The sequence below is a fragment of the Streptococcus sp. AM28-20 genome (genome assembly GCF_003603595.1).
Taxonomy (GTDB): Bacteria; Bacillota; Bacilli; order Lactobacillales; family Streptococcaceae; genus Streptococcus; species Streptococcus ilei.
Genome location: NZ_QTNK01000002.1, coordinates 402,561 through 517,903, shown reverse-complemented (window position 1 = coordinate 517,903; position 115,343 = coordinate 402,561). Strand labels below are relative to the sequence as shown.

The window sequence follows — 115,343 nt, the reverse complement described above, 5'->3', positions numbered from 1 at the left end:
ACTCACCCAGTACTAGAAGAATTAAACAATCTCGATATCTACAACATGACCCCGATGGAAGTCATGATGGCAGTTACCGAGATGAAAAAGAGAATATAAAAGAGAGTGGGACAGAAATCGGTAATTCGTTAGAATTCGATTTCGTCGTCCCACCTCCGCACAGTTGAGTAGGGCTGTAAAAGCTGATGAGATCAGCCTAGTAGAGCCCACTCAACCACTGCGTCTTGCTCGACAATCCAAAGACAATTGAGAGGCTAGGACTTTTGTCCCAGCCTCTTTTTATTTATCAAGCCTTCCCTTGTAACTGACGGTTGATGTCATCCACTTTCTTTTTATTGAGGTAGTAAGAGACAGCCCAGACAATGAGATAGACGAAGCTAAACTCAAGAATGACAGAGAGATAAAAACTGATTTGCATTGGGAACCAGCCACCCAAGGTTGCTAAAGGTAGGAAACCAAAGAGCATTAAGAGGTAGTGGCTGACGGTCGCGCGCAACAAACTCCAATCTTTGTTGAAAAGGACACTCCCTAAGCTGAAGAGGAGTCCGATGCCAGCCCAGATAAGGGTACAATAGAGCATAACAAGGGATCCATGAACTTCGTGGGCTTGCATCCACTGGCCGACAGCTGAGCTAGGACTGAGAGGCGTATAAGTGGAAGGGGAGTTTAAAAAAGAAAAGAGGATAGAGAGGATGAGACCGATCAAGATCCCTTTCAGAGCGTTGGTAAAATGGTTTTTCATCATGAGAGTTTCTCCTTAATGGCTTTTAAATAACGGCGAGAGGAGTAAGTCATCCTTCCGTTTTTGAGATAGATTTGAACCGAACCGCTAGTGGTAAAATGCAGGTGATCGATTTCTTTGGTATTGATAATTTCAGATTGAGAAATTTTTAAAAAGTAGATGGGCAAATCTTCAGAGAGTTGGTAGAGCGGACCTGTGAGGATGAAGCAATCATCCTTTGTTTCCCCCACCACTTGCCGGTTTTCAATATAGAAACGATGAAACAAGTGGGTCTCTACAAGATAGGTTTCCCCATCCTTTTTCGCTCGCAAGCGTTCCTTCTGGTCCAATTCCTCTATGAATTGTTGGACTTTCTGGATGCGTTCGCTAGGTTGTGGCGCTGTGATAGCTACGCCTTCTTCTTGAAAATGGGGGTCAATGGTAACTGTTACTTTCATACAAATCCCTTCTAACTGATTGACGTCAGGTAAGCGATCCGCTAGCAGGACCTCTTGCTTACAATTCTATTAAACACTTTTTCAGGCATCAAGACAAGGTTTTTTGCATATTCGGTCATTTTGTCTGTCTATCTGGTAGAAGGCCAGTATCTTTAGTGGAGCTAGGGTACGAGGTTTTATAAACGGAGGCCTTCCCTGGAGATATGGTATAATAGTTCTACCTATGCGCGTATAAAAGATAAGAGGGGAAGCTATGTCACAGATTATCGAATTACCAGAAATTCTAGCCAATCAGATCGCTGCCGGTGAGGTCATCGAGCGCCCTGCTAGTGTGGTCAAGGAACTGGTTGAAAACTCCATCGATGCAGGAGCCAGTCAGATTGTCGTAGAGATTGAAGAAGCGGGCTTAAAGACCATTCAAATCACAGATAATGGACAGGGGATTGCCCATGAGGAAGTGGAATTAGCCCTTCGTCGCCATGCGACTAGTAAGATCAAGAGTCAAGCCGATCTCTTTCGGATTCGGACCCTAGGCTTCCGTGGCGAGGCCTTACCCTCCATTGCCTCTGTCAGTGTTATGACCATCCTAACAGCTCAGGAAGGAGCCAGTCATGGAACCAAGCTAGATGCTAAAGGAGGCGAAATCACTTCTCTTGAGCCGGCAACCAGCCCTGTGGGGACCAAAATCAAGGTCGAGGACCTCTTTTTCAACACACCAGCCCGCCTCAAATATATGAAGAGCCAACAGGCAGAGTTGTCCCATATCGTCGACATTCTCAACCGCCTGAGTCTAGCCCATCCAGAGATTGCCTTTACCTTGATCAATGACGGGCATGAAATGACACGGACGGCAGGGACGGGAAATCTCCGCCAAGCCATCGCAGGAGTCTACGGCCTCGCTACCGCCAAAAAAATGGTTGCCATCGAGACAGGTGATTTGGACTTTGAAGTGTCCGGCTTTGTCTCTTTGCCAGAGCTGACTCGGGCCAATCGCAACTATATTAGCCTCTTTATCAACGGCCGTTACATTAAGAATTTCTTGCTCAACCGGGCTATTTTGGACGGCTACGGCAGTAAACTCATGGTCGGACGCTTCCCGATAGCGGTCATCAATATCCAGATTGACCCCTATCTAGCTGATGTCAATGTCCACCCGACCAAGCAAGAGGTACGTATTTCCAAAGAACGAGAACTGATGGGCTTGATCTCCCAAGCGATTGTTTCCGCTTTGAAAGAGCAAGATCTGATTCCAGATGCTTTGGAAAATCTGGCCAAATCGACGCTTCGTCGAACAGAAAAGCCAGTTCAGACCAGTCTCCCCCTAAAAGAAAATAGCCTCTATTATGATCGAGACAAGGGAGATTTCTTTGTCCGTCCAGAGGTTTCAGAATCCCAGCCAAGTGGTGAAATGACCTCAGAGCAGACGGTTCTCTTTGCTCCAGAAGAGGGAAATCAGGAGACTAAGTCACCAGCCATCAAGTTTGCAGAGCGAAAGGCGCCTCAGTACGATCAATTAGACCACCCAGAGTTGGATCTGGCTAGTCTAGACAAGGCCTATGACAAGCTGGAGGGTGAGGAAACATCAACCTTCCCAGAGTTGGAATATTTTGGCCAGATGCATGGGACCTATCTCTTTGCCCAAGGTAATGGGGGCCTCTACATTATTGACCAGCATGCGGCCCAAGAGCGGGTCAAATACGAAGAATACCGAGAGAGCATCGGGGACGTGGATGGCAGTCAACAACAACTGCTGGTGCCTTATATCTTTGAGTTCCCTGCGGACGATCTGATCCGCCTGCAACAGCGCAAGCACCTCCTAGAAGAAGTGGGAGTCTACCTAGAAGAATATGGGACCAACCAGTTGATTTTGCGGGAGCATCCGATCTGGATGAAGGAAGAAGAGATCGAGTCGGGCATTTATGAGATGTGTGACATGCTCCTCTTGACCAAGGAAGTGTCCATCAAGAAATACCGGGCGGAGTTGGCCATCATGATGTCCTGCAAACGATCCATCAAGGCTAATCACACCCTGGATGATTACTCCGCACGCGATCTGATCTACCAACTGTCCCAATGTGACAACCCTTATAACTGCCCTCATGGCCGTCCGGTCTTGGTCAACTTCACCAAGTCGGACATGGAAAAGATGTTCCGACGCATTCAGGAAAATCACACCAGCCTACGGGAATTAGGCAAATATTAAACAAAGAATAAAGGAATCTTATGTACGAATACATTAAAGGAATCTTAACAAAAATCACCGCCAAATACATCGTGGTGGAGACAGCTGGGATCGGCTATCTCTTGCATGTGGCCAATCCCTATGCCTACTCTGGCAAAATGAACCAAGAGGTGCAAGTCTATCTCCATCAAGTAGTCCGTGAAGACGCTCACCTTCTCTATGGCTTTGCGACCGAAGAAGAGAAAAAGCTTTTTTTGAACTTGATCTCGGTCTCTGGAATTGGTCCAGTCTCAGCTCTAGCCATCATCGCTGCGGATGACAATGCAGGCCTTGTCCAAGCCATCGAAAGTAAGAACATCACCTACTTGACCAAGTTTCCGAAGATTGGTAAGAAAACAGCCCAACAGATGGTCTTGGATCTAGAAGGTAAGATTAATCTTGATCTAGAAGATACACCGGCTCAGACTAAAGTTAAAGCATCCGAGGAAAATCAAGCTCTTGAAGAAGCTATGGAAGCCATGTTGGCTTTGGGCTACAAGGTGACGGAACTCAAGAAAATCAAGAAATTCTTTGAAGGTACGACCGATACAGCAGAGAACTATATCAAATCAGCTCTTAAGATGTTGGTGAAATAGGAGAAGTCTATGCCAAAACGCTGTGACTGGGTTAAAATGAATAACCCACTATATGTAGCCTACCATGATGAGGAGTGGGGCCAGCCCCTCCATGACGACCACGCCCTTTTTGAGTTGCTTTGCTTAGAGACCTATCAAGCTGGTCTGTCTTGGGAGACGGTGCTCAATAAACGTCAAGCTTTCCGTGAGGCTTTTCATGGCTATCACCTTCAAGGTGTCGCAGAGATGTCGGATGAGGAGCTGGAAGCTTTGTTAGACAATCCAGCTATCATTCGAAACCGAGCTAAGATCTTTGCGACCCGCGCCAACGCCCAGGCCTTTCTACAAGTCCAGGCAGAGTTTGGCTCTTTTGATGCCTATCTCTGGTCTTTTGTTGATGAGAAAACCATCGTGAATGATGTGCCGGATTACAGCCAGGCGCCTGCCAAAACAGCCTTATCTGAGAAATTATCCAAAGATCTCAAAAAGCGTGGTTTTAAGTTTACAGGTCCCGTTGCGGTCCTATCCTACCTACAAGCAGCAGGTCTCGTCAATGATCACGAGAATGATTGTGACTGGAAAAATCTTAATCACTAATCCATCGTAGAAAATTTTTCTACGATTTTTCTATTTTTGTGTTACAATGAAGAAAAATTACGAATAGTATAAGTGGAGGCGTTATGAAAGCAGAGATCATTGCAGTGGGAACCGAAATTCTCACTGGACAAATTGTCAATACCAATGCGCAATTCTTATCAGAAAAGTTGGCCGGTCTAGGGATCGACGTTTATTTCCAAACTGCAGTTGGAGATAATGCCGATCGTCTCTTGTCTGTTCTTGCGATTGCGCGTGATCGAAGTGATCTCGTCATCCTCACAGGAGGTCTCGGACCGACCGAAGACGATCTGACCAAGCAAACCCTGGCCCAATTCTTGGATAGAGACTTGACCTTTGATCCCGAAGCAATGGCCAAGTTGGATCGCTTCTTTGCCAGTCGGCCAGACCATGTCCGAACTCCCAATAATCTGAGACAAGCTCAAATAGTGACAGGCTCTACGCCCCTCCAAAACCTAACCGGTTTGGCAGTGGGAGGGCTGATTGAAGTAGAAGGTGTTAGCTATGTGGTTTTGCCTGGTCCTCCTAGTGAATTGAAACCTATGGTTACGGATGAGTTGGTGCCTCTGCTAGCGACAGGAGAGAAGCTCTATTCACGTGTCTTGCGCTTCTTTGGGATTGGGGAAAGTCAGCTGGTAACTGTCTTGGCAGATGTGATCGATAGCCAAACAGACCCGACGGTGGCCCCTTATGCCAAGACCGGAGAAGTCACCTTGCGCTTGTCGACCAAGGCTTCATCACAAGAGCGAGCAGATCAGAAATTGGATCAACTGGAGCAAGTGATTCTCCGTCATGAGACCTTGGATGGTCAATCCTTGAGCCAGCTCTTCTATGGCTATGGAGATGACAATTCCCTAGCTAAGGTGGCTTTTGAACTCTTGCGCGAGCGGTGCTTGACCCTGACTGCAGCGGAGAGCTTGACGGCCGGGATGTTTCAGTCGAGTCTGGCTAATTTCTCAGGAGCCTCAGCGGTCTTACCGGGAGGTTTTGTTACCTACAGCATAGAGGAAAAGAGCAAAATGCTCCAAATCCCCCTAGCTGAGTTGCAAGAACATGGAGTGGTCTCAGCTCATACAGCTGAGCGGATGGCGGCACAAGCCCGTCTCTTAACAGGGGCTGACTATGGAGTCAGTCTGACAGGTGTTGCCGGTCCAGATAGCCTGGAAGGGCACCCAGCGGGAACTGTCTTTATTGGAATTGCGGGTCCTAAAGGAGTCCAATCGATCAAGGTCAATATCGCTGGCCGGAGTCGTATGGATGTTCGTAAAGTCGCAGTCCTCCATGCTTTTAATCTGGTACGCAAGACTGTATTATTAGATGAAAATTTGCTATAATAAAAAGAAGGTGTAAAACACTACGCTTTGAATATAGGAGAAAAGAATGGCGAAAAAACAGAAAAAATTAGATGATATCTCAAAGAAATTTGGAGATGAGCGTGAAAAAGCCCTCAATGATGCCCTGAAGTTGATCGAAAAAGACTTTGGTAAGGGTTCCATCATGCGTCTGGGCGAACGCGCAGAACAAAAAGTACAAGTCATGAGCTCTGGTTCCTTGGCTCTTGATATTGCCTTGGGTGCTGGTGGTTATCCAAAAGGTCGGATCATCGAAATCTATGGTCCAGAATCATCAGGTAAAACAACCGTTGCCCTCCATGCAGTAGCGCAAGCCCAAAAAGAAGGAGGCATTGCTGCCTTTATCGACGCCGAGCATGCCTTGGATCCATCTTATGCAGCAGCTCTTGGGGTCAATATTGATGAACTCCTCTTGTCTCAACCAGACTCAGGGGAACAAGGACTTGAAATTGCGGGTAAATTGATCGACTCAGGCGCTGTTGATTTGGTCGTGATTGACTCTGTTGCTGCTTTAGTACCACGCGCAGAAATCGATGGAGATATTGGTGACAGCCACGTTGGTTTGCAAGCGCGGATGATGAGCCAAGCCATGCGCAAACTTGGAGCTTCCATCAACAAGACCAAGACCATTGCCATCTTTATCAACCAATTGCGTGAAAAAGTTGGGGTCATGTTTGGGAACCCTGAAACAACTCCTGGTGGTCGTGCCCTTAAATTCTACGCTTCTGTTCGTCTAGACGTCCGTGGAAATACCCAGATCAAGGGAACGGGTGATCAAAAAGATACCAACGTTGGTAAAGAAACCAAGATCAAGGTTGTGAAAAACAAGGTAGCTCCACCGTTCAAGGAAGCTATGGTTGAAATCATGTACGGAGAAGGAATTTCGCGTACAGGCGAATTGCTGAAAATTGCAACAGACCTCGATTTGATCCAAAAAGCTGGTGCTTGGTATTCTTATAACGGCGAGAAGATTGGCCAAGGTTCTGAAAATGCTAAGAAATACTTGGCAGACCATCCAGAAATTTTTGATGAGATTGATCACCAAGTGCGCGTGCGCTTTGGTTTGATCGATGATGACACTGCTGTAGTTGCACAAGATGAAGTAGCTGAAAGCTCACTTGTTGAAGAAGTAACACTAGATCTTGATGATGCAATTGAGATTGAAGAGTAATTTTTTTCAAAATAGGTCGAAAGACTGATGGTTTTTATGGTATAATATACTACAATGTTATTATCGTGTGGCGAAAGGAGTGCATACATGATTAAAATTTACACAGTTTCAAGTTGCACGAGTTGTAAAAAAGCCAAAACTTGGCTAAATGCTCATCAGTTGATCTATAAAGAACAAAACCTAGGTAAAGAAGGGATTACAAAAGAAGAATTACTCGATATTTTGACCAAAACAGAAAATGGAATTGCAAGTATCGTCTCTTCAAAAAACCGATACGCTAAGAATCTAGGAGTCGATATTGAAGACCTCAGCATGAATGAAGTTATCGATATCATCTTAGAAACACCACGAATCTTGAAAAGCCCTATCCTAGTGGATAACAAGCGACTTCAAGTTGGTTATAAGGAAGACGATATTCGGGCCTTTTTACCACGTTCTGTACGAAATGTTGAAAATGCGGAGGCTCGCTTAAGAGCAGCCCTATAAGAAACAAGTAGCCAATCGTTTAGCTACTGAGAAGAGTCGAGATCCTACGATCTCGACTTTTTCTTTTGTGTCTCGATAAAGAATCCACAAAAAATGCTTGTAAGAATGTTTTTGCGGGGGATTCTATGGTACAATACTTCTGTGGGGAAAATCCCTTTATAGAAGCTTATTAAAGGAGAAAACATGAAAAAGAAGCTTATTTGTCTAGGAGTCTTGCTCCTGGCGTTGACAGCTTGTGGACAGAAGAAACATGGGAAAACCGATTCTTCCAGTGTTCAAAAATCCAACAGTGCTAAAATTGAATCATTTAATAAAGAAAATCGAAATCTGTTAGAGAAGGCGGAAGAGCAGCAAGTCTTTACCAAACATTTTGTTCTTCCTACAGATGAGAAAGGTATTCGCCAAGAACAGACCATCACCTATCAAGGGGAACAATTACAAAAATTGGTCATGACCAATACCACTCCTGCCAGTGATGAATTGAAAAAAGCCATTCAAGAGGTCGGTCTCGAAGAAGCCCAACGATTGATGGTAGAGTCGATGGACAAGGATGAACAACTCCGACAGGCGCGGGCCCTTCCAGGTTTTACAATTGAACTGACCCTACCAAATGAAAATGAATACCAAACGGTCATCACTTATGATTTCACCCAGTTGGATACGAAAAAAGCGGTGGAGTTAGAGTACTTCAAAACAGCCAATGTTGCAGATTTGTTGAAGTTGACACCAACAGAATATATGAATAATCTACTCCGTAATGGAGCAAAAGAAGAATAAGGAGAAAAACGTGAAAAAAATTTTTTTACTAGTCGTTGCAGGATTGCTTGTCTTGGTAGGTTGTGGGAATTCTCAATCAAAAGGGGGCAAGTCCTTATCGAAAGATAGCGTCGTCACTCGGACCTTTAAGATCGATAGAGATGTCGATGAAGTTGACGAGGTAGGTAAACAGGAAATTACAGTGACAGTATCCTACCAAGGAAAGAAATACAAGAAAGTTTCAATCAAACTAGCGACTCATGTGTCGGATGAATTCAAAGCCGAAATCAAGAAGTTGATCGATGCTGAGGATGATAAAGAGGGTGCCAAGCAAGCCTTGATTGAGGGCTATGAAGGAGAAGGGGGCATTGATGAACTAAGAGACTACGATGGGATTACCGTGACATCAGATTGGACAGGTGAAGCAATGGTCTCTGAGATTGAGATTGATCCTGATAAAGTAGACTTCGATGACATTAAAAACAGTGAAGACTTGGGAGAAATTTGCAAAATGATCAAGACTTACTCTCCAACGCTCTTCATCAAAAACATGGAAAAAAATGGCTTTAAAGAAGTAAAATAATGTCATTGAAAAATGCAGAAGATTGCTTTCAAAAATAAGTGATAAAAAGTCCAAGAAAGCCCGTAAAATCAATATTTTTCGTTTGAAAAGGTATGGAAATTATGGTATAATAGTACTAATATAAAGAAAGAGGGTGGTATTGTGGGATTTACAGACGAAACAGTACGTTTTAATCTTGACGATTCAAACCGTAAAGAAATTAGTGATACATTAAAGGATGTCTACTTATCTTTGGATGAGAAGGGCTACAATCCAATCAATCAAATCGTTGGTTATGTACTCAGTGGTGATCCTGCTTATGTACCTCGTTATAACAACGCTCGCAACCAAATTCGTAAGTACGAACGAGATGAAATTGTTGAGGAATTGGTTCGTTACTACTTGAAAGGGCAAGGGATCGATCTCTAATGAGAATTATGGGACTAGATGTTGGCTCGAAGACAGTCGGAGTAGCCATCAGTGATCCATTAGGTTTTACTGCTCAAGGTCTGGAGATTATTCAGATTAATGAGGAGAAGGGAGAGTTTGGTTTTGATCGTCTCTCTGAACTGGTGAAGGAATACCGGGTTGATAGCTTTGTCGTTGGTTTACCAAAAAACATGAACAACACAAGCGGCCCTCGCGTGGAAGCGAGTCAAGCTTATGGGAAGCGCCTTGAAGAGTTGTTCAACTTGCCGGTTGAGTATCAAGATGAGCGTTTGACGACTGTTGCAGCGGAGCGAATGCTGATTGAGCAAGCGGATATCAGCCGAAATAAGCGTAAAAAAGTCATTGATAAATTGGCTGCCCAGTTGATTTTACAAAATTATTTAGATCGAAAATTTTAGAAAAAGAGGAAATAAGATGGCACACAATCATGATCATGATCACAACCATGACGAACGCGAATTGATTACATTGGTGGATGAGCAAGGAAATGAAACCTTGTTTGAAATTCTTTTGACCATTGATGGAAAAGAAGAGTTTGGTAAAAACTATGTTCTTTTGATTCCTGCAAATGCAGAAGAAGATGAAAATGGTGAAGTAGAAATCCAAGCATACTCATTTACTGAAAACGAAGACGGAACAGAAGGCGACCTTCAACCAATCCCAGAAGATTCAGATGATGAATGGAATATGATTGAAGAAGTCTTCAACAGCTTTATGGAGGAGTAAAAATGTTCAGTGAACATTTTTACCCTTGCGTTGGAAATGCAGACCGCAAGTAAATCCAGTGGATGTTTTTACCCCAACTCCTAGAAATTAGAAGAGTTGGAACGTCTGGGGGACGTTTTTAGCCTTGCGCTAGAAACAAAAAACGCAAGCAAGTCTGGGAGACTGTATCACCCCTGCGCAAGAAATACAAACCGCAGGAACATCCAGTGGATGTTTTTAGCCTTGCGCTAGAAACACTAGAAGCGGAATAGCGATCAAAGAAATAGCGGAGCGTGAGCCAGTAATATGGCTTGATCGCTCTTTTCTTTTAGGAGAAAGAAATGAATCAAATTGAAGAATGGATGAATAGTCGAATTGGACTCAATTTTCGTTCAGGCTTGGGGCGCATGCAACAGGCTGTAAAGCTCTTAGGGAACCCTCATGAAGCCGTTCCGATGATCCATGTGACAGGGACAAACGGGAAGGGATCAACCATTGCTTTTATGCGCCAACTATTCCAGCAGCATGGTCTGAAAGTCGGGACCTTTACTTCTCCGCATATCGTTAGTATGCATGATCGGATTTGTATCAATGGGCAACCGATTTCGGATCAGGATCTGATTCGCTTGGGTCAGAGAATCCAAGCGATGGAGTCTCAGCTTCTCGAGACTCACGACCAACTCTCCTACTTTGAGATTGTCACCCTCTTGGCCTTTTTGTATTTTCATGAGCAAGAAGTAGACTTGGCCTTGATTGAGGTTGGGATCGGAGGGCTTCTCGATACGACCAATGTCATCACAGGAGAAGTAGCAGTGATTACCTCAGTAGGTCTGGATCATCAAGAGACCTTGGGAGGAAGTCTAGAGGCCATAGCTGCTCAAAAAGCTGGAATCTTTAAAGCAGGGAAGCCGGCTGTTATCGGTCCATTGGCTGAAGAGGCTGAGCAAGTCTGCATAGAAAAGGCCAAAGCAACAGACTGTCCGCTAGCTCGCTATGGAGAAGATTTCCAACTGGTAAAGGGTGTCTTCCAAGATGCCCGGCATCGGTTTGATTCACTAAAAGTGGGGCTCAATGGAGCTTACCAGGAAGAGAACGCTGCGGTGGCTCTTGAAGCCTTTCTCCTCTTTATGGAGCAGAGAGGGAAGCAAGTTGATGAAAACTGTGTTCGGGAGGCTTTGCAAGCGACTAGCTGGCCGGGTCGTCTGGAAAGCTTTGGCCAAGGAGTCTATCTAGATGGCGCTCACAACCCTCATGCTATCCATCGATTGGTCGAATATGCGCGCACCTTTTCAGATAAACGGGTGAAGATCCTCTTTGGTGCGTTAAAGCGCAAAGATTACAAGGGGATGTTGGAGATCTTTTCAAGAGACTTGCCGGAGGCGGACTTAACGGTGACGACCTTTGCTTATGGGGAAGTTGTCCAAGAGGCGGATGGCTTAGGCTATCCTTATGTAGCTGATTTCAGAGATTACTTACAGGATTTTTATAGCCGACAAGATGGCCAAGAGGTGCTATTTGTCACTGGCTCACTCTACTTCATTTCAGAAGTACGCGCTTATCTACTAGAGCAAGGAAAGAATCCTTTATAGGCAGTAACCCTCATCGGTCAGTCATAAAGATTGACCGAAAACTACCTCTATCGTATACTAAAGGTGAGCCACAAATGAACGGGGAAGTCCGTTAAAAAAGTTGGCGCGAAAGGAGACCATCCATGGCAAAGAAAATGACTGTTTTATTAGCAACAGCTACAGTCCTCCTACTTGGAGCGTGTTCAAATCAGCAAACACCATCGCAAACGAATACTTCATCAAGTGCGACGACAACAACGGCGACATCTTCTAAACAGACAACAACCAGCCCGCAGGTGAACCAAACTGGTCTTGACGGAACCTATATGGGAATGGATGAAAGTGATCAAGTGACTCTCGTCATCACTGGTGATTCAGGGACTTGGACAGCTGTAGAGGCAGATGGAGAGCAAGAGCTGAAACAGGTCAAGCTAGATGCTACCAACCAGATCATTTTTATCGGAGATGATGGTTACCGCTATCAATTAGAGGGTCAACAATTGACCCTGAAAGAAACGGACCAAGACTTGGGTGATCAGGATACGATCGTTCTGACCAAGCAATAAACTAGCAGAAGTGAGAGTGGGACAGAAATCCTAGCCTCTCAATTGTCTTTGGATTGTCGAGCAAGACGCAGTGGTTGAGTGGGCTCTACTACGCTGATTTCATCAGCTTTTACAGCCCTACTCAACTGTGCGGAGGTGGGACGACGAAATCGAATTCTAACGAATGACCGATTTCTGTCCCACTCTCTTTTTTCATTTTATCGGGTTTGCGCTCCCTTCTTAGAACTGGTATACTAGTAGGGATTATAAAAGAAGGAGAATGAGGGTGAGTTTTCGAAAGATTCGATTGTTAATGTCCAAATATGGGTTCAGTATCCTCTTTATGGGGTTCGAACTCTGGCTGTCTTTTGCGGCCTTCTTTTGGCTTAATGGATGGTTCCCAAATTGGATGTCTGTCACTATCATGGTCCTCTTGTATATCTCGACCATTTTGGCGATCGTCAACCGCAATATGCCTCCAGAGAGCAAGGTGACCTGGCTCTTGATTGCCGTCATCCCCGTCTTTGGTTCCCTTCTTTACCTCATGTTTGGGGAGCGTCGTCTGTCCAAAAAAGAAATGGTTCAGTTGGAAAATATGGAGTCCATGAATTTCCGTGAGGACAAGAGCCGCGTGCTTCGCCTCCAGTTAAAGGAAGAGAGTAAGGCCGTTTATGGGATGGTCAAGTCTATTCTATCCATGGACCACAATGCAGATCTCTACAACGGGACAGTTTCGACCTTTTTCCCACTAGGGGATCAGATGTTTCCACAATTGTTGGAGGATTTGCGCTCAGCCAAGAAATTTATCTTTCTCGAATTTTATATCATCGAGGAAGGTCTGATGTGGAACAGCATCCTAGATATCCTACTTGAGAAAGTTAAAGAAGGGGTCGAAGTGAAGCTGTTATACGATGATATTGGCTGTATGGCGACCCTCAAGGGAAACTATTCTAAACGCTTGCGCAAGTTAGGGATTGATGCCCATAAGTTTAACAAGGTGGTGCCACGATTAACGGTGGCCTATAACAACCGAGACCACAGAAAGATCTTGGTCATTGATGGTCAGATTGGCTATACAGGTGGGGTCAACCTAGCGGATGAGTATATCAACCAGAGAGAACGCTTCGGCCATTGGAAAGATAGTGCAGTGCGCTTGGACGGTCGAGCCGTCAAGGCCTTGACGCGACTTTTTCTCATGAACTGGTACATTAACCAGGGAGAAATTGAAGATTTTGATAAATACCATATGGAAAACCAAGCGGTAGATGGTGAAGGTTTCTATATCCCCTTTGGTAGTGGACCGAAACCGATCTATAAGTCCCAGGTTGGTAAGGCTGTGTATCAGAATATCATCAATCAGGCAACGGACTATGTCTATATTACGACCCCTTATTTAATCATTGATTATGATTTGACAGAAGATATTCGAAATGCGGCACTCCGAGGCGTTGACGTACGCATCGTGACCCCCTCCATTCCGGATAAAAAGTTGATCCAAATCGTTACACGAGGGGCTTATCCAGACCTGATGGAAGCAGGGGTAAAAATCTATGAGTACACTCCAGGCTTTATCCATAGCAAGCAAGTATTGGCCGATGATGAAGTCGCAGTAGTCGGGACCATCAATTTTGACTATCGGAGTCTAGTCCATCACTATGAGAATGCTGTCTGGATGTATCGAAGCCCAGAATTGACCAAGATCCGAACTGATTTTGAAGAGATTTTCTCCGTGTCTCAGCAGATCAAATTGGACACTTTCCGAATCACCTGGTACCAGTATTTGATCAAAGAGATTATGCAGTTATTTGCGCCCATGCTATAGGCGATGAGATCCCTCCGCAAGAGAAGGGGTCTTTTTTATTACGAAGTAGAGACAAAATATTACAATTTATTTACATAGGCTTGTCTAAGAATGTTCAGGGAGGCTATTTTTGGTATAATGAACATAATCTATAAAAAATAAGGAGAACTTATGAAAAAGCTCGTAAAATATGGTGTCTTACCAGCCTGCTTGTTGTTGTTGGTAGCTTGTTCGTCAAAACCAGCTACTGAGAAAAAAGCAGCCAAAGAGGATAAAGTAGAACAATCTAGTGAGTCAAAAGAGGAAAAAACAAAAAACAAATTGAGAAAGATGGAGATATCATTCTTCGTGCCATCTTCACTGACCATTCTTCTGGTTTCACAACCTTGATGGGAACGTCAGTTGACAAGTGGAAAAAACAAATTACCGAAAAATTTGTTGATGAAAATGCCTCAAAATATCTACCTGCAGAAGACTTTACACTTGAACTCTCAACTGAAACATTCACGCCAGAAAAAATCTTAGAATTGTTTGACCAAGCTCGTTTCAAAGTGCTAGCAACTATTGGTGATGACTATGAAATCACTAAGGTTGAAGACGAAGGAGATACTGCGACAGTTACGTTCAAATCTCGTGCCATTGCAACACGTGACTTGGCTAACTTGATCAACCGTGCAAAATCTAGTCTTTTTGAAAACGGAATTGAAGATGTTAAAAAATTAGAAGACAACACAGATCCAGATCTAGAAAAACGCTTGTCTCTATTGAACAACTTCTTGTTCTATTATGCCTTTGACCGCTTGAATGAAGACTTTGGTTACATCGAACCACGCGAGTACACTTTGGAATTGACGAAAACCAAAGAAGGACGTTACATCCTTAGTGATGAAAGCTTCCTTGAATTGCGTAAGGAAATCTTTGTAAACGAATACTCTGCTGATGGAGCTGAAACTCGTAAAGGAAGCAATTCCTCACAGAGTGACTCAACTAGCAAGGATTCAGATACAAGTTCAACCTCAAAAGATAAAGTATAAATCTATACAAAAGGTGAGTTTTCTCACCTTCAGATTGAAGATAAAGTCTTCCGAAAAACTTTCCTTAGGTGAGTGCGGACGTCAGCGAACTTCGAAGAAGTTCCATGACTTAGTTTTGAGCCTAGGGTCTCAAAACTCCCGAGTGCCTGAAATTATTGTGTTTCAGGCACTTTTCTCACAGCGGAAAGTTTTTAATCTTCTTAAATGGCAAAATAAATCATTTTTGAAGAGTAACTAGCTGTTTTATGTAAAATAATAGTTTATCTACATTCAAAAAGGTGAGTTTCCTCACCTTTTTTATTTACTCATTTCTTTGTCCCATATTGCTGTACAGAGAGCTCAGAATAGTATAAAATTAATAGTGGAGAATTGGGCATAGATTCCGATTTTTAGGATGATTTTATGTTATAATATTTAAGAAAATAGTATGGGGGATGAAATGAATCGAAGTAGAAAAAACAAACGTTCAACCAGAACGAGCAGTTGGGATCAGCTACGTATTGTCAATAGTGGTCTCTGGGTCTTAACGCTACTTGTGGCTGGACTCTTTCTTTATAATATCTTTAGCTACAATATCCTAGCTTTCCGTTATTTGAATATCCTTGTGACGGTCTTGCTAGTTGGCGGACTTTTTTTAACCTTGGGTTTGATCCTTGCAGGCAAGGCTAAAAAGACGACGCTATTTTTATTGGTTCTGGGCTTGCTAGGGACCTCCGTGGGGACCTATGTTACCCAGCAATTGGTCGATGTCGCTGGAAATGTGAACCGAAATGCCAACTATACAGAATTTGAAATGGCTGTCTATGTCAAAGCGGATAGTCCAATCCAAGATATCAAAGAAATTAGCAGTGTAGCGGCACCTACGGGGAATAACAATGCAGACGATCTTCAAGCTTTGGTAGAGGAAGTGAAGAAAACGCGCCAGCATGACTTGACGATTGAAGATGTGGAATCTTATGTGGCAGCTTACCAGGCCCTACAAGAAGACAAGACAAAAGCCATTGCCTTGAATAGTACCTTTGAAGATACCATTGCAAGTGTGGATGCTGACTATGCAAAAAAATTAAAGAAAATATACTCCTATAAGATTCGCCGTCAAGTTGAAACCAAAGCTAAGGCGGATGCGAATGCGGACACCTTTAACATCTATGTCAGTGGGATTGATACTTACGGTCCAGTCACTTCGGTTTCTCGATCTGATGTCAATATTATTATGACGGTCAACCGAAAGACCAAGCAAGTCTTGTTGACCACCACTCCGCGTGATGCCTATGTACCGATCGCCGATGGCGGAAACAACCAAGGGGATAAATTGACCCACGCTGGGATTTATGGAGTAGATGCATCTATTCATACCCTAGAAAATCTGTATGGCATCAAGATTGACTACTATGTCCGTTTGAACTTCACCTCCTTCTTGAAGCTTGTCGACTTAGTCGGAGGGATTGATGTAGAAAATGATCAAGAATTTACAAGTCTACACGGGAACTACCACTTCCCTGTAGGAAAAGTCCACTTGGATTCGGAACAGGCCCTTGGCTTTGTCCGTGAACGTTACTCTCTCGAAGGTGGAGACAACGATCGTGGGAAGAACCAAGAAAAAGTGATCGCAGCCATTATCCATAAATTAACATCGACCAAAGCATTGAGCAATTACAATGAAATCATTTCTGGTTTACAAGATTCCTTGCAAACCAATATGCCCTTGCCAACGATTATGAATTTGGTGAATACCCAGTTGGAGACTGGCGGAAGTTACAAGGTGACTTCTCAAGCTGTCACTGGACAAGGACGAAATGATTTACCTTCATATGCTATGCCAGGATCTGCCCTCTACATGATGGAGTTGAACGCTGATAGTGTGGCACAAGCCAAAGAAAAGATAAACCAAACCATGGAAGGAAAAAACAATGATTGATATTCATTCACACATTGTCTTTGATGTGGATGATGGACCAAAGACGATTGAGGATAGCAAGCTCCTCATTGAGGAAAGCTACCGTCAGGGGGTTCGTACCATCGTTTCGACATCTCATCGTCGAAAAGGGATGTTTGAAACCCCAGAAGAAAAGATCTATCAAAACTACTTGGCAGTAAAAGAGATGGTGGAGACCTATCTGCCAGAAATGACCTTGCATTTTGGAGCAGAAATCTACTATACGCGAGATATCTTAGAAAAGTTAGAAGCTGGGACCATTCCGACGTTGGCTGAGACCAGTTTTGCCTTGATTGAATTTAGTATGGCGACGCCTTACAAGGAGATTCACCAAGCCTTAAGTGCAGTCTTGCGCTTAGGAGTGACTCCGGTGGTTGCCCATATTGAACGGTACCACTGTTTGGAAAAGAATGAAAAACGGGTACGGGAATTGATCCGAATGGGATGCTATACCCAGATCAATAGTTCTAGTGTCCTCAAGCCTAAACTGTTTGGTGATCGCTACAAGTTCATGAAACATCGTGCCCGATATTTCTTGGACAAGGACTTGGTCCATTTTGTTGCAAGCGATATGCACAATGTCGATCAGCGCCCTCCATACATGGAAAAAGCTTATCAGTTGATTGAAAAACGTTACGGAAGTGACCGGGCACGTGCCCTCTTTGTTGAAAATCAACAAACATTATTGGATAACGAATTATTTTAACAATCAAGTTCCATCACGGAGATTGAAAAGGAGAAAGTGAATATGAAAAAGCAAGAGAGCAAAGAGATCGAATTGGATGTGGTCTCCCTCTTTAAAACCTTATGGCGTCGTAAATTCTCAATTATCATTACGGCCTTGCTGTTTGCGATTGGAGCCTTAGGGTACAGCGCTTTTGTAGCGAAAAAGATCTACCAAAGTACTAGTCGTATCTACGTGGTCAGCCGTCAGAACCAAGAAAACAATGCCTTGACTAACCAAGATCTTCAAGCGGGATCCTATTTGGTTAAAGACTATCGCGAGATTATCCTTTCTCAAAATGTCTTGAACCAGGCCATTGAAGAGTTGAAGTTGGAAATGACTCCAGCAGAGCTTGCTAAGAAAGTCTCAGTGGCAGTTCCGACAGATACTCGGATTTTGTCCATCACTGCATCAGACCCAGATCCACAAGAAGCAGCTCGCATCGCGAATGGCTTGAAAGATGTAGCGGCAGAAAAAATTATTGCTGTAACCAAGGTGTCTGACGTGACAACATTGGATGAGGCAGTTGTCCCGCAAAATCCTTCTTCACCAAATATCAAACGAAATGTTGTCATTGGCTTTGTCCTTGGTGGTGTCTTGATTTCTATTCTGGTGATCTTGTCAGAGGTATTGGATGACCGTGTGAAGAAACCAGAAGATATCGAAGAAGTGATGGGCATCACTCTATTAGGTGTGATCCCTAATGTGAAGAAACTGTAAGAGGGAGAATTCATGGCAACCTTAGAAATTGTAAAAAGCAAATTAACAGCGATGACTCAGGCTGAAGAGTATTTTAATGCCTTGAGTACCAATATTCAGTTGAGTGGGACCAATATTAAGGTCGTTGCCATCTCATCTGTACAACCAAACGAAGGAAAATCAACCATCTCTACGAATTTGGCGACAGCCTTTGCGCGTGCGGGCTATCGTACCTTGTTGATTGATGCGGATATCCGTAACTCGGTCATGACAGGTGTCTTCAAGAGCCAAGGTCGTGTCTCTGGATTGACAGAAGTACTTTCTGGGAAAACTGAGATTTCCCAAGCGATTGCGACAACAGACTATCCAAAACTGGACGTTCTCTTGTCAGGTCAGATTTCTCCAAACCCGACAGGTCTCTTGCAAAGTAAAAATTTCGAGGTCATCGTTGAGGCGCTTCGCAATCATTATGACTACATCATCGTAGACACCCCACCAATTGGGATGGTGATTGATGCAGCGATTATTGCTCAACGCTGTGATGGTAGCTTGATTGTGACGGCGGCAGGAGCTGTGAGTCGCAAGGCTGTGCAGAAGGCCAAAGAGCAACTGGAGCAGACGGGGACACCTTTCCTAGGAGTGGTCCTTAATAAATTTGATATTCAATTAGAGAAATATGGTTCCTATGGTAATTACGGGAACTATGGCAATTATGGGAAAAAAAGATAAGGAATAGGATAGGGATATTATGACAGAAGGAAGGGGATTTCACAAATTTGCTTTGGCCTTTGTTCAAAGTTTACCAGTCTTAGTTGTGGCTTATGTGTTTAGTTTTGTGACAGAGACAGAAATCCACTCTAATACAATTTTCTATCTATATTTATTGCATTACGTAGCTTTCTACGTCAGCGATTACAACCAAGATTATTTCAAGCGGGGCCATCTAGTTGATTTCTTACAAACTTTGAAATATAGCTTGTGTTTCGCGCTCGCCATCAGTTTTTCGAGCTTCTTTTTGGAGGAGAAGTTCTCCCTTTCTCGTCGGGGGATGATTTACTTTTTGGTTAGTCATACTCTTGTCCTTTATTTGATGAACTACCTCATCAAACGCTATTGGCGACGCTTCTATTACAGCCTTAAAGGAAGTCACAAGATTCTCTTGATTACGGCAAATTCTCGTTTGGATAAAGTTCTGGATCGGCTTCTTTCGTCAAATGATAGCGGTGGAGAAGTAATAGCTGTCACAGTATTGGACCGCCCAAACTTTCAACACCCAACTGTTCGGGTTGTTCCGAAGGAAGACCTGTTAACCTTTGCGACCTATGAAGTGGTAGACGAAGTCTTTCTCAATCTTCCAAGTGAAGAGTATGACATTGGTGAGTATGTCTCACAATTTGAGACTATGGGGATTGACGTCACCGTTAACCTCAATGCTTTTGATTTGAACTTTGCTGGCAACAAACGGATTCGAGAAGTGGCTGGGCTCAATGTCGTCACTTTCTCGACTAACTTCTACAAACCTAGCCACGTGACCGCGAAACGTGTGATCGATATCTGTGGCTCCTTGGTAGGCTTGGTTATCTGTGGTTTGGTAGCGATTGTATTGGTACCTTTGATTCGCAAGGATGGAGGTCCTGCTATTTTTGTCCAGAAACGAGTCGGGAAAAATGGGCGCTATTTCAAATTTTATAAATTCCGTTCGATGTATGTCGATGCAGAGGAGCGGAAAAAAGAATTGTTGGATCAAAACACCATGACCGGTGGCATGTTTAAAATGGATAATGACCCTCGGATTACGCCGATTGGGCGCTTTATCCGCAAGACCAGTCTAGATGAGTTACCACAATTCTTCAATGTTCTAAAGGGAGATATGAGTCTGGTTGGAACCCGTCCGCCAACAGTGGATGAGTATGAGAAATACACTCCAGAACAAAAACGTCGCTTGAGTTTTAAGCCTGGTATTACAGGGCTTTGGCAGGTGAGTGGTCGTAGCGAAATTACAGACTTTGATGAAGTCGTTCGCTTAGATATATCTTATATTGATGGCTGGACGATCTGGTCAGATATTAAAATCTTGCTGAAAACGATCAAAGTTGTGTTTAAACGAGATGGAGCGAAGTAAGAATGAGTAAAGTAAGACAGATTCAATTAGGAGAGTTGTCCTTATTAGAAAAGTATATTGAGATTTGTTCTAAGTACAATCTTCGCTATTATGCTTTAGGTGGGACTTTATTAGGAGCTATTCGTCACAAAGGATTTATTCCCTGGGATGATGATATGGATTTGGGAATGCCTAGAAAAGATTATGAAAAATTCCTGGAAATTTGCGAAAAGGAATTGCCAGATCATGTCATCCTAAGAATCCATGATGATAATTTGGGTAACACATCCATCATGGATACTTCCCTTCAAATTGAATTTGGTGGGGTTGTGTGTAGTCCTTTTATCGATGTGTTTCCTTTAGATGGTTATCCATCAGATGGTTTCCACTATTTCTTACACACCAATAAAATTAAGTATTATCGTGCCCTTTCAAAAATATCTGTTATTAATCGCCTGCATAATCGCGACCGAGGTTTCTTTGAAAATACAATTGTGAAGGTCTCTAAGGTCCTTCACCTAGACAAGTTACTAAATACTGAAAAAATCAATCAGAAGTTACAAAATACGATCAAAAAATATGACTTTGAGACAAGTGATCTCGTGGGGAATGTCTTAGGATCCTATCGCGAGAGAGAATTGGCCTACAAAGAAGTATTCGGGGAGCCACAACTCCTTGATTTTGAAACTATTAAAATCAGTGGTCATGCCGATCCGGATGCATATCTGACAAAGATCTATGGCAATTATATGAAGCTGCCTGAAAAATCAGAGCAAAAAGGTCACTTTGAATCCACTTGGGGAGAATAAGTTTGAAAAGTTTTACAATGATGGGGGTCAGGATTGACCCTTTAACAATGGCTGAAACCGTTGCTGCTACAGAACAGTTTGTCCTAGATAAAAAACCGCTCCATTTGATGGGGGTCAACGCAGATAAGCTCAATCAGTGTGCGACAGATGAGGCCATCAAGAAGATTGTCAATGAGTCTGAAATCATCAATGCAGACGGTGCTTCTGTTGTTCTCGCTGCGCGCTATTTGGGCTATTCTGTGCCAGAGCGCGTGGCAGGCATTGATTTGATGCAGGAATTGCTCCATTTGGCCAATGAAAAAGGCTACTCTGTCTACTTCTTCGGTGCAAAAGAAGAAGTCTTGAGCGATATGCTGGCTAACTTTAAAAAGGATTATCCGAATCTCCGAGTAGTGGGTCATCGCAATGGCTATTTCTCTGCTGAAGAGGAGGAGGCTATTCAAGAGGATATTCGTGAGAAGAATCCTGACTTTGTCTTTGTTGGCATCACCTCTCCTAAAAAGGAGTACTTGATCCAGAAGTTTATGGACAATGGCGTAAACTCTGTCTTTATGGGAGTAGGAGGAAGCTTTGATGTCCTCTCAGGCCATATCAAGCGGGCGCCTATGTGGATGCAAAAGGCCAATCTGGAATGGTTGTTCCGTGTGGCCAATGAACCCAAACGGCTCTTCAAGCGCTATTTTGTAGGAAATGCGACTTTTATTAAGAGAGTAGTACATGAAAAACGGAAAGCAAAAAAATAATATTCTTCATATTTCTCGGACCATGGACATCGGTGGGGCGGAGCGAATTGTCTATCAGTTGGCGACAGACCTCAAGGATGAATTTGACCAGGTTCATGTCGCTTCGACTGGTGGATTGTGGGAAGAAAAGTTGGCAGAAAATGGGATACAGCATCATCAGATTTTGGATGTCGATAGTAAGAATCCATCCACTGTACTTGCTATTCTTTCTAGCCTATCTAAAATTATAAAAGACCAGCAGATCAATATTGTTCACACCCATCATCGAATGGCTGCTTTCTATATTCGTTTATTGCAATTGCGTCATCCGAAATTGCTTCATGTCTACACAGCCCATAATGTTTTTAAGGACAAATTGCCACTTTATAAATTTGCCCTAGGAAAGGCTCGAACGGTTGCTGTTAGTCAAGCTGTCCAGGAAAATATCCTTAATGACGTAAAGTCAAAAAACTCTGTTGTGATTTATAATGGAGTGAAAATGCAACACAGTGATCATACAGTAAATGACATTACTAAGTGTGACGGTATCAAAGTAGGTTGTATAGCTCGCTTATCGGAACAAAAAGGCTTAACTTATCTAATCGAAGCCATGTCACTAGTGACAAAGCCAAACGTCTCCCTATTCATTATTGGTAACGGAGAATTGAGAAATGATTTGATAAAACAAACAAAAGAGTTGGCGCTTGAAAAGAGAATTCATTTTTTAGGCTACCGGAGTGACATAGTAGAGTGTATCAATAGCTTTGATTTTTGTGTTCTTCCATCAGTCTTTGAAGGATTTGGATTGGTCGCAATCGAGGCCTTTATGAACGGTAAAACGATGATTGCAACAGATATTCCAGGTGTGAATGAAGTAGTCAACTCTGAGAATGGGATCCTCGTCCCAGCTGAGAATCCGCAAGCCTTGGCTCAAGCAATTAAAGACTTAGCAGGGAATCCTGAGAGAAGAGCCTCTTTGGCTGCTCAAGCAAAGAGGGATTATGATACCAAGTTTAGCTATTCTATCTTCTTAGACAACTATCGACACTTTTACCAATCGTTGAGAAAGGGTTCAAAATGAAAAAAGTACTGTTGGTTTTTGGGACGCGTCCAGAAGCCATTAAAATGTGTCCTTTGGTGAATGAACTCAAGCAGCACAATACGATTGAGACAGTGGTCTGTGTAACAGGACAACACAAGGAAATGTTAGAACAGGTCTTGGAGGTCTTTCAGGTTACTCCAGATTATGATCTTGGTATCATGAAGGCTAACCAAACCTTGTTTACCATTACGACATCAATCTTAGAGAAAATCCAACCGGTCTTGGAGAAGGAGAAGCCTGATATTGTCCTCGTCCATGGGGATACCACTACCACCTTTGCGACAGCTTTGGCGGCCTTTTATATGGGTATCAAAGTGGGTCATGTGGAAGCAGGTTTACGGACTTACAACCTTCAAAGTCCTTATCCCGAGGAGTTTAATCGTCAGGTTACGTCTATTGTGGCAGACTACAACTTTGCTCCGACCCAGGTTTCAAAAGCGAACCTAGAAAAAGAAGGACGTACCAATATCTTCATTACGGGAAATACAGTAATTGATGCCTTAAAGACAACGGTGAAAGAAGACTATGATCATCCTATTTTAGGATGGGCGAAAGGAAGTAAACTCATCATGTTGACGGCCCATCGTCGCGAAAATCTTGGGAAACCCATGGAACACATGTTCCGTGCGGTCAACCGGATTTTGGAAGAGTTTGAAGATGTGAAGGTGGTCTATCCCATTCACAAAAATCCAAAGGTCAGAGAATTGGCCAGCAAGATTTTTGGAGAGAATGAACGAATGAAAATCATTGAGCCACTGGAAGTGATTGATTTTCATAATTTCATGAACCAAAGCTATATGATTTTGACGGACTCAGGTGGCGTCCAAGAAGAAGCGCCTTCTTTAGGGAAGCCGGTCCTTGTCATGCGCGATACAACTGAACGTCCAGAAGGTGTGGCCGCAGGGACTCTGAAATTGGTCGGAACAGAAGAAGAAGCCATCTATCGCAACTTTAAGCTCCTTCTGGAAGACCAAGACGAATACAAGAAGATGAGCCGGGCAAGCAATCCCTATGGGGATGGAACGGCTTGTCAACGGATTGTAGAAATTATCATGAAGGGATTAGCATAATGGAAAAGGTTTCGATTGTCGTACCGGTCTATAATGTCGAGGAGTATTTACAGTATAGTGTCGGTAGTCTTAGACAACAGACCTATTCAAATATTGAAATCATCCTGGTCGATGATGGATCAACCGATCGTTCAGGAGAAATTTGTGACCAGTATGCCCAGGAAGATGACCGTATTCGAGTATTGCATATTGAGAATGGTGGACTTTCTAATGCTCGAAATACGGGTGTAAGAGCTGCAACAGCTCATTGGATAATGTTTCTAGATTCAGATGATTACTATGATCGCAGGACCGTTGAATATTTGATGGGATTGAAAGAACAGTATAATGTTGATTTTGTATCGACTCCGGTCATTGAAGTTAGAAATCATGAGGACAAAGATTTTTCGGGTGACATAAATGAAAAGAGTCCAAGAAAATTGGATCGTCATACAGCTCTCAAAGAGATGTTCTATGGTCGCCATGTAGGGACTCATTCGGGGGGGAAACTCTATAAGAAAGAGATTCTACTTCAATATCCCTACCCTGAAGGAATGATTTATGAAGACTTAGCCATTGCGTATGAACATATTGCTACTTGCAAGGAGATTGCTATTAGCGACCTCAATCTCTATAAATACTATCGAAGAGCGGGTAGTATCGTTAATTCGAAGTATAGCGATCGCCTTTTGGATTTTTATAAGGCTATGGAATGGAACAGAGCCTATGTTGATCGAGACTATCCTGATGATCAGGAAATGAAAAAAGCAGTCAATACACGCTATGTCTTTAATGGCTTGCATGTGGTCCATGCCTTATTAGGTTCTCAAATGTATGACCAAGTCAACAAGATTCGCAAAGAATATCGTCGCTATTGGAAAGATATTCTAGTCAATTCACATATTACAAGAAAAAATAAACTCAAATACCTTCTTTTGCTCCTTTCTCCTCAGTTGTATCAAAAGGTGAGAGCAAAATTAGGCTAGATCGCCAATGGCTATATTCTAGGGAAGGAAAAGATACAAAAACAGGAGGTTTAGGATGATTTATGCTGGGATTTTAGCAGGTGGAACTGGCTCACGGATGGGGATTACGGATATGCCCAAACAATTTTTGGATTTGGGGGGACGTCCTATTTTAATCCATACCGTTGAGAAGTTCTTATTAGTTCATGAAATTCAGAAAATTGTATTGGGAATTCATCCGGACTGGGTGACTTATACGGAAGATCTAGTAGACAAATACTTGGCTTCTTATAAGGAACGGATCTTGGTTGTAGAGGGAGGAAGTGACAGAAACTCTACCATCGAAAATATCATCAAGGCTATCGATAAGGTGCAGCCTTTAACAGATGAGGATATTATTGTTACACATGATTCGGTTCGTCCCTTTGTCAGCCTAAAGACCATTCAAGAAAATATTGAATTGGCCAAGAGCCATGCTGTTGTAGATACAGTCGTTGAAGCGACCGATACTATTGTTCAAAGCTTGGATAATACCTTTATCACGGATATCCCAGAGCGGCAATACCTCTATCAGGGTCAAACCCCTCAGACCTTTAAAATGAAAGATTTCCTCGCCTTGTATCATGATTTGAGTGACCAGCAGAAAGAAGTCTTGACGGATGCCTGCAAGATCTTTGTCATCAATGGGGAAAAAGTTGCCCTGGCTAAAGGGGAATATTCCAATATTAAAATTACGACGATTACAGATTTGAAAATTGCACGCGGTATGATTGAGGACAATTAATATGTTGAACCAAATCTTTCAGCTGACCCAGCCGAAAAATATCACCATCAAATACCAAGAAGAAGACATGAGCCGTGGAGACAAGGTGTTGATTCGCCCCTATTACATGGCTATTTGTCACGCGGATCAACGTTACTACCAAGGGAAGCGGGATCCTAAGGTGCTCAAAAAGAAGTTGCCCATGGCCCTTATCCATGAATCGTCTGGTATCGTGGTAGCGGATCCTACAGGGACCTATCAACCAGGACAGATTGTAGCCATGGTTCCCAACCAGCCTCCCCATCAAACAGAAGGTGTCTTCTTTGAAAATTATTTAGAGGGAACGCACTTCTTGTCTAGTGGCTTTAATGGCTTCATGCAGGAAGTGGTTGCCTTGCCACTGGATCGTGTAGTGGCTTATCCAGAGGAAGTTCGGGGCCCTGTCACAGCCTTAGCGGAGTTTAGTAGTGTTGCCATGCATGCCATTCATCGCTTTGACCTCATTGCCCACCAACGAAGAGAATCTGTTTTAATTTTAGGTGATGGAAGTCTCTCTTATGTAGTTGCGACTTCTTTACACTATCTTTACCCAGATTTGAAAATTACAGTCGTAGGGCGCAATAGTGATAAACTGCAATTGTTTAATTTTATCCATCAGGCAATTTTAACCAGCGAGTTGACAGAAGACCAACGTTTTGATCATGCTTTTGAATGTACTGGCGGTCAAGGAAGTGAACCAGCTATCAATGACATTATTGATCACATCAAGCCTCAAGGAACCGTGATGCTGATGGGAGTTAGTGATAACCGGGTCGCGGTCAATACAAGAGATGTTCTTGAAAAGGGCTTGACCCTTGTTGGGTCTTCTCGCTCAGGTCGTGAAGATTTCGAGCAGGCTGTAGAAATGCTGGCGAATCGTCGGGTCCAAAGTCGCTTAAAGAATATCATCCATGTTGACGGAGAAGTTCAAGCTATTTCAGACATTCATCGTGCTTTTGCGACGGATCTAGTTACGCCGTTTAAAACAGTCTTTAAGTGGGGAATATAGACAATCATGAAAGTGCTAAAAAATTACGCCTATAATCTCTCCTACCAGTTACTGGTGATTATCTTGCCGATTATCACCACCCCTTATGTAACACGGGTTTTTAGTTCAAATGACTTAGGGACTTATGGTTATTTCAACTCCATTGTCACCTACTTTATTCTTTTAGCGACCTTGGGAGTGGCCAATTATGGCACCAAGGAGATCTCAGGACACCGAAAAGACATCCAAAAGAATTTCTGGGGGATTTATACCCTCCAGTTGGGGGCTACGGTTTTATCCCTTAGCCTCTATGTTCTTTTATGTGTAACCCTGTCTTCTATGCAAAATCCTGTGGCCTATATCTTAGGACTTAGCTTAGTATCAAAAGGGCTCGATATTTCCTGGCTCTTTCAGGGGTTAGAGGACTTCCGCAAGATTACGATTCGGAATATCACGGTCAAACTGGTTGGAGTCATCTCCATCTTCTTGTTTGTCAGATCTGCCAATGATCTTTATCTCTATGTATTCTTACTAACGATCTTTGAGCTCTTAGGTCAGCTCAGTATGTGGCTACCCGCTCGTGAATTTATTGGGAAACCCCATTTTGATTTGGCTTATGCACGGGTGCATTTAAAACCGGTTATTCTGCTCTTTTTACCGCAGATTGCCATTTCCTTGTATGTCACTTTAGACCGAACCATGCTGGGGGCTCTCGCATCTAAGATGGATGTGGGGATCTATGACCAGGCCTTAAAATTGGTCAATATTTTGTTAACCTTGGTGACCTCACTGGGGAGCGTCATGTTGCCTCGGGTATCGAGCCTTTTATCCTCGGGGGACCATAAGGCGGTCATTAAGATGCACCAAATGTCCTTTTTGATTTATAATTTGGTCATTTTCCCGATTATTGCCGGCATGCTAATTGTCAATGATGACTTTGTTCAGTTCTTCCTAGGGAAGGATTTCCAGGATGCACGTTATGCCATTGCCATCATGATTTTTAGAATGTTCTTTATCGGATGGACCAATATCATGGGGATTCAAATTCTAATCCCTCATAATAAAAATAAAGAATTTATGATTTCGACAACTGTTCCTGCCATTATCAGTGTCGGATTGAACCTAATCTTCCTACCAAAACTGGGCTTTATTGGAGCTGCCATTGTGTCAGTGTTGACAGAAGCTTTGGTATGGGGGATTCAACTCTACTTCACACGAACGTATCTCAAAGAAGTGCCGATTATGGGCTCAATGATGAAGATTGTGCTCGCTTCAGGCCTGATGTATGGTCTATTACTACTAGTCAAATCCATTGTCCATTTTTCGCCGACTCTGAATGTCGTTCTGTATGCCGGACTAGGTGGGATCATCTATGGAACCTTGATTTTGCTCTTCAAGGTGGTGAATGTGAAAGAGTTAAAACAGCAATTTACGAAACGTGCATAAAGCAAGACTCATCCATAAAGATGGAAGAAGTACTTGTTAGACGAAATAATGGTAACTATGAAAAGAGAGGCCGAGAAAGGAAAGATAAAAGATTCATGCTGAGCTTGGATACACATAGTAAGATGGGTGCTTGAGTTTTCAAAAGTAGACCGGTCTGACTTTGGTGATTCTTGGTTTCATGTTTTTTATCAATGTATTATCAATATGTTAAAAATGAAATTTGACGACCTCCTCGTTAGTGTTGTCGTAGCTATCGTCATATTCTTTAATACCCTTTCAACAACGATGTTGAATAAAGGGATTTTTCACATGAATGCAAGCACTCTTTTGTTAGTAGTCTTGCTATTGGCATTGCGATTTTGGAACAAGATTCATGTTTCTTATACGTATTTGCTATTTTCATTAGCCTTACTATCAATTGGTGCCCTCGTATATATGAAAACTGGGAGACTCAATTTTTTAGTCTATTCCTTATTGATGTCCTTGTTAATAAGTGCAGATAGGAAGGTTGTTTTACGGACCTATATCTTTGTTGGTGGAAGTATTCTTGTATCAGTCTTCTTCTTATCTCTTTTAAAAGTCATTCCGAACTTGCAATATAGTCGGGGAGGCGTTATTCGGAATTCTTTTGGCTTTATCTATCCTACGGATTTTGCTTCGCATTGTTTTTATCTTTTCGTAGCGATATCTTATCTATTGAAGAATCGCTATATCTGGCTACGGACCTTTGTTGGATTCTTCTTGGCCGTCTTTCTCATTAAGTTTTGTGATGCTCGGATGAACGCCTATTCATTGTTGGTGGGAACCTTAATTTTTGTTTTCTTCTATCTGACCAAGGAAAAGAAAATTGGACTCTATGCCCTCATGCCATACTCAGCTGCGATCTTTTCTTCTCTCATCCTCTATCTGACTTATCACTTCTCCTGGACTTCGCCTTTCTATGTAAAAATCAATCAATTGATTACAGGGCGATTAGCCTTAGGGAAAAATGCCTTTAATTTATATGAACTAAATTGGTTTGGAACTAGAGGGGTTCAATTTATTGGTTCAGGGGGGAGCACAGAGTCAGTCCTCAGCTACAACTACGTTGATTCCTCTTATGTCCAAATGCTCTTCACTTATGGTATTGTTCCGGTATTCGCCCTCGTTTTGATTTATATTGTAGTATCTAGGGATGAGTATAAGAAGGGGAGATATCTTTACGTTGCTATTCTATCTTTAATCACCGTCAACTGTATGATTGAAGCCTTTTGGTTTGTACCTTCTTATAATATTTTTATGTTTATCCTCTTCACTCGAAACACGATTGATGATAGTCCATCGGAAACAGTCGGTGAGCTATCATATAGTTAGTATTTGTATCAGGAGTGGTTGGAGAACTCACCTAAAGTATAAGAATACAATTACTGGACATGTTATTTGTATCAGTCAAAGGCATGTTAAGTTAAACACTGATGACTATCTATTAAAAGGGAGACAACTATGTACGATTATCTAATTGTTGGTGCTGGTTTATCAGGGGCAATTTTTGCTCATGAGGCAACCAAGCGTGGCAAAAAAGTAAAAGTCATTGATAAACGGGACCACATTGGTGGAAATATCTACTGTGAAAATGTTGAGGGCATCAATGTCCACAAGTACGGTGCCCACATTTTCCATACGTCCAACAAAAAAGTTTGGGACTATGTCAATCAGTTCGCTGAGTTTAACAACTATATCAACTCACCGGTGGCTAACTACAAGGGGAACCTCTACAATCTTCCCTTCAACATGAATACCTTCTACGCTATGTGGGGAACAAAGACACCACAAGAAGTCAAGGACAAGATTGCCCAGCAAACGGCTGATATGAAGGATGTTGAACCGAAAAACCTGGAAGAACAGGCCATCAAGTTGATTGGTCCAGATATCTATGAAAAATTGATCAAGGGATATACGGAGAAGCAATGGGGACGTTCTGCAACAGACCTGCCTCCATTTATCATCAAACGTCTTCCGGTTCGTTTGACCTTTGATAATAATTACTTTAACGACCGTTACCAAGGGATTCCAATCGGTGGTTACAATGTCATCATTGAAAACATGTTGGGTGATGTAGAAGTAGAACTTGGGGTTGATTTCTTCGCCAATCGTGAAGAGCTGGAAGCGTCAGCGGAAAAAGTAGTCTTTACAGGGATGATTGACCAGTACTTCGATTACAAACATGGGGAGTTGGAATACCGCAGCCTTCGGTTCGAGCATGAGACCTTGGATGAGGAAAACCATCAAGGGAATGCTGTAGTCAACTATACCGAGCGTGAGATTCCTTATACTCGGATCATTGAGCACAAGCACTTCGAGTATGGAACCCAACCGAAGACGGTGATTACCCGTGAGTACCCAGCTGATTGGAAACGGGGGGACGAACCCTATTATCCAATCAATGATGAAAAGAACAACGCTATGTTTGCCAAGTACCAAGAAGAAGCCGCTAAAAATGACAAGGTTATCTTCTGTGGGCGCCTAGCAGACTATAAATACTATGACATGCATGTGGTTATTGAGCGTGCCTTGGAAGTCGTAGCAAATGAATTTGATTGAAAGAAACAGTGATTCATGAAGTATTTTCTAAAAGAAGAGTTTTTAAAAGATTCTGGTGCTCGAAACGCCGGAAATAAGGCTAGAAATGATGTCGAGGAGATCGTCAAACGTGAAGGTTATCAACCTTTGTTGTTAACAGTTGATGATTGGTACCAAATGGGAACCCTTAAAGCCCAACAACACAAGGCGAAAGCTCTAGCTCAAGCTTTTTCTCAGTTGAAATCAGGGGATCAATTATTGATTCAATTTCCTATGCTTCATCATAGTTTTTTCACCACTCGCTTGGTAAGAAAAATCCAGCGGAGAGGGGTGAAAGTCTACTTTATTATCCATGATTTGGAAGCTTTACGCTATGCGAATTTGGATACAGTACCTTTGAAGCATAAGATTCGGGTTCATCTTCAAGAATCAAGTTTGTTGAAGATAGCTGATGGAGTGATTGCTCATAATCCGATTATGAAATCAGTATTGGTGGAGAAGGGGATCCCAGAGCACAAACTAGTTAGTTTAGAAATTTTTGACTACCTCATTCCGAATTACCAAGAGAAAGATGGTCTATCAAAGGATCAACCAATCATTGTAGCAGGGAATTTAGCCCAAGAAAAAGCAGGCTACCTTTATCAATTGCCTGCTAGACCGGCCTACAATCTCTATGGTGTCGGCTTTGACGAGAGCAGAGCACTTGCTAACGAGACCTATTTTGGCTCCTTCCTGCCTGATGAGCTTCCTGCAGCTCTTGAAGGTGGCTTTGGTCTTGTCTGGGATGGGGATAGTGCGGAAACCTGTAGTGGTGTTTTTGGCGAATACCTTCGCTACAACAACTCTCACAAGGCGTCGCTTTATCTAGCATCGGGCTTCCCGCTGGTGGTGTGGAAACAGTCAGCCTTGTCTCACTTTGTGCTTGAGAAGGGCTGTGGGATTGCAGTAGAGTCGCTTCATGACTTGAAGGAGACCATCGACAATCTTTCAGATGCCGATTACCAAGATTTGGTAGACAATGCCAAGCGTGTTGGCCAAGAAATCCGAGATGGTCACTACTTAAAGACAGCCTTAAAGCATTTATCATAAGATCAAAAGAAGTCAGACAGACTTCTTTTTTTAGTTTTTCAAAAAAATATCACTAATTTTAAAAATTTGCCTTATGAAACTTTTCATCGTTAAAACCGTGTGGTAAAATGATTAACGTATAAAATTTGTATAAAGGGAAGTTTATATGAAAAAGAAAGATCTTATTTTTTATGCCGGAGCGGCAGTCTTGATGGCTGTATCTGCTCAAGGAGTGAGCGCAGATGAGGTGGTTTCAAAAGAATCTACTTCTGAAGGCAACCAAGTCCAAGCTGAAACAGCCCCAGAAGTAGCCGTTGCTGAAAAGTCGGTAGCACCTGTCGCAAGCAACTATGCAGCACCAGCAACTGTGACAGAACCAGCTGTGGCACCTGCGAGCAAGGTCGCGGCTTCAGAAAGTGGAACCACATCTGTAGAGAAAGCTACAGAAGCATCGACTACTGAGAAAGAAGAAACTCCTCTTCCGTCTGACACAGGAAGCACGACCTTCTTTAACACAGGCGCTCACGCTCCAGCTGGTCGCTCAACAGATGTAGCGGTTCAGCCAAAATCATTCGTTGATGTGAGTAGCCATAACGGAGACATTAGTATTGGTGACTATCGTACCCTAGCTAATAAAGGCGTGGGCGGTGTCGTTGTCAAATTGACAGAAGATACTTGGTACAAGAACCCGAATGCGGAGAACCAAATTCGCAATGCGCAAGCAGCTGGTTTGCAAGTATCGACCTACCACTTCTCTCGCTATACTTCTGAAGAAGCAGCGCGTGCAGAAGCACGGTTCTATATCGCAGCGGCGCAACGCTTTAGTCTTCCAAAGAACACCCTCATGGTCAATGACTTTGAGGATGCCAAGATGCAGCCAAATATTAACCGCAACACCCAAGCTTGGGCTGACGAAATGCGTAAAAATGGCTACACCAACTTGATGTTCTACACCAGTGCTAGCTGGTTGGATGAAAACAACCTTCGCAAGAAAGGTCCTGTCAACACCGCTCAATTTGGGCTTCAGAATTTCTGGGTTGCGCAATATCCTTCTCCAAAACTGTCTGTAAACGATGCGAAAAGCTTGCGTTACAATGGGAAAGCTGGCGCGTGGCAGTTCACTTCTCAAGCGGAATTGCTTCCAGGAAAACACCTATTTGACCACAGTGTGGACTATACCGGTCGCTTCACAGCGAACGCAAAACCTGCAGCGGATCCAACAGAAGGCAGCTTAAGTGGGAAGATTGATATTGTCAATAACGATACTATGACGGGACGCTTTGACGTTGTCATCTCAAATGTTAAGGCGCCAAATGGAGTTCGAACCGTTTCTGTCCCAATCTGGTCAGAAACAGGTGGTCAAGATGACCTTGTTTGGTATACAGCCAACCGTCAAGCCAATGGGACCTATACCGTCAATGTAAAAGCAGCGGACCATAAAAACTCAACCGGTCTTTACAATGTCCATCTTTACTATGTTCAGAATAATGAACAAATGACGGGTGTGGGCGGAACAACGACGACAGTAGCCATTGGAAAGAAAAATCAGACTCCGGTTTCAGCGGATCTGACTATTGCAAAATCAGAAAAAGACGGCACCTTCACCATTACTGCTAAAAATCTTCAAGGTTTCGATGGCTACAAGGAAGTGAAGATTCCATTCTGGTCTCATGCCAATGGGATGAAAGACATCATCTGGTACACTCCGACTCGCCAAGCAGACGGTTCATATACTGTAACAGCCAAAGCTAGTGACCACGAAAACGCTGATGGCAAATACGAAGCGCAGGTCTTCTATGTAGACGCCCAAGGTCAAAACAAATTTGTGAAAAAGGCCTTTATCGATTATACGGCGACAAAACTGGCCAATGCTGTCGCAGCTGATCTGACTATTACAAAATCAGAAAAAGATGGCACCTTCACCATTACAGCTAAGAACCTTCAAGGTTTCGATGGTTATAAAGAAGTGAAGATTCCATTCTGGTCTCATGCCAATGGGATGAAAGATATCATCTGGTACACTCCAACTCGTCAAGCAGACGGTTCATATACTGTAACAACTAAAGCCAGTGACCACGAAAACGCTGATGGCAAGTACGAAGCGCAAGTCTTCTATGTGGACGCCAAGGGCCAAAACAAGTTTGTGAAAAAGGCCTTTATTAATTATACAGCTTCTAAACCATCTGCCGATCTGATCATTACGAAATCAGAAAAAGATGGCACCTTCACTATCACAGCTAAGAACCTTCAAGGCTTCGACGGCTACAAGGAAGTGAAGATTCCATTCTGGTCTCATGCCAATGGGATGAAAGATATCATCTGGTACACTCCAACTCGTCAAGCAGACGGTTCATATACTGTAACAGCCAAAGCTAGTGACCACGAAAACGCTGATGGCAAGTACGAAGCGCAGGTCTTCTATGTGGATGCCAAAGGCCAAAACAAGTTTGTCAAGAAAGCCTTTATTGATTACAAGAATCAATCTCGTCCAACCGGCACTCTCTTGATCCAAAACAACAACAAGGATACAGGTACCTTTGATGTCATCATCAAGGATGTCTACAGCCCTAAAGGGGTGCGGACTGTGCAAGTTCCTACTTGGTCTGATAAGGACGGCCAAGACGACATCCGCTGGTATGAAGCTACTCGTCAAGCAAACGGAGACTACAAGGTATCTGTAAAAGCGAGTGACCACAAGAACTCTACTGGTAAGTACCATATTCACCTCTATTACATTCAAAATGATGGTTCTCGTGTAGGCGTTGGTACCACAACTACAGATGTTGAATTCCGAAATGCCCAGACCAAGACGCAAGCTGCTATTAAGAATGTCAATTCTGGTGCTGGAACCTTTACGGTAACGGTGGACCAAGCACCTCAGGGACGTCAGATTAAGAATATTCGTGTCGCAGCTTGGTCTAAAGCGCACCAAGAAAATCTTTACTGGTATTCCGCAACACCGACAGGTATGCATACAGAGATCACTGTCTCTGCCAATAATCACGGTAATGAAGCGGGCAACTATACCACTCACGTCTATGTAGACTACAAAGATGGTGGCGTTGAAGGTTTTAACCTCGGTCAAACAGCCTTATCCCCACGGAATCAAAAGGTGAATCCACAAACAAACTATTATTCTCAACGCGATCCTCGTTGGGGAGGGAAATGGTACGGCGTCAGCAACATGGACCAATCGGGCTGTGTTCCAACTTCCTTAGCTATGGCATTTACGGATATTCTCGGAAGAGAAGTGCTACCCACGACAGTAGCGGATTATCTGTATTACAATACCAATTCCTTTAATAAAATTGCTGTAGCTGGAACTGATGCAGATGGACTAGTGGCTGCTACTAAGCATTGGGGATTGACGAGCCAAATGCTTACAGGGAAAGATGCAATTGCAGCTACCTTAGTATCAGGAAAACACGTTCTTGCTGCAGTTGAGGAAAGCATCTTTATCAATGCTCCTTATACGCATGAAATTGTCTTGCAGGGCTACGATAATGGGAAAACTTATGTAAGAGATCCATTCAACCCTGCTAATAACGGTTGGCATTCTATTGATTACATCTTCTCGGTAAAAAGTACAGATCCAATTGATGCAAAATTAGGATCGCCATTTTTCAGTGTTTTTGCTTAGCTATTTCTAAAAAAGTAAGTAAATTTTATTCAATGGCAATCAGGTATAATCCATCTTATTTTTAAAAAACGAGTATTCTCATAGACGGAGATACTCGTTTTTAATTTTAAAGTATAGGGACTTACTGAATCAACCAAGACTTTATTTTTCTACTTCAACTTATACTTTTTATAGAGGTTCCATGATCCGGTGGTTTGTGCTATAATACTACTATGTGGATACAATCCGTAAAAAATTGTAAGGGAAGATACATGAAAAAGAAAGATCTTATTTTTTATGCTGGGACAGCCGTTTTGTTAGCTTTTTCGACACAACAAGTCAAAGCTGATGAGCAACATGCGTCCGATCAAACACCAGAAAATACATCAGCTGTCGTTGCAAATACAACAACTTCATCAGAAGCACAGAATACTGTGAACGAAGGAGTGGGAGTTAAGAAAGGTGTTCAGACAGAAAATACCGTTGCAACAGCGATAGCACCTGTCACACAGACTGTTAGTGACAATCAGTCTTCTGAGCAGGTCACTGACGAGAAGGGTTCATTAGAGCAACCAGCACCTACTGTGGTAGCTAGTCGCGCCCCATACGGCGCACGCGCACGAGTGGTAGAAACACGAAATGAGAGTGTCCCTCAACAGGAATCTCCAGTTTCTGCAGATTTGAATATTGAAAAATCAGATTCAGAAGGTACCTTCACCATCACAGCCAAGAACCTCAAAGGCCTTGAGGGCTACAAGGAAGTGAAAATTCCTTTCTGGTCGCATGCCAATGGAATGAAGGATATCGTTTGGTATAGCCCAAGTCGTCAAACAGATGGTTCTTATACGGTTACAGCTAATGTCAATGATCATGAAAATGCCAGCGGGAAGTACGAAGCACAGGTCTTCTATGTGGACTATCAAGGTCGCAACACCTTTGTGAAGAAGGCCTTTGTCGATCGTGCAAAGCCAAGTGCTGACTTATCAATCTCTAATCCGGATTCTAATGGGAACTTTACGATCACAGCCAAGAACCTCAAAGGCTTTGAGGGTTACAAGGAAGTGAAGATTCCTTTCTGGTCGCATGCCAATGGAATGAAGGACATCGTCTGGTATAGCCCAAGTCGTCAAGCAGATGGTTCTTATACAGTTACAGCTAATGTCAGTAATCATGAAAATGCCAGTGGGAAGTACGAAGCTCAGCTCTTTTATGTAGACCAACAAGGTCGCAATACCTTTGTGAAGAAGGCCTTTGTCGATCGTGCGAAGCCAAGTGCAGATATCACTATCTCAAAAAATGAGGTAGAAGGTACCTTTACGATCACAGCTAAGAACCTCAAGGGCTTTGAGGGCTACAAGGAAGTGAAGATTCCTTTCTGGTCACAAGCGAATGGGATGAAGGACATTGTTTGGTATCGTCCAAGCCGTCAAGCGGATGGCTCTTATACGGTTACAGCCAAGGCCAGTGATCATGAAAATGCGAATGGTCAGTATGAAGCTCAGCTCTTTTATGTAGACCATAAAGGTCAGAATACCTTTGTGAAGAAAACCTTCGTCCAGTATGAAGGGAAAACAAGTCCGACTGGTACGATCACAATCCAAAACAACAACAAGGATACGGGAACTTTTGACGTCATTATTAAAGATGTCTACAGCCCTAAAGGCGTACGGACCATTCAAGTTCCGACCTGGTCTGATAAGGACGGTCAAGATGATATCCGTTGGTACGAAGCGACTCGTCAAGCAAACGGAGAATACAAGGTTTCTGTCAAGGCTAGCGATCACAAGAACTCCACTGGCAAATACCATGTTCATCTTTATTACATCCAAAATGATGGCTCGCGTGTAGGGGCTGGAACAACAACCACAGAAGTGAAATTTAGAAATCTGACGACCAATACCCAAACAGGGATCAAGAATGTTAATTCTGGTGCGGGAACCTTTACGGTAACAGTGGACCAAGCACCTCAGGGACGTCGGATCAAGAATATCCGTGTTGCTGCTTGGTCTCAAGCTCATCAAGAAAATCTCTACTGGTATACTACAGCACCTTCTGGTACGCATACAGAAGTGCAAGTCTCTGCAGCGAATCACCAATACCAGAAAGGGAACTACACCACTCACGTCTATGTGGACTATGTGGATGGTGGCGTTGAAGGTTTTGACTTGGGTCAAACGGCTCTTTCACCTCGTGAGACAGTTGATCAAGCAGCATACACTCCTCGTGTTACGAATGGACAACGAGATCGGGTTCTTCGAGCAGCTGCAAATTTAGTAGGTGTTCGAAGTGGAAGTGCAGCCCATCATCAATTGGTCAAGGATTACAATAGCATAAATCCCCTACCAGTTGGATACGCTGTGAAAAATTCTGATGATTGGTGTGATGTGTTTGTCACAACAGTTTTCCAACGCGAAGGCCTTAGTCATTTGATTGGTCGGGAGTGTGGCGTAGAGCGCCATATCCAAATTTTTAAACGTTTAGGTATTTGGAATGAGGATGGAGCTTCTACACCAAAAGCAGGTGATATTATTACCTTTAACTGGGACCAAGACTCTCAACAGAATAATGGATTTGCGGATCATATTGGGATTGTAGAACGCGTCGAAAATGGACTGATTCATACAATCGAAGGAAATTCCGGTGTTGTTGGTACTGTCAAACGCAATGTATACCGTATCGGACACGGCAATATCCGCGGATTTGCGACACCACGTTATAAATAAGATACAAGCTTTTCAGCATTTTTGCTTAAGGACTTTTCTATAATAGAAAGACAACCAGCTCCGAAAGAGGGCTGGTTTTTTGCATCCCTTTGATGACGGGAGAAGTCATTAGACAGGGAACTTGAGTCAAAAAGCTCAGAAATATCCTAAAGATATCCATGCAAGCTCTTTAGAGGCATTATAGAGGGGTATAAAAAAGCTATGGAAACAAGTGATGAAGGCATAAAATAGATCCAAAAAAACAGCTTGCAATCATATTTTAGGAGAACTTAACCTAAATTAGCTGGTTGATGCAAAAATCAAGAAAACTTTAAAAAAACAAAAACATTAGACTGCCCATTTGTTCATTTAGAGACATTTTTTATAAAATCGTTGGCTTAATTGACTTATATATGATAAAAATGTAATGAGGAACTTTTTGGGTTCAAAATGATAAAAGGAGATGAAAGAATGAAAAAGAGACCGTCCTTATGGACAACCTTTTTGAAAAAAGGGTTTGCCCTCTTCACTATTTTGATGATGCTGGGTCAATTGGGTCAAGGGGCTATAACAGCCTTGGCGCAAGAGCTAGCGGTCGGAGATAATGGTGCCTTAGATGTTAGCCTCTTGTATGGAGATAAGCAAGAGCATCCAGGCGGCATGGCCTATACCACGTCTGACACCATGTCTGGCTACATTCAGATGACACCTAAAAATCTGACAACAGATCTCGATGATGTAGTGGTGAATTTAGTGCTTCCAGGGAAATACTTGGATGAGGTGAATGTTCCCGAGTTCAATAGTAGTTCACAACATGATGCACCATCTGTGACCAAGGTAGGGGATGATTACCATGTCAGCCTACATTTTACCAACTACCAAAAATCTGAAGTCTTGACCCTGCCATTCATTGCCAAGTTTAAGTTAGGATTCCCTCCAACTAACTACTCGATGGATATTACAGGGACACTCAATATCAATGGTGCTGAGACTGCTATAAATAGTATCACTTGGAAACCTCAATACAAGGATTATACCTTGACCAAGTTTGTCAATCAGAACTATGATGCGACGATGTCCAGAGACTATGCGGAAGCATCTCCAGGGATTGTAACTGGAGCAGATGGCAAAAAGTACATTGAAAAAGCTACTTCAGTTCCGTTTGCCTTCTTGTTAGATGGGATGCGTGGACAGTACAATGGTAGCTATCGTCAGTTGGAATCTGCAACAATCACAGATAAGCTGCCAACCTATACGGACAAAGATGGAAAAACTCGTACAGCGGTTCTAGATACAGAAAAATCAGAAGGTTGGGTCGATAATGGAGATGGTACGGTTTCAAAAACTTTTGTTGCCGATGCCAATGCCAATCCTCAAAACTATCATTCAGATTTGATGCAAAAAATTCAAGACAAGAGTTTCTTGTACTTGAAATTCCCTGATTTGGTCATGGAAAAAGACCAAACCTTAGAAGATGTCTTAGTGAAAGATTTGACCAATACGGCGTCTGTCGTGGGGATTCCTGCGGAACGTGGTGATGGAGAGCCGGATGTAACGGCTGAAGATTCTCTCATCTTCCGACTCACTTCACGTGACTTGGAAGGTAAAGGAGCCTTTGCTAAGCAAGCAGATGGAAATGTCTACGATTCGACAGACTACAAGGCGGCTAACTACAAGTGGCTCTTGAAATACAATAATACCACACCATTTGCTCAAAAGAATGTTGTCTTTTATGATGAGCAAGTAGACTCGCGCTTGAAGTTTACCAAAATTGAATATGGTCGTATGTTGATTGGGATCTATGGAAATGGACCTCTGATCAATCAATACGTGAAACGCATCATCCTAACCATGGAAGATGGTTCGACTAAAGAAATCCAACCAGAGGCAGACAAGGATGGATTTGGAAACATTGATTTGACCAAATATGGAACGGTTGTCGGATGGAAACTGGAAATGAAAGATGACTTCGAGCTTCCATCTGGTCAAGGGATTTATATTTCTACCTATACAGCTTTCAAGGATCCAGAAAAGACCCATATCGATCAGAATGATGAGTCCAAGAATGCCTATGAAAATACGGGGCGGATCACCTATAAAACCCAGTCAGGGGCAGACAGAGACCAATCTGCTAAATGGCAGTTCAAGCTTCTTCCATTGACAGAAAATGTTAATCTGACCAAGAATACAGATTACAACAATGTCCAATTTACAGATGGAAAGACCATTCGTTTTGCCCTATCTGCTGATGATGTTCGCTTGGATCCAGGTAAGGACTACAAAGACTTGCGGGTTATTGATCTCTTTGATCCAAATACGCTGGATATTGACTTTAATTACCTAGATCAATATTTTGATAAGAACAACACTCGTTTTTATGCCCCTTGGTACAAATCCTATGAGGTCATTGAAAACTACCACAATTCTGGCCGTTCTGCCTTGATTATCCATCTGGATCAAAAGGAATTTATCAAACGCTCGCTAGAGACTGGTGGCAAGGCTAATTTGCCATTCATCTATACTAAACTAAAAGGGAAGGCCGATGGCGGTACCTTTACCAACCATATCTATCTGGCAGGAGAAGGCCTCTGGGATTTAGAAACTGCTAATCCGAATAGAGTCGCAGTTGATAGCTATGATTTAAATAACAACGGTTCAACAACGGACAAAATCCCTCACGCGGAATCCAACTATACCATTGTCGCAGCTGAAGGTGTTTATTCTCGTAAGTTCATTGCTAAAAACGATGACTTGTCGGATGCCTCAACAGTAACTCGTATCTTCAAACCAGGGGAAACCTTTAATTACAAGTTGACCATTAAGAACAACACAGACAGGCCAGTTGAAAATACGGTGATTTATGACGTCCTCCCTAAAGTTGGGGATGTCAACACACTAGATGCTTCAGCCCGTAAGACAGAATACACAGTTAGTCTTCGCGGTCCTATCACTGCACCGGAAGGGTGGACAGCATACTACACAACGGACACCACAGTTACAGCTAGTACCATGGCACAAGCGGCAGATAGAGATATTTGGACAGCAGATGTCACAGATTATAGTAAAGTAACAGGAATTAAGGTCGTTGCCAATGAAGGAACCACGATTGGTGCTCGAAGCCAAGTAGATATTGCTGTACCTGTTGTTAATCCAAGTGAATTGACAGACCAAGTCAAGCAATTGATGCTAGAACGTACAGAAGATAACAAGGACAATGGTGGCCGTTCAGGTGTTGTACAAGCCCATAACCAATTCGGTTATAGAGCCAAAGGCCATGAAGGAAACCGTGAATCCAACACCGTAACGGCTCAAATCTTTGCGGCTAGCTTCCATGTGAAGAAGGTTGATAAAGACGATACGAGCAAAGGCTTGGCCGGTGCAGAGTTCACCTTGTCAGATGCTACTGGTGCTGTCCTTGCGACTCAAGTTTCTGATAAGGATGGCGATCTTGCCTTTACTACCCTAACAGAAGGAACTTACACACTTAAAGAGACTAAAGCTCCAGACAACTACAAGTTGGATGAGACAGAACATGCAGTCCTTGTGACCTATGATGCGGATCAACAGCTCTACCATGTGACGATTGATGGCGAAGCGACTGGTTCAAAAGCATCACCAAAAGTGATTGCAAATGAGAAAGATATCCATTATATCGATTTGGAAGCTTCTAAAGTTTGGGATGACCAAGACAATGTAGAAGGTCTTCGCCCAGAATCCATTGAATTCCAATTGTACAAGAATGGAAAAGCAGAAGGGAAGCCAGTAGCCCTTTCAGCAGGAAATGACTGGAAAGTAACCTTCAGTGCTCTTCCAGACAAAGATAAAGACGGCAAGGCGATTACCTATACCGTTAAAGAAGTCAAAGTACCGACTCATTATACAACTGATAGTCAAGAAGCACAGTTTGTTGATGGGAAAGCAACGATTACCAACAAGCGTACTCCTGAAACGACAGAAGTAACCGTGAAAAAAGTTTGGGATGATGCTCAAAATCAAGACGGTCTCCGTCCGTCAACCATCACGGTGCATCTCCTAGCAAACGGAGAGGAAGTGCAAACAGCCACTCTATCTGGTGAGGGAGATACATGGAGCCATAGCTTCACAGATTTACCAGTCTACAAGAATGGTCAGAAACTAGTCTATACGGTAACAGAAGATACAGTTGCTAACTACTCAACAGTTATCGAAGGTTCGACGATTACCAACAGCTACAAACCAGGCAAGACAAGTGTAACAGTGACCAAGAAGTGGGTTGATGCAGAAAACCAAGATGGCCTTCGTCCGAAGAGCATCAAGGTCCAACTCTATGCTAATGACCAAAAATCAGGTAAAGAGGTAGAACTTTCTGCAGATAACGACTGGACCTATACCTTCTCTGACTTGGATGAGAAAAAAGCTGGTCAAGCTGTTCAGTATACAGTGAAAGAGATTGAAGTACCGAAAGGGTATACTCAGACTGTAGAAGCGACCAATCCAGGTCAGGTAGTGATTAGCAATACGCACACTCCTTCTAAGACGAAAGTTCAAGTAACCAAGAAATGGGAAGATGCCAATAACCAAGATGGCCTTCGTCCAGCAACGATTACGGTCAAACTTTATAAAGATGGAGTTGCTACAGACCAGACCCTGGAATTATCAGAAGCTAACCAGTGGCAAGGATCTTTTGAAAATCTTAATGAAAAAGCAGCCGGTAAGGCCATTCACTACACTGTGAAAGAAGAGAATGTCCCAGAAGGCTACACCCTTTCAATTGATGACAAGGATCCAGCACATCCTATCTTGACCAATAAGCATGAGCCGACTGTCACTCAGGTTAAGGTAACCAAGAAATGGGAAGATGCTAATAACCAAGATGGCCTTCGTCCAAAAGAAATTCAAGTTCAATTGTATGCAGGTGATCAAGAGGTGGGCGAGAAAGTTGTCTTGTCTACTGACAATAAGTGGACTCATACCTTTACTAAACTTCCAGAAAAAGCAAATGGAGAGATCATTCACTATTCTGTTAAGGAAGTAGTAGTTCCTAAAGGCTACACCGTAACAGAAGAGAGACAGGAGAAGGGTGATATTGTCTTGACCAATACACATACCCCAAGTACGGTGGATATTCCAGTCATGAAGATCTGGGCTGACAATGACAACCAAGATGGCCTTCGTCCGGCTAAGATTACTGTGAATCTTTATGCCAACGGTGAAAAGGTGGCCCACAAAGATATCACAAGCGAGACAGATTGGAGAGAAACCTTTACTGGACTTCCTGAATTTAAGGATGGTAAGAAAATTGTCTACACTCTTCAAGAAGAACGAGTTGAGAATTATTCACCAAGTATTGACCAAGAAAGCTATACCATTACCAATACGCACACTCCAGGTAAGACGAGCCTCTCTGTAACTAAACAGTGGGATGACCAAGAGGATAAAGACGGCCTTCGTCCGAAGAGTGTGAAAGTGCAACTGTATGCGGATGGTAAGAAGTCTGGTGAAGTCATTGAGTTGTCAGCTGAGAACAAGTGGACTCATACCTTTGCGAACTTAGACAAACATGTCAAGGGCAAAGCTGTCACCTATACGGTGGAAGAAGTCGATGTTCCAACAGGTTACCAAGTGACGAAAACAGATGACGGTCAAGGTAATGTTGTTCTGACCAATAAACATGAACCAACAAAACCAGTTACACCAGAGCCTAAGAAACCAGGTAAGAAGATTGGTTTCTTGCCAAGCACTGGTACAACCATCTCCTTGATTAGCTTGGTATTAGCCTTTGTGGTAGCAAGCAGTGCAGCTTATCTCCTTAAAAAGAAGAAAAAATAAGCGCATTTCTTGATTAACAATTGTTTAATCAATCGCGAGAATAGAAGAGGCCCCTTAGGGGGCCTCTTTTTTCTGTGTGGTCAAAAATACAAAAAATTCTTGACAAACTAAAAAATTAGCGTTATTATTAACTAGTTAATTAACCGCTTAATAAACCGATTAAGAAAAAGAAAGGGATTATACATGTTTGGGAGGAAACTAAGGGCCTTAGGAATAGGATTCATCTGCCTCTTGTTGTTGGTGGCTTGTGGAAGCCAGAGAAGTTCGGGAGCTGATTCAACGAAAAAGGGGCTCAAAATTGTGACGAGTTTTTATCCTGTCTATTCCCTAGTTAAGGAGATTTCAGGCGATCGAAACGAGGTCTGGATGGTTCAGTCAGGCGCTGGGATTCATGATTACGAACCTTCGGCCAAGGAGACAGCCCAGATCTATGACGCGGATGTCTTTATCTACCATTCTCAAACACTCGAATCTTGGGCTGGACGTCTAGATCCTAGCTTGCAAGACTCGAAATTGCGGGTTATCGAAGCCAGCAAAGGAATGGAATTGGATAAGGTTGCTGGATTAGAGGATATTGAGGATACGGCAGGCAAGGATGCAAAAAACTTGTATGACCCTCATACTTGGATGGATCCACTGAAAATTGCTGAAGAAGGAAAGATCATCGCCCAAGAGTTGGGAGACATTGATCCAGAGAACAGAAGTTATTATGAGGCCAATGCTCAAAAACTTGAAAAACGCTGTGAGGCTTTGGTGGCCAAATACCAGCCACTCTTTGAAAAAGCGACACAAAAGACCTTCGTGACCCAGCATACAGCCTTCTCTTATCTAGCCAAGCGCTTTGGCCTGAAACAATTAGGAATCGCAGGGATCTCGCCTGAGCAGGAACCAACAGCCCGTCAATTGGCTGAGATTCAACAATTTGTCAAGGATTATCAAGTTCAGACGATCTTTGTTGAGAAGCATACCTCATCCAAGGTGGCCGATAGCATTGCCAAGGCGACAGGGGCAAAAGTGAAGGTGTTAGATCCTCTCGAAGCGGATCCGGAAAATAATAAAGATCTCTTAGAGAACTTAGAAGAAAATATGGCTAGTCTAGCGAAAGAATTACAGGAGTGAGTAAAAAAGAAATGAAGAAAAAAGCAACAATTGGATTAGTAGCAACCTTAGGCTTGGGTTTATGCGCCTATGCCTTAAGTCAGCAAGCACCAGTCAAGGAAGAAAAAAAGAATCAGAATCAGGTGCAGTATTTACAAGGAGACAAGAAAAAGTCAGCTAGTAGCTCAAACAAGCAGGAAGAAAGCATTGAAACCGTCAACTCGAAGGAAAAGATCCAGGCAGAGCAGATTGTGGTCAAAATTACGGATGAGGGCTTTGTGACTTCCCATGGAGATCATTTCCATTACTACAATGGCAAAGTCCCTTATGATGCGATTTTTAGTGAGGAGCTGATTTTACGTGATCCTAGTTACCAACTGCAACAATCGGATATTGTCACACAGGTGCGAGATGGCTATATTATCAAGAAGGATGGGACCTACTACCTCTACCTAACCAATCCGCAACATACGCTAAATGTCCGTTCGGTGGAGGAAATAGCCCAACAGAAAAAAGGAGAGCTGGTCTCAGGTTCGAAAGATAGCGTCCCAAAAGCTGGACAAACTCGTGACTTCAGCCAGCCGAGTCAGGCTCTACGAGAAGGGAAAACGGTGGCTAGTCTGACAGCAGGAGTCAAGCCTGGCCAAGGTGGTTATCGGACAGATGACGGCTATGTCTTCCATCCTGGGGATGTGATTTCTGATACAGGAGATGGTTTTATTGTTCCGCATGGTGGACACTACCACTATATTCCGAAAAGTGCCTTATCAGCTGGAGAATTATATGCAGCCTTAGCGGTTCTAAATGGAGGAAGAAAAAATGAAGTAAATCCCATTGCTCCAGCTTCTAGCCAGCTAGCTTCATCGGTTAATCCGAATCAGCCAATCGCAGACGCGGTCACTCCAACGATTACAGCATCTGTGCCTCATCCAACAGTGACGAATAAAGGGAAAACCTTGCCGAGCCTTTTGGAAGAATTGAAAAATACTCCGCTTTCATCGCGCCATGTTGAGTCGGATGGTTCGGTCTTTGATCCAAGTAAGATTACCAAATGGACAGATCAAGGGGTAGTGTATCCTCACGGGGATCATTTCCATTTCATTCCTTATAGTCGCCTTTCGCCTCTAGAGCGGGAGTTGGCACGACAGTTCCAACTATCCCGTACACAAGGTGGAAGTATCACAAAAGAAGAGAGTCCAACTCAACCTTCAAGTCCAGAGACAAAACCAGTCGATCAGAATCCTCATCACAAGCATGATCATGAAGACCATGAAGCCGATCATGATCATCATCATGAAAATGAACAGGCCCATGAGCACGATCATGGTTTCCATGCAGATCATGTCATCAGCAAGGATGACGAGGGCTATATGGTCGCTCACGGAGACCATGCGCATTACTTCTACAAAAAGGATCTCTCTCCTCAAGAGATCGCAGCGGCAGAGGCAGTGTTAGCTGGTAAGAAGGAAGAAGACAAGGGTCAACCACTGACAGATGATGTAGCGACCTATTCGCGAGATGCTTCGGATGAAGAAAAAATTCAGTACATTAGCCAGACTTACGGCGTCCCTCGGGAAGCTATCAAGATTTCCAATGGTTTCTTTGTATTTAACAATCCAGACCAAGAATACGATCCAACCCATATCCACCCTTATGCAGTACGGAAGGAACATGTTCGGATTCCGCTTGAAACAGGAAATCCCGAGCTAGACTTTATCAACGAGCTTTATGCAACAGCACTTCGCTCCGGTATTTCGCCATATACGATGCAAATCGAGAACGGCCAGTTTGTCATTCCGCATGGAGACCATAACCACTACATCAAGGTACGCTCAGCAGGATTGGCGGACTACTTGGCTCACCGTCTACCGACCATCCAAGCAACTTACCAGAAAGGTGACTTGGACCAGAAAGCTGTAGAGGACAAGGTCAACCAACTCCTAGCAGAAAGTCGGACTTTGTACGCATCAGACCCTCTGCAACAACGACGGATTGAGTTGAACTTGGGTCAATTCTTAGAAACAGTTAAAAACTTCCCAAGCAATTCGACAGCAGGATACTTGGCGAGTCTTGACCAAGTTGATAAAGAATATATCCATGCGACCCAGGAAGTGAAGCCGAAAGAAGAAACAGCCTTGGATCGTCGCTATCAGGAATTGTTGGAACAGGTTCGCTTGCTTGATACCGAAGCCTTCCAACTCAAGAAAGAAAGCCTTGTTTCTCAATTGCAGGAAGCCTATACAGCTAAAGATAGCCAAGGCTTGGATCAGCAAGGAAGATTGTTGCAAGCTATTCAGGAGATGCAAGATCGGACTGGTGTGACTTCGGTGGATTACCTCAAGTATTTCTACCAAAGTTTAAGCGATGCGCGTTTGACACCTGAATTGCGTGCGACAGCATCAGACCTTGCTTTGAAGCTTTACCGAGCTCAGGCCTTTGAAGAAGCTTGGGACTCAAAAGCCCATTTCATGGAACTCTACCAAGCTAAGCAAGCGATTGACCAGCTACTGTCCCAGGATAATGCTCCAACCTATCCAATCGAAAAAACAGTTCTGGATCAAAAGGGAGGAGATGCTCCGTCCTATAACCTAGCTGTTTACGACTTCCTCAAAGGGGTCTATGGTGACTTGGATGAAAAGACAGAGTCCCGTCAACGCTCTAGTATCTTGACAACCCTTTTGGAACAAATCAACTCTCTTTTGCCACAAGTAGAAGAAAGCAAGCGTCCTGCTTTTGAAGAACGTTTAGAACAGGTACGCCAAGAGCCCGATGCTGACAAGGCCTTGACTGCAGGAAAAACTCTTTTGCGTGAAGTTGGTGAAACGATTGAACAACAAAAGCAAAAGAAAACAGAGGAACCTCAACTTGGAGACGTGGCCCTCTATCAAGAGATTTATAACCAGTTGATCGCTCTCCACCAACAATTGGCCGAAAAAGGAGCCAGTGATGCCCAGTTTGAACGCTTAGAAGCTCTCTTTGATCAACTAGCTGATCCAAAGAGTGACAAGAAAGCCTTGCTACAAGCGATCCAAGCTCTTCGAGAGGATTTGCTAGCGGCTCCATCGACAGCAGTGGCGGAAGCAGACAAAGCAACTCCAGCCCCTCAAAGTCCTACCACAAGCGATCCTAGCCAAAATAAGGAAGAGGCTTCAGATCCTGTTCAGACCCCATCACCAGAGTCAGAAAAAACAGAAGCCAGTCCAGTCGCAAGTGAAGAAACGACGGAATAGGAACGATGCAGAAATAAAAGAGGCTGGGACAAAAGTCCTAGCCTCTTAACTGTCTTTGGATTGTCGAGCAAGACGCAGTGGTTGAGTGGGCTCTACTACGCTGATTTCATCAGCTTTTACAGCCCTACTCAACTGTGCGGAGGTGGGACGACGAAATCGAATTCTAACGAATGACCGATTTCTGTCCCACTCTCTTTTAAGCCTTTCTCAAAACTTGGAGAAGGGGCCTCAACTTGAATTTTCTCTAAGGTAAAGGGATGGGTAAGCCGCAAGCGGTGGGCATGGAGCATGAGACGAGGCGCTCTTTCTGGGTTATAGAGAGGGTCACCCACGATCGGATGGCCATGATGAGAGAGGTGGACTCGGATCTGGTGGGTGCGACCTGTCTGGAGCTGACAGTTGACTAAGCTGGTGCGCTTGAAAGTCTTTAAGCTAGTCACATGGGTTTCCGCATAGAGGCCCTTTCGAGGATCGACAATACGCTTGCGTCGATCATGGCGATCACGGCCTAATTTGTCCTTATAAACCAGTTGCTTTTTGGGTAAGGTACCTAAGATTAGAGCCCAATAGTCTCGTTGAATTTTCTTATCTTCTAGCAGCCGATTCAGGACGGGTAAGACAAAGGGATTCTTGGCAAAGACAAGAGCTCCACTGGTTTCCTTGTCCAAGCGATGAACGACATAACAGGTCTTCCCAACATAAGTGGAGACATGATTAAGAAGGGCGATTTCATCTGGTTGATTGGCGTGTGTTTTCATGCCTTCCGGCTTGTTTACGATGATGAGGTGCTCATCTTCATAGAGGGTTTCGACCAGGCTAGCATCCCCTGTCAAGAGATCCTTTTCTTCATAATCTTCCGGATCAAAGGTGAGGGTGAGTTGGTCACCAGCTTCAAGCATTGATTGCCAGTGGACGGTCTCCCCATTGACTTGGACATGTTTTTTGGTTCGCAAAAAATGACGAATCTTTCGTGGGATGAGAAAATAATCTTCAAGGGCCTCTTTGACCGTCATAGCGGGCAAGGCGCTTGGTATCGTTATAGTATACTGCATAGTGTTATTGTATCAGAAAGCAAAGGGAAAGAAAAGATGAGAAGGAGGAAAAGGAGAGGAGAAACAAGTTGCTAAAACCCGCTCTAGAGAGGACTTGATGGCAACCTTAAAGAAAACTAAAAGCATCCGTTTCTGCGAAGGTCTTTCTTGTCTAGACGTTAGGAAGGTGATAAAATAGGGACTATGAATAAATTAAAAGAATTAATGGAGGGAATGATTCGTCATTTCCAACGAGAGAAAAAACCAAGGAAGATTGCGGAAGAGGTTGAGTTATCAACGGACGGGGAGGAGCAAGCTCCAACCTATAGCCGGTCGGAGAATTCACGGAGAAAATCACACTCCCAACATCCGATCAGACGCTTTTGGCGCAAGTATCACTTGACCAAGATCTTCTTATTGATTGGCCTGACCTTTAGTCTCGTCGTCGGAGGTTACCTTTTCTACATAGCCAAGACGACCAATGTAGCGGATCTGCAAAACGCCCTCAAGGCGACCACGATCATCTATGATAAAGATGGGAATCAAGCAGGTAGCCTAACGGGGCAAAAAGGGACCTATGTTGAGTTAGATGCGATTAGCGAAAACTTACAAAATGCGGTTGTTGCGACGGAAGACCGAAGTTTCTACAAAAATAGTGGGATTAACTACGGTCGTTTCTTCCTGGCGATTTTGACTGCCGGTCGCTCAGGTGGGGGATCGACGATCACCCAGCAGTTGGCCAAAAATGCCTATCTTTCTCAGGATCAGACGGTTGAGCGGAAGGCCAAGGAGTTCTTCCTGGCCCTCGAGATTAACAAAAAATATAGTAAGCAAGAAATCCTGACCATGTACCTCAACAATGCCTATTTTGGAAATGGGGTTTGGGGGATTGAAGACGCTTCTAAGAAATATTTTGGGGTCTCCGCTAGTGAGTTGACTTTGGATCAGTCGGCTGTCCTTGCCGGTATGCTCAAGGGGCCAGAAATTTATAATCCCCTTTATTCCGTCGAGAACGCCACCAATCGTCGCAATACGGTCCTACAAAATATGGTTGCGGCTGGTTATATTGACCAAGCCACAGCAGATCAATCCGCTGCAGTCGACATTCATGGACAGCTGGTGGATGCCTATGAAGGCAAGTCAGAAGATTATCGCTACCCGTCCTATTTCGATGCGGTTATCAACGAGGCTGTCAACGAATATGGTCTAACAGAAGAAGATATCATCAAGAATGGTTACCGGATCTACACAGAGATGGACCAGAATTACCAAGCCAGCATGCAGGTTATCTACGACAATGTAGATCTCTTCCCAGTTGCTGAAGATGGCACGCGGGCAGAATCTGGTAGCGTAGCTCTGGATCCTAAGACTGGAGGAGTGCGGGCGATTGTCGGACGCGTGGCCAGTGACCAAGATGCTGGCTTCAGAAGCTATAACTATGCGACTCAATCTGCGAGAAGTCCTGGTTCTACCATTAAGCCTCTCGTCGTTTATAGTCCAGCTGTTGCCAACGGCTGGTCGACCAACAAAGAATTGGACAATACGACCAGGGTCTACGGCAGTTATACAGTCGATAACTACGGTGGCATTCAAGGTAGCCCGACCGTTCCAATGTACCAAGCCTTGGCAGAATCTCTCAACCTTCCAGCTGTAGCGACAGCCAATGAGTTGGGGCTCAATACTGTCTTTGATTACGGGAAAAAATTTGGTCTCGATATGGACAAGGTGGACAGGTCCCTCGGAGTAGCCCTCGGATCTGGTGTGACGACCAATCCGCTTCAGATGGCTCAGGCCTATGGAACCTTTGCCAACGACGGAGTGATGAATGATGCTCATCTCATTACGAAGATTGAAAATGCTAGCGGTCAGGTCGTGAAAAGTCACAGTCAGAAATCGAAACGAGTGCTCAGCAGCTCAGCCAATAAGAAGATGACCAATATGATGTTGGGAACCTTTACCAACGGGACGGGTGTCAACGCAGCACCATATGGCTATACCATGGCTGGTAAAACAGGAACGACTGAAACGGACTTCAACCCTGATCTTTCCGGAGACCAGTGGGTCATTGGCTACACGCCAGACGTGGTCATTAGTCAGTGGCTAGGATTCCCTAAGACGGATGAAACCCACTATTTGACAGGAACCAGTGCAGAGACCGCATCAGTGATTTTCCGAAATGTCGCCAATAGCGTCCTGCCTTATACAGAAGGAACCGGCTTTGATAATGAGGAAAATTCTTACCAGGAAAATGGAATTGCTCCTGTCGGTCAAGAAACAGAAACGGAAAGTCCAGAAGAGGACAAGGGCTTCTTTGATACGGTCAAAGAACGCGCTGCAGGTATCGTAGACGATGCCAAAAAAGCAATCGATGAAGCAGATATTCCTGGAAAAGCGCAAAATGCCTGGGATACTTTCAAAGGTTGGTTTGGATTCTAAAAATAGACGCTTAAAAGAGGCTGGGACAAAAGTCCCAGCCTCTCAATTGTCTTTGGATTGTCGAGCAAGACGCAGTGGTTGAGTGCTCAAAGCACTGCTTTGAGGTGGCGGATAGAACTTGCGAAGCAAGTATCCTAAGTCTTTGTTCGCTTTTTAAGCTTCAAAGATGCCCTATGTTGACGGAAACTATGTTTCCTTTATCTGCAACCTTCAACAGTCTCCCAGACTGTTGAAGCTGTGAGGAGGTGGGACGACGAAATCGAATTCTTACGAATGACCGATTTCTGTCCCACTCTCACTCGGGAGTTTTGAGAGTAAAACAGTTTGGGAAACTGTTTTAGCCTGAGCCCGGAAATTAAAGAGCGAGGGGATTCAAAACTAATTGAACACGGGCTACGGATTGTGTCAAAAAGATAAGTACTCCTAGAATCGAAAGATTCTGCGTCGAACTTCCTATTTTGACTTAATCCGTGAATGCCCTTTGTATCTTAGTTAAGTCATGGAACTTCTTCGAAGTTCGCTGACGTCCGTACTCACCTAAGGAAAGTTTCTGAGAAGATTTTGAATGGAAAGGATTTTTTAAATCATTTTCCTTGCTTAGCTAGCTATCGATAGGGTGCTAAAAAAGCCTTCAGATAATCTGAAAGGCTTTTGGTTTTAGGTTTGTTACAAGTCTTTATCAGAGACGCTGAAGGTATCTCCGTGTTCAAAGTCACCGTATTGGTAACCACGTTTGAACCAGCGCATACGTTGTTCAGAAGTCCCGTGGGTGAAGCTATCAGGAACGGAGTAGCCATAGGCTTGTTCTTGAAGGGTGTCATCTCCCACGGCGTGGGCAGCATTGAGCGCTTCTTCGATATCTCCCGTCTCCATGAGGCCTTGCTCTTCAATGTAACGAGCCCACATACCCGCATAATAGTCAGCTTGAAGTTCTAAACGGACATTTAAGGCATTTTTTTCTGTCTCACTTTTTCCTCGGATGGCTTTCTGATAACTCTGAAGAGTCCCCAATTCGTTTTGGATGTGGTGGCCGACTTCGTGAGCGATGACATAAGCCATGGCAAAATCTCCGCTAGCCTTGTATTTGGTGGTTAGCTCTTTGTAGAAGCTGATATCCAAATAGATCTTTTGGTCTGTCGGACAGTAGAAGGGACCGGCAGATGCTTGGCCTACACCACAGCCAGTTCGAGTTTGACCTGTATAGAAAACCAAGGTTGGTTTGTGATAGGTCCGCCCTTCATTTTGGAAGGTTTGCCCCCAGAAATCCTCAGTCGTTCCAAGGACTTGACTGACGAATTTGCTATCTCCATCACTCACCTGGGTATTGCTTTGGCGAGTGACTTGGCCTGAGTTATAGTTCTGCGTGGTTTGGCCCTGGTCAAAGAGCCCGCTCAATCCAGCCCCGCCACTCAAAAAGATGAGGACCAGGATCAAGATTAGTTTGCTCTTGAAGCTTCCAGGTGAGAGGAGGATTTGTAAAATACCACCCCCTAAATTCCCACCAGAGCGGCCAGATGAGTAGCTTCCGCCACTTTGCCCGCGACGGTCTTCAATGTTTTTACTTTCTTTCAGATGATCGCTTTTCATAATTTCTCCTTTATCTCCTATATTGTACCAAATCGTAGAGAAAAGCCAAACAAAATGCGCTTCCAGAGAGCAGAAGAACTTGTCAAATAGTAGAAAACTTGCTATAATGGTGTGAATGGAGGCGTTATGGCATTAAAAAAAGCAAGTCTAGCGTGTACGGTTTGTGGGTCACGCAACTACTCAATCAAGTTGAGTGCGACGCCAAAACCAAAACGTCTAGAAGTTAACAAATTTTGTAAACATTGTAGCAAATATACAATTCATAAAGAAACCAGATAGGAGAATGTTGTGAAATTTTTTAAAGATATTTTTGTCTTGCTGAAAAACACGACTTGGCCAAATCGCAAGGAAAGATGGAAAAATTTTATCTCAGTAATTGAGTACACCGCTTTCTTTGTAGCTTTGATTTATTTGTTTGACCAAGTAGTGGCTAAAGGTATTTTGAAGATCATCGATATGTTCTAAAAAAAGAACAAATCTGCGTCCCCTGTGGATGCTTTTTTTCTTGTCTTGCTGAAGAAAAACAAGAGAAACTTCTTTGCTTTCTCCGGTTTTATGTTATAATGGAGCTAGGAAAACAAGAGCCAGAAGGCTTTTTTTAGTATCGTGATGAAACGAACCCCTTCTGGTAGATAAGAAAGGAAATAAAAATGGATAGTTTTGACAAAGGCTGGTTTGTCCTACAGACCTACTCAGGATATGAAAACAAAGTGAAGGAAAACCTTCTTCAACGCGCACAAACCTATAACATGTTGGAAAACATCTTGCGTGTAGAAATCCCTACTCAAACTGTGCAAATCGAGAAAAACGGGAAGACAAAAGAAATCGAAGAAAATCGCTTCCCTGGTTATGTCTTGGTAGAAATGGTCATGACGGATGAAGCTTGGTTTGTCGTTCGGAATACACCAAACGTAACTGGATTTGTTGGATCACACGGGAACCGTTCAAAACCAACTCCACTTTTGGAAGACGAAATCCGTAACATCTTGATTTCGATGGGACAAACCGTTCAAGATTTCAACATTGATGTGAAGGTAGGAGATACTGTACGCATCATCGATGGAGCTTTTGCAGATTACACTGGTAAGATCACAGAAATCGATAACAACAAGGTGAAAATGATTATCACCATGTTTGGAAATGACACTGTGGCAGAAGTCAACCTCAATCAAATTGCAGAATTGTAAGGAATGAAAGAGAGTGGGACAGAAATCGGTCCTTCGTTAGAATTCGATTTCGTCGTCCCACCTCCGCACAGCTTCAACAGTCTGGGAGACTGTTGAAGGTTGCAGATAAAGGAAACTTTGTTTCCCTCATTAGGTCATATTTGGAGCTTAAAAGCGAACAAAGATACCAAGCAACCACTGCGTCTTGCTCGACAATTCAAAGGCAATTGAGAGGCTAGGACTTTTGTCCCAGCCTCTTATTCAAAGAAACCCTCCAAGACGTTGGTCTTGGAGGGTTTGTGTGTTATGAAAAGGACTTCTATCCCATCGGTGAGAAAATCAGCTGAGCGCTTGAATAGGATTAGAAAAGAATCCCGAAAAAGGGATTTTTATGCAGGTTCAGAGACTTGGAAGACTGTTTCTTTGTCAAAACCGACAGAGTAGTCCTTTCCGTCTTCACCTTTCCAAGTAAAAATCGTCGCGTAGCCAAAGACGAAAACAGTTTCTGGACGGCCGTGTTTTTCAATGACTTCTTTAGCTGTCATTCCAGGTTGAATATCCTTGAGATTCGTAACCTTTTTAGAGTTAGGCAAGGTTGCAATTTTGTTAGTGGCTTGACCTTTTTCATTAAAATCAATCAAGATAGCACTGCCATCTCCATGCCAGTAAGCACCATTGCCAGAAGTGGAATCAGTAGGACCTAACTTGCTGATGGCTTCTTCTTTTGAAGTAGGAGCAAGGGCTTCATTTCCAACAAGGATTTCCACTTTGATTTCTTTGAAGGCAGCCCATTTTGGCATTTCAGGGATATCCCCGATAGCTTCTAGTGATTCTCCTTGGTCCATCAAGCTCATTGTATAGTTAGGATCCTCGCGCGTGTTAGAGTCTGAAGAACTATGAGAATGATCATCGTCGAAGCCTGATGAAAAATCCTTTTTGCTGGATGACTTTTTAGAGTATGAACTTCTAGAACTCTTAGAGCTTTTAGAGGTTTTTTTAGAGCTGCTAACAAGAGGTTTTCTTTGATGAGTCTCTTCTTGTGCTGGTTGGCAAGCAGCGAGCATGGCCAAAGAGAGGATGCTGAGAGCATATAAGGTCACTTTTTTCATCATATCTTTTCCTTTCATGATTGGAAAACACGATCACTTACGAAGGGGTGAAAGTGAGATTCAATCAAGCTGATGTATCAAAAAAGCCCATTGCTGGGCTCATAGATATTTGTTTGTGAAGGCGGTAGACGGATTTGAACCGACGATCAAGCTTTTGCAGAGCCGTGCCTTACCACTTGGCTATACCGCCACAACATATTCTATTTTATCTTAAAAATCAGATAAGGTCAAGAAAAAATTTCAGACAAAAGGTCTATGAAAGGGAAAGAATGAGAATTTTGCAGAAAAAATAAAGGAAGGAGGGAGACTCTGAAGAAAAGCAGGAAAGTCTAGGAATTTCTCTCAAATGACTTGCAAAAAGCTTCTAAATCTGCTATACTTATAAAGTTGCGTAAAGCAATAAATACTCATCCCGGAACCATTGTGGCACCGTTGCCCTTGTGGTCGTGTTGCAAGCTGACGTCTGGGAGAGGAGAAAAAAACAAAAAGGAGAATTTACTCATGGCAGTAATTTCAATGAAACAACTTCTTGAGGCTGGTGTACACTTCGGTCACCAAACTCGTCGCTGGAACCCTAAGATGGCTAAGTACATCTTCACTGAGCGTAACGGAATCCACGTTATCGACTTGCAACAAACTGTAAAATACGCTGACCAAGCATATGACTTCATGCGTGATGCTGCTGCAAACGACGCAGTTGTATTGTTTGTTGGTACTAAGAAACAAGCTGCTGAAGCTGTTGCTGAAGAAGCTGTTCGTTCAGGTCAATACTACATCAACCACCGTTGGTTGGGTGGTACCCTTACTAACTGGGGAACAATCCAAAAACGTATCGCTCGTTTGAAAGAAATCAAACGCATGGAAGAAGAAGGAATCTTCGATGTTCTTCCTAAGAAAGAAGTGGCACTTCTTAACAAACAACGCGCTCGTCTTGAAAAATTCTTGGGTGGTATCGAAGATATGCCTCGTATCCCAGACGTAATGTACGTTGTTGACCCACACAAAGAGCAAATCGCTGTTAAAGAAGCTAAGAAATTGGGTATCCCAGTTGTAGCGATGGTCGACACAAACACTGACCCAGACGATATCGATGTAATCATCCCAGCTAACGATGATGCTATCCGCGCTGTTAAATTGATCACTGCGAAAATGGCTGATGCTGTTATCGAAGGACGTCAAGGTGAAGATGCAGTTGCATCAGTTGAAGCTGAATTGGCAGCAACTGAAACTCAAGCAGATTCAATCGAAGAAATCGTTGAAGTTGTTGAAGGCGACAACGCTTAATTCGTATAAATAGTAATTACCTAGGAGGGCGGGGCTTAGCCCGGCTCTCCTATTTTTAAAAAAATATAGGAGAAACAAAATGGCAGAAATTACAGCTAAACTTGTTAAAGAGTTGCGTGAAAAATCTGGTGCTGGTGTCATGGACGCTAAAAAAGCATTGGTTGAAGTTGAAGGTGATATCGAAAAAGCGATCGAATTGCTTCGCGAAAAAGGTATGGCTAAAGCAGCTAAAAAAGCTGACCGTGTTGCCGCTGAAGGTTTGACTGGTGTTTATGTGAACGGTAACGTTGCAGCAGTAGTTGAAGTAAATGCTGAAACTGACTTCGTTGCGAAAAACGCTCAATTCGTTGAATTGGTAAACGCAACTGCGAAAGTAATCGCTGAAGGTAAACCAGCTAACAACGAAGAAGCTCTTGCTTTGACAATGCCTTCAGGTGAAACTCTTGAAGCAGCATACGTATCTGCAACTGCTACAATCGGAGAAAAAATCTCATTCCGTCGTTTTGCTTTGCTTGAAAAAACAGATGCACAACACTTTGGTGCTTACCAACACAACGGTGGACGTATTGGTGTTATCTCTGTTATCGAAGGTGGAGACGAAGCCCTTGCTAAACAAATTTCAATGCACATCGCTGCAATGAAACCAACCGTTCTTTCATACAAAGAATTGGATGAGCAATTCGTGAAAGATGAGTTGGCACAATTGAACCACGTGATCGACCAAGACAACGAAAGCCGTGCAATGGTTGGTAAACCAGCTCTTCCACACTTGAAGTATGGTTCTAAAGCTCAATTGACTGACGAAGTTGTCGCTCAAGCTGAAGAAGATATCAAAGCTGAATTGGCAGCTGAAGGTAAACCAGAAAAAATCTGGGATAAAATCATCCCAGGTAAAATGGATCGCTTCTTCTTGGACAACACAAAAGTTGACCAAGCATACACTCTTCTTGCACAAGTCTACATCATGGACGACAGCAAGACAGTAGAAGCTTACCTTGAATCAGTAAATGCTTCAGTTGTTGAATTTGTTCGCTTTGAAGTTGGTGAAGGTATTGAAAAAGCTTCAAATGACTTTGAAGCAGAAGTTGCAGCTACAATGGCAGCAGCTCTTAATAACTAAGAATAAAAAGAAAAGAGGTTTCTATAGAAACCTCTTTTTTTCAAGATGAAAAGAGAGTGGGACAGAAATCGGTCATTCGTTAGAATTCGATTTGGTCGTCTCACCTCCGCACAGCTTCAACAGTCTGGGAGACTGTTGAAGGTTGCAGATAAAGGAAACATAGTTTCCGTCAACATAGGGCATCTTTGAAGCTTAAAAAGCGAACAAAGACTTAGGATACTTGCTTCGCAAGTTCTATCCACCACCTCAAAGCAGTGCTTTGAGCACTCAACCATTGCGTCTTGCTCGACAATCCAAAGACAATTGAGAGGCTAGGACTTTTGTCCCAGCCTCTTTTATGATTAATGCGCAAAGGTATTGAGTCCAAAAAGAAGCGAGAGAGTACCCATGATAAGCCCTGCTAGAATGACTCCCAACATGACCGCTAGGACACTCCGTTTGAAGTCCCAGTCTAGAATAGAGGCAGCAAGGGTTCCAGTCCAAGCTCCAGTTCCTGGTAAAGGAATGCCGACGAAGAGGAGCAGGGCCCAAAAGATTCCCTTATCTCCTGCAGCCTCTTCTAATTTTTGACCTCCACGATGCCCCTTATTAAGACACCAAGTAAAGAAATTCCCGATAAGAGGTTTCTCTTTCCCCCATTCCAGGATATGGCGAGCGAAAAAGAAGATAATAGGGACAGGAAGCATATTGCCAATGACCCCGATCAGGAGGGCTTGCCAAAGAGGAATTCCGCTAGAGATAGCGTAGGGAACAGCTCCACGAAGCTCCACCAGAGGAATCATGGAGATCAAAAAAGTAATAATGTAGTTCATGTGGTATCCTTTCAATTCATCCTTTTCATTCTACCTTATCTCTGCTGGAATGACAACTATTTCAAACAGGAGAAATAGAGGGGAAATCGTTTATACTGAATGATGGATGTCATCACTATCTTCTTGATCCATTTCTCGTATCTGAAAGAGCTTTAGTATCCCTACAATCCTATTTTATGCTAATAAGAATCTGTTCGACAAAGTATAGTTCTTTTAGTACAAACTATATATTCTTTGCATGTTCTCTTGTTAAAGGCTCAACTTTTGGTATAGTTAAAATGTAGAGTTTCTTTATTTGCAAAAGCATTTTAGAAAGCGCTTACAATTGTAAAAATCCCAATAGGAGGTTAAATATGGGAAAGTCTTTTTTTGAAAAGCGCAGTGTATTTAGTATTCGAAAGCTTGCGGTTGGAGCTTGCTCTGTATTAATCGGTGTATCTTTTTTTGGAGCTCCGTCTGTTTTAGCTGAAGAAGAAGGAAGAGCTGTAACGGAAGAGGAGACGACAGCCACAACGGAAACATCAGAGCTAACGAATGGGGAGGTTGGGACTAGTGATAAAGTTTCAACAACCATAGAGGCTCCTGCTGTAATTACCCCTGAAAGAAATGAGAGAGAAATAGAACAGCCACAGGTGGGACCTCAAACAAGTGAACGTTCTGTTGGGGCTACTGAAGAGGCTACGAAGGACCAAAAACAAGTAGCGGAGGACATGGTGCAAGATCGCGAACGAGACTTTAACAAGGACTGGTATTTCAAATTAAATGCAGCTTCTGGTGCAGAAGGTCGCCAGGTGGATGTCAAAAACTGGAAAAAATTAGATTTGCCTCACGATTGGTCGATCTTCTTTGACTTCGACCACAACTCTCCGGCTCAAAATGAAGGCGGACAATTAAACGGTGGGGATGCTTGGTATCGCAAGACCTTCCGTTTGGACGACAAGGACCTCGATAAGAAGGTGCGCTTGGAATTTGGTGGAGTTTACATGGATTCCAAAGTCTATGTAAACGGGCAATTGGTTGGTCATTATCCAAATGGTTACAATGCCTTTTCTTATGATATTACCCCTTATTTAAATGCGGATGGAAGCGAAAACACCATCGCAGTTCATGTGGTCAACCAACAACCAAGTAGTCGTTGGTATTCAGGAAGTGGGATCTATCGGGATGTCAAACTCAGTGTGACAGACAAGGTTCATGTGGCCAAGTATGGGACCACCATCACTAGTCCAAAATTAGAAGAACAAAAGAATGGGGCAGTCGATACTCTTGTTAAGAGTCGTATTGTCAACCAAGATGATCAAGCCCACAGTATTTATGCAGAATACGAAATCGTTGATCAAAATGGTCAAGTGGTCAGTGAAAAGGTGCGTAGTGAAGTGCAATCCGTTTTGGCTGGTCAAGAGATCAACCTGTCTCATACCCTTCATGTTGAAAAACCGACCCTTTGGGATGTCAAAACCAATAACCCAGCCCTCTATACTCTCTATACTCGGGTCTATCGCGATTCGCAGTTGGTCGATGTGCAAAAAGAAAGTTTTGGCTACCGTTATCTGAACTGGACGCCAGAAGGTGGCTTCTTCCTCAATGGAGTGGCTACAAAATTCCACGGTGTTTCCCTTCACCATGACCACGGGGCACTTGGAGCCGAAGAAAATTACAAGGCTGAATATCGCCGTCTCAAACAGATGAAGGACATGGGAGTCAATGCTATCCGGACGACCCACAACCCTGCGAGTGAACAAACTCTGCAAATTGCAGCGGAATTGGGCTTGATGGTCCAAGAAGAAGCTTTTGATACCTGGTATGGTGGCAAGAAACAATACGATTACGGCCGTTTCTTCGAAAAGGATGCGACCCATCCAGAAGCTCGTAAAGGGGATAAGTGGTCTGACTATGACCTTCGGACCATGGTAGAGCGGGGCAAGAACAATCCTTCTATTGTGATGTGGTCCATCGGTAACGAAGTCGGTGAAGCAGATGGATCTGATAAGTCTGTCGCAACTGTTCGTCGTCTCGTCAAGACCATCAAGGAAGTGGATGCAACCCGCTATGTCACCATGGGGGCTGATAAATTCCGCTTTGGCGATGGTTCAGGAGGCCATGAAAAGATAGCAGCAGAGCTCGATGCGGTTGGATTTAACTATTCAGAGGCCAACTATGAAAGCCTACGAGCTAAACATCCGAATTGGCTCATTTACGGTTCTGAAACCTCTTCTGCAACGCGGACACGGGGCTCTTACTATCACCCTGAAAGAGAATGGGTAGGAAGCAACCAAGAAGATCGCCATTATGAACAATCAGACTACGGCAATGACCGGGTTGGTTGGGGTCGGACAGCGACAGCCTCTTGGACCTTTGACCGCGATCATGCCGGCTATGCAGGTCAATTTATCTGGACAGGTACAGACTATATCGGTGAGCCAACACCATGGCACAACCAAAATGATACACCTGTGAAAAGTTCTTATTTCGGTATCGTGGATACTGCAGGACTTCCAAAGAATGATTTTTATCTTTACCAAAGTCAATGGTTGTCAGCTGAGAAACATCCAATGGTCCATCTCTTGCCACATTGGAACTGGGACAATCCAGAATTGGCCAATCGTGTCATGGATGAAGAAGGACGGATTCCTGTCCGTACCTTCTCCAATGCTCATAGTGTGGAATTGATTGTCAATGGGGAATCAAAAGGGGTGAAGACCTTTACTAAGAAAACCACAGCTGATGGCCGGACCTATCAGGAAGGGGCAAATCCGGATGAACTCTATCTAGAGTGGTTGGTTTCTTATGTACCAGGTAAAGTGGAAGCCATTGCCCGCAACGAAGCAGGGGAAGTAATTGCCCGCGATCAGATCGAAACAGCTGGGAAGCCAGCAGGTGTTCGTCTGCTAAAAGAGGAGCACGCCATTGCGGCAGACGGTAAAGATTTAACTTATATTACCTATGAAATCGTTGATGAAGCAGGCCGTGTCGTGCCAACTGCCAATAATTTGGTGCATTTCCATCTGCATGGACAAGGCCAAATTGTCGGCGTCGACAACGGGGAACAAGCCAGCCGTGAACGCTACAAAGCACAGGAAGATGGCTCATGGCAACGTCGGGCCTTTAACGGCAAAGGGGTGGTCATTGTCAAATCAACTGAGCAAGCAGGATCCTTTACTCTTTATGCTGATTCAGACCGCTTGCAATCAGACCAAGTCAGTCTCTTTACAGGTAAGAAGGACCAGGAAGAACGCTCTATCTTGGGAGTAGAACCGGTTCGGACACAAGTTTACTTAGGTGAAGTACCTGAGCTTCCAAGTCGCGTATCTGTCGTCTATAACGATGGCACGGCTCAAGAAGAAGCCGTTGAATGGGATGCGGCAGACTTTAGTCGTGCTGGGCAAGTTCGTGTGACAGGTCGTGTTCAAGGACGGACGGTAGAGGCTCTGGTTGATGTAATCGGCGTGGAACAAGTCCTTCCGGTCATCAAACAAATCCCGCAGGGAGCGGATCTAGCAACTGTGGATAAGGCTGTGCAATTGGTCTTTACAGATGGTCGAACAGCTAGTTATGACGTTGATCAATGGACCTTGGAAGCCGGTCAAGAGGAGCAATTGTCTACACCAGGTGCTCGCTTGAAGGCGACAGGATTATTAACCAATGGGGAAACAGTCCAAGCGACACTAGTGGTTGCAGGTGGAACAGTCAGCAAGGCTAAGAAACCAACAGTGGAGCTAGATGGAGTAGCGCTTCCAAAATTTGGCAGTGGCAACCATACGATTTTCCGTCCGCTGGCTTATGGTCAAGAGCCTGGTCAGGTCACAGCGAGTGCAGAAAATGCCCAAGTGACGGTCCTACAAGCCAATCGAGAAAATGGTTTGAAAGCTCAAATTTTTGTCACTGCTAAGGATACGGGAGCTGTACAGACCTATGCTGTGCAATTCCAGGAAGAAAGTCCACGGATCCAGCGTTTAGAATTGCGTCTGCCAGAAGGCCAAGAGCTCAAGGAAGACCAAACAGTCACGCTTGATGTCCTAGCTCATTACCAAGATGGCAGTGTGGCTAGTCTCCAAGCGGATCAAATCGATGTGGTAACAGCAGCCGGTAGTCAAGGAAAAGCAGTCGCAAGCAAGAAAGGTTTGGAACTACGGGAAGCAGGATTGGTTCATTTACAAGCTAGCTTCCAAGGACAAACAGGAGAATTAACCTTTACCATCACGCCAAATCCAGAAGAAAAGACAGTTGTCAAGGTACGTCCTGTACGGATCAGCACTGATCGAAACGTTTTGCCAGCTCTTCCAGAGACAGTGTTGGTTGAGTATGACAAGGGATTCCCGAAAGAAAAACGCGTGACCTGGGATGCCGTAACAGCAGATCAAGTCAAGGATTACCATAGCTTTACTGTCACAGGTCAGGTAGAGGGTGTGGAGAAAGAAGCCCAAGCCCAAGTCACAGTTGAAGGCATTATTGCTGTAGAAGAAGTCAGCACCACAACTCCACTCGGTGAAAAACCAGCACTTCCAGAAAGCGTGCGGACCTATCACTCCAATGGTAAGGCCTATGCTGCCAAGGTAGCCTGGGATGCGGTAGATCCGCAACTCTTGGCCCAAGAAGGAGAAGTTGTTGTCTCCGGTCGTGTAGAAGGAACCAACCTTCCAACCCGTCTCCATATTCGTGTTTCCGCAAACACAGTCAAAGGGGCCAATGTAGCAGAACAATGGACAGGCTCCGTCTTGCCACTCGCTTTTGCAAGTGATTCTAACGATGCGGATCCAGTTGCTAAGGTCAATGACAAGGTCATCTCCTTTACCGATGCTCCAGCCAACCGTTGGACCAACTGGGGCCGTGACAATGCGGAAGATTCTGTTGGTATCTTGTTTGGGGATTCTGGTATCTTGACCAAGCGTGCAGTGGATAACCTCCATGTTGGTTTCCACGAAGACCACGGCGTTGGGGCTCCGAGTGAATATGTGATCGAGTACTATGCGGGTGAGCAAATCCCAACAGTACCAAGCAATCCAAATCGCGTCAAAGACGAAACAGATCATCCATTTAACAACCCAGCTAACTGGAAAGAAGTCAGCAACCTCACCGTTCAAGAACCGGTAGCAGCTGGCAAGATGAATCATTTTAGTTTTGATAAAGTCGACACTTATGCGGTTCGGATCCGCATGAAGACACCAGAAGGCAAACGTGGAAGCTCTATTTCAGAGATTCAGGTATTTGCCAATAAGGTTGCGGCAGAAGAAAAGAGCCAAGTGACCATTCGTGTCAATGGTGAGGTTTTGCCAGGGGTCAACCCAAGTGTGACAGATTACTACATCGATGCGCGTGATCGGGCTTATCCTCAGGTGGAAGCCACAGCTAGCCATCACGGCCTTGCAACGGTTGTGCCAAGCGTCCATGAAGGTGAGCCAATCCGTGTCATCCACAAAGCAGAAGATGGCACCATCTTACAAGAATACCGCCTCCATCTCACAAGCGATGCAGAAAAACTGAAACAATCTGCTCCAGTAGCAGTGGAAGCGGGTCGCCGTTTTGTCAAAGTCGGTCAAAATCTAGTTTTACCATCTACAGTAGGCGTCTACTTCAAAGGGGATACAGGCTATGATCGCAAAGAACTGACCGTGGGCTGGCAAGCTGTACCAGCTGATGCGCTTTCTCATGAAGGCAGCTTCACGATAGAAGGAAAAGTCCTTGGCTATGATCTGACAGCTCGGCTGACCGTCCGGGTGTCAGAAAAGACGGGAGAAATCCTCTCTGTGAACCGTGACTACAATGCAGAGGATACCAGAGCCTTTGCCAGTGAAACCAATGATCTTGATCCAAACCAAATCGACTATATCGATTACATCAATGATGGTGGCTACAACGAGTACTATCGTTGGACCAACTGGAAGAGAGAACCAGATCAAACAGAAGTGTTTGCCGGTCTCATCTTCAAGAAAAATGGTCAAGTAACAGAGCGTTTAGTCAATAAAGTAGCGGTCGACTTCTTTGCAGATCAGGAAACAGGCCTGCCAACCAAGACGGTTCTTGAACGCTATATTGGTCCAGACTTTGATGTTCCAGATGATTATGGCAATCTGAAAAACCTTCCAGAACATCCATTTAACCAAGCCTCTAACTGGGAAGAAATTCCTTATAGCTTGGATTATGCCTTTGAGCCTGGTTATATCTCTAACCTCAGCTTCAATGAAACCAGAACCAAAGCCATCCGTTTAAGAATGGTCCGTGATGAAAATCTAAAAGGAATTGGAATCGTTGAATTGAGTGCCTATGCTCCAACTGAAGAACCTAATGCAACGACGGATGTCTCTATCCAAGTAAATGGCAAAGAGTTGGAAGGGTTCAATCCGGATGTGACGGATTATCATCTAGAGTACGAGGGAGAACGTCCAATAGTTTCAGCACAAGGTAAAAATGGAGCAGCCGTTACAGTTGTTGATGCTAAAGATTCTAATGCACCTGTCCTTGTCAAGGTTGTATCAGAAGATGGTAAGATAGAGAAAATATATCAAATCTCACTCCTAGCAAAAGCACCAACAGGCTCAGCTATTCCTGAAGAAGGTGTGAAGAATTTGGTCCATACCAAGCCAGAACTCATCATTGAGGCAGAGGAACTTGATTTTGCGCGTGAAGAACGTCTAAATGATAGCTTGTCGAAAGGTGAGAAGCGTGTGGTTCAAGAAGGGCAAAAAGGCCGTAAATTGCGCTTGGTGGAAGTCTCTCAAGAAAATGGAGTGGAATCTCGTAAGGAAGTCGATGCTTTTGTAGAACTAGAGCCAGTGGCAGAAATTACAGAGGTGGGTACTAAAGAAGAGGTGCCAGAGACTCCGCAGCCAGAACCACAGCCACAGCCACAACCGCAACCAGAACCACAACCACTTCCAAACCCGGGAGTTCCTCTTGCGCCAGAAAGACCAGTGCAAGCAAGAACTCCTCAGTCCTCTATGGAGGTAAAAGCAGTGCACCATGAAGTGACGGAAGTGGCAGGTAAGGAAGTCGAGAAAGAAGCTCAAACTCCAGCGGTTTCGCCTGCTCCAGTTTCCGAAGGGACTTTACCGAATACGGGAACAGAAGAAAGCGTCGCAAGCCTCGTTGCAGGTCTTCTAGCAGCAGGACTTGCCGGTGCTGTGCTGGATGACAAGAAAAAAAGAGCCGATAAGGCCAAGTAAAAAAGCTGGATAAACCAGCAAACATACGGTGAAAAGATCACAGGTAACAGAAAGAGGATGGGGAAAGTCTCCACCCTCTTTACCTGATGACATAAAGGAATGGAATATGGGAAAAAGATTATTTGATAAGAGAAATCGATTTGGCATCCGCAAACTATCAGTAGGGGTTTGCTCTGTAGTCGTAGCGACTTGTTTTTTAGGAGTCACTACCAGTTATGCAGAGGAACAAGCTGAGAGGAGTGAGACTCGTGAAGAACGAGTCGACACAAGTGATGTCGAGCATCAAGGGGAGGAGGGAAAAACTGTGAAAGACCACCAAGAAGAATCAGAACATTCCTCACCCGTAACGAGTGAGAAAGAAAACCGAGCAGTCAGCCAAGGGACAGAAGCAACCCAACCAGTAGCTTCTGCAGATGAGGAGCCTGAAATTGCAGATTACGGACCGCTTCCTAGCAAGGCCCAAATGCAATACCATCGCGAAGAACTGGCAGCCTTTATCCACTTTGGGATGAACACCTACTACGATCGTGAGTGGGGAGATGGGCAAGAAGATCCTTATTATTTCTATCCAGAGCATCTGGATACCGATCAGTGGATCAAAACCCTGAAAGACGCTGGCTTCAAACGGACCATCATGGTCGTCAAGCACCACGATGGTTTCCTCTTGTACCCTTCTAAATACACCGACCATACCATTGCCAAAAGTGGTTGGAAGGAAGGAAAAGGCGATATCCTAGCCGAAGTTTCGGCTTCTGCTAGCAAGTATGACATGGATATGGGGGTCTACCTCTCCCCTTGGGATGCTCACAGCCCGCTCTACCATGTGGATACAGAGGACCAATACAACGAATACTATCTCAACCAGCTCAAAGAAATCCTTGAAAATCCTAAATATGGAAACAAAGGCAAATTTGTTGAAGTCTGGATGGATGGAGCGCGTGGCGATGGGGCTCAAAAAGTAACCTATACCTTCGATAAGTGGTTTGACGCCATCCGTAAAGCCCAAGGGGATATTGCTATCTTCTCAGCTGAGCCCACCAATGTTCGCTGGATAGGAAATGAAAAGGGAATTGCTGGAGATCCAGTTTGGCATAAGGTCAATCCGGATAAGATTCGCAACAATCCATCCAATAGCTATCTCAACCATGGAGATCCAGAAGGGAAACAATACTCAGTTGGAGAAGCGGATGTTTCCATTCGCTCTGGCTGGTTCTACCATGACAATCAAGAGCCTAAGTCCCTGCGTGAATTGATGGACATTTACTTCAAATCTGTCGGTCGTGGAACGCCACTCTTGCTCAATATTCCACCCAATCAAGATGGAAAATTTGCGGATGCCGATGTGGCCCGTTTGAAAGAATTCCGCCAGACTTTGGATCAACTCTACAGCGTGGACTATGCGGCGGGCGCTTTGGTAGAAGCTGACTCGACACGGCGCAATTCGCATTACGCAGCCAGCCATTTGACAGATGGCGATGAAAAGACCAGTTGGGCCCCTGCCGATGATGCCAAGACCGGCTCTTTTGTCCTCGATCTTGGAAAAGAGCAACATTTTGATGTGGTAGAGCTCAAAGAAACCATCGAAAAAGGCCAACGGATTTCCGGTTTCACCATCGATGTAGCGGTGAATGGCCAATGGGTTCCTTTTGGGGCTGGGTCAACCGTTGGATATCGCCGTTTGATCAAAGGGCAACCAGTTGATAGTCGCTACCTCCGAGTGTCAATTACTGATGCCCAAGCCACTCCAATCTTGAATGGTGTCTCTGTCTATAAGACACCAGCCAGCATCGAAGAAACCGATGGCTATCCGCTTGGTTTGACCTATCATTCCGATCGAACAGCTGATCGGGCCAATAGCCAATGGAATGAAGAGGGAGAAGGCATTCGAGGCACCTCGATGTGGACCAAGGAAGCGGGAGCTTCTGCAACCTATCAATTCGAAGGGACCAAGGCCTATGTGGTCGCAACTGTAGACCCAGGTCATGGGAAGATGGATGTCTATGTAGATGGGCAAAAACTAGCGACGGTCAATACCCAAAGTCCAACTCGCAAACGCAGCCAAAAGGTTTATGAAACACCAGATTTGAAAGCAGGTTCCCATACCTTGACCTTGGTCAATAGCAAGGGAGATGCTATCGCAACGGAAGGGATTTATGCCCTCAATAACCAAGAAAAAGGCCTCTTTGAGTTTGCTCAGCCAACCTTAGCTGTTAAAAAAGGAGAGCCAGCGCAAATCGTCGTCAAAAGAAAAGGTGGCTCTAAAGGAAGTGCCAGTCTTAAGTTAATCACAGAACCAGGAACAGGGGTTCATGGCAAGGTCTACAAAGATACCAATGTCACCCTTGAGTTCGCAGATGGAGAGACAGAAAAAACAGTCCAAGTCCCAACCCTTGATTTTGCAGGAAAAGCGACCGATGTCTATGACTTTAAGGCCAAATTGTTGCATCCGGATCAAGGCAGCCTGGTCGGCTTTATTCCAGAACTGACAGTCCAAGTGATGAACGAGGACCTACTTCCAGAAAATCGCAAAGAAGTGGATGATCAAGATCCAAAACTGCACTACAGTCAAGGCTGGAATCATGAGACGGACAATCGAGACTTCTCAAATGGAACGGAATCTTGGTCTAGCTTCAACCAAGTAACCGATGAAGAAGGAAAGAAACACATTGATGTGACCATCACCTTCAAGGGAACTGGTGTGGAAGTTCGAGGAGTGGTTGATCCAAGCCATGGTCTCTACAGCGTCACCCTAGATGGAAAAGAAATGGCCTTTGAAGAAGGGCGTGGTCATGACTATGAGATTGAAGGCGACCATTACTTCAGTGGCTATGGAGATCAACGCAAACTGGACCAGAGTTTGGTCAATCTGCAAGGTCTAGCAAAAGGCTACCACCAATTACGTCTGCACTTGGATCCATCTCTCAATGATCCTCAGTCATCTAGAGCCATTCAGGTAGACCGCTTTATCCTATCAGGAAAAGATAGTCAGTTGCTTAGTCAAGAAGAGCTCCAACAGGTTATCAAAGAAGGAGTAGAAAAAATCAAGGCTACTTCTCTCGATCGCTTGAAAGCAAATCTCAAATCAACTGTTCAAGAGCAATTGACGGAATTGACTCAGTTGTTGAATCAAGAGCGACCAGATTTGGTTGCTGCAGCTAATCAAGTGGAAGCCCTTGAAACCATCTTAGGAGATGCTCACAATTATGAACCGCTGACGCAGACACGACCAGAAGAAGGTGTTCGGGATTTGATTCTTGAAAAACCAGAACTTCTCATCGAAGCGGAGGAGATTCCATTTGAGAGTCAAACACGTGAGAACAAGGACTTGGCCAAGGGCGAAAGCCGGATCCTTCAAGCAGGGAAGGTCGGACGCCGATTGAAATTGATTGAGGTTCGACAAGAAGAAGGTAAAGAAATTCGGACAGAAGTCGATGCCTTTGTCGAAGTGGAAGCCCAGGACCAGATTACAGAAGTCGGAACAGGAGTGGTAGAAAAACATCCTGTGACACCTGATCTACCGACTCCAATAACACCTGTAACTCCAAGTAAAGACTTGCAAGTGCATGCACATCATTCAACAGTAGATGATAAAAAAGAGAAAGAAACTCCGGTTCTTCTGAAAGAGACGACTCCAGAAGTAACTTCTGTCTTGACTGCCGAGCATCCAGTAGTAGAAGAGGTTGAAAGTCCTTCTCTACAATCGGAAGAAAAACTGCCACAGACAGGATCAGAGAAGGCAAGTTTCTTAGCCTGGATGGGACTTTTCGGCTTAGGTTTCTTAGGCGGAAGAGTAAAATTCGCTCGTCGGAAATCCTAAGGCACCTTCTATAAGAGGTTAGCAATCGCTAGCCTCTTTTTTGTTTCTTCTGGCTACCAGTAAGGGGGATTCAGATTCCATCTGGACGTAGTCTTTGCTTTATTTACAGGCGTAAAAATTGTATAATAGTCAGATAAGGTCAATAATGACATCATGGATGATGAGACCATTTTTTATCCTCTGAAGAGCAGAGAGTCCATCTAGAATGAAACCATCAGAAAGGAGCATCATGGCAAGTAAAAATACATCAGATAGCATCGAGGCCTATATCAAGTCGCTACTGGCTCAAGCAGGAATCGCAGAGCTCAAGAGAAGCGAATTAGCAGATGTTTTCCAAGTTGTTCCTAGTCAAATCAATTATGTAATCAAGACCCGCTTCACCGAAAGTCGAGGCTACATCGTAGAAAGCAAGCGTGGAGGTGGAGGGTATATCCGGATTGGCAAGATTCAATTTTCAGACCAACACCAGATGCTAACAGAGCTTGGCGCAAGCATTGGAGAACAGATCAGTCAGACTGTATTCTGTGATATCCTCCAGATGCTATTTGAAGAAAAACTCCTTACAAAGAGAGAAGCAGAGCTCTTGTCAGTGATGACAACAGACGAGGTTCTGGGAAGTGAAGCCCATCGCTTACGAGCCAATATCCTACGAAAAATTATCCAACAAGTCGATAGAAAGGGAATGTAATCTCCTTATGAACTATTCAAAAGCCCTATTAGAAACGATTGAAGCCGCTCAAATCTTGGCGGGTCATTTTGATTCCCAAACCCTAGATACCTGGCATATCCTAGTGGCCCTAGCAAATAACCCCTATAGTGTAGCTGGTTCCGTCTTAAGTGACTATCCTATGCAGATTGATGATTTTCAAGATGCAGCTGAGCACATCACGGGCCAAGTCTACCAACGGGATGGTCGCTATGAGGTATTTCCTTTTTCTTTCCGTGTAGAAGAAATCATGAACCGTTCCCAAGAGATTGCCCAGGCAGTCCATGCCAAAAGTCTTGGAACAGAGCATGTCCTCTTGGCGCTCTTACTAGAGCGGGGAACCTTAGCTTCTCAAGTATTGGAGTATGTTGGCTTCCGCTATGATGATCAGGAAGATGGCATTAAAATCGTCGAACTTCGTAAGAGTTTGGAACAACGAGCAGGTTGGGACAAGGAAGCTGTCAAGGCTATCCGTTCTCTCTATCGGTCCCAGCAACCAAATCGTCAAACCATGGGAAATATGATGGGCATGCCGGCCTCTACTAGTGGTGGTTTGGAAGATTATACCCGAGATCTGACAGAAATGGCTCGCAATGGCAGTTTGGAACCGGTGATTGGCCGGGGTCAAGAGATCTCGCGGATGATTCAGATTTTGAGCCGCAAAACAAAAAACAATCCAGTCCTCGTTGGAGATGCCGGTGTCGGAAAGACTGCTCTGGCTTTGGGCTTGGCTCAACGGATTGCCAGTGGAGATGTCCCAACTGAACTTGCTAAGATGCGTGTCTTAGAGTTGGACTTGATGAATGTTGTCGCAGGGACTCGTTTCCGTGGAGATTTTGAAGAGCGGATGAACAACATCATCAATGATATTGAAGAAGATGGCCACGTCATTCTCTTCATTGATGAGCTCCATACCATTATGGGATCTGGATCAGGGATTGACTCCACCTTGGATGCGGCCAATATTTTGAAGCCTGCCTTGGCTCGCGGGACCTTACGGACCGTAGGAGCGACTACGCAAGAAGAATACCAAAAACATATCGAAAAAGACGCCGCTCTGTCACGCCGTTTTGCCAAGGTTTTGATTGAGCAACCGTCTGTTGCGGATAGCATCGCTATTTTGCAAGGGCTCAAGAAGACATATGAGCGTCACCACCGTGTCCATATTACGGATGCAGCCATTGAGACAGCCGTTGTCTATGCCCATCGTTATTTGACCAGTCGCCTCTTGCCAGACTCAGCCATTGATCTTTTGGATGAGGCGGCAGCGACTGTGCAAAACAAGGGGCCTCAAGCAGGTCTTCAGTCCGATTTGACAGCTGCCGATCAGGCCTTGCTCAAGGGACAGTGGAAAAAAGTTGCTCAGTTACTAAAAGAAGACGCCAGTCCAAAAGGCTACCAGCTAGAAGTCAAGGAAGAGGACATCCTGAAGACGCTCAGTCAGCTTTCTGGCATTCCTGTGGAGAAACTCACCCAAACAGCGGCTAAGAAATACCTGGAATTAGAAGCGGAACTTCATAAGCGCGTGATCGGTCAGGATCAGGCCGTCTCAAGTATCAGCCGAGCGATTCGCCGCAATCAGTCTGGAATCCGGTCTCACAAGCGACCAATCGGTTCCTTCCTCTTCCTCGGTCCGACAGGAGTCGGGAAAACCGAGCTAGCCAAGGCGCTTGCTGAGGTTCTCTTTGATGACGAGTCCGCTTTGATTCGCTTTGATATGAGTGAATACATGGAGAAATTTGCGGCTAGTCGTCTCAACGGAGCTCCTCCGGGTTACGTTGGTTATGAAGAAGGTGGTGAGTTGACGGAAAAAGTCCGCAACAAACCTTATTCAGTCCTCTTGTTTGATGAGGTGGAAAAAGCCCATCCAGATATCTTTAACGTTCTCTTGCAGGTCTTGGATGACGGTGTCTTGACCGACAGCAAGGGACGCAAGGTAGATTTCTCCAATACCATTATTATCATGACGTCAAACTTGGGAGCTACTGCTTTACGAGATGATAAGACAGTCGGTTTTGGAGCCAAGGATATTCGCTTTGACCAAGCCAATATGGAAAAACGCATCTTCGAAGAGTTGAAGAAGACCTATCGACCGGAGTTCATTAACCGGATTGATGAAAAGGTCGTCTTCCATAGCCTGACCAGTGACCAAATGCACGAGATTGTCAAGATTATGGTGAAACCCTTGGTTCAATCCCTAGCAGAGAAGGGCATTACTCTGAAATTCCAGGCGTCTGCCCTTAAATGGCTGGCAACTCACGGATATGATCCAGAGATGGGAGCGCGTCCTTTGCGTCGGACCATCCAGACCCAGGTGGAAGACTATTTGGCAGAAATCCTCTTGAGAGGAGAAGTTGCAGAAGGTCAAACCCTCAAGGTAGGTGTCAAGTCTGGTCAGCTTAACTTCACGATTGACTAGGAGGATATGTAGTGCCTCTCAAACGCTTGACCCGAATCACCCTCCTAGCAGCACTCTGTGTGGTGCTGCGACAAGCTTTTGCCTTTCTACCCAATGTCCAACCCATTAGTGCCATTTTCTTTTTATTGGTATTATTTGAAGACTGGCCATTCGCCTGTTTGGTGATGGCGGTCACCATGTTCACCTCGGCTTTTCTCTTGGGGATGAGCCCAGTGGTAGTCGCTCAGATTCTTGTCTTTGCCCTCCTCTTGACTCTTTGGCGAGGGCTTTACCGCCACTTGTCTCTGGAAGTCCAAACCCTAGTGGTCGGCATCTTATCTTTTCTCTACGGGATGTTGATTGACAGTCTTTATGCTGTTCTTTATCACATGCCTTGGTGGACCTATGCTCTGGTAAATGGCTTTAGCTTTAACCTAGCCCACGCCCTTTCCACCGCTTGTTTTTATCCTTTACTTTATGTCATATTTAGGAGATTGTATCATGAAAAAAACACTTTATAGCTTTTTTACTGTCTTAGCGGCTCTTGTCTTGGTTAGCTGCGGACAAGGCACACCATCGACTACGAAAAACTCAGCTTCTAGCTCACAAGTAGCCAAAGAAAAAGAAATAACCATTACGGTAAGTATCGCACCTGAAGGGCAAGAGGCTCAGAGCAAGACCTTAAAGGTTGCAGAAAAAGCCAACCTGATGGAAGTCCTTAAAGCCAACTACAAAATTGAGGAGAAGGGTGGCCTCATCACCTCGATCGATGGAGTAGCCCAAGACGAAAGCAAGGGGCTCTATTGGATGTACAAGATCAATGGAGAGATGGCACCAAAAGGGGCAGCAGAGACCACTGTCCAAGATGGAGACACTATCGAATTTTATCAAGAAGTCTATCAATAAGAAAAAGAGTGAATGCTTGGACTAGGACTCCACGGGTTCACTCTTTTTTTGATACTAGTTTCAATTTTTTATAAGAATTGGAAATCCTCTTGACTTCCCTATAGATAAATGTTACAAAAGAGAGGTATTGCCATGAGAATGAAAGGAACCTTATTTAGTCTATCCACCCTTGCTCTAACAGCTACTCTTCTCTTAAGCGGCTGTGGATCAGAAAAGAAAAAGGAAACCAGTCCATCTTCAACTAATAAAATTGCGCAAGTAAAACAAAGTTCTACTAGTAAAAAAGAAGAGAAAAAGGCTACAAGCAAAACCACACAAAGCCAACAAAGTGCAGAGGTGGCAGCATCTCCTACCATCGCATCGAGCGAGACACAAGCGAGCCAAGAAAGTCCGTCAACTCCGGTGACACCAAGAGTTCCAGAAGTCAGTCAAGGCCTGGCCCCAACTCCTTCCAAAGAAACGCATCCAGCAGTGACACCAGCACCTGAAAAAGCAAAACTACCTAGCTTGGAGGAAGGTCGCACGAGTGCTAAAGAGCAAGCCTCTAAGACAGAGAACCCACGCTATAAAGGTGTGTTAGCTTATGCCTCAAGGGATTATTCTACAGTAGCAGGTAGTTGGACCGATGGTCGCGATACCGGCGTAACAATTGGGCAAGGAGGTCAAGTGTCCATTCAAACTCCAGGTGGCGACGCAGTGGGCTATACGATTGGAAGCTATGAATACAACTTGGATCATGGTCATTATCATGCTGGCTTGATTTCCACTCAAGATGGATCTACAGCTAGTTTGGATATAGTCGTCGGTCAAGATGGCCAAGTGGCAAGTGTTCAAGTGGCTGAAAATGGACATGCGCACGCCTTGGTTCGGGAATAATGACTCGCCACTAAGAAATATAAAAAAATGATTGAAATCAGAGGTTCAATTCTGTATAATAACATACAGAGTTGGATCTTTTTAATTTTTATTTTATAAAAATATATTTTTTTATAAAAAAGTATTGACACTGGCTAATTATAGTTTATAATAAAAGTATAAGCAAAGCATGTTTTGAAATAATAATAAAAAGGAGCCAGTAAGATGAAAGAAAAAGTGGCAGTGGTTTTTGGAACATTTGCCCCCCTTCATCAAGGGCATATTGATTTAATTCAACGGGCAAAGCGCCAATGTGACCGCGTTCGTGTAATTGTTTCTGGGTACAAAGGTGACCGTGGAGAAGAAGTTGGTCTTCCTTTGCAGAAACGTTTTCGCTATATCCGAGAAGGTTTTTCAAATGATGAACTCACTCAAATATATAAACTTGACGAGACAGATCTTCCCCGCTATCCTTTGGGATGGGAGCCTTGGTTGAAAACAGCCTTAGAAACCATTCAATATCATGCAGAGAGAGAAGAACTGATCTTCTTTGTTGGAGAGAAGGCTTACCAAGAAGAACTTGAAGCGCGAGGCTTTGAAGCCCGCCTGCAGGAGCGTCAGTTCGGCATCTCAGGAACCCTCATCAGAGAGAACCCGAGCAAGTATTGGAAATACATTGCCCAACCCTTCCGTCGTCAGTTTACGAAAAAGGTTCTCATTATGGGTAGTGCTAGTAATGGGAAGACGACTTTGGCAAAGGACTTGGCCCGTTTCTATGATGCGCCAGTGAGCTTGGAATATGCTCGGGAGTACCAAATTAGAAATAATGTACGGGATGATGAACTAACCCCAAAAGATTACTATTATCTCCTACTCGGACAATACGATCAAACCTCAAAATTAATCGACAGTAGTGCCAATCGTGGCTTAGTCATTGCGGATACGAATTCTCTGGTGACCAAGGGTTATTACGACTACTATATGGAAGTAGAAGGCCAAGAGACCGGCATGACGGATACCTTTGACAATCTCTTTGTCAGCATCTTAGCTAAGGAAAAGTGGGATTTGATCTTATTTGTCCAACCTATTGGCTCCTATGTTAATGATGGTTTCCGTGATATGACCATGGCAGATGATGACATTCGCAACAGTTTTTCAAATCACCTGGATCAACTCCGGCATCAATACCTCTCGGATATCCCTACAGCCTATCTCGGGCAAGACTACTTGGGGAATTATGAAGAAGCGAAACGTGTCATCGATACGATTTATCAAGCTGATTAAAGGAGAAGCAACATGAAACGATTACAAGAAAAAATTCAAACATTTGGGGAACATTTAAAAAATGTCCATCGAGAAGCGGGCAAACGTGGCTTTGTAGGCATTATGAAACTCCTTTGGAAAGACCTGTTCGCTGGCCGCACATTGACACAATGGCTCTATTTGCTTGCTTTGTCCAGCGTGCCCTTTATCTTAGAATTTACCAATCAGGAAGCGAGTCATGATTGGTTGGGGCTCTTTGCATCCTGGACAGGAATAGTTTGTGTTATACTAGTAGCAGAGGGTAGGGCTAGTAACTATCTCTTTGGAGCAGTAAACTCAGCGATTTATCTCATCCTAGCCTTGAACAAAAACTTCTATGGAGAAGTTCTGACGACTCTGTATTTCTTCGTGATGCAGCCAATTGGTCTCTATGTCTGGTTGTCGAATCGGATCAATGATCAGGGGGAAGCGGAAGAATCTCATTTTGAGGCCAAGAAATTAAACCTAATGGAATGGATCAAGTACTTGGCCCTAACAGCTCTGATTTGGATCGGGATGGGCTACGCCTATAAAAGCATCCACAGTGCTCGGCCTTTCCGTGATAGTATAACAGATGCGACCAATGGTGTCGGACAGCTTCTGATGACTGGTCTCTATCGCGAACAATGGATTTTCTGGATTGCGACCAACCTCTTCAGTATTTACCTCTGGTGGGGAAAGAGCATCCATATTCAAGGCATGTACTGGGTCTATACCCTTAACAGTCTTGTCGGTTGGTATCAGTGGAGTAAAGCAGTGAAAAAGGAGGTTGCTTAAATGACAGCAACAAGCATTCCGGAAGGAATGAACGAAAAGGAATACTACGAAAGGGTCGTCAGCGAGGAAGAATTTCTCCGTTGGTATAAGGAACAGGATCACCCTACCTATGAAAATCCGAGCGTAACTGCTGATATGGTGGCCTACTGCTTTGTGGAGGGGCGCTTGAAACTCTTGGTGATTCGCCGCAAAACGCATCCTTGTCAGCATCGGGTAGCCTTGGTTGGAGGATTCTTGCAAAAGCATGAAGATGCTATTCAGGCTTGTATCCGTGAGGTCCAGGAAGAAGTTGGACTAGAGTTGACCCCTCAAAAAGTCGAGCAGTTAATGACCGTTTCGACTCCTGGACGGGATCCACGGGGCTGGGTCATCACCATTGCCCACCTGGTCTACTTGCCTGCGGAGGCCGTCAATTTGGTCCGAGCTGGGGATGATGCCAAAGAGGTTCTTTTCCTCGATGTGGACTTCAAACAAGGGGAGTGTTCCCTAGATGGCCGTGTCTTGACGGCTGAAGATTTTGCCTTTGACCACTATGAGATTGTCCAAGAATCCATCAAGCGGATCCAAGGGCGTTTGGCTTGGAATCCAACCTTCCTCCATCTCCTAGAAGAACCTTTCACCGTATACGAGGCGACGGAGTTGGTGAACCTGATCCATCCAGATAAAGAAATTTTGACCAATAATTTCCTTGTCACCTACGGTTCCTATGTGGAAGAAGTAGGAGTCAAGCGGGTACCTAAGAAAAAACCACGCAAGACCTATCGCTGGAAAGAAAGCGAAGGCCAAAAGGACCAATAACATACAAGAGAGTGGGACAGAAATCGGTCATTCGTAAGAATTCGATTTCGTCGTCCCACCTCCGCACAGTTGAGTAGGGCTGTAAAAGCTGATGAAATCAGCGTAGTAGAGCCCACTCAACCACTGCGTCTTGCTCGACAATCCAAAGACAATTAAGAGGCTAGGACTTTTGTCCTAGCCTCTTTGTCATTAAGCTTTTTCTAATTGAAGAAGTTCTTCAATCTCTGCTAGGGTGCTAGCCTGCGAGATTGCTCCGCGTAGTTTGGCAGCACCTGAGGTACCACGGAGGTAGTGAGGGGCTAAGCCACGGAATTCGCGGACGGCAATGTGCTCGCCTTTGAGATTGATCAAGCGCTTCAAGTGCTCATAAGCAATCTTCATCTTGTCTTCGAAGGTCAAATCAGGCAGGATTTCTCCTGTTTCAAAGTAGTGATTGATTTGGTTGAAGAGGTAAGGATTGCCCATAGCGGCACGGCCAATCATGACCGCATCAGCACCAACTTCTTCGATGCGTTGTTTGGCGTCTTGAACTGTCCGGATGTCTCCATTTGCAATAAATGGAATCTTGGTCAGAGCTTGCGCAACCTTGTGAAGGGTCTCAAGGTCAGCGTGACCAGTGTACATTTGTTCCCGGGTCCGTCCGTGCATAGCCAGGGCAGAGACACCTGCAGCTTCAGCTGCGAGGGCATTCTCCACTGCTAGGGAAGGATCTGACCAACCTGTCCGCATTTTGACAGTGAGAGGGATATCAAGGACGGATTGGACCTTGTTGATAATGGAGTAGATCTTATCAGGGTCCTTGAGCCACATAGCACCCGCCTCGTTTTTCACGATTTTATTCACTGGGCAGCCCATGTTGATATCCACGATATCGGTCTTGGTATTTTCTTGGATAAATTCTGCTGCGCGTGCTAGGCTATCTTCGTCGCTCCCGAAAAGTTGGATCGATACAGGATTTTCTCCTTCATCGATATGGAGCATATGCAGGGTCTTTTCGTTATTGTATTGGATTCCTTTATCAGAGACCATTTCCATGACTACAAGCCCTGCTCCCAGTTCCTTAGCAATCGTCCGGAAAGCGGAGTTGGTCACACCGGCCATAGGTGCTAAGACCGTCCGGTTTGGGATCTCGACGTTCCCAATCATAAAAGGTGTATTAAGATTTGTCACGAATGAGTTCCTCCAAGTCGTTTTCGTCAAAGTGATAAGCTGTCTGACAGAATTGGCAAACAATTTCCGCTCCCTGGTCTTCGTCCTTCATTTCTTGAAGGTCTTTGGCTGGTAAGCTAGCCAAGGCATCCATGAAACGTTCCTTGCTACAGTCGCATTGGAAACGAAGTTCTTCTTCAGAGAGACGTTTGTATGGCTCTTCGCCATAGATGGCAGCAAGAAGGGCTTCAATATGGTCGTCAGACGCTAAAAGGGTAGAAATGGCCGGCATTTCTTGGATACGTTTTTCAAAGCGGGCAATTTCTTCTTCCTTGGCATTTGGCAAGACCTGTACCAAGAAACCACCAGCGACCTTGACTTTGTCGTTTTCGTCTAAAAGCACATTGAGCCCCACCGCAGATGGCGTTTGTTGGCTTTCGGTCAAATAATAAGCCAGGTCTTCACCGATTTCGCCAGTGACCAGAGGTGTCATGGAGTGGTAAGGATTGCCTGTACCATAGTCGGTAATCACTAAGAATTCCCCATTTCCGACGAATGGTCCGACCACGACTTCACCAGTCGCTGTTTTCTTGATATCCACACCAGGATTTTGAACGTAGCCTTTGACGTTTCCTTGAGTATCTGCAACAGTGATAATAGCACCAAGTGAGCTAGTACCTAGGATTTTCACCGTAATCTTGGTGTCCCCTTTTTCGTTGGCTGCGAGAATTTGACTAGCGATCAGGGTGCGCCCAAGGGCCACTGTTGAACTTGCTTGTGTCTGATGGTATTCTTGGGCTGCTCGCACGGTCTCTGTACTGTCTAGTACAAAGGCACGGAAAGAGCCACTTTCTGAGATAGTTTTGATAATTTTGTCCATACCTTTTATTTTAACACAAAATAGAAAAACAGGCGCAGGCCTGCGCTTGTTTTTTGGGGTTAGGAAGAATTTTAAGACCAAAAATAGTATAATAAAACAAAGGAGGCTAGCATGAACCAATCTTTGAAAGCGGCAGTCTATGGTTTGGCGGTAGCTGATGCATTAGGGGTTCCGTATGAATTTTTAACCCGAGGCAGTTTTAAAGCGATTGAGATGGTGGGCTATGGAAGCCAACAGTAACTGGCTGGAACTTGTTCAGATGATACTAGCCTTGTATTCGCGGCCTATGATTCTTTTTGGGAAAAAGGGAAGATTTCCTCTGCTATATGCAGGAGAGGTTTGAAATTTGCTTGTTAGAGGATGATTTTACAGCAAATGACTTGCTATTTTAAACTTGTAGGAGGACCATGCTTAATCTTTTTAGGTTATCATCTAAAACTCTACCTCGGTTACAAAACAAAAACGCAGAGACATCTTCTGCGTTTTCTTACTTTATAGGTCCATTTCTGGGAAAAGTTTAGCTAGTATTTTCGGAGTAATGCTTTGTCCCGGCCCCTCAGCACAATAGGTGTGCATATACATAGAAGGATTGAAGTTGAGCTCGATGCAGGTACAGTTGGGATTTTCCTTTGTGGAAATAGCAGAGCTGTCAGGGATGATGAGATCAACGCCACAGGCCCAGGCTCCCATAGCCTTTGCCATGTCCGCAGCGAGTTCCTTATAAGATGGGTGCATGCTGTCTGTGACATCAATCGAGTCTCCGCCAGTAGAAATGTTGGAATTGCGCCGCAAGTCAACCTTGACTCCAGCAGGCAGGATATCATCTGGTCCATAGCCTTGCTGGTCCAGCATGAGCAGTTCAATGTCCCCCAGTTCAATGATTTCAAGCGGTGAACGATGATCTCGGCCCCGCAGAGGATTGTCATTTTTGATGGCAATCAATTCTCTCACGGTATGCTGACCGTCTCCGACGACATTGGCCGCCACTCGCAAGAGGACTGCTTGGCATTGTCCGTCTAAGACAAAGAAGCGGTACTCCGTTCCAGCGATAAATTCCTCCACTAAGACGGCGACATCTTCTGAAAAAGCAATCTCCAGAGCCTTGTGATAAGCTTCCAGGCTAGCTGGCTCTTGGAAGATAGAGATGCCCAGTCCGAAGTTAGTTGACTTGGGTTTGACAACAATTTCTCGGTTCTTAATCAAAGGGTAGTAGGCCAGTCCCTCTTCTAGAGAAGAAAATTCTGCTCCAGCCGGAACGGGAAAGTCAGCTGCTGCCAAAATCTTTTTGGTGACTGTTTTATTGGCCATGGCCAAAGGGATGACATAGTTATCCTTGGAGGTCATATTGCCGTTCTTGACATATTCTACATGACTACCATGCCAAAGCTTGAGAAATTGGTCCTTTTCATCTAAAATTTCGACATTTAGCCCCTTTTGAATAGCATCAAAGAGTAGCATCTGGGTGGACAGTTCCATATTTTCGTAGCCTTTGAGGGCATAAGGAGCAGTCCAGGCATAGCGGTGGTATTCTTCTGCTTTTTCTAGACCAAAAGCTGTTAAGGAATCTTGCTGGATATGGGGCAGGAGCTGTCCTGACAGTGTCAGCTGAGGATGTAAGAGAGCCTCTCTCATCTGGTCCAGCAAAGTTTGATAGTAAGTTGGCAGTTCAAAATGCTGGATGAGCTCTTCCATGGCTTGGAGAAGGGCTGAGCTGTCTGCCTCATCTGGCAGGGCAGTCAGCGGGTGGCTACAAGCAATTTTCTGGTTCAAATCATGGGCAGCTTTTAATACTGCATCAACATTTTCTACATCATCTAGCCAGAGCAGGCCCAGTAAAAAGAGATGGACAGTATCTAAGGTCTCTTGGCTAATGCCCAAATGGTCAAAAGGATTGAGATCGAAGCAGCGGAATTCCAGATAGGTGATACCCTGCTCCAGATAGGCGCGATTGTGCTTCTGTCCACGGAAGCGAACGGCTGAGTAAAATTCTTTTTCAGCACTGAGCTCGCCAGACTGAACGTAGTTTTCAATATCGGTTACATATTGCTCCAAAGAAGTGTAGGACACCTGAATATTCTCGTCATTGACATAGCCATAGTCGCTGTTGCGAAAAGAGCGGATAGGCTGCGGGTATTCCTGACTGTAGAAGCCGGCTTCTGCCAGAGGAGCAGCACCGTAGAGATAGGTTAAGAGCCATCGGAAACGCAGAAAGTTTCGAGCCAGTTTGAGATAGAGGTCATTTTTAAAGTCCTTGAGTAAATGATAGGAGCTGACTTGAAAGAGAGCAGCGACCAGATCTTTCCCTAGCTCCATGTTGTAGTGGATGCCAGAGATGGCCTGTAGTTTTTTGCCATATTTTTTCGCTAAACCCTCTCGGTAGTGGCGTTCGTATTCGTTTTCCAGACGGGCGATGATAATATCTTCTTCAGTCAGCTGCGGTGGCATGGACAGAGGCCACAGGCATTCACTCTGGTCAATTGAGCGGCCTGCCACATCGCTGATAGCTCCCAGTAAGCGCCGCGCTTCCTTAGTAGAGTGAGCAATAGGTGTAATTAGTTCCAGTTGTTGTTCGCTGAAGTCTGTTTGGATGGTCGGGTGGAAATTGCGGGAACCAAGCTGACTCGGATGAGCAGTTTGAGCTAAGTGTCCATCAGTTGTCACTCGCAGATTTTCCCTCTCCAGACCAAAGGTCGCTTGGAGAATAGGGCTTGATGTATCCAGTTTCTGCAGTAATTGATTAATCGTCATCGTTTCACCGTCCTATGGTAGTTATTTTAGTCTATTACAAACGGAAAAAGAAAGCAAATTTCCGCTACGATTTTACAAAAATTCCGAACTTTTATTTTAAATTAAGTACTAAAATTCAGAAAATACATATTTTGTAAAAATGTAATTCGTCTACATAAGAGAAAAAACAAATGAAATGATGAACCCTCCTTGAAAAATTGTCAAATTTTTCATATAATGAGGTATAAAACATAATCGCAGGTGAGATTCCTGCCTGCTTTTCAAGAAAGGACGAGCTATATAGCTCAGACAAAGATATGACATCAGTAGTTGTTGTAGGAACCCAGTGGGGAGATGAAGGAAAAGGGAAGATTACAGACTTCCTATCAGCCAATGCAGAAGTCATTGCTCGCTACCAAGGTGGGGACAATGCCGGTCACACCATCGTGATCGACGGCAAAAAATTCAAGTTGCACTTGATTCCTTCAGGTATCTTCTTCCCTGAAAAGATTTCTGTCATTGGGAATGGGGTTGTGATCAATCCTAAATCATTGGTCAAAGAGTTGGCTTATCTTCATGAAGAAGGTGTGACAACAGACAGTTTGCGCATTTCAGACCGCGCCCATGTCATCCTCCCTTACCATATCGAATTGGACCGTCTCCAAGAAGAGTCAAAAGGGGACAACAAAATCGGAACGACCATCAAAGGGATTGGACCAGCTTACATGGACAAGGCTGCGCGTGTGGGAATCCGGATCGCGGATCTTTTGGACCGCGACGTCTTTGCAGAACGCCTGCGCATCAACTTGGAAGAAAAGAACCGTCAATTTACCAAACTCTATGAAGCAGAGGCTCTTTCCTTTGACGATATCTTCGAAGAATACTATGAATATGGTCAACAAATCAAACAATATGTAACCGATACTTCTGTCATCTTGAACGATGCTTTGGATAACGGCAAGCGCGTGCTCTTTGAAGGAGCCCAAGGGGTTATGTTGGATATCGACCAAGGAACTTATCCATTTGTTACTTCATCAAACCCAGTTGCTGGTGGGGTGACCATCGGATCAGGTGTCGGCCCAAGCAAGATCGACAAGGTTGTCGGTGTATGTAAAGCCTATACCAGCCGTGTCGGTGACGGACCATTCCCTACAGAACTCTTTGATGAAGTGGGGGACCGGATCCGTGAAGTGGGGCATGAGTATGGGACAACAACCGGTCGTCCTCGTCGTGTTGGTTGGTTTGACTCAGTTGTCATGCGCCATAGCCGCCGCGTGTCAGGAATTACCAACCTTAGCTTGAACTCGATCGACGTTCTGTCCGGCTTGGATACAGTGAAAATCTGTGTAGCCTACGACTTGGATGGGGAACGCATCAACCACTACCCAGCAAGCTTGGAGCAACTCAAACGTTGCAAACCAATCTATGAAGAATTACCAGGCTGGTCAGAAGACATCACCGGTGTCCGCCACTTGGATGAGCTTCCAGAAAATGCCCGCAACTATGTCCGCCGTGTCGGTGAATTAGTTGGTGTGCGCATTTCAACCTTCTCAGTCGGACCAGATCGTGACCAAACCAATATCCTTGAAAGTGTGTGGTCTAGTTTATAAGCAAATGAAGATAAGAGAGTGGGACAGAAATCGGTCATTCGTTAGAATTCGATTTCATCGTCCCACCTCCGCACAGTTGAGTAGGGCTGTAAAAGCTGATGAAATCAGCGTAGTAGAGCCCACTCAACCACTGCGTCTTGCTCGACAATCCAAAGACAATTGAGAGGCTAGGACTTTTGTCCCAGCCTCTTTTTGAAAGCAGAAAGAGGAAAAAATGTATCAAACGATTTTATTTGACCTAGACGGCACCTTGACCAATTCAGAACTAGGGATTACCAACTCGGTGGCCTATGCCTTAGGAAAATATGGGATTCAAGTGCCAGACAAGAAAGCATTGAGAGTTTTCATCGGTCCGCCCTTGCAGGAGTCTTTTGAGCGCTTTTATGGATTTTCTAAGGAAGAATGTTTAAAGGCCATTGACTACTATCATGAGTATTTTTCCGAAAAAGGCCTTTATGAAAATGAGGTCTATCTAGGCGTTCCTGACTTGCTGGCTTCTCTCAAGCAGGCTGGCAAACAGTTGATTGTAGCTACGTCAAAGCCTGAAGAATTTTCCATTCAAATTCTCAAACACTTTGGTTTGTATGATTATTTTGACTTTGTCGCTGGTGCGACCATGGATAGAAAACGTAGTAAAAAAAGCGATGTTATCCAGTATGCCTTGGAGCAAAATGGGATTACAGATTTGGCGCATACCATCATGATTGGAGACAGGGAGCACGATGTGCTTGGCGCTCAAGCGCAAAAGTTTGATTCTATCGGTGTCCTTTATGGCTTTGGAAGCAGGGAAGAATTGGAAGAAGCCGGCGCCACCTATATTGCTCAAGAAGTTGGCGAAATTGCAGCTTTTATAGGATAACCTTTTCCAAAATATTAAAAGTTGGAACTTTTCTAATCTGCTGAATATTGCTTTATTTAATATTTCTATCGGTGTATACTTACTGTAGGTTAAGTCACACAGATTAAGAGGTGATAATATGAATTTGTCACGATATATATTAAAATATAGTACTGATGATGGTACGTTGTATTTTAATACTAAAACCAATCATTCATTTTTTCTTACGAATGAATTGAATAGAGTAGTCGACAGCAATGATGTGATTAGGAAAGAGTTTCATGCTTATCTTGATAAAAATAAATATTTAAGTGAGGGTGAGTATGAGGTCGAAAAGTATCTATCTAAAATAAGCGATACAGATGCTGAATTATTGGAACTAACAATTTTGACACATGGAGATTGTAATTTTCGGTGAAGGTTAAAGTGAATAACAAATTCGATGACAAAATGAATGCTAAACCTAGAGTATTTAACTATAATTGTGATTGTAAATAATCACGATTTTAAATAAATTAGAGAAGAGGGTTGTGCTAGCCCTCTATTTTGATGGATGATAATTATGAGAAATATTTATAAGTACATTGATAAGAAGTATCTTTTTCCTATTTTTTTAGGGCGTATTGTGAATAGTGGTTTGGTGTTGGCGCAACCTCTGATTTTAACGAAGGCCTTGAAGTTAGATCAAGACGGCCTTTCTTATGGAAAAATTCTCAATTTTGTTTTATTTGGTTTGTCTGTCTATCTTGTTATTTATAGTCTGATGCTGTTTTCAAACTATTCGCACAATATATTCCGAAGAGAAATCAACAAAAGTGTCCGTGCCCTTTTATTTAAGAAAGTCATATTGAATCCTAAATTTTCCAATGATGAAAAAGTTAGTCTGCTAACTCAAGATATGGAATATGTGGGCGATAATTATTTGGAAAATATAAATGTTATGGTGAGTTGGGGATTTGTCGCCCTTGTTACAGCCATTTATATTGTTTCACAAAATTTTCTCTTAGGACTTATTTTTGTCATTTTTACGATTATGAGACCTATTCCTCAGTTCATCATGAATCGTCGTTTACAAGATTCGGGAGACAGCTGGTCCAAGCTTAGAACGAAATTACATGGGCTTGTCTCGGATAGTATGCAAGGCAGCCAAACCTTACGGATTAATCAGGCCATGAGGCTGAATGAAGAGCGCGTGAATGATTTAAACGGAGAATATCAAAAAGCCATCCAAAGATTTTGTTTCACACATAATATTATTTTTTTCTTTAATGGATTTATGGTCTTTTTTAGTCAGGTTGTTCCTCTTGCTTTAGGCTTTTATTTGAGTTTACAGGGAAATTCTATTTCTATTACAAGCCTCATCTCTATGTATGTTGCTGCGGGGATGCTGGTAGAACCGATCCAAACTCTGATGTACAGTGCAGCCAATCTCCAAGGTGCCTTGCCGACTGCGAACCGCCTGTTTAAGATTATCGAGGAAGAACCTGATTTCGAAGAGACAAAGGATCAATTTGTTGAAAATCTCGAATCGTTGCGCTTAAATCATATTTCAAAAAGTTTTGCTGAACGTCAGCTTTTTTCTGATTTGACGGCGACGATTTCAGTAGGTCAGAAGGTCTTAATCAAAGGACCGAGCGGGTCTGGAAAGACGACTCTTTTTCGCTTGATTTTAGGAGAAGAAGTATGTGATGAGGGTGACATTTTCGTTCAGTATGATGGAAATCAAATAACGAGTCATTTCCAAGGGAATATCGGTTTAATTAGCCAGCATCCCTTCCTGTTTAACGATACTATCCGCTATAATCTAACTTTTGGTCAGCCTTTTCAGGACCATGAATTATTGGAGGTATTGGACCGAGTTGGCTTAATAGATGAATTTCAGGATATTTTGAATGTAGAAATTCATAATAATGGTGAAAACATTTCAGGAGGTCAGCGTGTCAGATTAGAGTTGGCTCGTTTTCTCTTACGCGAGAAGGATATTTTATTAGCGGACGAAGTGACATCAGCTTTGGACGAAAAAAATAGTCGTCTGGTTAGAGACCTAATCTTTTCTTTGCCGATCACGGTACTAGAAATAGCCCATCATATTGATGAAGAAGAGCGCTATGACCAAATCCTTGAGTTACGTAAAGGATGAGCGATGCCACAATAGTTGGTTCTGCGACAAAGCGGATAGTAGTAAGCCAGCAATTTGTCAGATATTTTTGAGATTCTAAGTGGTGATATTTCCAAAATCATCAATACTCAGAGAACTTAAGCTTTATTTAAGATAGGCCAGCTATACTAGAAGCATAAACAAAGACCTCCTAACTTTGTTTAAACCTCCTAAACTTTTTCATAATAATCTCCCATAAGAGTCGCCCAATCGGCGGCTTTTTTTGTGAGTCGTAAGCTGCCTATGGTATAATGAACAAAGAAACTAAAAGGAAGAAGGAAGAGATGGACTACACGATAGAGGAAAAAGCGATGTTTATGAGGGAAGCCCTGAAGGAGGCGGAGATTGCCCTCGCCAATGATGAAATACCGATTGGCTGTGTCTTGGTCAAGGATGGTCAGATTATCGGGCGTGGACATAATGCGCGTGAGGAGCTGCAGCGGGCGGTCATGCATGCGGAAATCATGGCGATCGAGGAAGCCAATCAGCATGAAGAGAGCTGGCGTTTGCTGGATACGACTCTGTTTGTGACCATTGAACCCTGTGTCATGTGTAGTGGTGCCATTGGTCTAGCTCGGATTCCCCAGGTGATTTACGGGGCGACCAATCAGAAGTTTGGCGGAGCAGGAAGTCTCTACGACATTTTGACAGATGAGCGCCTCAATCACCGGGTGGAAGTGGAAACAGGAATCTTGGAAGCAGAATGTGCAGCCATCATGCAGACCTTCTTCCGCCAAGGTCGAGAACGAAAAAAACAAGCCAAGCTCGCAGCTAAGGCCGAAACACAAGAATAAAAACCAGACCTTTGCAAAATCCACAATTTATGATATAATACCTATCGGAGCAACAGTTCTGCGTGAAGCGGGTCAGGGGAGGAATCCAGCAGCCCTAAGCGAAGTGAGCTGTGTGCTCTTTTTCTATTGCTCTTGATGAGTCAAGCCTAAAAGGTGCAGATGAATATTGGAGCAGCGAATCTAGTTTGAACGGACCTGAAATGAATTCAGCTGACATCCAATCTTAAGAAGCATATTTGTTTTCTTGTCAATCAAAATTGTTCTTCTCAATAGGCCTAAATAGGCCTAAAATTTGTTGACTTACACAAACGATTGCTCTCGGTTATGTCCTAAGGTTAGCTTATTTAGAAAAATAGTATAGAATACAAATGTAAACGTTTTAAAATAGCGAAAGCACTTGCTTATTTTTTCTTAAAGCGTTATCATAAAAGAAAAGAACAATTGGAGGATAAACATGTCACATATTAAATTTGACTACTCAAAGGTGTTAGATAAATTTGTAGCACCACATGAACTAGATTATATGCAGCCTCAAGTGACTGCTGCAGATTCTGCTCTGCGAAATGGTACAGGTCCTGGGGCAGAAATGACTGGCTGGTTGAACTTGCCTGAAGAATATGACAAAGATGAATTTGCTCGTATTCAAAAGGCTGCTGCTAAAATCCAATCTGATAGTGAGGTATTGATCGTAATCGGTATTGGTGGTTCCTATTTAGGAGCTCGTGCAGCTATTGATTTCTTGAATAATTCTTTTGTAAATCTACAAAGCAAGGAAGAACGCAAGGCACCTCAAATCCTCTATGCTGGAAATTCTATTTCTTCAAGCTATTTGGCTGATTTGGTAGACTATGTATCAGACAAAGATTTCTCTGTCAACGTTATTTCTAAGTCAGGAACGACTACAGAGCCTGCTATTGCTTTCCGTGTCTTCAAAGAACTCTTGGTTAAGAAGTATGGTCAGGAAGAAGCAAATAAACGGATTTATGCAACTACAGACCGCGCTAAAGGTGCAGTTAAGGTTGAAGCAGATGCTAATGGCTGGGATACTTTTGTAGTGCCTGATAGTGTAGGTGGTCGTTTTACAGTATTGACAGCAGTGGGACTCTTGCCAATCGCAGCTGCAGGGGCTGATATCAGCAAGTTAATGGAAGGAGCAAATGCTGCTCGCAAGGCTTATGCTTCTGATAAGTTGGCTGAAAATGAAGCATATCAATATGCAGTTGTACGCAATATCTTGTACCGTAAAGGTTATCTGACAGAAGTTCTAGCTAACTATGAACCATCTCTACAATACTTCTCTGAGTGGTGGAAGCAACTGGCTGGTGAGTCAGAAGGGAAAGACCAAAAAGGGATTTACCCAACTTCAGCCAACTTCTCAACAGACTTGCACTCTCTGGGACAATTTATCCAGGAAGGTACCCGTATCCTCTTTGAAACAGTTGTACGTGTAGATAAACCTCGCAAAAATGTGCTGATTCCTGAATTGGCAGAAGACTTGGACGGTCTTGGCTACTTGCAAGGAAAAGATGTTGACTTTGTCAATAAAAAAGCTACAGATGGAGTGCTGTTAGCACACACTGATGGTGGAGTTCCAAATATGTTTGTGACACTGCCTGAGCAAGATGAGTTCACTTTGGGCTACACTATTTACTTCTTTGAGTTGGCTATTGCTCTTTCTGGCTACCTGAATGGTATCAATCCATTTGACCAGCCTGGAGTTGAGGCTTATAAGAAAAACATGTTTGCCCTTCTTGGAAAACCAGGCTTTGAAGAGCTGGGTGCTGAGTTGAATGCACGCCTTTGATTCTTATATGCCTTGAGTTCATTTAGAGTATAAAAAGAGATCCACAAGTTCATTTCTTGTGGATTTTTTAGTACAAGCCTCTTAATTAGTTTATTATTTTTTTGAACTGTGTAAAAAAGAGTGTCTTAATTCATTTATGAAAGCGCTGTATAATTGCCTTGTAAATAAAATTTGAGAGGTATCAAAATGAATGATTGGTTAAACATAAAAGGCAAAACAGTTCTTGTGACTGGCGCGTCATCTGGGATCGGTAAGGCAATCGTTGAAGAATTGCTGGAATTAGGTGTCAACGTAGCGAATTTCGATCTTAGCGACAACGATTTGCGTCATCCAAATCTATTATTTGTAAAAGTTGATGTAACTTCTCGCTCTGAAGTAGAAGAGGGTGTTGCCAAAATAGTTGAAAGATTTGGCAATATTGATGCAGTGGTCAATAATGCAGGGATTAATATCCCTAGATTATTAATCGATGCAGAAAATCCTAAAGGTCCTTACGAATTGGACGATGAGACGTTCGAAAAAGTAACGATGATTAATCAAAAAGGTTTGTATCTGGTTAGTCAGGCAGTGGGACGTATTTTAGTGAAAAATGGAAAAGGTGTAATTGTGAACATGGCTTCAGAAGCAGGCTTGGAAGGTTCTGAAGGACAAAGTGCCTATGCTGCCACAAAAGCAGCAGTCTATAGTTACACTCGTTCATGGGCAAAAGAGCTGGGTAAGCATGGTGTACGTGTGGTTGGAATTGCTCCAGGAATTATGGAAGCTACGGGACTTCGAACTCTTTCTTATGAGGAAGCTCTTGCTTATACCCGTGGAAAGACGGTAGAAGATATTCGAGCTGGTTATGCTTCAACTTCAACAACTCCTTTGGGACGAAGTGGTAAACTACGGGAAGTAGCTGACCTTGTAGCATTCTATATTTCAGACCGTTCTAGCTATATAACTGGAGTCACTACAAATATTGCCGGAGGGAAAACTCGCGGTTAAAAAAATGAAGGTGAGGAAGAGAGTTGACCATAGTAAATCGATGGTATAATATTTTAGAAAAAATGGTCTCACAGCCAACTTATTCCTTGGTAGATATGCGCTCAGAGCTGGATATTAGTATGCAAACCTTGCAAAAGAGTATCCAACAATTAAATGATGTTTTGGCTCCGAGTATCCAGATTATCTCACAAGATGATCAGTTAATGTTAGAGGTGTATGACTATACTGAGTTGGAAAGGATTTTATCTGGTAGTTTAAAACGGGAGAGTGACTTCAATTCTTCCAGTAAAAGAATTGCCTATTTACTAAAACGTTTAATTGAGTCAACCTCCCCTCTTCTTATTGACGACTTGGCTGAGGAAGCAGGTGTTAGTAGAAGTACCCTTAATAAGGATTTAAAACAAGTAAAATCTTTGGCAGAGAGTTACTCTATCACTATTTCAGGAAAGCCCAACCGTGGGCTGGAGGTCTTGGGGTCCGAGCTGAATTTGCGCTTGCTCTATATTCACCAAGTGGCCCCTTACTTTGAAGGAAAGACACTCACCGAGGCAACATCTTCTTTTCTGGAGACGCTACTCCAGGAGTATAAAATCCCGAAAGAAACAAAGGAACTCCTTCGAAAGACAATTTCAATTATGGTGGAGCGTATTCATGCATCTAGGGTGTTGAGTTGCCCTATTCCTTACTATAGGAATGATTTAACAGAGACACCTTTGGTTGAAAAATTAATCTATCATATTGAGATGACTTATAAGATTTCCCTCAGTCAGTTTGAGATAGACTTTTTGTGTTTTCCGTTTAATATCCGTTTTATTGACACTTTAAGCAAGCCGTCTTATCAATCTGAACAGCTTGCAAACATTTTTCAAGGGATTGTCAAGAAAGTCAAAGAAACAATGTTGGTTAACTTTGATGATGAAGAATTATTTGAAGAAATCAAGTCTCATCTAGGCTCCTTAATCAATCGACTGATTTTCCATGTGCAAGCTAATGATATATTCCATGGCGAGGTTCAAACTCAATATCCTTTTGCTTTTGAAATGGCGAAAATTGCTGGAGAAGAACTATCTGCAATTTTTGGTTCTGAATTGGAATTATCTGAAATCGGATATCTGGCTTTGTATTTTGAAATGATTTTAAGAAAGCAAAACTCTGTTGTAAATGGTTCTCGCAAGCAGATAGCTGTAGTTTGCACAACAGGAAGAGGAACTGCTGCGATGATTATTCAGCAACTCAGACGAATTCTTGGAAATGATGTAGACATTACTCAGTATTCTGAAGAGGATTTTAATCTGGATTTGAATCAGGACTATTTCGCGATTTTTACGACAGTTCCTCTAAAATATAAAGATTCTAAATCTCCAGTCATTCAAGTTAATCATCTTTTTGATGATCAATGGCTGCAGGAAGAATGGCAGAGGGCCAATGCTTTTCATCAAAAAAATCTAGAAACAGTCAGCTTACGTTTTCTTCGGTTGAGTCCCCAAAAAACCTATCAGCAATACTTGCTAAATATGGTTGCAGAGTTAGAGAAACTTCAGATGATTGATGAAGGTTTTAGAAATCGGATAATTGATAGGGATAAAAAACAATCAACCATTTTTGGTGGAGGAATTGCCTTCCCCCATACAATTAACCAGGGTTATGCAAAAACTATTTTAATGTTTGGAAAGCTAGAAGAGCCCTATCAAAAAGGAGATGATTGGATTGAATTTATCTTTCTAGTCGCCATTCCCTCAGAAATTGAAAGCAAAATGGAGAGTGAATTGCTGGAATTGTATGACGACATTTTTCGAATTGCAGGAGAGCCTTCTCTAAAAGAAGCATTGAGGGCTGTAGAAACAGAGACAGAGTTTCTATCATTTTCTAAGAGCAAAGGAGTATTTTAATGAATTCGCTAATAATTTTCGCTGTATTTATCATGGCAGCTTATATATTTCAAATGTTCCTCGGCTGGCAGCAACTCAAAGACTTCAATAAGACCTATACGATGCTCCGAAGACTGGGGCGCGTAGCGATTGGCAGGAAGTCCGGAAGAATCAAATCCGGTACGATTGTCATGTTCGCGGTTGATGAAAACGGTCGGGTTCTTAAAGCTAGCAAAATGCAAGGAGTCACAATCTTAGCACGTTTTCAAAATATGGACGATTATGTTGGAGAAGACATCCATTATTTTGACAAGTATAATCCTCTTGTGAGAAAAGAAAATAAGTTGATGCAATCAGCCATAGAAGATGCTAGAAAAGTCTATCTTTGGCATGAGGCAGGTATTGAGAAAGAGACAAGTTCATCTGATTCTTTTCTGGGATTCGGCTTTTATGCGAATTACTTACAATTATCTATTAAACAGTTATTAAAAAAAAATAAGAAAGGGAGTTCCTTATGAATCACATTACAAATTTTGCAGAGAGTTTTATGAAACTCTTCCAATTAGGTGGAGAAACCTTTATTAGCTGGATGACAAATATTGTACCGCTTGTCTTAATGCTATTGATTGCAATGAATACCCTTATCGCTTTCTTGGGAGAAGAGAAGGTCAATTCCCTGGCTAAGATTTCTGCCAAAAATCCTGTTAGCCGGTATATGATTTTACCTTTCATTTCAGCCTTTATGCTGGGGAATCCGATGGCAATCAGTATGGGACGTTTCTTACCAGAATATTATAAACCTAGTTTTGTAGCAGCTCAGATGCAGTTCTGCCATACTTCAAATGGTGTATTTCCGCATATCAATCCTGGGGAATTGTTTGTATGGATGGGAATTGCAACAGGAATTCAAACTTTAGGTTTAAGTCAAATGGACTTAGCCATTCGTTACATGCTTGTTGGGCTTGTCATGAACTTTGTAGGCGGTTGGGTGACCGATTTTACAACTGCTTATGTAGCAAAACAGCAAGGTGTTACCTTGAGTAAAACATTTGATTGATAGAAAGAGTGAAATTATGTCATATAAGAGTATAAAAGTTGTTAAAGGAAATGGCGGTTTCGGAGGACCTTTGGTCATTACACCTAGTGAAGCTAAGCATAAATTCATCTATATCACTGGCGGAGGAGAAAAGCCAGATATTGTAGATAAAATTGCTGATTTGACCGGTATGGAAGCTGTTAATGGGTTTAAAACTTCTATCCCAGATGAGGAAATTGCTTTAGCAATCGTGGATTGTGGCGGTACTCTTCGCTGTGGTATTTATCCTAAAAAGGGGATCCCTACAATAAATATTGTCGCTACAGGGAAAAGTGGGCCTCTAGCTCAATATATAACCGAGGAAATCTATGTGTCAGCAGTTGGTCTTAATCAAATTTCTGCTGCTAATGAAGACGAAAAAGCGACAACTGTGGTAACAGAAAAGCCAACTTACGATACTAGTAAAAAAATTACAGAGCAAAAAGCTGAAACAAGTATTGTAGCAAGAATTGGGATGGGTGCTGGGAAGGTCGTTGCGACTTTCAACCAGGCTGCTCGTGAAGCCATACAAACAATGCTCAATACGATCATTCCTTTCATGGCCTTTGTTTCCTTGCTGATTGGGGTTATTCAAGGTTCAGGTGTTGGAAATTGGCTGGCAAAATTAATGGTTCCCCTAGCTGGGAACATCTGGGGACTCATTTTGATTGGCTTTATCTGTTCCTTGCCATTCCTATCTCCTTTGTTAGGCCCCGGAGCTGTTATCAGTCAGATTATTGGAACCTTAATTGGAGTTGAAATCGGCAAAGGGAATATTCCGCCCCAAATGGCTCTGCCAGCTATATTTGCTATCAACACTCAAAACGGTTGTGATTTCATTCCTGTAGCACTCGGTCTATCTGAAGCCAAGGCTGAAACAGTTGAGGTTGGTGTCCCTTCTGTGCTTTATTCACGCTTTCTCAATGGTGTTCCGCGGGTGCTAGTAGCTTGGATAGCTAGTATTGGCCTTTATCAGTAGACCTTTGATAGATGCACGTAAATATAGCAACTATTATGTTAAACTTATCTACAAACATAAGTTTATGACAGATTTGAGAAAGGATGAATAGGAATTAGATGAAGAAAATTTTTGAAGCTAAAGTAATTCAAGTGGGGCCTGAAGCTCAGAATATGATTCAAGACGCTAATATGCTCATTTTATTTGGAGAAGAAGCTCCAGAAGACTTAGCAGAGTATTGTTTTAAAATCGATAACAAAAATCTTCTAGGTGCAATACTAGAAGGTGGAAAGCTGGTCGTAGATAGTCAGGAATATTCGATTACTGCAGTAGGAAATGTAGTAGAAAAAAATTTAACTGGACTGGGCCATATCACTATTTCTTTTGATGGTTCAAAAGAGGGCAGCCTGCCGGGCACTCTCCATGTTGCAGCAGACCAAGCAGTAGTAATTGAAAAGGACTCTACCATTCAGATTTTCGAAACTGCTTGACCATAACAAAATTTAAAATCAAGCAATTTAGAAAAATAAAAGTCTAAAAAATTGATTCAGAGCTTGGACAAAAAGTCCAGGCTTCTGGGTCTAAATTAGAAAAAATAGATGACGCAGTGGTTGATTGGCATCTTCCTTCGCTTTTTAAGCCCCAAAGATTGCCTGATCAACTGTGCGGGGGTGGGAAGATGAACTTTTTAACTTGTTTGAAGTTCTTTCCCACTCCCTTTTTGATAGGGAAAATAATTTATGTTTTAATATTGTAAAATTTGTCATTGTTTTTCAATGTTTTCGCAATATGACAAATCAACAAAATTTATAAGGATAAAAACATGCCAGAAAAAGACGGTCAGGGTCAAGCGCAAAGAGCTTGAAGTCAATCAAACTAGCCAGCCAGTGCAAGGGAATTTCCAGCAGATGCATCCATAAGGGGTGCCTGAACAGAAGGGAAAGACCAAAAAGGGATTTACCCAACTTCAGCTAACTTCTCAACAGACTTGCACTCATTGGGTCAATTTATCCAAGAAGGAACTCGTATCATGTTTGAAACAGTTGTCCGTGTTGACAAACCTCGTAAGAACGTGATCATCCCTACTTTGGAAGAAGATCTTGATGGACTTGGATACCTTCAAGGAAAAGACGTTGACTTCGTTAACAAAAAAGCAACTGACGGTGTTCTTCTTGCCCGCACAGACGGTGACGTGCCAAACATGTACGTGACTCTTCCTGAGCAAGACGCCTTTACTCTTGGTTACACTATCTACTTCTTCGAATTAGCCATTGCCCTTTCAGGTTACTTGAACGCGATCAACCCATTTGACCAACCAGGTGTTGAAGCATACAAACGCAACATGTTTGCCCTTCTTGGTAAACCAGGATTTGAAGAATTGAGCAAAGAATTGAACGCTCGTCTTTAATCGACAGACAAAACGATCTCGAAAGAGGTCGTTTTTTAATCGCTTTCAATATCTCAGAATGAGGTGGAAAAGTAGACGGTTTTATGATATAGTAGAACTACGATATTTATACTTTGCACGTCAAACTATGGCCACAAAAAGTGGGGAGGATGATGGGCGAAGGTTCTTAGTAAAGGAGAGATTATGACAACAGAAGACAAGACACCTTTTGGAACACAAGAGGGACAAACTGTCCAAGAACCTTTTGGAGCACAAGAGGGACAAACTGTTCAAGAACCTTTTGGAGCACAAGAGGGACAAACTGTTCAAGAACCTTTTGGAGCACAAAATGAACAAACCGTTCAACCACCTCTTGAAGCCCAAACTGGTCAAAGCGTTCAAGAACCTTTTGGAGCACAAGGAGGGCAGACTGTTCAAGAACCTTTTGGAGCACAAAATGGTCAAACAGCTTATGAGCCATTTGGCGCACCAGGAGCGCAAGCCTTTCAACAGTCTTCTCCAGTAGAAGGACCACAAGCTGGAGGGCAGGGACAATTTTTCCAAAACCAAGCTCCTCAGGTAGAAAACAATCCTTTCTACCAACAAGGGAACCCTCAAGCCTTCCAATCGCAATGGAATGTTCAGCCAAAACCGAAGCGTGGATGGACGAAAATTGTTGTCTTTTCCCTTCTTGCACTTGTTCTTGGTGGATTAATTGGTGGCGGTGCTGGCTATTTCTGGGGAAATTCATCTAAGCCTCAAGCAGATGCTAATCGAACAAAACGCTTAGAACTCGCTAATGAAGAAGCAAAGAAGGTAAAAAACAGCTTCATTACAGAAAAGAAGGAGACTGTTTTCACCTGGACTCTTAAAGACCTTGCTACCTTGAGTTATACCAACAAGGATGGTTATGGGTTGACTGCTGATCAGATTGTTGAAACCTATGGATTGGCTTCCAGTGTAGAGTATGATAAGAATAGCCTTACTCTTTATTGGGATCGCGCAAAGAATGCTGAACATCAGAATGTTTATTTCCGATTTGAAAAAGTTGATGGCAATTATTATTTGAAAACTGTGGAAGCTTTTGACTTAGAAGAATTCTATGCAGACGAAGAAGACGATGAAGATGAAGATACTTCTGCAAATCGTGAGTTGAGTACAAAAGAATTCAAAAATCTGAAAACAGGAGATAAGAAAACTGGTGAAGGTGGAACTTCCCTATCAGAAGTTTTGAAAAAGCATAAATCAAATGTTGTCCGAATTGGAACAGAAACAAAAATGACTGAGGACGGAGAAAAGTATGACTCTACTCGTGTTATTGCAACCGTAAACTTTAAGGTCGGTGACGATTATAAGACATTGCGCTTCTTAGCACAACCAGATGGAGATTTCTTATACATTGGTCCAGAACGTTATTAATATAGAGGAGATAGATGAAAGATGAATATGAATCAATCACAGGCACCATTTGGTGTGCCAGAAACTGGTAATCAAAAGAAGCCAGGGAAAGGTCTGTTAATCGCTTGTGTTAGTGTTTTTGCAGTCTTAGGAGTCATTGCAGGTCTATTTCTTGGTCGTTCTTTTGGTGCAGCAAATGCTAAAAGTAGCGAACCAGCCCTTCACCCAACAGCTAACGCAGGAGAATCAAAACGAGATCAGGCTGGTAAGTATATTGATCCGGAAGAAGCAGAATTTTCTTGGAACATTGATGATTTAGCTGATTTGGAGTTTGGTACATACGAAACTCCAGATTTAGGAACAAGCATTGAAGATGTTGTGGATGTACATGGCAAAGCTTTGAAAGGCACGTTTAGAAAAGATAAAATTGATTTAGAATGGGGCGAGTTACAAGAAGATCAGGATGATACGCTGACTAGTTATCGTACTGTTCGTGAAATGCGCCTTACGTTTCAGAAGAAAGGAGACAATTACTATTTAAAAAACCTCTATTATTTAGGGAATCATAAAGAAGCTGAGGACGATTTTATGACCTCATCTTACTATGATAAACTGAAAGTGGGAGATGCTAAAACTGGTAAGGATGGAGTATCCTACAAGGAAGTGATTAAGGATCATACTATTTCTAGTCTTTCAATGTCTGCAGATGAAGACTATAAAACTAAAGATATTGTTACTACAATGACAGTAAATATAAAATCCTCAAGTTCTTCTGAATATAGGTTGACTTTTGTGAGACAATCTGATGGAGATTTCCTTTTATCTGAAAAAAAATTATGATGAAGAAGGGGCTCTTCATTCATTCTTTTCGAAAGAGGTAAGGGAGGAAAAATCCATTCACCTAAAACCCTAAAAAGATCTGGAATGGCATTTTCAGATCTTTTTCTGTTCTAGCGGGGACGAGCTATTTATGGTATAGTAGAATATGTTGCCAAAGGAAATAGGTGTGAACAGTTGGACGGAAAGGGATACAGATACGATCGCAGAATGGATAATGTAAAGGAAATAACAAGAAAACATCTGAAGACCCTCTTAGCTTTCATCCAAAAAAGAGGGATTCTTTTAGGGATCCTCGCAATGTTGGGAGTAGGATATGGGCTTGCTGCTTCTGGGAGTCCACAAGACCAGCTAAATCCAGACCAGCAAGTGACCTTTCGTAAGGAAGAAGCTTATCTGCAGGCCTTCCTGGCGAAATCAGATCGACCAGAAGTTGGGGTGCATTTGGAGGAATTGCTAGAATTTAAAATAGGAGATGGGACTGGTGAGCTAAGCACCAAGGGGACGACACCGGAGACCCTGGTCAAAAAATTAGGGGGAGCCAAGCAAGCTCGGCTGGAGTCAAAAGCTAGAACGCAGCTCCTTCGTCTCAGCTATGGAACGACACAAGATGGTCGAGATAGATACCAATTTGAATTTACCCATATGAAGGATGGCTACTATCTAACAGCTATTCAGGGCTATCAACCAACCTCTAAGCAGAATATAGAAAGTAAACAGCTGAAAAAGGCAGCCTTGACCAGTCTTGCTAGTGGGAAAGAGAAAACAAGCATGAAACTAGAAGACATTTTACAAAAGGTTGGCTTGCCACAATCATTACTTTTGAATCATAAGGATGGAAAGACAGTTTTGGTCTTGACCTACCGTGCACAAGAGGGGCTGGTCTTTCTCACTTTGCAACCCCAAAAAGATACTCGCTATCATCTAGTCAAGGTCGAATAAGGAGGAGTAAATGGATACAGTCATCAAGAAGCTAAAAATTCCTGCTCTCCTGCTGGTAGCGCTCCTCTTAGGGATGGGTCTAGAGGTCCTTAGTCATCCGCCGAAAAATTCTAGAGCCATAAATGAAATAAGGAACTTATCAACTTTTAAAGCGAAAGAATTTCAAGGGGAGCGACTCTTAAAAGAAACGAATGAAAAAAAGGATTCGCCATGGACCTTGGATCAGATCGAACATTTCCCTCTGTCGATAAAGAACCAAAATGGTAGCCTAAAGCAGACTGGAAGTCGCTTGGAGACCCTTCTGAAGGAGATGGGACATCCGCAAGAGAAAGTACTCATTCAATCTGTAGCAAGCAAGCAACCCAGTCTCTCCTTGCTCTATCGATGGGACGACAGAGGCAAGGGAGCCTCCATCCGTTTACTTTTCAGCAAGGGGGATGATGGTAGCTATCTGTTAGAAGAGATCGACGCGAGTCTGGCCAATCTCGATCGGGATGGAAAAAAAGTTTTTTCAGAAAAAGTTTATCAGAGCTTAGAACCTGGAGAAAAGATAGATTTGAAGGCACTTCTAGGCAGCTATCAGGGCTTACAATCCCTTGTCCGACACCAAATCGGCCCTGATCAGGAAGGCTTTCAACTGTCCTATCAGGATGAGAAGGGGAAAACTTATTTATTGGAGTTTAAACAGGTAGAGGATTCCTATTACTTGTTGCATAAGAGTCAACCAGACTCTAAAAAACAAATGTAAGTAAATAGAAGGGAAAATGGAATGGAAAAAGGTAGGCAGGTTCAAAGAGAATGGTCTAGGTTCCCAAGTAGGAATAGGGAAGTATCTGAGGTCTTTTCAGATCGTGGACCTGAAGGAGAAGCTTTTGAAAGTCCCAGTCTTCGGAGCTATCAAAAAGGAGTGAAGAGAAGCGTCCGTAAGGATGCTTTTCGAGGAGCAGGCATGCCTCGTTTTGGTTCGCTTTTTGCAGTTGCTGTGGGAATGGTTCTCATCTTTAGTCTCTTAATTGTAGCTCTTGGTTATGTAAGCAGTTCTCTCGATAAGACAGAAAAGGATACCCCAGTAAGTAAGAAACAGGATCGTCATTCTTTCAGTTCGACATCCTCTAGCTCATCATCTGCCTCCTCTAGCCAAACATCAGAATCTTCTAGCTTAACAAAAGAAGAGAAGAGTGAGTCAGATAAGAAATTGTGACAATTGACTGCTGATAATTCCCCCTATATAGATGGTGATAATGGGATTCGTGACTTTAATTTTGACGAGTTATTGGTTCTCAGTCAAAAAAACAAATTATCCAATGTGACCGCTGAAGAACTTGTGAATCAGTATGGAAAAGCTAAAAGAGGTTATTTTTCTAATGTAAGTGCAGACAAACGGGGAATTACCTTACAATATGAACTACCGGATAATCGTGGAAATGTCAGTTTTAATCTAATGGGACATGACAATGAGTATAGGGTCACTAATATCTATATGGGATATTACGCTAATTCTTTAGGAGAACCAACCAAAACAACAGAAGAATTTAGAGCTCTCTTTTCTCAAAATGGACAGGAAATTCATGACGTTATTTCTCAAATGGGAACTCCTGAAGTTACACATTTTTCCATCTCATCTTCTCAGAAAGTATACTCCTGCACCCTCTCCTATTCAACGGTAGATAATGAACAAGTTTCCCTAAATTTCGAGGAAAACTCTGATCAGTGGTATCTAAAAGGAATAGCTGTTAAAAAGAAACCATAGCGTGATTTTGGGAGATAGTACAAAGATACATTAGGATTTTAAGATTACTTCGTCTGCCAGTTATTTAAAGGACTCTTGAAATTATGCTATAATAGTAAAATCAAAGAGTTCGAAAGAAGCTCGTCTTCCTAGAGGACTGACTACATAGAACAAGAGGTATTGCCATGACTGCACAAAAAATGACTGCACAAGAGATTATCGCCTTTATCGGGAATGCAGAAAAGAAAACCAATGTAAAAGTAACCTTTGAAGGGGAACTGGCAGGAGATCTTCCAGCATCCGTTGTAAAATTAGGCAATGTCCTATTTGGAGATTGGAAAGAGATTGAGCCCCTTCTTGCCAACTTAACAGAAAACAAAGACTATATCGTAGAGCAAGATGGTCGCAATTCGGCGGTACCTTTGCTGGACAAGCGTTATTTGAATGCTCGGATTGAACCTGGTGCGATCATTCGAGACCAGGTGACCATTGAAGACAATGCGGTGATCATGATGGGAGCCGTCATCAATATCGGTGCTGAAATTGGTGCAGGGACCATGATCGATATGGGAGCTATTCTTGGTGGCCGTGCAACGGTTGGTAAAAACAGCCACATCGGAGCAGGAGCGGTCCTAGCTGGTGTCATTGAGCCAGCCTCTGCAGAACCAGTCCGAATCGGGGATAACGTTTTGGTGGGAGCCAATGCCGTCGTCATCGAAGGGGTTCAAGTTGGCAATGGCTCCGTCGTAGCGGCAGGTGCGATTGTTACCCAGGATGTGCCTGAAAATGTAGTGGTAGCCGGTGTACCTGCGCGCGTGATCAAGACTATTGATGAACAGACGCAACAAAAAACAGCACTTGAGGATGCCTTGCGTAACCTTTAAGAGTATAGAAGTAGGAAGCTGGGGGATACCTCGGCTTCTTCTCAAAAGAGGGAGACGGATATGACACTTGATTTAGTAAAGATTCGACGGGACCTGCATCAAATCCCAGAAATTGGACTAGAAGAATTTAAAACACAAGCCTATCTTTTGGAGCGCATTGCAGAAATCACCGAGGGAAAAGAATTCGTCGAGCAGCGGACCTGGCGGACGGGGATCCTGGTTTTTCTGAAAGGATCCAATCCAGAAAAGACCATTGGCTGGAGGACGGATATCGATGGCCTGCCCATTATCGAGCAAACTGGCCTTGACTTTGCCTCCCGCCACGAAGGTCGGATGCATGCCTGTGGCCATGATGTTCATATGACCTTAGCCTTGGGCTTGTTGGAGCAATTGGTTCAAGAACAGCCGAAGAACAATCTCTTATTCCTCTTTCAACCGGCCGAGGAAAATGAAGCTGGAGGCATGCTTATGTATGAAGATGGGGCCTTTGGAGATTGGTTGCCTGATCAATTCTACGGCCTCCATGTTCGTCCGGACTTAAAGGTAGGCGAAATCGCGACCAATCGGGGGACGCTCTTTGCAGGGACCTGTGAAGTGAAGCTGACCTTTAAAGGAAAAGGTGGACACGCTGCTTTTCCGCATGAAGCCAAGGATGCCCTAGTCGCTGCTAGCTATTTTGTCACTCAAGTTCAAACCATTGTCAGCCGTAATGTCGATCCTATTGAGGGGGCAGTTGTGACCTTCGGTTCCATGCATGCGGGGACGACCAATAACGTCATTGCAGAAACGGCCTTTCTGCATGGGACCATCCGGACCCTGACCATGGAAATGAACCTCTTGACCCAGAAACGACTCGAGACGATTGCGAGAGGGGTTGCAGATGCTTTTGATATGGACCTAGAGTTGGAACTCAAGCAAGGGGGCTATTTGCCGGTGGAAAACAATCCAGACTTGGCAGATGAATTGATGACTTTCTTTGATCAAGCAGAAGATGTGACCTTGATGGATATCCTACCCGCCATGACCGGAGAGGATTTTGGTTATCTCTTGTCAAAAGTGGATGGAGTCATGTTCTGGTTGGGAGTGGACAGTCCTTATGCCCTTCATCACCCTCAGATGAGTCCCAAGGAAGAAACCCTGCACTTTGGTGTCAAAGCCATTAGTCCTTTCTTAAAAATGAAAGCCAACCAATAAAGAGAGATGGAAATGAAAGCAAGTATTCGAAAAAGTATATTGAAGAAGATGAAAGGCTTGGAGCCGGAGAACAAGCGAAAGGCTGATCAAGCCTTGATCCAGCGGTTGCGCTCTTTGTCAGTTTACCAAGAAGCAAGCGTTATAGCGACCTATTTATCCTTCCCGCATGAGGTGGATACGAGTTTTCTGATTGATGCAGCTCAAGCTGATGGCAAGCAGGTCGTCATTCCAAAAACCTATCCAAAAGGACGCATGGAATTTGTAGTCTATGATCCGCAGAAGTTGAAACAAACATCCTTTGGCCTCTTGGAACCAGAGGATGGGGCTCAAGTGGTAGATCAGTCGGAGATTGACCTGATCCATGTTCCTGGAGTGGCCTTTCAAAAGGATGGCTACCGTCTGGGTTATGGAGGAGGGTATTACGATCGCTATTTGGCAGATTTCGACGGAGCGACCGTCAGCACCATCTATGCTTGCCAAGAAGCAGACTTTTCACCTGCTCCCCATGATATCCCTGTTAAGGAGGTTCTAGTGGATGAATCAACTATTTGATAAGAAATACCCAGTGACCAGTAGCTTGCTTCTATTAACAACCGGCGTTTTTCTATCCATGTTGCTGGTTCGTGGCTTTAACTATGAATCTGTCCAGACTGTTTATGATTTTGGGGGTGTCATAGGAGCTGAAATTCAGGTAGACCCGAGTCAGAGCTGGCGTTTGCTTGCTGCCATGTTTGTTCATATTGGCTTGCAACATTTTGTTTTAAACATGGTTACCCTCTATTTTCTCGGAAGAATCGCAGAGGATTTATTTGGCTCCAAAGCTTTTCTAGTCCTTTACATCTTATCAGGTTTAATGGGCAATCTTTTTGTGATGACCTTTTCTCCAGAAGTCGTCGCAGCTGGGGCTTCTACCGCCTTGTTCGGCATCTTTGGGGCCATTGCCAGTTTGCGCTTCATTGCTCGGAGTCCCTACATTCAGTATCTGAGCCAAAGTTATACTTCATTGATCCTGGTCAATATCCTCTTTAGCTTTATGCCGGGGATTAGTCTGGCAGGTCACTTAGGAGGCTTGGTAGGAGGAGGGATTCTAGCCTTTGTCTTTCCAGTCTATGGTGAGCGAGATAGCGTGAAAAAAACTTGGCGCTTGGGAGCTCTGCTCCTTTATATAGCTGGAGCCACCCTTCTTTATGCATGGGCTCTTATGTCTTAGTCTTTCCAAGGATTTGTAGCACATTTGTAAACTATCTGAAAACTGAGTGAAGTCTCAGTTTTTTTGTATATATTTCTTAAAAACGATAGAGAAAGCTAAAAATATCACAAATAAATGAATAAAATTGTAAAAAGAAAGCGCTTGCAAAACTGGTTGAAAAGGAGTAGACTGGTAGTATATAAAACCTACTTGTGTCCAAAATCGCTTGAGGACAAAAATAAGCAAAAAGGAGATTTACGATGAAGAAATGGTTGTTTAAACTAGCTTTGATAGCGATGACGTTCTTACTCCTACCAATTCAAGCCGTTCAGGCCTGCTGTGGATTTATCATTGGTCGCCAGTTGACCAAGGATGGTACCACCCTGTTTGGTCGGACTGAGGACTATCCTTATTATCCAAATGGTGGAAAACACAACAAAAACTATGTTGTTGTCGATGCCAAGACTTATAATGAGGGAGATCAAATCGAGGATGAATCTAATGGATTTACCTACCCTCATGCTGCCAACGAAATGAAATATACAGCTACTTATGACTCTGCTCGTGGTGACGGTAGCAACGGCGCTTTCGGGGAACATGGTTTTAATGAAGCCGGTGTATCCATGACTGCGACAGTAACAGCGATCCCAAATAAGAAGGTCTTGTCAACGGATCCTTTGAAAGAGAATGGACTTCCAGAAGCAGCGATGCTAGATGTCATCTTGCCACGTGTGAAGACTGCCCGTGAAGGGGTTGAATTACTGGCTAAAGTCATCGAAGAAAAAGGTTCAGCTGAAGGGAATGTGGTCGTCTTTGCAGACCAAAATGAAACTTGGTATATGGAAATTCTTTCTGGTCACCAATATGTAGCGGTGAAGGTGCCAGAAGATAAATACGCAGTCTTTGCAAATACCTACTACCTTGGTCATGTGGATTTGAATGACAAGGAAAATGTGATTGCTTCGAAAGATGTCGAAAAAGTAGCCAAGGAATCTGGCAACTACAAGACCGATAAAGATGGCAATTTCCATATTGCTAAATCTTATGGACCAGAAAAATATGCTGAAGGGGACCGTTCACGGACCTATGCAGGTATTACCTTGCTAGATCCAGACTCTAAAGTCACCTATGAGGATGATGAGTATGAGCTCTTCCGTTCACCAACCGATCCAAATAAAAAATACACCTTAGAAGATGCTTTTGCCTTGCAACGGAACCGTTTTGAACACTTGAATGGTCGCTTTGTACCAGATGATCAAATCGGTGTTAAGAAACAAGGTGACGATGGTAGCAACGATACTGTTCGTAAAGACCAATATAAATATGCCTTAGGAAACGAAAATGTGATTGATGCCCATGTCTATCAAATCAATCCAAACCTTCCAAAATCATTTGGTGGAACTGTATGGCTCGGCATGGGACCTTCACGGAACACCCCTTATGTTCCATTCTATGGAAATGTAAAAGATACTTACGAAGCCTTTAAACCTCAAACAGCTACTTATGATCCAAATTCATGGTATTGGACAGTTTGGCACATTGACCAAATGGCCATCAATAACCAAGATCTCTTCGGAAAATCTATCCAAAATCACTGGAAAGCACTAGAAGAACAGCTCATTATCGAACAAAAAGTGAGCGATGCAAAATACGCTGCCTTGAAAGCTGATGAAGTAGCTGCAAAAGGGGCAGAGGATCAAGTAACTGCTGAATCAATTGCGCGTTCTGAACGTCTTTTCAAACAATTTAAACAATACGAAGCAGAGCTTTCAGCAACCTTGAAAGAAGCGGGTAGAACAGATGATCCGTATCGGGCATCTCTTCCAGATGATTACAAGGAACCAACGGACGCAACTACAACAACAGCTCCAAGTACTGAGCCAAGCACTGACGCAACTACGACAACAGCTCCAAGTACTGAGCCAAGCACTGACGTAACTACGACAACAGCTCCAAGTACTGAGCCAAGCACTGACGTAACTACGACAACAGCTCCAAGTACTGAGCCAAGCACTGACGCAACTACGACAACAGCTCCAAGTACTGAGCCAAGCACTGACGCAACTACGACAACAGCTCCAAGTACTGAGCCAAGCACTGACGTAACTACGACAACAGCTCCAAGTACTGAGCCAAGCACTGACGTAACTACGACAACAGCTCCAAGTACTGAGCCAAGCACTGACGCAACTACGACAACAGCTCCAAGTACTGAGCCAAGCACTGACGCAACTACGACAACAGCTCCAAGTACTGAGCCAAGCACTGACGTAACTACGACAACAGCTCCAAGTACTGAGCCAAGCACTGACGTAACTACGACAACAGCTCCAAGTACTGAGCCAAGCACTGACGCAACTACGACAACAGCTCCAAGTACTGAGCCAAGCACTGACGCAACTACGACAACAGCTCCAAGTACTGAGCCAAGCACTGACGTAACTACGACAACAGCTCCAAGTACTGAGCCAAGCACTGACGTAACTACGACAACAGCTCCAAGTACTGAGCCAAGCACTGACGCAACTACAACAACAGCTCCAAGTACCGAGCCAAGCACTGACGCAACTACAACAACAGCTTCAAGTACCGAGCCAAGCACAGATGCAACTACAACAACAGCTCCAAGTACTGAGCCAAGCAAGAATGAAACCAAGCCAACTCAACCAAGTACCGAGCCAAGCAAGGATGAAACCACAACTACAACGACTGAACCAAGCACGGATGCAACTCAACCAACTGAGCCAAGCACTGAGCCAAGCAAGAACGAAACCAAGCCAACTCAACCAAGTACTGAGCCAAACAAGGATGTAAATACATCAACTACGATTGTCCCTGCTCCAACTACAAACAATCGTCCGGTTCTTCCTACGAATTCCTACATTTTAGTTGATCCTGTTACTGGAATCACCCTACAAAACCCTGACTTTGCCCAAGGTGGTTTTAATTTGGCAGCTTCTGTATTGAAGGATGTCCAAGCCCTCAAAGGTAAAGACTATCAGATTTACGACATTCAGTTGTCAAATCAAAATGGCCCTGTTCATCAATTCAGCCCAACTGTGGTGACGATGCCAGTGGATCCTATGAAAGAAGTAGAATCTGTTGTAGGCATTGGAGAAGATGGCAAGATTGAAACTTACCAGTTCAGCTTAAATGAAGACAAGAGCAGGGTAACCTTCACAACCAATCACTTCTCATCTTATGGAGTTGTCTACAAAACAGCAGCTAAGGTAGAAGAAAAAACAGAAAGCAAGAAATTGCCATCTACTGGACAAACCATTTCAATGGTTGGTATCATCGGTGGTGTCTTGATTAGTGCACTTGGATTTGCCTTCTATGTAGAAAAACGCAAACAGAATAAAGCCTAAAGAACCAACCTGTTTTTAAGAAACAAAAAGAGGCCGGACATATAGTCCGGTCTCTTTGCTTTATAATCAAAAAGTCAGGGTGAGGATTTTTTACTTCTCAGTCACTTTCCCACTTTCTTCTAATTGTTTTCCAAGGTTGATGATGTATTGTTTGAGATCATCTTTAACCTGTGGGTGTTTCAAGGCATAATCAATAGATGTTTTCATGAAACCAAACTTGTCCCCTACATCGTAGCGTTTGCCCTTAAATTCGCGGGCAAATACTCGTTGGGTCTTGTTCAAGGTATCAATGGCATCAGTCAATTGGATTTCATTTCCAGCGCCTGGTTTTTGGTTTTCCAAGATTTGGAAGATTTCTGGAGTTAGCAAATAACGACCGATAATGGCAAGGTCACTTGGTGCCTCTTCAGGTGCCGGTTTTTCGACAAAGGTTTCAACGCTATAGAGTCCGTTGATGCCTTCCCCTTGAGGAGCAATGACTCCGTAGGCAGAAACCTCTTCATGGGGAACTTTCATGACAGCAATGGTTGAAGCATGTGTCTCATCGTAGTCATTCATCAATTGCTTGGTGAGCGTAGTCGCTGTATCATCTGTGATATCCATGAGGTCATCACCCAGCATCACGACGAAAGGCTCATTCCCAACGAAGGCCTTGGCCTGAAGGACAGCATCTCCAAGGCCGTTCGGATGTTTTTGACGAATGAAGTGGAGACGCATCCCGGTAGTTTCATCGACCAGTTTCAACAGATCATTTTTCCCTTTTTCCTTGAGGTTGTACTCAAGTTCGAAGTTTGAGTCAAAGTGGTCTTCGATCGAACGTTTTGATTTACCAGTGACAACGAGAATATCCTCGATGCCAGCCTTAAGGGCTTCCTCAACGATGAATTGGATGGTTGGCTTATCCACGATTGGCAGCATTTCTTTGGCCAGGGCTTTAGTAGCAGGTAGGAAACGAGTTCCAAGTCCAGCCGCAGGAATGACTGCTTTTCTAACTTTTGTCATAATAATTCCTTTCTAACTGAAGAATAATTGGTTGTTGATCTGATTGGGAAGGAAGAATTCCTTAGTTCCACTCATTTTCTTCTTTAAATTCGTTGCTCATCATGAAGTTGATGGCTTCACGAATATCTTGCCCTTCATAAATTACTTGGTAGATGGCTTGTGTGATTGGCATGTAGACGTCTAGCTCTTGAGCCAGTTCGTAGGCAGCCTTAGTGGTTGAAATCCCTTCGATGATCATGCCCATGTTGGCTTCGATATCTTCCAGTTTTTCACCGCGACCGAGGGCATCCCCAGCTCGCCAGTTCCGAGAGTGGATGGAAGTCCCTGTCACGATCAGGTCCCCAACTCCGGATAGTCCACTATAGGTTAAGGGGCTGGCACCTAGTTTAACACCTAGACGGGTAATTTCAGCTAGTCCACGTGTGATGATGGCAGCCTTGGCATTGTCCCCAAAGCCGAGTCCATGGAGGGCTCCAGCACCAACAGCGATAATATTTTTCAAAGCTCCAGCTGTCTCTACCCCAATCACATCTGTATTGGTATAGAGGCGGAAGTAGTGGTTGCTGAAGAGTTCTTGAACATAACGAGCTGTTTCTAAATCTTTAGAAGCCGCTGTGATCAGAGTGATATCGCGAACGATGGTTTCTTCAGCGTGACTTGGCCCAGACACAACCACAATCTCGCTACGTAGAGAAGCAGGGATTTCCTCTTCTAAGATTTGAGAAATCCGTTTGTGACTATTTGGTTCTAGTCCTTTGGACGCGTGCATGACCTTGACAGGATGGTCCAAGAGTTCAGCTACTTGCTTGGCAACGAGTCGTGTCACCTTGGTTGGAACGACAAAGAGGACCGCATCCGTACCAGAAAGGGCTTCATTCAGATCGTGGTAGGCTTTGATCCCTGGATCTAGAAGGACATCCTTAAAGTAGCGTTTGTTGGTATGTTCTTGATTGATTTCGTCGATTTGTTCTGGGACATTTCCCCAGATCCGTACTTCATGGCCATTATCGTGGAGGACTTGAGAAAGGGCAGTTCCCCAAGAACCTGGACCAATGACCGCAACGGTTTGTTTATCCATAGCATTCTCCTTTGTGAAGATTTCATTTCTATTTTACCATACTATAGAGAAAAAAGCTTTGGAATCTAGCTGAATTTCATAGGAAAAGCAAATAATATGATAACTGAAAAAATGTTAGTAATTTTAGTAAATTATTCTTGCATTTATATTCTGAATATGGTAATATTGCTTTCGTATATTACTCTAGCTAGTGATATACGGGAGAAACAAAAAAGAAAAGGAGTTTATGATGAAAAAAAGCTTAAAAATAATACTGACCTTAGTATTAGTTTTAGCTAGTGTCTTTGGTTTGTCCAAAATTCGGTCGGCCCATGCGGATGGCACAACAGGAAAGATCCAGATTACAAGTAAAACGATCACACCTGCTAAGTCACCCGTGGACCAGTACACAGACATTAAGGTTGATCTAACTTTCAATGTTCCGAACGGGGTCAAATCTGGGGATCAAGCGGTTATTACCCTCCCTCAGAATCTAAAATTTATTTCGGATCAAACATTTGATGTAATGAGTCCGGATGGTCAATCAGTGGTTGCAAAAGCAGTCATTAATGCTGCAAATAAAACCATCACCTTGACTTATGAAGGTTATGTGGAAACGAAATCAAATATTTCAGGAAGCATGTTCTTTGCAGTTCGGGTAGAGCCTGCAACTGCATCTCCAAGCAAGGTACCTATCACCTTGAACGTGGACAACAATCCTGTCCCTGTAGGAAAAGTTGACTTTGTAGTTGACCCAGGGAATGCTGAAAAGACCTTGGATAAGGTTAGCTGGGGGACAGAAACCTTAGCAGATGGCAGCATCACTCGTCAATATGAAGTACGTGTCAATGCCGCGAAAGCGCCTTTAACAGAGACAGTTGTGACTGACCAATTGCAAACAGAAGGAATGAACTATGTAGAAGATTCCTTTGTGATTAAAAAAGGGAATTGGGCCGTTAACAGTTCGCATAAATTAGAATTGAAAAACGGGCAAGTTGTCTCTTTACCAGTTGAGTTTGGAGCAGATAAGAAGAGTTTCAAGGTTAGCTTGGGAAATGTAGCCCAAGGTGAAGGTTACTCGATTGTCTATAAGGTGAAGATTCCTTATACCCCTGCAAATGGGGAAAAGTTCCTCAACAATGTAACTTTGAATGCAAAAAAAGTTGTTGAAACTAAGAGCAACCCATTCGTTTATCAAACTGCTGGTGGGGAAGCCCAAGGATATACCTTCTCCATCAACCTCAAGAAAGTTGATAGCCAGGATGAAAACACTGCTTTAGCAGGTGCTGAATTTAACGTGATCCGTGTTGCAACAGGTGCAGTTGTCGGTAAGTTGACAACCAATGCAAAAGGAGAAGCAAGTATTGGTGGCTTGTTGAACACAGCTTACCAATTAGTTGAAACAAAAGCTCCAGAAGGATATGAATTGGATGCTACTCCAATTGATGTCAAAGCAGAAGATTTTGGAACAACAAAAACAGCCCTTAAAACAGTTACAAATAAGAAAATTGTCAAAGAACCGACACCAACCAGTGCGGTCATTGAATTAGATAAGGCCCTAACAGGTCGTGACTTGGTAGACGGTGAGTTTAGCTTTGAATTGTACGAAGGTGCAAACAAACTTCAAACTGTCACCAACAAATCTGGCAAAGTAACCTTTGAATCAATCTCTTACACAGCAGAAGGTGAACACACTTACACTGTGAAAGAGGTCAAAGGGGATAATGCTACAATTACTTACGATGCTTCTGAAAAACAAGTGACTGTTAAGGTTACTCGTGACGGAGATGCCTTGAAGGCAGAAGTCGTCTATCCAGAAAGCAAAACATTTACCAATGCCTTCACACCAAACGCAACAACTGCAACAATTGAGTTGACGAAAGAGTTGACAGGTCGTGACTTGGTAGACGGTGAGTTTAGCTTTGAATTGTACGAAGGTACTAACAAGCTTCAAACTGTTACCAACAAATCTGGCAAAGTAACCTTTGATGCTATCTCTTACACAGCAGAAGGTGAACACACTTACACTGTGAAAGAGGTCAAAGGCGATAATGCCACTATTGCTTACGACACAGCTGAAAAACAAGTGACTGTTAAAGTTACTCGTGATGGAAATGCCTTGAAGGCAGAAGTCGTCTATCCAGAAAACAAAACATTTACCAATGCCTTCACACCAAACGCAACAACTGCAACAATTGAGTTGACGAAAGAGTTGACAGGTCGTGACTTGGTAGACGGTGAGTTTAGCTTTGAATTGTACGAAGGTGCAAACAAACTTCAAACTGTTACCAACAAATCTGGCAAAGTAACCTTTGATGCTATCTCTTACACAGAAGAAGGTGAACACACTTACACTGTGAAGGAAGTAAAGGGGAACGTACCAGGTATCACATACGATACAGCCGAAAAACAAGTAACCGTTCAGGTAACTAAAGATGGAGACAACCTAAAAGCAACAGTTGTCTATCCAGAAAGCAAGGTCTTTGCAAATACTTACTCAGCTCCAAGTCCAGCAAAAGCTCAGATTTCAGCTAGCAAGATTTTAGAAGGTCGTGACCTAAAAGATGGCGAATTCAGTTTTAACTTGTTGGATGAAGCTGGAGAAGTTCTTCAAACAAAACAAAATGCAGCAGATGGTTCTGTAGCATTTGACGAAATTTCTTATTCACAAGAAGATGCAGGAAAAACTTTCCACTACACGATTAAGGAAGTAATCCCTCAATCTCAAGAAAAAGGAATGACCTACGATCAAGCGAGCATCGAAGTGACAGTAACTGTTACGAAAGATGATGCAAGCAATACCATCAAGGCTACAGTGGCGTATGGTGCGAAGACATCCTTCACCAATACCTTTGTCACAAGTGAAATCCCACCAACTCCACCAGTCGTTGAAAAACCAGAAGCTAAGCTTTATACGATTCAGCTTCACAAGGTGAATGGTGAAGGTCGAGCTTTAGCGGGAGCTGTCTTTGGACTCTTTGAAGCGGATGGTAGCACTCCAGTTGCCAACCCATATGGCGAAGGTCAAGCGACAGCGACATCCGATGCTAATGGTCTTGTAAGCTTTGTAGGCTTTGAGGCTAAGGATTATGTAGTGAAAGAATTGACAGCACCAGAAGGTTACCAACTTTCAACAGCTTCAATAGCTGTCTCTGCAACAGAATTGAGCGCTGCGTCAGATTTGGTAGTGGATAAAGGAAATGTGGTGAACCAACCGTTTACTGAAATCCCACCAACTCCGCCAGTTGTTGAGAAACCAGAATTGACTCTCTACAGCATTCAATTGCACAAAGTTAACAATGAAGGCAAAGCCTTGGCAGGAGCAGTCTTTGGACTCTTTGAAGCAGATGGTGTGACACCAGTAGCTAATCCATATGGTGAAGGTCAAGCGACAGCGACATCAGATGCCAATGGTCTCGTTACCTTTACAGGGCTTGAAGCCAAGGATTATGTAGTGAAAGAAATCACTGCTCCAGAAGGATACCAACTTTCTGAAGAAGCGATTACTGTTTCATCTAATCAATTGATTGCCTCAACCAATCAAGTACTTGATCAAGGTAAAGTTGTCAATAAACCATTCACTGCTATTCCACCAACTCCACCGGTAGTTGAGAAACCAGAATTGAAGCTTTATACCATTCAGCTTCACAAGGTGAATGGTGAAGGTCGAGCTTTAGCGGGAGCTGTCTTTGGACTCTTTGAAGCGGATGGTAGCACTCCAGTTGCCAACCCATATGGCGAAGGTCAAGCGACAGCGACATCCGATGCTAATGGTCTTGTAAGCTTTGTAGGCTTTGAGGCTAAGGATTATGTAGTGAAAGAATTGACTGCTCCAGCTGGTTACCAACTATCAACGAATCCAATCACTGTCACAGCGGAAGACTATGTACAAGCTACAGACTTGGTTGTAGATAAAGGAAATGTAGTTAATGAACTAACTCCTCCGACACCTCCGACTCCACCAACTACTCCACCAACTACCCCATCAACAGATAAACCAAAAGGTGATAAGCCTTCTGGAAGTCAACCAAAAGAAGAGAAGGAACATACTCTTCCTTCTACAGGTGAAACAGTGAGCGAGGGACTAGTGGCTACAGGACTCGCATTGGCGGTTGCTGGAAGTGCCTTGGTTTACAAAAAACGTGAGAATTAATCTCTAAAACAGGTTTTGTTCTAGCCTTGCTAGACAAGCCTGTTTTTTTGATTTGGGTGATAAAAAATATTTATCAGGTCCTTAAAAAATACATATTAGACGCTCTAAGGGTGGGATGATAAAATAGGGAATAGAAATATCAAAGGAGGGAAGGCCATGTGTAGAACGATTGTTGGAGTCTCTGCCAATCTATGTGCAGTGGATCCAGATGGGAAAAATATCCATTCGTCTGTATCTTGTAAATTTGCGGAAACCATTAAGCAAGTAGGTGGCCTTCCTATGGTCATCCCAGTGGGAGACCCATCTTTTGCCAAGGATTATATCGAAACAGTGGACAAGCTCATCCTCAGTGGAGGGCAAAATGTCCATCCTAGCTTTTATGGCGAAGAGATCACCGTCGAAAGTGATGACTACAATCTCGAGCGCGATCAGTTTGAATTGGCCTTGCTAAAAGAAGCGGTCCGTCAAAACAAGCCCGTCCTAGCTATCTGTCGTGGCGTTCAGTTGGTCAATGTTGCCTTTGGTGGGACTCTCCATCAAGAAGTAGAAGGGCACTGGCAGGGCCTCCCTTTTGGGACTTCTCATTCAATTGAGACCAAAAAAGGCAGTGTGGTGGAGCGACTCTTTGGGAAAGCCAGCCAGATCAATTCTGTTCATCGCCAAAGCATCAAGGACTTGGCACCTAACTTTCGAGTGACAGCCATTGACCCACGAGATCAGACCATTGAAGCCATCGAAGCAGTGGACGGTCATCGCATCATCGGCTTGCAATGGCATCCAGAGTTCCTAGTCAAAGAAGAAAAAGGCAATCTCGAACTCTTCCGCTATCTTTTACAAGAATTGTAAACTCTTTAGGATTTTTTAAGGAGAAAGAGGTAAACTAGTCTCATCAACAAAGACCTCCTAACTTTGTTTGATACAGTTTACTTTTTTCATATAATCTCCTGCAAAAGTCTCCTCGTTTGAGGGGGCTTTTGTGTCTTTGTCAGAAAAAATACGAATAGTAGTATAGGGGAGACGCTAGGCCAAAGTGATGGTATAATAGAAGAGATGGAAACTATTTAGAATGAAAGAGGAATTATGATGACAAAAATTCGTGGATTTGAACTTGTATCAATCTATACTAATCAAGACTTGCTTCCAAAACGGGAGACAGCCCACGCAGCTGGCTACGATTTAAAGGTAGCAGAACGCACGGTGATTGCGCCAGGAGAGATCGTCCTCGTGCCAACAGGAGTCAAGGCTTATATGCAACCGACAGAGGTTCTCTACCTCTATGATCGTTCTTCAAACCCTCGTAAGAAGGGTCTAGTCTTGATCAACTCGGTTGGTGTCATTGATGGTGATTACTATGGAAACCCTGGAAATGAAGGCCATATCTTTGCTCAGATGAAAAACATTACCGACCAGGAAGTGGTTCTTGAAGTCGGCGAACGTGTGGTTCAGGCTGTCTTTGCACCATTTTTAATCGCAGATGGGGATGAAGCAGACGGCGTGCGGACTGGTGGATTTGGGTCGACAGGGCACTAGGATGAAGATTATCTTTGTGCGTCATGGAGAGCCAGATTATAGTATGCTTGATAATCTTGAAAATCCACAACTCTATAGTGGTTTTGGCCGTGATTTAGCACCGTTGACAGGAAA

At 43.5% G+C, this 115,343-nt stretch carries 91 protein-coding genes, 1 tRNA gene, 1 other RNA gene and 2 pseudogenes (2 of these 95 cut by a window edge); 83 read left to right on the top strand and 12 right to left on the bottom strand.

What is annotated here, in order from left to right:
- Positions 1–99: the final stretch of a DNA mismatch repair protein MutS gene (mutS, locus tag DW738_RS07505; protein ID WP_123160719.1), read on the top strand. 2,445 nt of this gene lie to the left of the window's left edge; the window shows 99 of its 2,544 coding nt (coding positions 2,446–2,544); its start codon lies beyond the left edge, outside the window; its stop codon occupies positions 97–99.
- A 187-nt stretch (positions 100–286) separates the two neighbouring features.
- Here mutS and DW738_RS07495 read toward each other — a convergent pair whose 3' ends face one another.
- Both DW738_RS07495 and DW738_RS07490 read right to left on the bottom strand, forming a co-directional pair.
- The gene (locus DW738_RS07495; protein ID WP_123160718.1) at positions 287–745 is read right to left on the bottom strand and encodes a DUF3021 domain-containing protein; all 459 of its coding nucleotides are present in this window, start codon (positions 743–745) and stop codon (positions 287–289) included.
- A complete protein-coding gene (locus tag DW738_RS07490) occupies positions 742–1,179 on the bottom strand; it encodes a LytTR family transcriptional regulator DNA-binding domain-containing protein (protein WP_123160717.1) in 438 nt (145 codons plus the stop codon). The genes DW738_RS07495 and DW738_RS07490 overlap by 4 nt, the downstream gene beginning before the upstream one ends.
- 253 nt (positions 1,180–1,432) lie before the next feature.
- Here DW738_RS07490 and mutL point away from each other — a divergent pair, with 253 nt between their 5' ends.
- The 37 genes from mutL to DW738_RS07300 all read left to right on the top strand — a co-directional run bounded on the left by mutL (position 1,433) and on the right by DW738_RS07300 (position 48,447).
- The gene (gene mutL / locus DW738_RS07485) at positions 1,433–3,382 is read left to right on the top strand and encodes a DNA mismatch repair endonuclease MutL (RefSeq protein WP_123160716.1); all 1,950 of its coding nucleotides are present in this window, start codon (positions 1,433–1,435) and stop codon (positions 3,380–3,382) included.
- Between the two features lie 20 nt (positions 3,383–3,402).
- Complete coding sequence (gene ruvA / locus DW738_RS07480; RefSeq protein ID WP_120701478.1) at positions 3,403–3,996, top strand: Holliday junction branch migration protein RuvA; 594 nt, start codon at positions 3,403–3,405, stop codon at positions 3,994–3,996.
- A 9-nt stretch (positions 3,997–4,005) separates the two neighbouring features.
- A complete protein-coding gene (locus tag DW738_RS07475; RefSeq protein WP_123160715.1) occupies positions 4,006–4,572 on the top strand; it encodes a DNA-3-methyladenine glycosylase I in 567 nt (188 codons plus the stop codon).
- 83 nt (positions 4,573–4,655) lie between these two features.
- On the top strand, positions 4,656–5,924 hold the full coding sequence (locus DW738_RS07470) for a competence/damage-inducible protein A (protein ID WP_123160714.1): 1,269 nt from the start codon (positions 4,656–4,658) through the stop codon (positions 5,922–5,924).
- A 46-nt stretch (positions 5,925–5,970) separates the two neighbouring features.
- Complete coding sequence (gene recA, locus DW738_RS07465; RefSeq protein ID WP_117744824.1) at positions 5,971–7,113, top strand: recombinase RecA; 1,143 nt, start codon at positions 5,971–5,973, stop codon at positions 7,111–7,113.
- Positions 7,114–7,200: 87 nt separating this feature from the next.
- A complete protein-coding gene (spx, locus tag DW738_RS07460) occupies positions 7,201–7,599 on the top strand; it encodes a transcriptional regulator Spx (protein WP_006595399.1) in 399 nt (132 codons plus the stop codon).
- 183 nt (positions 7,600–7,782) lie between these two features.
- Complete coding sequence (locus DW738_RS07455) at positions 7,783–8,376, top strand: SP0191 family lipoprotein (RefSeq protein WP_123160713.1); 594 nt, start codon at positions 7,783–7,785, stop codon at positions 8,374–8,376.
- A gap of 10 nt (positions 8,377–8,386) precedes the next feature.
- A complete protein-coding gene (locus DW738_RS07450) occupies positions 8,387–8,938 on the top strand; it encodes a hypothetical protein (RefSeq protein WP_123160712.1) in 552 nt (183 codons plus the stop codon).
- A 141-nt stretch (positions 8,939–9,079) separates the two neighbouring features.
- Positions 9,080–9,346 carry an IreB family regulatory phosphoprotein gene (locus DW738_RS07445; RefSeq protein WP_006597020.1) on the top strand — a complete coding sequence of 89 codons (267 nt, stop codon included), beginning with the start codon at positions 9,080–9,082 and terminating at the stop codon, positions 9,344–9,346.
- On the top strand, positions 9,346–9,765 hold the full coding sequence (gene ruvX / locus DW738_RS07440; RefSeq protein ID WP_123160711.1) for a Holliday junction resolvase RuvX: 420 nt from the start codon (positions 9,346–9,348) through the stop codon (positions 9,763–9,765). The genes DW738_RS07445 and ruvX overlap by 1 nt, the downstream gene beginning before the upstream one ends.
- A 16-nt stretch (positions 9,766–9,781) precedes the next feature.
- Positions 9,782–10,093: a DUF1292 domain-containing protein gene (locus DW738_RS07435; RefSeq protein ID WP_006595405.1), complete on the top strand. Its 312-nt coding sequence runs from the start codon at positions 9,782–9,784 to the stop codon at positions 10,091–10,093.
- Positions 10,094–10,413: 320 nt separating this feature from the next.
- Complete coding sequence (locus DW738_RS07430) at positions 10,414–11,661, top strand: folylpolyglutamate synthase/dihydrofolate synthase family protein (RefSeq protein WP_123160710.1); 1,248 nt, start codon at positions 10,414–10,416, stop codon at positions 11,659–11,661.
- Between the two features lie 122 nt (positions 11,662–11,783).
- Positions 11,784–12,206, top strand: coding sequence for an SP_0198 family lipoprotein (locus DW738_RS07425; protein ID WP_023027377.1), 423 nt, complete (start codon positions 11,784–11,786; stop codon positions 12,204–12,206).
- Between the two features lie 265 nt (positions 12,207–12,471).
- The gene (cls, locus tag DW738_RS07415; RefSeq protein WP_023027376.1) at positions 12,472–14,007 is read left to right on the top strand and encodes a cardiolipin synthase; all 1,536 of its coding nucleotides are present in this window, start codon (positions 12,472–12,474) and stop codon (positions 14,005–14,007) included.
- 150 nt (positions 14,008–14,157) lie between these two features.
- Complete coding sequence (locus DW738_RS07410; protein ID WP_042361291.1) at positions 14,158–14,376, top strand: hypothetical protein; 219 nt, start codon at positions 14,158–14,160, stop codon at positions 14,374–14,376.
- The gene (locus tag DW738_RS07405; RefSeq protein WP_042361290.1) at positions 14,376–15,020 is read left to right on the top strand and encodes a hypothetical protein; all 645 of its coding nucleotides are present in this window, start codon (positions 14,376–14,378) and stop codon (positions 15,018–15,020) included. The genes DW738_RS07410 and DW738_RS07405 overlap by 1 nt, the downstream gene beginning before the upstream one ends.
- 439 nt (positions 15,021–15,459) lie before the next feature.
- Positions 15,460–16,938: an LCP family protein gene (locus DW738_RS07400; protein ID WP_165852131.1), complete on the top strand. Its 1,479-nt coding sequence runs from the start codon at positions 15,460–15,462 to the stop codon at positions 16,936–16,938.
- Positions 16,931–17,662 carry a capsular polysaccharide biosynthesis protein Cps4B gene (gene cps4B, locus DW738_RS07395; protein WP_123160708.1) on the top strand — a complete coding sequence of 244 codons (732 nt, stop codon included), beginning with the start codon at positions 16,931–16,933 and terminating at the stop codon, positions 17,660–17,662. Before DW738_RS07400 ends, cps4B begins: the two co-directional genes overlap by 8 nt.
- 42 nt (positions 17,663–17,704) lie before the next feature.
- Positions 17,705–18,400, top strand: coding sequence for a Wzz/FepE/Etk N-terminal domain-containing protein (locus tag DW738_RS07390; RefSeq protein ID WP_123160707.1), 696 nt, complete (start codon positions 17,705–17,707; stop codon positions 18,398–18,400).
- A 12-nt stretch (positions 18,401–18,412) separates the two neighbouring features.
- Positions 18,413–19,108, top strand: coding sequence for a tyrosine-protein kinase (locus tag DW738_RS07385; RefSeq protein ID WP_023024691.1), 696 nt, complete (start codon positions 18,413–18,415; stop codon positions 19,106–19,108).
- 19 nt (positions 19,109–19,127) lie between these two features.
- Positions 19,128–20,501, top strand: coding sequence for a sugar transferase (locus DW738_RS07380; protein WP_023027372.1), 1,374 nt, complete (start codon positions 19,128–19,130; stop codon positions 20,499–20,501).
- Positions 20,502–20,503: 2 nt separating this feature from the next.
- Positions 20,504–21,289, top strand: a complete 786-nt coding sequence (locus DW738_RS07375; RefSeq protein ID WP_123160706.1) for a LicD family protein — start codon at positions 20,504–20,506, stop codon at positions 21,287–21,289.
- Positions 21,290–21,309: 20 nt separating this feature from the next.
- Complete coding sequence (locus DW738_RS07370) at positions 21,310–22,032, top strand: WecB/TagA/CpsF family glycosyltransferase (protein ID WP_195348423.1); 723 nt, start codon at positions 21,310–21,312, stop codon at positions 22,030–22,032.
- Positions 22,007–23,092 carry a glycosyltransferase family 4 protein gene (locus tag DW738_RS07365; protein ID WP_123160704.1) on the top strand — a complete coding sequence of 362 codons (1,086 nt, stop codon included), beginning with the start codon at positions 22,007–22,009 and terminating at the stop codon, positions 23,090–23,092. The genes DW738_RS07370 and DW738_RS07365 overlap by 26 nt, the downstream gene beginning before the upstream one ends.
- A complete protein-coding gene (wecB, locus tag DW738_RS07360) occupies positions 23,089–24,183 on the top strand; it encodes a UDP-N-acetylglucosamine 2-epimerase (non-hydrolyzing) (protein ID WP_123160703.1) in 1,095 nt (364 codons plus the stop codon). The genes DW738_RS07365 and wecB overlap by 4 nt, the downstream gene beginning before the upstream one ends.
- The gene (locus DW738_RS07355; RefSeq protein WP_123160702.1) at positions 24,183–25,148 is read left to right on the top strand and encodes a glycosyltransferase family 2 protein; all 966 of its coding nucleotides are present in this window, start codon (positions 24,183–24,185) and stop codon (positions 25,146–25,148) included. The genes wecB and DW738_RS07355 overlap by 1 nt, the downstream gene beginning before the upstream one ends.
- A 55-nt stretch (positions 25,149–25,203) precedes the next feature.
- On the top strand, positions 25,204–25,911 hold the full coding sequence (locus DW738_RS07350) for a 2-C-methyl-D-erythritol 4-phosphate cytidylyltransferase (protein WP_118396286.1): 708 nt from the start codon (positions 25,204–25,206) through the stop codon (positions 25,909–25,911).
- Position 25,912: 1 nt separating this feature from the next.
- On the top strand, positions 25,913–26,938 hold the full coding sequence (locus DW738_RS07345) for a zinc-binding dehydrogenase (protein ID WP_123160701.1): 1,026 nt from the start codon (positions 25,913–25,915) through the stop codon (positions 26,936–26,938).
- Between the two features lie 6 nt (positions 26,939–26,944).
- Positions 26,945–28,363 (top strand): flippase, encoded by a 1,419-nt coding sequence (locus DW738_RS07340; RefSeq protein WP_123160700.1) that lies wholly within the window; start codon positions 26,945–26,947, stop codon positions 28,361–28,363.
- Positions 28,364–28,567: 204 nt separating this feature from the next.
- A complete protein-coding gene (locus DW738_RS07335) occupies positions 28,568–29,716 on the top strand; it encodes a polysaccharide polymerase (RefSeq protein ID WP_123160765.1) in 1,149 nt (382 codons plus the stop codon).
- Positions 29,717–29,845: 129 nt separating this feature from the next.
- Positions 29,846–30,943 carry a UDP-galactopyranose mutase gene (glf, locus tag DW738_RS07330; protein ID WP_123160699.1) on the top strand — a complete coding sequence of 366 codons (1,098 nt, stop codon included), beginning with the start codon at positions 29,846–29,848 and terminating at the stop codon, positions 30,941–30,943.
- Between the two features lie 15 nt (positions 30,944–30,958).
- Entirely contained in the window at positions 30,959–32,011 is a 1,053-nt protein-coding gene (locus DW738_RS07325) for a sugar transferase (protein WP_123160698.1), read from the top strand.
- A 145-nt stretch (positions 32,012–32,156) separates the two neighbouring features.
- On the top strand, positions 32,157–35,630 hold the full coding sequence (locus DW738_RS07320) for a GBS Bsp-like repeat-containing protein (protein WP_123160697.1): 3,474 nt from the start codon (positions 32,157–32,159) through the stop codon (positions 35,628–35,630).
- 251 nt (positions 35,631–35,881) lie between these two features.
- The gene (locus DW738_RS07315) at positions 35,882–38,332 is read left to right on the top strand and encodes a GBS Bsp-like repeat-containing protein (protein ID WP_123160696.1); all 2,451 of its coding nucleotides are present in this window, start codon (positions 35,882–35,884) and stop codon (positions 38,330–38,332) included.
- 450 nt (positions 38,333–38,782) lie between these two features.
- Positions 38,783–44,119 (top strand): Cna B-type domain-containing protein, encoded by a 5,337-nt coding sequence (locus tag DW738_RS07310; protein ID WP_123160695.1) that lies wholly within the window; start codon positions 38,783–38,785, stop codon positions 44,117–44,119.
- A gap of 183 nt (positions 44,120–44,302) precedes the next feature.
- Entirely contained in the window at positions 44,303–45,238 is a 936-nt protein-coding gene (locus tag DW738_RS07305; RefSeq protein ID WP_023027363.1) for a zinc ABC transporter substrate-binding protein, read from the top strand.
- A gap of 11 nt (positions 45,239–45,249) precedes the next feature.
- Positions 45,250–48,447 (top strand): pneumococcal-type histidine triad protein, encoded by a 3,198-nt coding sequence (locus tag DW738_RS07300; protein WP_123160764.1) that lies wholly within the window; start codon positions 45,250–45,252, stop codon positions 48,445–48,447.
- A gap of 128 nt (positions 48,448–48,575) precedes the next feature.
- On the opposite strand, the gene DW738_RS07295 is transcribed toward DW738_RS07300, so the two are convergent.
- A complete protein-coding gene (locus tag DW738_RS07295) occupies positions 48,576–49,499 on the bottom strand; it encodes an RluA family pseudouridine synthase (RefSeq protein WP_227877757.1) in 924 nt (307 codons plus the stop codon).
- A 183-nt stretch (positions 49,500–49,682) separates the two neighbouring features.
- Here DW738_RS07295 and pbp2a point away from each other — a divergent pair, with 183 nt between their 5' ends.
- Entirely contained in the window at positions 49,683–51,914 is a 2,232-nt protein-coding gene (gene pbp2a / locus DW738_RS07290; RefSeq protein ID WP_023024657.1) for a penicillin-binding protein PBP2A, read from the top strand.
- A 666-nt stretch (positions 51,915–52,580) separates the two neighbouring features.
- On the opposite strand, the gene DW738_RS07280 is transcribed toward pbp2a, so the two are convergent.
- Positions 52,581–53,501: a neutral zinc metallopeptidase gene (locus tag DW738_RS07280; protein WP_023024655.1), complete on the bottom strand. Its 921-nt coding sequence runs from the start codon at positions 53,499–53,501 to the stop codon at positions 52,581–52,583.
- Between the two features lie 126 nt (positions 53,502–53,627).
- On the opposite strand from DW738_RS07280, the gene rpmG reads away from it, so the two are divergent.
- The 3 genes from rpmG to nusG all read left to right on the top strand — a co-directional run bounded on the left by rpmG (position 53,628) and on the right by nusG (position 54,688).
- Positions 53,628–53,780, top strand: coding sequence for a 50S ribosomal protein L33 (gene rpmG / locus DW738_RS07275; RefSeq protein WP_006595433.1), 153 nt, complete (start codon positions 53,628–53,630; stop codon positions 53,778–53,780).
- 9 nt (positions 53,781–53,789) lie between these two features.
- The gene (gene secE / locus DW738_RS07270; protein WP_023024653.1) at positions 53,790–53,966 is read left to right on the top strand and encodes a preprotein translocase subunit SecE; all 177 of its coding nucleotides are present in this window, start codon (positions 53,790–53,792) and stop codon (positions 53,964–53,966) included.
- Positions 53,967–54,151: 185 nt separating this feature from the next.
- Complete coding sequence (gene nusG / locus DW738_RS07265; protein WP_006595435.1) at positions 54,152–54,688, top strand: transcription termination/antitermination protein NusG; 537 nt, start codon at positions 54,152–54,154, stop codon at positions 54,686–54,688.
- 368 nt (positions 54,689–55,056) lie between these two features.
- Here the strand turns inward: nusG and DW738_RS07260 are convergent, their stop codons facing one another.
- Together DW738_RS07260 and DW738_RS07255 are read right to left on the bottom strand one after the other, a co-directional pair.
- Entirely contained in the window at positions 55,057–55,779 is a 723-nt protein-coding gene (locus DW738_RS07260; protein WP_023024651.1) for a hypothetical protein, read from the bottom strand.
- A gap of 116 nt (positions 55,780–55,895) precedes the next feature.
- Positions 55,896–55,966 (bottom strand) — tRNA-Cys (locus tag DW738_RS07255).
- A 311-nt stretch (positions 55,967–56,277) separates the two neighbouring features.
- On the opposite strand from DW738_RS07255, the gene rpsB reads away from it, so the two are divergent.
- On the top strand, positions 56,278–57,060 hold the full coding sequence (rpsB, locus tag DW738_RS07250) for a 30S ribosomal protein S2 (RefSeq protein WP_042507486.1): 783 nt from the start codon (positions 56,278–56,280) through the stop codon (positions 57,058–57,060).
- A gap of 79 nt (positions 57,061–57,139) precedes the next feature.
- The gene (tsf, locus tag DW738_RS07245) at positions 57,140–58,180 is read left to right on the top strand and encodes a translation elongation factor Ts (RefSeq protein ID WP_023024647.1); all 1,041 of its coding nucleotides are present in this window, start codon (positions 57,140–57,142) and stop codon (positions 58,178–58,180) included.
- 341 nt (positions 58,181–58,521) lie between these two features.
- Here tsf and DW738_RS07240 read toward each other — a convergent pair whose 3' ends face one another.
- Positions 58,522–58,992, bottom strand: a complete 471-nt coding sequence (locus tag DW738_RS07240; RefSeq protein WP_023024646.1) for a small multi-drug export protein — start codon at positions 58,990–58,992, stop codon at positions 58,522–58,524.
- A 353-nt stretch (positions 58,993–59,345) separates the two neighbouring features.
- Between DW738_RS07240 and DW738_RS07235 the strand changes: the two genes are divergently transcribed.
- The 10 genes from DW738_RS07235 (at position 59,346) to DW738_RS07190 (ending at position 77,711) form a co-directional block, all read left to right on the top strand.
- Complete coding sequence (locus DW738_RS07235) at positions 59,346–66,152, top strand: Ig-like domain-containing protein (RefSeq protein ID WP_123160694.1); 6,807 nt, start codon at positions 59,346–59,348, stop codon at positions 66,150–66,152.
- Positions 66,153–66,258: 106 nt separating this feature from the next.
- On the top strand, positions 66,259–69,969 hold the full coding sequence (locus tag DW738_RS07230; RefSeq protein WP_123160693.1) for an alpha-L-fucosidase: 3,711 nt from the start codon (positions 66,259–66,261) through the stop codon (positions 69,967–69,969).
- A gap of 229 nt (positions 69,970–70,198) precedes the next feature.
- A complete protein-coding gene (locus DW738_RS07225; protein ID WP_123160692.1) occupies positions 70,199–70,657 on the top strand; it encodes a CtsR family transcriptional regulator in 459 nt (152 codons plus the stop codon).
- A 7-nt stretch (positions 70,658–70,664) separates the two neighbouring features.
- Positions 70,665–73,094, top strand: coding sequence for an ATP-dependent Clp protease ATP-binding subunit (locus DW738_RS07220; protein ID WP_123160691.1), 2,430 nt, complete (start codon positions 70,665–70,667; stop codon positions 73,092–73,094).
- 11 nt (positions 73,095–73,105) lie between these two features.
- On the top strand, positions 73,106–73,594 hold the full coding sequence (locus DW738_RS07215) for an ECF transporter S component (RefSeq protein WP_123160690.1): 489 nt from the start codon (positions 73,106–73,108) through the stop codon (positions 73,592–73,594).
- On the top strand, positions 73,575–73,979 hold the full coding sequence (locus tag DW738_RS07210; RefSeq protein ID WP_123160689.1) for a DUF4430 domain-containing protein: 405 nt from the start codon (positions 73,575–73,577) through the stop codon (positions 73,977–73,979). The genes DW738_RS07215 and DW738_RS07210 overlap by 20 nt, the downstream gene beginning before the upstream one ends.
- A 132-nt stretch (positions 73,980–74,111) precedes the next feature.
- Entirely contained in the window at positions 74,112–74,855 is a 744-nt protein-coding gene (locus DW738_RS07205; RefSeq protein WP_243634257.1) for a hypothetical protein, read from the top strand.
- Between the two features lie 204 nt (positions 74,856–75,059).
- The gene (locus DW738_RS07200) at positions 75,060–76,118 is read left to right on the top strand and encodes an AAA family ATPase (protein WP_123160687.1); all 1,059 of its coding nucleotides are present in this window, start codon (positions 75,060–75,062) and stop codon (positions 76,116–76,118) included.
- 12 nt (positions 76,119–76,130) lie between these two features.
- Entirely contained in the window at positions 76,131–76,913 is a 783-nt protein-coding gene (pnuC, locus tag DW738_RS07195; RefSeq protein WP_023024637.1) for a nicotinamide riboside transporter PnuC, read from the top strand.
- Complete coding sequence (locus DW738_RS07190; protein ID WP_023027350.1) at positions 76,914–77,711, top strand: NUDIX domain-containing protein; 798 nt, start codon at positions 76,914–76,916, stop codon at positions 77,709–77,711. It abuts the gene before it with no gap.
- A gap of 189 nt (positions 77,712–77,900) precedes the next feature.
- Here the strand turns inward: DW738_RS07190 and dusB are convergent, their stop codons facing one another.
- A complete protein-coding gene (dusB, locus tag DW738_RS07185) occupies positions 77,901–78,881 on the bottom strand; it encodes a tRNA dihydrouridine synthase DusB (RefSeq protein WP_006595451.1) in 981 nt (326 codons plus the stop codon).
- Positions 78,868–79,740 carry an Hsp33 family molecular chaperone HslO gene (gene hslO / locus DW738_RS07180; RefSeq protein WP_279387287.1) on the bottom strand — a complete coding sequence of 291 codons (873 nt, stop codon included), beginning with the start codon at positions 79,738–79,740 and terminating at the stop codon, positions 78,868–78,870. The genes dusB and hslO overlap by 14 nt, the downstream gene beginning before the upstream one ends.
- 111 nt (positions 79,741–79,851) lie before the next feature.
- Between hslO and DW738_RS07175 the strand changes: the two are divergent.
- Positions 79,852–80,084: pseudogene (locus DW738_RS07175) on the top strand (ADP-ribosylglycohydrolase family protein); the annotation flags it as partial.
- A gap of 148 nt (positions 80,085–80,232) precedes the next feature.
- Here the strand turns inward: DW738_RS07175 and gshAB are convergent.
- A complete protein-coding gene (gshAB, locus tag DW738_RS07170) occupies positions 80,233–82,488 on the bottom strand; it encodes a bifunctional glutamate--cysteine ligase GshA/glutathione synthetase GshB (RefSeq protein ID WP_023024633.1) in 2,256 nt (751 codons plus the stop codon).
- A gap of 296 nt (positions 82,489–82,784) precedes the next feature.
- Here gshAB and DW738_RS07165 point away from each other — a divergent pair, with 296 nt between their 5' ends.
- From DW738_RS07165 to DW738_RS10470, 24 genes and pseudogenes are all read left to right on the top strand, one after another.
- Entirely contained in the window at positions 82,785–84,077 is a 1,293-nt protein-coding gene (locus DW738_RS07165; RefSeq protein ID WP_123160685.1) for an adenylosuccinate synthase, read from the top strand.
- Positions 84,078–84,291: 214 nt separating this feature from the next.
- On the top strand, positions 84,292–84,936 hold the full coding sequence (locus tag DW738_RS07160) for an HAD family hydrolase (RefSeq protein WP_031575622.1): 645 nt from the start codon (positions 84,292–84,294) through the stop codon (positions 84,934–84,936).
- A gap of 541 nt (positions 84,937–85,477) precedes the next feature.
- A complete protein-coding gene (locus DW738_RS07150; protein ID WP_003016812.1) occupies positions 85,478–87,055 on the top strand; it encodes an ABC transporter ATP-binding protein in 1,578 nt (525 codons plus the stop codon).
- Between the two features lie 302 nt (positions 87,056–87,357).
- On the top strand, positions 87,358–87,867 hold the full coding sequence (gene tadA, locus DW738_RS07145; RefSeq protein ID WP_195327022.1) for a tRNA adenosine(34) deaminase TadA: 510 nt from the start codon (positions 87,358–87,360) through the stop codon (positions 87,865–87,867).
- 41 nt (positions 87,868–87,908) lie between these two features.
- Positions 87,909–87,994: signal recognition particle sRNA small type (gene ffs, locus DW738_RS07140), an RNA gene on the top strand.
- 327 nt (positions 87,995–88,321) lie between these two features.
- Positions 88,322–89,671: a glucose-6-phosphate isomerase gene (locus DW738_RS07135; protein WP_008808173.1), complete on the top strand. Its 1,350-nt coding sequence runs from the start codon at positions 88,322–88,324 to the stop codon at positions 89,669–89,671.
- A 186-nt stretch (positions 89,672–89,857) separates the two neighbouring features.
- Positions 89,858–90,658 (top strand): SDR family oxidoreductase, encoded by an 801-nt coding sequence (locus DW738_RS07130; RefSeq protein ID WP_001000837.1) that lies wholly within the window; start codon positions 89,858–89,860, stop codon positions 90,656–90,658.
- 62 nt (positions 90,659–90,720) lie between these two features.
- Positions 90,721–92,547, top strand: coding sequence for a PRD domain-containing protein (locus tag DW738_RS07125; protein WP_123160683.1), 1,827 nt, complete (start codon positions 90,721–90,723; stop codon positions 92,545–92,547).
- On the top strand, positions 92,547–93,044 hold the full coding sequence (locus tag DW738_RS07120; protein WP_023024627.1) for a transcriptional regulator GutM: 498 nt from the start codon (positions 92,547–92,549) through the stop codon (positions 93,042–93,044). The genes DW738_RS07125 and DW738_RS07120 overlap by 1 nt, the downstream gene beginning before the upstream one ends.
- On the top strand, positions 93,041–93,583 hold the full coding sequence (locus DW738_RS07115; protein WP_023024625.1) for a PTS glucitol/sorbitol transporter subunit IIC: 543 nt from the start codon (positions 93,041–93,043) through the stop codon (positions 93,581–93,583). The genes DW738_RS07120 and DW738_RS07115 overlap by 4 nt, the downstream gene beginning before the upstream one ends.
- 16 nt (positions 93,584–93,599) lie before the next feature.
- On the top strand, positions 93,600–94,580 hold the full coding sequence (locus DW738_RS07110; protein ID WP_020992831.1) for a PTS glucitol/sorbitol transporter subunit IIB: 981 nt from the start codon (positions 93,600–93,602) through the stop codon (positions 94,578–94,580).
- Positions 94,581–94,678: 98 nt separating this feature from the next.
- On the top strand, positions 94,679–95,050 hold the full coding sequence (locus DW738_RS07105) for a PTS glucitol/sorbitol transporter subunit IIA (protein WP_008808177.1): 372 nt from the start codon (positions 94,679–94,681) through the stop codon (positions 95,048–95,050).
- Positions 95,051–95,490: 440 nt separating this feature from the next.
- Positions 95,491–95,967: pseudogene (gene pgi / locus DW738_RS07100) on the top strand (glucose-6-phosphate isomerase); the annotation flags it as partial.
- A 183-nt stretch (positions 95,968–96,150) separates the two neighbouring features.
- Positions 96,151–97,365, top strand: coding sequence for a hypothetical protein (locus DW738_RS07095; protein ID WP_123160682.1), 1,215 nt, complete (start codon positions 96,151–96,153; stop codon positions 97,363–97,365).
- A gap of 21 nt (positions 97,366–97,386) precedes the next feature.
- Positions 97,387–98,184, top strand: a complete 798-nt coding sequence (locus DW738_RS07090; protein WP_023027341.1) for a hypothetical protein — start codon at positions 97,387–97,389, stop codon at positions 98,182–98,184.
- Positions 98,185–98,481: 297 nt separating this feature from the next.
- Positions 98,482–99,123, top strand: a complete 642-nt coding sequence (locus DW738_RS07085; RefSeq protein ID WP_243634256.1) for a hypothetical protein — start codon at positions 98,482–98,484, stop codon at positions 99,121–99,123.
- A 10-nt stretch (positions 99,124–99,133) separates the two neighbouring features.
- Positions 99,134–99,871 (top strand): hypothetical protein, encoded by a 738-nt coding sequence (locus DW738_RS07080; protein WP_123160680.1) that lies wholly within the window; start codon positions 99,134–99,136, stop codon positions 99,869–99,871.
- A 21-nt stretch (positions 99,872–99,892) separates the two neighbouring features.
- Positions 99,893–100,324: a hypothetical protein gene (locus DW738_RS10420; protein WP_243634255.1), complete on the top strand. Its 432-nt coding sequence runs from the start codon at positions 99,893–99,895 to the stop codon at positions 100,322–100,324.
- A 3-nt stretch (positions 100,325–100,327) separates the two neighbouring features.
- Complete coding sequence (locus tag DW738_RS10415) at positions 100,328–100,873, top strand: hypothetical protein (RefSeq protein WP_243634254.1); 546 nt, start codon at positions 100,328–100,330, stop codon at positions 100,871–100,873.
- Positions 100,874–101,037: 164 nt separating this feature from the next.
- The gene (dapD, locus tag DW738_RS07070) at positions 101,038–101,736 is read left to right on the top strand and encodes a 2,3,4,5-tetrahydropyridine-2,6-dicarboxylate N-acetyltransferase (protein ID WP_117744784.1); all 699 of its coding nucleotides are present in this window, start codon (positions 101,038–101,040) and stop codon (positions 101,734–101,736) included.
- Between the two features lie 60 nt (positions 101,737–101,796).
- Complete coding sequence (locus DW738_RS07065; protein ID WP_123160679.1) at positions 101,797–102,930, top strand: N-acetyldiaminopimelate deacetylase; 1,134 nt, start codon at positions 101,797–101,799, stop codon at positions 102,928–102,930.
- 12 nt (positions 102,931–102,942) lie between these two features.
- Positions 102,943–103,482 (top strand): 5-formyltetrahydrofolate cyclo-ligase, encoded by a 540-nt coding sequence (locus DW738_RS07060; RefSeq protein WP_123160678.1) that lies wholly within the window; start codon positions 102,943–102,945, stop codon positions 103,480–103,482.
- The gene (locus DW738_RS07055) at positions 103,466–104,140 is read left to right on the top strand and encodes a rhomboid family intramembrane serine protease (protein WP_117744781.1); all 675 of its coding nucleotides are present in this window, start codon (positions 103,466–103,468) and stop codon (positions 104,138–104,140) included. Before DW738_RS07060 ends, DW738_RS07055 begins: the two co-directional genes overlap by 17 nt.
- Positions 104,141–104,379: 239 nt before the next feature.
- Positions 104,380–107,487 carry a C69 family dipeptidase gene (locus tag DW738_RS10470; protein WP_347736727.1) on the top strand — a complete coding sequence of 1,036 codons (3,108 nt, stop codon included), beginning with the start codon at positions 104,380–104,382 and terminating at the stop codon, positions 107,485–107,487.
- A 90-nt stretch (positions 107,488–107,577) separates the two neighbouring features.
- Here the strand turns inward: DW738_RS10470 and galU are convergent, their stop codons facing one another.
- Positions 107,578–108,489 (bottom strand): UTP--glucose-1-phosphate uridylyltransferase GalU, encoded by a 912-nt coding sequence (galU, locus tag DW738_RS07045; protein ID WP_023024600.1) that lies wholly within the window; start codon positions 108,487–108,489, stop codon positions 107,578–107,580.
- Between the two features lie 61 nt (positions 108,490–108,550).
- On the bottom strand, positions 108,551–109,567 hold the full coding sequence (locus tag DW738_RS07040; protein WP_123160677.1) for an NAD(P)H-dependent glycerol-3-phosphate dehydrogenase: 1,017 nt from the start codon (positions 109,565–109,567) through the stop codon (positions 108,551–108,553).
- A 229-nt stretch (positions 109,568–109,796) separates the two neighbouring features.
- Between DW738_RS07040 and DW738_RS07035 the strand changes: the two genes are divergently transcribed.
- From DW738_RS07035 to DW738_RS07020, 4 genes are all read left to right on the top strand, one after another.
- Positions 109,797–113,699 (top strand): FctA domain-containing protein, encoded by a 3,903-nt coding sequence (locus DW738_RS07035; RefSeq protein ID WP_165852130.1) that lies wholly within the window; start codon positions 109,797–109,799, stop codon positions 113,697–113,699.
- A gap of 156 nt (positions 113,700–113,855) precedes the next feature.
- Positions 113,856–114,545, top strand: a complete 690-nt coding sequence (locus DW738_RS07030) for a gamma-glutamyl-gamma-aminobutyrate hydrolase family protein (protein WP_023027333.1) — start codon at positions 113,856–113,858, stop codon at positions 114,543–114,545.
- Between the two features lie 237 nt (positions 114,546–114,782).
- A complete protein-coding gene (locus DW738_RS07025; RefSeq protein ID WP_042507531.1) occupies positions 114,783–115,229 on the top strand; it encodes a dUTP diphosphatase in 447 nt (148 codons plus the stop codon).
- A 1-nt stretch (position 115,230) separates the two neighbouring features.
- On the top strand, positions 115,231–115,343 hold the 5' end (the start) of the coding sequence (locus DW738_RS07020) for a histidine phosphatase family protein (RefSeq protein WP_123160675.1). It continues 427 nt past the right edge of the window; only the first 113 of its 540 coding nucleotides appear in the window; the start codon lies at positions 115,231–115,233; its stop codon lies off the right edge, out of view.

What these genes read in the sequence shown, in the direction of transcription:
- ruvX (WP_123160711.1), top strand. Translation starts at nt 9,346, where the DNA reads ATGAGAATTATGGGACTAGATGTTGGCTCGAAGACAGTCGGAGTAGCC.
- DW738_RS07295 (WP_227877757.1), bottom strand. Translation starts at nt 49,499, where the DNA reads ATGCAGTATACTATAACGATACCAAGCGCCTTGCCCGCTATGACGGTC.
- DW738_RS07165 (WP_123160685.1), top strand. Translation starts at nt 82,785, where the DNA reads ATGACATCAGTAGTTGTTGTAGGAACCCAGTGGGGAGATGAAGGAAAA.
- mutL (WP_123160716.1), top strand. Translation starts at nt 1,433, where the DNA reads ATGTCACAGATTATCGAATTACCAGAAATTCTAGCCAATCAGATCGCT.
- DW738_RS07135 (WP_008808173.1), top strand. Translation starts at nt 88,322, where the DNA reads ATGTCACATATTAAATTTGACTACTCAAAGGTGTTAGATAAATTTGTA.
- DW738_RS07370 (WP_195348423.1), top strand. Translation starts at nt 21,310, where the DNA reads ATGGGGGTCAGGATTGACCCTTTAACAATGGCTGAAACCGTTGCTGCT.
- DW738_RS07080 (WP_123160680.1), top strand. Translation starts at nt 99,134, where the DNA reads ATGGATACAGTCATCAAGAAGCTAAAAATTCCTGCTCTCCTGCTGGTA.
- DW738_RS07280 (WP_023024655.1), bottom strand. Translation starts at nt 53,501, where the DNA reads ATGAAAAGCGATCATCTGAAAGAAAGTAAAAACATTGAAGACCGTCGC.
- nusG (WP_006595435.1), top strand. Translation starts at nt 54,152, where the DNA reads ATGGATAGTTTTGACAAAGGCTGGTTTGTCCTACAGACCTACTCAGGA.
- DW738_RS07380 (WP_023027372.1), top strand. Translation starts at nt 19,128, where the DNA reads ATGACAGAAGGAAGGGGATTTCACAAATTTGCTTTGGCCTTTGTTCAA.
- galU (WP_023024600.1), bottom strand. Translation starts at nt 108,489, where the DNA reads ATGACAAAAGTTAGAAAAGCAGTCATTCCTGCGGCTGGACTTGGAACT.
- DW738_RS07115 (WP_023024625.1), top strand. Translation starts at nt 93,041, where the DNA reads ATGAATCACATTACAAATTTTGCAGAGAGTTTTATGAAACTCTTCCAA.
- rpsB (WP_042507486.1), top strand. Translation starts at nt 56,278, where the DNA reads ATGGCAGTAATTTCAATGAAACAACTTCTTGAGGCTGGTGTACACTTC.
- DW738_RS07425 (WP_023027377.1), top strand. Translation starts at nt 11,784, where the DNA reads ATGGCAAAGAAAATGACTGTTTTATTAGCAACAGCTACAGTCCTCCTA.
- DW738_RS07315 (WP_123160696.1), top strand. Translation starts at nt 35,882, where the DNA reads ATGAAAAAGAAAGATCTTATTTTTTATGCTGGGACAGCCGTTTTGTTA.
- DW738_RS07300 (WP_123160764.1), top strand. Translation starts at nt 45,250, where the DNA reads ATGAAGAAAAAAGCAACAATTGGATTAGTAGCAACCTTAGGCTTGGGT.
- DW738_RS07065 (WP_123160679.1), top strand. Translation starts at nt 101,797, where the DNA reads ATGACACTTGATTTAGTAAAGATTCGACGGGACCTGCATCAAATCCCA.
- DW738_RS07210 (WP_123160689.1), top strand. Translation starts at nt 73,575, where the DNA reads ATGAAAAAAACACTTTATAGCTTTTTTACTGTCTTAGCGGCTCTTGTC.
- DW738_RS07235 (WP_123160694.1), top strand. Translation starts at nt 59,346, where the DNA reads ATGGGAAAGTCTTTTTTTGAAAAGCGCAGTGTATTTAGTATTCGAAAG.
- DW738_RS07400 (WP_165852131.1), top strand. Translation starts at nt 15,460, where the DNA reads ATGAATCGAAGTAGAAAAAACAAACGTTCAACCAGAACGAGCAGTTGG.
- wecB (WP_123160703.1), top strand. Translation starts at nt 23,089, where the DNA reads ATGAAAAAAGTACTGTTGGTTTTTGGGACGCGTCCAGAAGCCATTAAA.
- DW738_RS07150 (WP_003016812.1), top strand. Translation starts at nt 85,478, where the DNA reads ATGAGAAATATTTATAAGTACATTGATAAGAAGTATCTTTTTCCTATT.
- DW738_RS07090 (WP_023027341.1), top strand. Translation starts at nt 97,387, where the DNA reads ATGAATATGAATCAATCACAGGCACCATTTGGTGTGCCAGAAACTGGT.
- DW738_RS07385 (WP_023024691.1), top strand. Translation starts at nt 18,413, where the DNA reads ATGGCAACCTTAGAAATTGTAAAAAGCAAATTAACAGCGATGACTCAG.
- DW738_RS07470 (WP_123160714.1), top strand. Translation starts at nt 4,656, where the DNA reads ATGAAAGCAGAGATCATTGCAGTGGGAACCGAAATTCTCACTGGACAA.
- tadA (WP_195327022.1), top strand. Translation starts at nt 87,358, where the DNA reads ATGGACTACACGATAGAGGAAAAAGCGATGTTTATGAGGGAAGCCCTG.
- ruvA (WP_120701478.1), top strand. Translation starts at nt 3,403, where the DNA reads ATGTACGAATACATTAAAGGAATCTTAACAAAAATCACCGCCAAATAC.
- DW738_RS07335 (WP_123160765.1), top strand. Translation starts at nt 28,568, where the DNA reads ATGTTAAAAATGAAATTTGACGACCTCCTCGTTAGTGTTGTCGTAGCT.
- DW738_RS07260 (WP_023024651.1), bottom strand. Translation starts at nt 55,779, where the DNA reads ATGATGAAAAAAGTGACCTTATATGCTCTCAGCATCCTCTCTTTGGCC.
- DW738_RS07320 (WP_123160697.1), top strand. Translation starts at nt 32,157, where the DNA reads ATGAAAAAGAAAGATCTTATTTTTTATGCCGGAGCGGCAGTCTTGATG.
- tsf (WP_023024647.1), top strand. Translation starts at nt 57,140, where the DNA reads ATGGCAGAAATTACAGCTAAACTTGTTAAAGAGTTGCGTGAAAAATCT.
- pnuC (WP_023024637.1), top strand. Translation starts at nt 76,131, where the DNA reads ATGAAACGATTACAAGAAAAAATTCAAACATTTGGGGAACATTTAAAA.
- DW738_RS07085 (WP_243634256.1), top strand. Translation starts at nt 98,482, where the DNA reads ATGTTGGGAGTAGGATATGGGCTTGCTGCTTCTGGGAGTCCACAAGAC.
- glf (WP_123160699.1), top strand. Translation starts at nt 29,846, where the DNA reads ATGTACGATTATCTAATTGTTGGTGCTGGTTTATCAGGGGCAATTTTT.
- DW738_RS07220 (WP_123160691.1), top strand. Translation starts at nt 70,665, where the DNA reads ATGAACTATTCAAAAGCCCTATTAGAAACGATTGAAGCCGCTCAAATC.
- DW738_RS07240 (WP_023024646.1), bottom strand. Translation starts at nt 58,992, where the DNA reads ATGAACTACATTATTACTTTTTTGATCTCCATGATTCCTCTGGTGGAG.
- DW738_RS07365 (WP_123160704.1), top strand. Translation starts at nt 22,007, where the DNA reads ATGAAAAACGGAAAGCAAAAAAATAATATTCTTCATATTTCTCGGACC.
- DW738_RS07130 (WP_001000837.1), top strand. Translation starts at nt 89,858, where the DNA reads ATGAATGATTGGTTAAACATAAAAGGCAAAACAGTTCTTGTGACTGGC.
- DW738_RS07035 (WP_165852130.1), top strand. Translation starts at nt 109,797, where the DNA reads ATGAAAAAAAGCTTAAAAATAATACTGACCTTAGTATTAGTTTTAGCT.
- DW738_RS07375 (WP_123160706.1), top strand. Translation starts at nt 20,504, where the DNA reads ATGAGTAAAGTAAGACAGATTCAATTAGGAGAGTTGTCCTTATTAGAA.
- DW738_RS07055 (WP_117744781.1), top strand. Translation starts at nt 103,466, where the DNA reads ATGAATCAACTATTTGATAAGAAATACCCAGTGACCAGTAGCTTGCTT.
- DW738_RS07105 (WP_008808177.1), top strand. Translation starts at nt 94,679, where the DNA reads ATGAAGAAAATTTTTGAAGCTAAAGTAATTCAAGTGGGGCCTGAAGCT.
- pbp2a (WP_023024657.1), top strand. Translation starts at nt 49,683, where the DNA reads ATGAATAAATTAAAAGAATTAATGGAGGGAATGATTCGTCATTTCCAA.
- DW738_RS07025 (WP_042507531.1), top strand. Translation starts at nt 114,783, where the DNA reads ATGACAAAAATTCGTGGATTTGAACTTGTATCAATCTATACTAATCAA.
- DW738_RS07030 (WP_023027333.1), top strand. Translation starts at nt 113,856, where the DNA reads ATGTGTAGAACGATTGTTGGAGTCTCTGCCAATCTATGTGCAGTGGAT.
- rpmG (WP_006595433.1), top strand. Translation starts at nt 53,628, where the DNA reads ATGGCATTAAAAAAAGCAAGTCTAGCGTGTACGGTTTGTGGGTCACGC.
- DW738_RS07305 (WP_023027363.1), top strand. Translation starts at nt 44,303, where the DNA reads ATGTTTGGGAGGAAACTAAGGGCCTTAGGAATAGGATTCATCTGCCTC.
- DW738_RS10470 (WP_347736727.1), top strand. Translation starts at nt 104,380, where the DNA reads ATGAAGAAATGGTTGTTTAAACTAGCTTTGATAGCGATGACGTTCTTA.
- DW738_RS07325 (WP_123160698.1), top strand. Translation starts at nt 30,959, where the DNA reads ATGAAGTATTTTCTAAAAGAAGAGTTTTTAAAAGATTCTGGTGCTCGA.
- DW738_RS07095 (WP_123160682.1), top strand. Translation starts at nt 96,151, where the DNA reads ATGACAACAGAAGACAAGACACCTTTTGGAACACAAGAGGGACAAACT.
- DW738_RS07310 (WP_123160695.1), top strand. Translation starts at nt 38,783, where the DNA reads ATGAAAAAGAGACCGTCCTTATGGACAACCTTTTTGAAAAAAGGGTTT.
- DW738_RS07230 (WP_123160693.1), top strand. Translation starts at nt 66,259, where the DNA reads ATGGGAAAAAGATTATTTGATAAGAGAAATCGATTTGGCATCCGCAAA.
- DW738_RS07350 (WP_118396286.1), top strand. Translation starts at nt 25,204, where the DNA reads ATGATTTATGCTGGGATTTTAGCAGGTGGAACTGGCTCACGGATGGGG.
- DW738_RS10420 (WP_243634255.1), top strand. Translation starts at nt 99,893, where the DNA reads ATGGAAAAAGGTAGGCAGGTTCAAAGAGAATGGTCTAGGTTCCCAAGT.
- DW738_RS07225 (WP_123160692.1), top strand. Translation starts at nt 70,199, where the DNA reads ATGGCAAGTAAAAATACATCAGATAGCATCGAGGCCTATATCAAGTCG.
- DW738_RS07040 (WP_123160677.1), bottom strand. Translation starts at nt 109,567, where the DNA reads ATGGATAAACAAACCGTTGCGGTCATTGGTCCAGGTTCTTGGGGAACT.
- cps4B (WP_123160708.1), top strand. Translation starts at nt 16,931, where the DNA reads ATGATTGATATTCATTCACACATTGTCTTTGATGTGGATGATGGACCA.
- dapD (WP_117744784.1), top strand. Translation starts at nt 101,038, where the DNA reads ATGACTGCACAAAAAATGACTGCACAAGAGATTATCGCCTTTATCGGG.
- DW738_RS07110 (WP_020992831.1), top strand. Translation starts at nt 93,600, where the DNA reads ATGTCATATAAGAGTATAAAAGTTGTTAAAGGAAATGGCGGTTTCGGA.
- DW738_RS07160 (WP_031575622.1), top strand. Translation starts at nt 84,292, where the DNA reads ATGTATCAAACGATTTTATTTGACCTAGACGGCACCTTGACCAATTCA.
- DW738_RS07120 (WP_023024627.1), top strand. Translation starts at nt 92,547, where the DNA reads ATGAATTCGCTAATAATTTTCGCTGTATTTATCATGGCAGCTTATATA.
- recA (WP_117744824.1), top strand. Translation starts at nt 5,971, where the DNA reads ATGGCGAAAAAACAGAAAAAATTAGATGATATCTCAAAGAAATTTGGA.
- DW738_RS07190 (WP_023027350.1), top strand. Translation starts at nt 76,914, where the DNA reads ATGACAGCAACAAGCATTCCGGAAGGAATGAACGAAAAGGAATACTAC.
- hslO (WP_279387287.1), bottom strand. Translation starts at nt 79,740, where the DNA reads ATGGACAAAATTATCAAAACTATCTCAGAAAGTGGCTCTTTCCGTGCC.
- DW738_RS07405 (WP_042361290.1), top strand. Translation starts at nt 14,376, where the DNA reads ATGGGAACGTCAGTTGACAAGTGGAAAAAACAAATTACCGAAAAATTT.
- gshAB (WP_023024633.1), bottom strand. Translation starts at nt 82,488, where the DNA reads ATGACGATTAATCAATTACTGCAGAAACTGGATACATCAAGCCCTATT.
- DW738_RS07495 (WP_123160718.1), bottom strand. Translation starts at nt 745, where the DNA reads ATGATGAAAAACCATTTTACCAACGCTCTGAAAGGGATCTTGATCGGT.
- DW738_RS07430 (WP_123160710.1), top strand. Translation starts at nt 10,414, where the DNA reads ATGAATCAAATTGAAGAATGGATGAATAGTCGAATTGGACTCAATTTT.
- DW738_RS07060 (WP_123160678.1), top strand. Translation starts at nt 102,943, where the DNA reads ATGAAAGCAAGTATTCGAAAAAGTATATTGAAGAAGATGAAAGGCTTG.
- DW738_RS07490 (WP_123160717.1), bottom strand. Translation starts at nt 1,179, where the DNA reads ATGAAAGTAACAGTTACCATTGACCCCCATTTTCAAGAAGAAGGCGTA.
- DW738_RS07340 (WP_123160700.1), top strand. Translation starts at nt 26,945, where the DNA reads ATGAAAGTGCTAAAAAATTACGCCTATAATCTCTCCTACCAGTTACTG.
- DW738_RS07475 (WP_123160715.1), top strand. Translation starts at nt 4,006, where the DNA reads ATGCCAAAACGCTGTGACTGGGTTAAAATGAATAACCCACTATATGTA.
- DW738_RS07435 (WP_006595405.1), top strand. Translation starts at nt 9,782, where the DNA reads ATGGCACACAATCATGATCATGATCACAACCATGACGAACGCGAATTG.
- DW738_RS07355 (WP_123160702.1), top strand. Translation starts at nt 24,183, where the DNA reads ATGGAAAAGGTTTCGATTGTCGTACCGGTCTATAATGTCGAGGAGTAT.
- DW738_RS07390 (WP_123160707.1), top strand. Translation starts at nt 17,705, where the DNA reads ATGAAAAAGCAAGAGAGCAAAGAGATCGAATTGGATGTGGTCTCCCTC.
- DW738_RS07410 (WP_042361291.1), top strand. Translation starts at nt 14,158, where the DNA reads ATGAAAAAGCTCGTAAAATATGGTGTCTTACCAGCCTGCTTGTTGTTG.
- DW738_RS07200 (WP_123160687.1), top strand. Translation starts at nt 75,060, where the DNA reads ATGAAAGAAAAAGTGGCAGTGGTTTTTGGAACATTTGCCCCCCTTCAT.
- DW738_RS07345 (WP_123160701.1), top strand. Translation starts at nt 25,913, where the DNA reads ATGTTGAACCAAATCTTTCAGCTGACCCAGCCGAAAAATATCACCATC.
- DW738_RS07205 (WP_243634257.1), top strand. Translation starts at nt 74,112, where the DNA reads ATGAGAATGAAAGGAACCTTATTTAGTCTATCCACCCTTGCTCTAACA.
- DW738_RS07125 (WP_123160683.1), top strand. Translation starts at nt 90,721, where the DNA reads ATGGTCTCACAGCCAACTTATTCCTTGGTAGATATGCGCTCAGAGCTG.
- spx (WP_006595399.1), top strand. Translation starts at nt 7,201, where the DNA reads ATGATTAAAATTTACACAGTTTCAAGTTGCACGAGTTGTAAAAAAGCC.
- DW738_RS07455 (WP_123160713.1), top strand. Translation starts at nt 7,783, where the DNA reads ATGAAAAAGAAGCTTATTTGTCTAGGAGTCTTGCTCCTGGCGTTGACA.